The 115,343-nt window shown below is 44.0% G+C and carries 101 protein-coding genes, 7 tRNA genes, 1 pseudogene and 1 riboswitch (2 of these 110 only partly in view); of the genes and pseudogenes, 61 read left to right on the top strand and 48 right to left on the bottom strand.

Translation table 11 applies throughout. The features are described from left to right. Window positions 1–886 carry the 3' portion of an AMP-binding protein gene (locus FTU03_RS04975; protein WP_179992218.1) on the top strand. The gene continues 791 nt to the left of window position 1, outside the view, so 886 of the gene's 1,677 nt are visible here — the last part of the coding sequence; its start codon lies off the left edge, out of view; the stop codon is at window positions 884–886. A gap of 36 nt (window positions 887–922) precedes the next feature. Here FTU03_RS04975 and FTU03_RS04970 read toward each other — a convergent pair whose 3' ends face one another. Then, window positions 923–1,309, bottom strand: a complete 387-nt coding sequence (locus FTU03_RS04970; protein ID WP_034703874.1) for a hypothetical protein — start codon at window positions 1,307–1,309, stop codon at window positions 923–925. 100 nt (window positions 1,310–1,409) lie between these two features. On the opposite strand from FTU03_RS04970, the gene FTU03_RS04965 reads away from it, so the two are divergent. Together FTU03_RS04965 and ppa are read left to right on the top strand one after the other, a co-directional pair. Continuing rightward, window positions 1,410–1,808 (top strand): MAPEG family protein, encoded by a 399-nt coding sequence (locus FTU03_RS04965; RefSeq protein WP_166136510.1) that lies wholly within the window; start codon window positions 1,410–1,412, stop codon window positions 1,806–1,808. 120 nt (window positions 1,809–1,928) lie between these two features. Continuing rightward, the gene (gene ppa, locus FTU03_RS04960) at window positions 1,929–2,465 is read left to right on the top strand and encodes an inorganic diphosphatase (protein ID WP_034703878.1); all 537 of its coding nucleotides are present in this window, start codon (window positions 1,929–1,931) and stop codon (window positions 2,463–2,465) included. Between the two features lie 100 nt (window positions 2,466–2,565). Here the strand turns inward: ppa and FTU03_RS04955 are convergent, their stop codons facing one another. Further along, the gene (locus FTU03_RS04955) at window positions 2,566–3,915 is read right to left on the bottom strand and encodes an OprD family outer membrane porin (protein WP_179992217.1); all 1,350 of its coding nucleotides are present in this window, start codon (window positions 3,913–3,915) and stop codon (window positions 2,566–2,568) included. 870 nt (window positions 3,916–4,785) lie between these two features. On the opposite strand from FTU03_RS04955, the gene FTU03_RS04950 reads away from it, so the two are divergent. Beyond that, window positions 4,786–5,514, top strand: a complete 729-nt coding sequence (locus tag FTU03_RS04950) for a TorF family putative porin (protein WP_144723540.1) — start codon at window positions 4,786–4,788, stop codon at window positions 5,512–5,514. 47 nt (window positions 5,515–5,561) lie between these two features. Here the strand turns inward: FTU03_RS04950 and FTU03_RS04945 are convergent, their stop codons facing one another. Together FTU03_RS04945 and FTU03_RS04940 are read right to left on the bottom strand one after the other, a co-directional pair. After that, entirely contained in the window at window positions 5,562–7,052 is a 1,491-nt protein-coding gene (locus FTU03_RS04945; RefSeq protein WP_179992216.1) for a YifB family Mg chelatase-like AAA ATPase, read from the bottom strand. Window positions 7,053–7,117: 65 nt separating this feature from the next. After that, a complete protein-coding gene (locus tag FTU03_RS04940; RefSeq protein WP_166136498.1) occupies window positions 7,118–7,345 on the bottom strand; it encodes an accessory factor UbiK family protein in 228 nt (75 codons plus the stop codon). A gap of 278 nt (window positions 7,346–7,623) precedes the next feature. Here FTU03_RS04940 and glnK point away from each other — a divergent pair, with 278 nt between their 5' ends. The 7 genes from glnK (at window position 7,624) to FTU03_RS04905 (ending at window position 13,764) form a co-directional block, all read left to right on the top strand. Beyond that, the gene (gene glnK / locus FTU03_RS04935) at window positions 7,624–7,962 is read left to right on the top strand and encodes a P-II family nitrogen regulator (protein WP_004650081.1); all 339 of its coding nucleotides are present in this window, start codon (window positions 7,624–7,626) and stop codon (window positions 7,960–7,962) included. A gap of 61 nt (window positions 7,963–8,023) precedes the next feature. Then, window positions 8,024–9,439, top strand: coding sequence for an ammonium transporter (locus FTU03_RS04930; protein ID WP_159123952.1), 1,416 nt, complete (start codon window positions 8,024–8,026; stop codon window positions 9,437–9,439). 139 nt (window positions 9,440–9,578) lie between these two features. Beyond that, the gene (nrdR, locus tag FTU03_RS04925) at window positions 9,579–10,046 is read left to right on the top strand and encodes a transcriptional regulator NrdR (protein ID WP_004787309.1); all 468 of its coding nucleotides are present in this window, start codon (window positions 9,579–9,581) and stop codon (window positions 10,044–10,046) included. Window positions 10,047–10,048: 2 nt separating this feature from the next. Next, entirely contained in the window at window positions 10,049–11,137 is a 1,089-nt protein-coding gene (gene ribD, locus FTU03_RS04920; protein WP_179992215.1) for a bifunctional diaminohydroxyphosphoribosylaminopyrimidine deaminase/5-amino-6-(5-phosphoribosylamino)uracil reductase RibD, read from the top strand. Next, entirely contained in the window at window positions 11,134–12,426 is a 1,293-nt protein-coding gene (locus tag FTU03_RS04915; RefSeq protein ID WP_034703433.1) for a DNA adenine methylase, read from the top strand. The genes ribD and FTU03_RS04915 overlap by 4 nt, the downstream gene beginning before the upstream one ends. 23 nt (window positions 12,427–12,449) lie before the next feature. Continuing rightward, window positions 12,450–13,109: a riboflavin synthase gene (locus tag FTU03_RS04910; protein WP_179992214.1), complete on the top strand. Its 660-nt coding sequence runs from the start codon at window positions 12,450–12,452 to the stop codon at window positions 13,107–13,109. Window positions 13,110–13,218: 109 nt separating this feature from the next. Further along, window positions 13,219–13,764 (top strand): VTT domain-containing protein, encoded by a 546-nt coding sequence (locus FTU03_RS04905; RefSeq protein ID WP_005233462.1) that lies wholly within the window; start codon window positions 13,219–13,221, stop codon window positions 13,762–13,764. Window positions 13,765–13,866: 102 nt separating this feature from the next. On the opposite strand, the gene FTU03_RS04900 is transcribed toward FTU03_RS04905, so the two are convergent. Genes FTU03_RS04900 through FTU03_RS04890 form a run of 3 tightly spaced genes read right to left on the bottom strand, consistent with a single transcriptional unit; the run spans window position 13,867 to window position 16,356 of the window. After that, the gene (locus tag FTU03_RS04900; RefSeq protein ID WP_179992213.1) at window positions 13,867–14,481 is read right to left on the bottom strand and encodes a hypothetical protein; all 615 of its coding nucleotides are present in this window, start codon (window positions 14,479–14,481) and stop codon (window positions 13,867–13,869) included. A gap of 26 nt (window positions 14,482–14,507) precedes the next feature. Then, window positions 14,508–14,915: a DNA polymerase III subunit chi gene (locus FTU03_RS04895; protein ID WP_179992212.1), complete on the bottom strand. Its 408-nt coding sequence runs from the start codon at window positions 14,913–14,915 to the stop codon at window positions 14,508–14,510. Then, window positions 14,908–16,356, bottom strand: coding sequence for a leucyl aminopeptidase (locus tag FTU03_RS04890; RefSeq protein ID WP_179992211.1), 1,449 nt, complete (start codon window positions 16,354–16,356; stop codon window positions 14,908–14,910). Before FTU03_RS04890 ends, FTU03_RS04895 begins: the two co-directional genes overlap by 8 nt. Window positions 16,357–16,512: 156 nt before the next feature. On the opposite strand from FTU03_RS04890, the gene lptF reads away from it, so the two are divergent. The 4 genes from lptF to FTU03_RS04870 all read left to right on the top strand — a co-directional run bounded on the left by lptF (window position 16,513) and on the right by FTU03_RS04870 (window position 21,554). Next, window positions 16,513–17,613, top strand: coding sequence for an LPS export ABC transporter permease LptF (gene lptF, locus FTU03_RS04885; protein ID WP_034703425.1), 1,101 nt, complete (start codon window positions 16,513–16,515; stop codon window positions 17,611–17,613). A gap of 2 nt (window positions 17,614–17,615) precedes the next feature. Next, the gene (gene lptG, locus FTU03_RS04880; RefSeq protein ID WP_179992210.1) at window positions 17,616–18,686 is read left to right on the top strand and encodes an LPS export ABC transporter permease LptG; all 1,071 of its coding nucleotides are present in this window, start codon (window positions 17,616–17,618) and stop codon (window positions 18,684–18,686) included. A 124-nt stretch (window positions 18,687–18,810) separates the two neighbouring features. After that, window positions 18,811–20,358 carry a 2,3-bisphosphoglycerate-independent phosphoglycerate mutase gene (gpmI, locus tag FTU03_RS04875; protein WP_179992209.1) on the top strand — a complete coding sequence of 516 codons (1,548 nt, stop codon included), beginning with the start codon at window positions 18,811–18,813 and terminating at the stop codon, window positions 20,356–20,358. 23 nt (window positions 20,359–20,381) lie between these two features. Further along, a complete protein-coding gene (locus tag FTU03_RS04870) occupies window positions 20,382–21,554 on the top strand; it encodes a S41 family peptidase (RefSeq protein ID WP_179992208.1) in 1,173 nt (390 codons plus the stop codon). On the opposite strand, the gene FTU03_RS04865 is transcribed toward FTU03_RS04870, so the two are convergent. From FTU03_RS04865 to FTU03_RS04855, 3 genes are read right to left on the bottom strand one after another with little or no spacing between them, the layout of a single operon-like run. Then, window positions 21,555–22,976: a sigma-54 dependent transcriptional regulator gene (locus tag FTU03_RS04865; RefSeq protein WP_179992231.1), complete on the bottom strand. Its 1,422-nt coding sequence runs from the start codon at window positions 22,974–22,976 to the stop codon at window positions 21,555–21,557. A 17-nt stretch (window positions 22,977–22,993) separates the two neighbouring features. Beyond that, complete coding sequence (locus FTU03_RS04860) at window positions 22,994–24,559, bottom strand: PAS domain-containing sensor histidine kinase (RefSeq protein WP_179992207.1); 1,566 nt, start codon at window positions 24,557–24,559, stop codon at window positions 22,994–22,996. 27 nt (window positions 24,560–24,586) lie between these two features. Further along, window positions 24,587–25,222, bottom strand: a complete 636-nt coding sequence (locus FTU03_RS04855) for a response regulator (protein ID WP_005233474.1) — start codon at window positions 25,220–25,222, stop codon at window positions 24,587–24,589. Window positions 25,223–25,438: 216 nt separating this feature from the next. On the opposite strand from FTU03_RS04855, the gene FTU03_RS04850 reads away from it, so the two are divergent. Continuing rightward, a complete protein-coding gene (locus FTU03_RS04850; protein ID WP_034703413.1) occupies window positions 25,439–26,491 on the top strand; it encodes a serine hydrolase in 1,053 nt (350 codons plus the stop codon). A 59-nt stretch (window positions 26,492–26,550) separates the two neighbouring features. On the opposite strand, the gene thrC is transcribed toward FTU03_RS04850, so the two are convergent. The 4 genes from thrC to xerD form a co-directional block, all read right to left on the bottom strand. Next, window positions 26,551–27,690: a threonine synthase gene (gene thrC / locus FTU03_RS04845; protein WP_104426956.1), complete on the bottom strand. Its 1,140-nt coding sequence runs from the start codon at window positions 27,688–27,690 to the stop codon at window positions 26,551–26,553. A 57-nt stretch (window positions 27,691–27,747) separates the two neighbouring features. Next, window positions 27,748–29,052 (bottom strand): homoserine dehydrogenase, encoded by a 1,305-nt coding sequence (locus FTU03_RS04840; RefSeq protein WP_005233480.1) that lies wholly within the window; start codon window positions 29,050–29,052, stop codon window positions 27,748–27,750. Between the two features lie 127 nt (window positions 29,053–29,179). After that, on the bottom strand, window positions 29,180–29,992 hold the full coding sequence (locus tag FTU03_RS04835; protein WP_034703409.1) for a DsbC family protein: 813 nt from the start codon (window positions 29,990–29,992) through the stop codon (window positions 29,180–29,182). 100 nt (window positions 29,993–30,092) lie between these two features. Then, window positions 30,093–31,010, bottom strand: a complete 918-nt coding sequence (gene xerD, locus FTU03_RS04830) for a site-specific tyrosine recombinase XerD (RefSeq protein WP_159124366.1) — start codon at window positions 31,008–31,010, stop codon at window positions 30,093–30,095. Between the two features lie 175 nt (window positions 31,011–31,185). Here xerD and FTU03_RS04825 point away from each other — a divergent pair, with 175 nt between their 5' ends. The 5 genes from FTU03_RS04825 to ftsW all read left to right on the top strand — a co-directional run bounded on the left by FTU03_RS04825 (window position 31,186) and on the right by ftsW (window position 36,550). Continuing rightward, window positions 31,186–31,446: a FeoA family protein gene (locus tag FTU03_RS04825; protein WP_004787267.1), complete on the top strand. Its 261-nt coding sequence runs from the start codon at window positions 31,186–31,188 to the stop codon at window positions 31,444–31,446. After that, window positions 31,443–33,299 carry a ferrous iron transporter B gene (locus tag FTU03_RS04820; protein WP_179992206.1) on the top strand — a complete coding sequence of 619 codons (1,857 nt, stop codon included), beginning with the start codon at window positions 31,443–31,445 and terminating at the stop codon, window positions 33,297–33,299. Before FTU03_RS04825 ends, FTU03_RS04820 begins: the two co-directional genes overlap by 4 nt. Before the next feature lie 57 nt (window positions 33,300–33,356). Further along, entirely contained in the window at window positions 33,357–33,608 is a 252-nt protein-coding gene (locus tag FTU03_RS04815; RefSeq protein ID WP_175966305.1) for a DUF6587 family protein, read from the top strand. 378 nt (window positions 33,609–33,986) lie between these two features. After that, window positions 33,987–35,333, top strand: a complete 1,347-nt coding sequence (murD, locus tag FTU03_RS04810; protein ID WP_179992205.1) for a UDP-N-acetylmuramoyl-L-alanine--D-glutamate ligase — start codon at window positions 33,987–33,989, stop codon at window positions 35,331–35,333. A gap of 20 nt (window positions 35,334–35,353) precedes the next feature. After that, complete coding sequence (gene ftsW, locus FTU03_RS04805) at window positions 35,354–36,550, top strand: putative lipid II flippase FtsW (protein ID WP_004787257.1); 1,197 nt, start codon at window positions 35,354–35,356, stop codon at window positions 36,548–36,550. Here the strand turns inward: ftsW and FTU03_RS04800 are convergent. The 7 genes from FTU03_RS04800 to FTU03_RS04770 all read right to left on the bottom strand — a co-directional run bounded on the left by FTU03_RS04800 (window position 36,539) and on the right by FTU03_RS04770 (window position 43,288). After that, a complete protein-coding gene (locus tag FTU03_RS04800; protein WP_179992204.1) occupies window positions 36,539–36,799 on the bottom strand; it encodes a zinc ribbon domain-containing protein in 261 nt (86 codons plus the stop codon). The genes ftsW and FTU03_RS04800 overlap by 12 nt on opposite strands. Before the next feature lie 56 nt (window positions 36,800–36,855). Further along, window positions 36,856–37,776 carry a tRNA glutamyl-Q(34) synthetase GluQRS gene (gene gluQRS / locus FTU03_RS04795; RefSeq protein ID WP_179992203.1) on the bottom strand — a complete coding sequence of 307 codons (921 nt, stop codon included), beginning with the start codon at window positions 37,774–37,776 and terminating at the stop codon, window positions 36,856–36,858. A 2-nt stretch (window positions 37,777–37,778) separates the two neighbouring features. Next, the gene (dksA, locus tag FTU03_RS04790) at window positions 37,779–38,306 is read right to left on the bottom strand and encodes an RNA polymerase-binding protein DksA (protein WP_004787252.1); all 528 of its coding nucleotides are present in this window, start codon (window positions 38,304–38,306) and stop codon (window positions 37,779–37,781) included. Window positions 38,307–38,515: 209 nt separating this feature from the next. Then, window positions 38,516–39,328, bottom strand: coding sequence for a 3',5'-cyclic-AMP phosphodiesterase (gene cpdA, locus FTU03_RS04785; RefSeq protein WP_159124361.1), 813 nt, complete (start codon window positions 39,326–39,328; stop codon window positions 38,516–38,518). Then, window positions 39,325–39,960, bottom strand: a complete 636-nt coding sequence (locus FTU03_RS04780) for an NUDIX domain-containing protein (protein WP_179992202.1) — start codon at window positions 39,958–39,960, stop codon at window positions 39,325–39,327. Before FTU03_RS04780 ends, cpdA begins: the two co-directional genes overlap by 4 nt. 79 nt (window positions 39,961–40,039) lie before the next feature. Then, window positions 40,040–41,935 carry a phosphomethylpyrimidine synthase ThiC gene (gene thiC, locus FTU03_RS04775; protein ID WP_179992201.1) on the bottom strand — a complete coding sequence of 632 codons (1,896 nt, stop codon included), beginning with the start codon at window positions 41,933–41,935 and terminating at the stop codon, window positions 40,040–40,042. A gap of 90 nt (window positions 41,936–42,025) precedes the next feature. Then, window positions 42,026–42,154: riboswitch (TPP riboswitch) on the bottom strand. A gap of 96 nt (window positions 42,155–42,250) precedes the next feature. Beyond that, on the bottom strand, window positions 42,251–43,288 hold the full coding sequence (locus FTU03_RS04770; RefSeq protein WP_179992200.1) for a hypothetical protein: 1,038 nt from the start codon (window positions 43,286–43,288) through the stop codon (window positions 42,251–42,253). 281 nt (window positions 43,289–43,569) lie between these two features. Between FTU03_RS04770 and FTU03_RS04765 the strand changes: the two genes are divergently transcribed. From FTU03_RS04765 to FTU03_RS04750, 4 genes are all read left to right on the top strand, one after another. Beyond that, a complete protein-coding gene (locus tag FTU03_RS04765; RefSeq protein ID WP_034705354.1) occupies window positions 43,570–44,919 on the top strand; it encodes a TolC family outer membrane protein in 1,350 nt (449 codons plus the stop codon). 98 nt (window positions 44,920–45,017) lie between these two features. After that, entirely contained in the window at window positions 45,018–45,737 is a 720-nt protein-coding gene (gene phoU / locus FTU03_RS04760) for a phosphate signaling complex protein PhoU (protein WP_034705351.1), read from the top strand. A gap of 401 nt (window positions 45,738–46,138) precedes the next feature. Beyond that, complete coding sequence (locus FTU03_RS04755) at window positions 46,139–47,224, top strand: glycosyltransferase family 2 protein (protein ID WP_257225559.1); 1,086 nt, start codon at window positions 46,139–46,141, stop codon at window positions 47,222–47,224. After that, complete coding sequence (locus FTU03_RS04750; RefSeq protein WP_257225558.1) at window positions 47,173–47,418, top strand: hypothetical protein; 246 nt, start codon at window positions 47,173–47,175, stop codon at window positions 47,416–47,418. The genes FTU03_RS04755 and FTU03_RS04750 overlap by 52 nt, the downstream gene beginning before the upstream one ends. A 76-nt stretch (window positions 47,419–47,494) precedes the next feature. Here the strand turns inward: FTU03_RS04750 and FTU03_RS04745 are convergent, their stop codons facing one another. Continuing rightward, window positions 47,495–49,297: an ABC transporter ATP-binding protein gene (locus FTU03_RS04745; protein WP_179992199.1), complete on the bottom strand. Its 1,803-nt coding sequence runs from the start codon at window positions 49,295–49,297 to the stop codon at window positions 47,495–47,497. A 160-nt stretch (window positions 49,298–49,457) separates the two neighbouring features. On the opposite strand from FTU03_RS04745, the gene FTU03_RS04740 reads away from it, so the two are divergent. Then, window positions 49,458–50,078 (top strand): alpha-ketoglutarate-dependent dioxygenase AlkB, encoded by a 621-nt coding sequence (locus tag FTU03_RS04740; protein ID WP_179992198.1) that lies wholly within the window; start codon window positions 49,458–49,460, stop codon window positions 50,076–50,078. Window positions 50,079–50,317: 239 nt separating this feature from the next. Here the strand turns inward: FTU03_RS04740 and ruvX are convergent, their stop codons facing one another. The 3 genes from ruvX to recN form a co-directional block, all read right to left on the bottom strand. Beyond that, entirely contained in the window at window positions 50,318–50,761 is a 444-nt protein-coding gene (gene ruvX, locus FTU03_RS04735) for a Holliday junction resolvase RuvX (protein WP_179992197.1), read from the bottom strand. Beyond that, on the bottom strand, window positions 50,754–51,308 hold the full coding sequence (locus FTU03_RS04730; protein ID WP_004787233.1) for a YqgE/AlgH family protein: 555 nt from the start codon (window positions 51,306–51,308) through the stop codon (window positions 50,754–50,756). Before FTU03_RS04730 ends, ruvX begins: the two co-directional genes overlap by 8 nt. A 467-nt stretch (window positions 51,309–51,775) precedes the next feature. Beyond that, window positions 51,776–53,437, bottom strand: coding sequence for a DNA repair protein RecN (gene recN, locus FTU03_RS04725; RefSeq protein ID WP_179992196.1), 1,662 nt, complete (start codon window positions 53,435–53,437; stop codon window positions 51,776–51,778). A gap of 437 nt (window positions 53,438–53,874) precedes the next feature. Here recN and FTU03_RS04720 point away from each other — a divergent pair, with 437 nt between their 5' ends. The 3 genes from FTU03_RS04720 (at window position 53,875) to FTU03_RS04710 (ending at window position 56,051) form a co-directional block, all read left to right on the top strand. After that, the gene (locus FTU03_RS04720; protein WP_004787221.1) at window positions 53,875–54,198 is read left to right on the top strand and encodes a pyrimidine/purine nucleoside phosphorylase; all 324 of its coding nucleotides are present in this window, start codon (window positions 53,875–53,877) and stop codon (window positions 54,196–54,198) included. Between the two features lie 142 nt (window positions 54,199–54,340). Beyond that, window positions 54,341–55,090, top strand: a complete 750-nt coding sequence (gene rlmB / locus FTU03_RS04715; RefSeq protein WP_005233526.1) for a 23S rRNA (guanosine(2251)-2'-O)-methyltransferase RlmB — start codon at window positions 54,341–54,343, stop codon at window positions 55,088–55,090. A 43-nt stretch (window positions 55,091–55,133) separates the two neighbouring features. Beyond that, window positions 55,134–56,051 (top strand): DMT family transporter, encoded by a 918-nt coding sequence (locus tag FTU03_RS04710; protein WP_179992195.1) that lies wholly within the window; start codon window positions 55,134–55,136, stop codon window positions 56,049–56,051. Window positions 56,052–56,089: 38 nt separating this feature from the next. On the opposite strand, the gene coaE is transcribed toward FTU03_RS04710, so the two are convergent. The 4 genes from coaE to pilB are packed head-to-tail and all read right to left on the bottom strand — an operon-like array spanning window position 56,090 to window position 60,550. Next, window positions 56,090–56,695 (bottom strand): dephospho-CoA kinase, encoded by a 606-nt coding sequence (coaE, locus tag FTU03_RS04705; RefSeq protein ID WP_179992194.1) that lies wholly within the window; start codon window positions 56,693–56,695, stop codon window positions 56,090–56,092. A gap of 1 nt (window position 56,696) precedes the next feature. Next, a complete protein-coding gene (locus FTU03_RS04700) occupies window positions 56,697–57,560 on the bottom strand; it encodes an A24 family peptidase (protein ID WP_218946452.1) in 864 nt (287 codons plus the stop codon). Between the two features lie 17 nt (window positions 57,561–57,577). Then, window positions 57,578–58,810, bottom strand: coding sequence for a type II secretion system F family protein (locus FTU03_RS04695; RefSeq protein ID WP_179992193.1), 1,233 nt, complete (start codon window positions 58,808–58,810; stop codon window positions 57,578–57,580). A gap of 30 nt (window positions 58,811–58,840) precedes the next feature. Further along, window positions 58,841–60,550, bottom strand: coding sequence for a type IV-A pilus assembly ATPase PilB (pilB, locus tag FTU03_RS04690; RefSeq protein WP_159122714.1), 1,710 nt, complete (start codon window positions 60,548–60,550; stop codon window positions 58,841–58,843). 278 nt (window positions 60,551–60,828) lie between these two features. Between pilB and tpiA the strand changes: the two genes are divergently transcribed. The 11 genes from tpiA (at window position 60,829) to FTU03_RS04635 (ending at window position 68,098) form a co-directional block, all read left to right on the top strand. Next, window positions 60,829–61,620, top strand: coding sequence for a triose-phosphate isomerase (gene tpiA / locus FTU03_RS04685; protein WP_159122713.1), 792 nt, complete (start codon window positions 60,829–60,831; stop codon window positions 61,618–61,620). 13 nt (window positions 61,621–61,633) lie between these two features. After that, window positions 61,634–61,963: a preprotein translocase subunit SecG gene (gene secG, locus FTU03_RS04680; protein WP_159122712.1), complete on the top strand. Its 330-nt coding sequence runs from the start codon at window positions 61,634–61,636 to the stop codon at window positions 61,961–61,963. Window positions 61,964–62,016: 53 nt separating this feature from the next. After that, a tRNA-Leu gene (locus FTU03_RS04675) sits at window positions 62,017–62,101 on the top strand. Between the two features lie 54 nt (window positions 62,102–62,155). Continuing rightward, a tRNA-Met gene (locus FTU03_RS04670) sits at window positions 62,156–62,232 on the top strand. A gap of 81 nt (window positions 62,233–62,313) precedes the next feature. Then, window positions 62,314–62,390 (top strand) — tRNA-Met (locus FTU03_RS04665). Between the two features lie 71 nt (window positions 62,391–62,461). After that, window positions 62,462–62,538 (top strand) — tRNA-Met (locus FTU03_RS04660). Between the two features lie 88 nt (window positions 62,539–62,626). Next, window positions 62,627–62,703, top strand: a tRNA-Met gene (locus FTU03_RS04655). A gap of 224 nt (window positions 62,704–62,927) precedes the next feature. Beyond that, window positions 62,928–63,452 carry a ribosome maturation factor RimP gene (gene rimP, locus FTU03_RS04650; RefSeq protein ID WP_179992192.1) on the top strand — a complete coding sequence of 175 codons (525 nt, stop codon included), beginning with the start codon at window positions 62,928–62,930 and terminating at the stop codon, window positions 63,450–63,452. Between the two features lie 35 nt (window positions 63,453–63,487). Then, a complete protein-coding gene (gene nusA, locus FTU03_RS04645; protein ID WP_004787201.1) occupies window positions 63,488–64,972 on the top strand; it encodes a transcription termination factor NusA in 1,485 nt (494 codons plus the stop codon). Between the two features lie 10 nt (window positions 64,973–64,982). Continuing rightward, a complete protein-coding gene (infB, locus tag FTU03_RS04640; protein ID WP_159122710.1) occupies window positions 64,983–67,694 on the top strand; it encodes a translation initiation factor IF-2 in 2,712 nt (903 codons plus the stop codon). Continuing rightward, window positions 67,694–68,098 carry a ribosome-binding factor A gene (locus FTU03_RS04635; RefSeq protein ID WP_179992191.1) on the top strand — a complete coding sequence of 135 codons (405 nt, stop codon included), beginning with the start codon at window positions 67,694–67,696 and terminating at the stop codon, window positions 68,096–68,098. The genes infB and FTU03_RS04635 overlap by 1 nt, the downstream gene beginning before the upstream one ends. A 79-nt stretch (window positions 68,099–68,177) precedes the next feature. Here FTU03_RS04635 and FTU03_RS04630 read toward each other — a convergent pair whose 3' ends face one another. From FTU03_RS04630 to FTU03_RS04580, 11 genes are all read right to left on the bottom strand, one after another. Beyond that, window positions 68,178–68,576 (bottom strand): Na+/H+ antiporter subunit G, encoded by a 399-nt coding sequence (locus FTU03_RS04630; protein ID WP_005233541.1) that lies wholly within the window; start codon window positions 68,574–68,576, stop codon window positions 68,178–68,180. A 10-nt stretch (window positions 68,577–68,586) separates the two neighbouring features. Beyond that, window positions 68,587–68,862 (bottom strand): monovalent cation/H+ antiporter subunit F, encoded by a 276-nt coding sequence (locus FTU03_RS04625; RefSeq protein WP_004787192.1) that lies wholly within the window; start codon window positions 68,860–68,862, stop codon window positions 68,587–68,589. Then, on the bottom strand, window positions 68,859–69,377 hold the full coding sequence (locus FTU03_RS04620) for a Na+/H+ antiporter subunit E (protein WP_125278899.1): 519 nt from the start codon (window positions 69,375–69,377) through the stop codon (window positions 68,859–68,861). Before FTU03_RS04620 ends, FTU03_RS04625 begins: the two co-directional genes overlap by 4 nt. Continuing rightward, on the bottom strand, window positions 69,377–71,185 hold the full coding sequence (locus tag FTU03_RS04615; protein WP_179992190.1) for a monovalent cation/H+ antiporter subunit D: 1,809 nt from the start codon (window positions 71,183–71,185) through the stop codon (window positions 69,377–69,379). The genes FTU03_RS04620 and FTU03_RS04615 overlap by 1 nt, the downstream gene beginning before the upstream one ends. Then, window positions 71,185–71,550: a Na+/H+ antiporter subunit C gene (locus FTU03_RS04610; protein ID WP_004787185.1), complete on the bottom strand. Its 366-nt coding sequence runs from the start codon at window positions 71,548–71,550 to the stop codon at window positions 71,185–71,187. The genes FTU03_RS04615 and FTU03_RS04610 overlap by 1 nt, the downstream gene beginning before the upstream one ends. A 4-nt stretch (window positions 71,551–71,554) precedes the next feature. Then, entirely contained in the window at window positions 71,555–74,392 is a 2,838-nt protein-coding gene (locus tag FTU03_RS04605; protein ID WP_179992189.1) for a monovalent cation/H+ antiporter subunit A, read from the bottom strand. Between the two features lie 437 nt (window positions 74,393–74,829). Beyond that, a complete protein-coding gene (locus tag FTU03_RS04600) occupies window positions 74,830–76,224 on the bottom strand; it encodes an AAA family ATPase (RefSeq protein WP_179992188.1) in 1,395 nt (464 codons plus the stop codon). Window positions 76,225–76,263: 39 nt separating this feature from the next. Beyond that, window positions 76,264–77,766 carry an AAA family ATPase gene (locus FTU03_RS04595; protein WP_034590271.1) on the bottom strand — a complete coding sequence of 501 codons (1,503 nt, stop codon included), beginning with the start codon at window positions 77,764–77,766 and terminating at the stop codon, window positions 76,264–76,266. Window positions 77,767–77,785: 19 nt separating this feature from the next. Further along, the gene (hisIE, locus tag FTU03_RS04590; protein ID WP_159122705.1) at window positions 77,786–78,568 is read right to left on the bottom strand and encodes a bifunctional phosphoribosyl-AMP cyclohydrolase/phosphoribosyl-ATP diphosphatase HisIE; all 783 of its coding nucleotides are present in this window, start codon (window positions 78,566–78,568) and stop codon (window positions 77,786–77,788) included. Between the two features lie 215 nt (window positions 78,569–78,783). Further along, the gene (locus FTU03_RS04585) at window positions 78,784–79,671 is read right to left on the bottom strand and encodes an SDR family NAD(P)-dependent oxidoreductase (RefSeq protein WP_034169744.1); all 888 of its coding nucleotides are present in this window, start codon (window positions 79,669–79,671) and stop codon (window positions 78,784–78,786) included. A 296-nt stretch (window positions 79,672–79,967) separates the two neighbouring features. Further along, complete coding sequence (locus FTU03_RS04580; RefSeq protein WP_179992187.1) at window positions 79,968–81,245, bottom strand: bifunctional O-acetylhomoserine aminocarboxypropyltransferase/cysteine synthase; 1,278 nt, start codon at window positions 81,243–81,245, stop codon at window positions 79,968–79,970. Between the two features lie 319 nt (window positions 81,246–81,564). Between FTU03_RS04580 and ettA the strand changes: the two genes are divergently transcribed. Next, window positions 81,565–83,226 carry an energy-dependent translational throttle protein EttA gene (gene ettA, locus FTU03_RS04575; protein WP_005233568.1) on the top strand — a complete coding sequence of 554 codons (1,662 nt, stop codon included), beginning with the start codon at window positions 81,565–81,567 and terminating at the stop codon, window positions 83,224–83,226. Between the two features lie 43 nt (window positions 83,227–83,269). Here ettA and FTU03_RS04570 read toward each other — a convergent pair whose 3' ends face one another. The 7 genes from FTU03_RS04570 to tnpA all read right to left on the bottom strand — a co-directional run bounded on the left by FTU03_RS04570 (window position 83,270) and on the right by tnpA (window position 87,554). Beyond that, entirely contained in the window at window positions 83,270–83,680 is a 411-nt protein-coding gene (locus FTU03_RS04570) for an SEL1-like repeat protein (RefSeq protein WP_159122703.1), read from the bottom strand. A 318-nt stretch (window positions 83,681–83,998) separates the two neighbouring features. Beyond that, a complete protein-coding gene (locus FTU03_RS04565; RefSeq protein WP_004787163.1) occupies window positions 83,999–84,340 on the bottom strand; it encodes a hypothetical protein in 342 nt (113 codons plus the stop codon). A 143-nt stretch (window positions 84,341–84,483) separates the two neighbouring features. Beyond that, window positions 84,484–84,559: transfer RNA gene (locus FTU03_RS04560), tRNA-Glu, on the bottom strand. 36 nt (window positions 84,560–84,595) lie between these two features. Continuing rightward, window positions 84,596–84,671: transfer RNA gene (locus tag FTU03_RS04555), tRNA-Ala, on the bottom strand. Window positions 84,672–84,728: 57 nt separating this feature from the next. Then, window positions 84,729–86,237 (bottom strand): glutamate--tRNA ligase, encoded by a 1,509-nt coding sequence (gltX, locus tag FTU03_RS04550; RefSeq protein WP_159122702.1) that lies wholly within the window; start codon window positions 86,235–86,237, stop codon window positions 84,729–84,731. 139 nt (window positions 86,238–86,376) lie between these two features. Beyond that, window positions 86,377–86,682 (bottom strand): hypothetical protein, encoded by a 306-nt coding sequence (locus FTU03_RS04545; RefSeq protein WP_159122701.1) that lies wholly within the window; start codon window positions 86,680–86,682, stop codon window positions 86,377–86,379. 473 nt (window positions 86,683–87,155) lie between these two features. Then, entirely contained in the window at window positions 87,156–87,554 is a 399-nt protein-coding gene (gene tnpA / locus FTU03_RS04540; protein ID WP_004970281.1) for an IS200/IS605 family transposase, read from the bottom strand. Between the two features lie 59 nt (window positions 87,555–87,613). On the opposite strand from tnpA, the gene FTU03_RS04535 reads away from it, so the two are divergent. The 10 genes and pseudogenes from FTU03_RS04535 to FTU03_RS04490 all read left to right on the top strand — a co-directional run bounded on the left by FTU03_RS04535 (window position 87,614) and on the right by FTU03_RS04490 (window position 98,634). Next, the gene (locus FTU03_RS04535) at window positions 87,614–88,921 is read left to right on the top strand and encodes an RNA-guided endonuclease TnpB family protein (protein WP_131260640.1); all 1,308 of its coding nucleotides are present in this window, start codon (window positions 87,614–87,616) and stop codon (window positions 88,919–88,921) included. A 59-nt stretch (window positions 88,922–88,980) separates the two neighbouring features. Next, window positions 88,981–89,187: pseudogene (locus FTU03_RS04530) on the top strand (sulfate ABC transporter substrate-binding protein); the annotation flags it as partial. Window positions 89,188–89,429: 242 nt separating this feature from the next. Then, window positions 89,430–90,449, top strand: a complete 1,020-nt coding sequence (locus tag FTU03_RS04525; RefSeq protein WP_159122700.1) for a sulfate ABC transporter substrate-binding protein — start codon at window positions 89,430–89,432, stop codon at window positions 90,447–90,449. A 190-nt stretch (window positions 90,450–90,639) separates the two neighbouring features. Further along, a complete protein-coding gene (gene rsmH, locus FTU03_RS04520) occupies window positions 90,640–91,551 on the top strand; it encodes a 16S rRNA (cytosine(1402)-N(4))-methyltransferase RsmH (protein ID WP_034702209.1) in 912 nt (303 codons plus the stop codon). Window positions 91,552–91,561: 10 nt separating this feature from the next. Beyond that, window positions 91,562–91,894, top strand: coding sequence for a cell division protein FtsL (ftsL, locus tag FTU03_RS04515; RefSeq protein ID WP_004787146.1), 333 nt, complete (start codon window positions 91,562–91,564; stop codon window positions 91,892–91,894). Window positions 91,895–91,909: 15 nt separating this feature from the next. Then, a complete protein-coding gene (gene ftsI, locus FTU03_RS04510) occupies window positions 91,910–93,733 on the top strand; it encodes a penicillin-binding protein PBP3 (RefSeq protein WP_179992186.1) in 1,824 nt (607 codons plus the stop codon). Between the two features lie 11 nt (window positions 93,734–93,744). Next, window positions 93,745–95,241 (top strand): UDP-N-acetylmuramoyl-L-alanyl-D-glutamate--2,6-diaminopimelate ligase, encoded by a 1,497-nt coding sequence (locus tag FTU03_RS04505; protein WP_179992185.1) that lies wholly within the window; start codon window positions 93,745–93,747, stop codon window positions 95,239–95,241. Window positions 95,242–95,249: 8 nt separating this feature from the next. After that, the gene (gene murF, locus FTU03_RS04500; protein WP_179992184.1) at window positions 95,250–96,653 is read left to right on the top strand and encodes a UDP-N-acetylmuramoyl-tripeptide--D-alanyl-D-alanine ligase; all 1,404 of its coding nucleotides are present in this window, start codon (window positions 95,250–95,252) and stop codon (window positions 96,651–96,653) included. Then, window positions 96,654–97,772, top strand: coding sequence for a phospho-N-acetylmuramoyl-pentapeptide-transferase (gene mraY, locus FTU03_RS04495; protein WP_179992183.1), 1,119 nt, complete (start codon window positions 96,654–96,656; stop codon window positions 97,770–97,772). A 58-nt stretch (window positions 97,773–97,830) separates the two neighbouring features. Next, window positions 97,831–98,634 (top strand): putative RNA methyltransferase, encoded by an 804-nt coding sequence (locus FTU03_RS04490; RefSeq protein ID WP_179992182.1) that lies wholly within the window; start codon window positions 97,831–97,833, stop codon window positions 98,632–98,634. Window positions 98,635–98,692: 58 nt separating this feature from the next. On the opposite strand, the gene ponA is transcribed toward FTU03_RS04490, so the two are convergent. Continuing rightward, the gene (gene ponA, locus FTU03_RS04485) at window positions 98,693–101,221 is read right to left on the bottom strand and encodes a penicillin-binding protein PBP1a (RefSeq protein ID WP_179992181.1); all 2,529 of its coding nucleotides are present in this window, start codon (window positions 101,219–101,221) and stop codon (window positions 98,693–98,695) included. A gap of 166 nt (window positions 101,222–101,387) precedes the next feature. On the opposite strand from ponA, the gene FTU03_RS04480 reads away from it, so the two are divergent. The 10 genes from FTU03_RS04480 to FTU03_RS04435 form a co-directional block, all read left to right on the top strand. Then, on the top strand, window positions 101,388–102,446 hold the full coding sequence (locus FTU03_RS04480; protein WP_004787132.1) for a pilus assembly protein PilM: 1,059 nt from the start codon (window positions 101,388–101,390) through the stop codon (window positions 102,444–102,446). Continuing rightward, complete coding sequence (locus FTU03_RS04475) at window positions 102,446–103,084, top strand: PilN domain-containing protein (RefSeq protein ID WP_179992180.1); 639 nt, start codon at window positions 102,446–102,448, stop codon at window positions 103,082–103,084. The genes FTU03_RS04480 and FTU03_RS04475 overlap by 1 nt, the downstream gene beginning before the upstream one ends. Further along, on the top strand, window positions 103,081–103,830 hold the full coding sequence (locus FTU03_RS04470) for a type 4a pilus biogenesis protein PilO (protein ID WP_179992179.1): 750 nt from the start codon (window positions 103,081–103,083) through the stop codon (window positions 103,828–103,830). Before FTU03_RS04475 ends, FTU03_RS04470 begins: the two co-directional genes overlap by 4 nt. Then, on the top strand, window positions 103,827–104,354 hold the full coding sequence (locus FTU03_RS04465) for a pilus assembly protein PilP (protein WP_179992178.1): 528 nt from the start codon (window positions 103,827–103,829) through the stop codon (window positions 104,352–104,354). Before FTU03_RS04470 ends, FTU03_RS04465 begins: the two co-directional genes overlap by 4 nt. A 61-nt stretch (window positions 104,355–104,415) precedes the next feature. Further along, entirely contained in the window at window positions 104,416–106,548 is a 2,133-nt protein-coding gene (gene pilQ, locus FTU03_RS04460; protein ID WP_373684491.1) for a type IV pilus secretin PilQ, read from the top strand. Between the two features lie 36 nt (window positions 106,549–106,584). Further along, window positions 106,585–107,121, top strand: coding sequence for a shikimate kinase AroK (gene aroK, locus FTU03_RS04455; RefSeq protein ID WP_005233593.1), 537 nt, complete (start codon window positions 106,585–106,587; stop codon window positions 107,119–107,121). Between the two features lie 28 nt (window positions 107,122–107,149). Continuing rightward, window positions 107,150–108,229 (top strand): 3-dehydroquinate synthase, encoded by a 1,080-nt coding sequence (gene aroB, locus FTU03_RS04450; protein ID WP_179992176.1) that lies wholly within the window; start codon window positions 107,150–107,152, stop codon window positions 108,227–108,229. Window positions 108,230–108,241: 12 nt separating this feature from the next. Beyond that, on the top strand, window positions 108,242–109,093 hold the full coding sequence (locus FTU03_RS04445; protein ID WP_179992175.1) for a hypothetical protein: 852 nt from the start codon (window positions 108,242–108,244) through the stop codon (window positions 109,091–109,093). Window positions 109,094–109,543: 450 nt separating this feature from the next. Beyond that, on the top strand, window positions 109,544–114,019 hold the full coding sequence (gltB, locus tag FTU03_RS04440) for a glutamate synthase large subunit (RefSeq protein WP_179992229.1): 4,476 nt from the start codon (window positions 109,544–109,546) through the stop codon (window positions 114,017–114,019). Window positions 114,020–114,091: 72 nt separating this feature from the next. After that, window positions 114,092–115,343 carry the 5' portion of an FAD-dependent oxidoreductase gene (locus tag FTU03_RS04435; protein ID WP_179992174.1) on the top strand. 170 nt of this gene lie beyond the right edge of the window, so the window shows 1,252 of its 1,422 coding nt (coding positions 1–1,252); the start codon lies at window positions 114,092–114,094; its stop codon lies off the right edge, out of view.

Genomic DNA, 115,343 nt, shown 5'->3' with positions numbered 1-115,343 from the left:
TTATCACATCTTTGCTTTCATGGTCTGTGCACTTTACGGCATGTATAAAGGTCAGGCGAACGTTCTGATTCCTAACCCGCGTGACCTGCCTGCGGTGATGAAAGAATTACGTAAATACCAGCCAACATTCTTCCCTGCTGTGAACACGCTGTTTAATGCGCTTGTAAACAACGAAGAGTTCAAGCAACTGGATCATAGCCGTTTAAAAATGGCGATGGGCGGTGGTATGGCTGTTCTGCCTTCTACTGCAGAAGCCTGGAAGAAAATTACTGGCACTAACATCATTGAAGGTTATGGCCTGTCTGAAACTTCTCCAGTAGCAACTGCGAACCCACCGGCATCTGAAGCATTTAGCGGTACGATTGGTATTCCGTTACCTTTGACTGAAGTTGCAATTCTGGATGATGACGGTAATGAAGTTGCACTCGGTGAGCAGGGTGAAATCTCAATCCGTGGTCCACAGGTGATGAAAGGCTATTGGAACCGTCCGGATGAAACCGATAAAGTGATGGTAAATGGCTTCTTCCGTACCGGTGATATCGGTGTTATGGATTCACGTGGTTACATCAAAATCGTTGACCGTAAGAAAGACATGATTCTGGTCTCTGGCTTCAACGTTTATCCTTCTGAAATTGAAGAAGTCGTTGCAAAACATCCAAAAGTACTGGAAGTGGCTGCAATTGGTGTACCAGATGAAAAATCAGGTGAAGTGCCAAAACTGTTTGTGGTGAAGAAAGACCCTTCATTGACGACTGAAGAAGTTCTGGCATTTGCAAAAGAAAATCTGACCGGTTATAAACGCCCACGTTATGTTGAATTTATGGATGAATTACCAAAATCTAACGTAGGCAAAATCCTGCGTAAAGATCTACGTAAGACTGCATAAATCCTGCAATAAAAAAAGCGCCTGAGGGCGCTTTTTTTAATTCTCTTTTTTCATTAGCCAGCGGTCGAAGTAAGGACGTCCTACCCCGATCACACCCAAAAAAATAAACATGGTACCAAACTGGCGGTTAAATCCTCTCAAATTAAAACTGCCATAACTGAGAATATTATCTATCAGGCAATAAATGATGATTGCGACCACCCAGTGCCAGATCGGCATGCGTTTGATGCCCACGGCATAGAAGGCAATCCATAAGATGGCAAAGGTAAAGAGGGGAGACCAGATATTCATATTGGCACAAATGACCGCTATCAGAAATGCAACAATCGGCAATACGATTTTTAATACGCGATCCACTTGACGTTGATGCTGGCGCTGTTTCTCGAGGACATCGAACATTTCATTTTGATCAGGGCTGACCATAGTGAATCCTTAATCATTTATAAAAACACTCTATTTAACAAAATTTATTCACGAAACGCCATGCTATGATAGACATAAAAATTCTCAAGAGAAAAATCAGATGCATAGCATTAGTGGGGTTATCTATCTCATTTTGGCAGCTTGTCTTTTACCTTATGTTTTTACCTTGATTGCGAAAAAATCGGCAGGGTTTCGTGCAAAAGACAATCAGAATCCGCGGGCATTTTTAGAAAAGTCTACAGGCCTGGCCAGTCGCGCCAATGCCGCTCAGCAAAATAGCTTTGAAAGCTTACCGCTCTTTATCGCCTCGATTCTGATGGCAGAATATATGGTCGTGCCGCAAAGTCTGGTGATGACCTTTGGGATTGCCTATCTGGTTTTTCGGGTCATCTATGGGATCTGTTATCTGGCGAACTGGTCGACCTTACGTTCAATTGTCTGGCTGTTATCTTTATTATGTCCAATAACCTTACTGCTGTTAATTATCAAAATCTCTTAAGCTTAAAATAAAGCAGGTCGAGATATTTACAGTTCGATATTTTAAAATCAAAAAAAATCTGTAAAAACCGTTATAATTGTCGCGGTTTTTAAAAGATATAACTTGTTAAAGAGTGATGCTATGAGCTACAGCAATATCCCAGCGGGTAAAGATGCGCCAAACGACATCTATGTCATTATCGAAATTCCTGCAAATGCAGCACCAATCAAATATGAAATCGATAAAGATTCTGATGCATTATTTGTAGACCGTTTCATGGGTACAGCAATGTTCTACCCAGCAAACTATGGTTATGTACCAAATACACTTTCTCTAGATGGCGATCCTCTAGACGTATTGGTCGTAACTCCACATCCAGTAGAGCCAGGTTCAGTCATTCGTTGCCGTCCTGTAGGTAAACTGAACATGGAAGATGATGGTGGTGTTGATGCGAAACTGGTTGCAGTTCCACACGACAAACTGACTCCGATCTACAAAGATGTTCAAGAATATACTGATCTTCCTCCGTTGCTGATCAGCCAAATCGAACACTTCTTCCAGCACTACAAAGACTTGGAACCAGGTAAATGGGTTAAGTTAAGTGGTTGGGAAGGTGCTGATGTTGCTAAAAAGGAAGTACTCAGCTCAATTGCAGCTTATGCAGAAGCAAATAAATAATTCATTTGCTTTTCAGTTTAAGTCTTTAACTTTTTAAAACTTAAACAAAAAAACCTGCACAATGTGCAGGTTTTTTATTATGGCTTGAAATTCGGGTGAATTAGAATAATTTCACAGGAATATCTAACCAGATACGCCATTCGTTGGTGTCACCAATGTATCGATCAGCTTGATAATCATCGCTTGCACGGTAGTAAGAGTGACGTAAACGCAAGCTCGCATCTTTAGCAAAACCAGATTGAACAGTATATTTCACCTGGTTAAAGAATTCACGTTCTTGTGCATCGCTAGTTACTAACTGAGAATGATCTGGACTACCTGCTACATCAATATCCCAACCATATACAAATGCGGAAGTCCAAGATAGACCAGGAACATTTACAGCACCGAAGTCAAATGTGTATTGAAGTTGTGCTGATTTTTCATTATTGCCAATGAAGTCAGACAGGTATGAGTTTGGTAGATAAATCGTTTGATGACCATCACCTACACCGCGACCCAAACCATAGTCATAGCCTGTGTTACCAGTATTTTGTTGGTAAGCCACCATGATATTGTGCGGACCAGTATTGTAAGTGGTAGAAATAGCCCAAATATTGTTGCTTAAGTTACTTAAGTCATTTGTGGTATGAGAATAAGTATATGCACCACCGTCAGCTTTTTTATCCCACTCAGTATGATAGCCACTGAAATCGTGAGTTAAAGTGCCGCCATTGGCTACTGCATAGCTATAGTTCGCATTCACATAATGACGGTCTAAACGGTCTTTAATATCTGTACCGTAGTAAGAAGCGTTTAGAGCATCACTAAATTTATATTTCGCGCCCCAAACAACAGCACGATCAAGCTCGTTACCATCAGAGTCGATTTGGTCTGAATATTGGTTTTTAGTAAATTTACCAGCTGTTAATGACAGGTTATCAATTTCATTGCTAGTCACTAATACGCCTTCAAAGTATTCAGGAACGAGACGTGCAGTATTTGATGCCAATACAGGAAGATCTAAAACTTGGGTACCATATACAGCAGTGGTATTAGATACACGAGCTTTCACATAAGCGCCGCCACGAGCCCAATGATCATAAGTATCGCCAGCACCTTTAACGTACTCACCTTTAGCATTGAAACCGTTTTCACGAGGAATCATGCCATTACCGGCATTTTTGTTGTTTCCTAGTTTGAAAGAAGCATCACCGATGATCCCGGCACCAAAGCCGACTACACCTTGAGTAAAGCCAGAATCCAGTTTCACAATTGCAGTCTGTGCAGCTGAACTTGTATCTGCTACGCCATTTTTCTTATCACGAGATAAATAACCAGTACGGAAAAGTACAGATCCTTCTGCGTCTTCTACAAAACCTTTAGACTCACTCTGCTCGCTAGCAAAAGCGGTTGAGATCAATGCAGCCTGAATCAAAACTGCCAATGTTAATTTTTTTGTGTTTTGCATTGGGAGAGAGCCTTATACAAATTGATGGAAATTTTTAGGAATTGTATAAGATTCGCTGAATAAATGTCATTTTTATTTACGATATTCCACTAAAGTCGATGGATTTTTTTTAATCTAAAGTGAATAATGGTAAGAGATCTAACAGTCTAAATCCTGACCATATAGTAAAAAAACAAATAAAAACAAAGATATTTTTTAAATATAAATTCTCTGAAGGGTATGACTCATGAGTGCATCAATAATATTTAAAATTAAAATTCTTAGAATGAAAAAGTTGAGTGTTCAAAATCTTCATTTTCTGTATCAGACTCTTCATTAATAATTTCTTAAAAGTGAGAATTGATTATAAATTATTGAATTTTAATATATAAATATTTAATTTAAATATTTATAAATCCAAAAATGCGCATAGATTTCTGAATAATAAAAAGTCATTCCATGAGCATCACTTTTTCTTGCTTAGCACTATTTTGAACTTTTTAATCCAGAAATTTTCTGAGTTTGAGCAAGAATCGAAAACTCGAATAGAGCAATGTGTTTCTTTACTTTTTATTTCTGCACCTTTTTTTAGCACAAAATTTAATCAAAGCGAAAATAGACTCAAAATGGCGCAACTTGTAAATGATTATGTATAAGACCGAAAAAAGAAAATAAATCCTTGAAAAAGGACCAAGGTTAAAAAGAATCTATTAAAGTGCTTTTTTTAAAAATTTAAATATAATTTAAAAACAAACACCTAGTGCTTTATTTTATTTTTATTCATCAGATTTTAGTTGTTTTATTCCAGATTGGCATAGCTCTTGCAGTTTCGAGCTTGAGTTTAATCAATGACCATAAAAAACGTCTCAGACGATCTGGGGGAGTCACACAATGAAATCAACATTAAAAGTATTATCTCTTGCTTTATTGGGCGCTGCATCTTCTTTTACTTTTGCTGAGGAACCGGCTGCTGAACATACGGTATCTGGAAATATCAGCGTACTTTCAAGCTATAACCTGCGTGGTATTACCAATACGCCAGAAAATAAGGGCGCTACTTTACAGGGGGGGCTGGACTACAATCATGCTTCTGGTTTCTATGCAGGCTGGTGGGGTTCGACATTAGACTATGGTGATGATTTGCCCAATGCCTTTGAAAATGATTTTTATGCGGGCTATAACGGTTCAATCAATGAAGACTGGGGTTATACAGCGGGTTTAACTTATTATTACTATTATGATATTGGCAATACAGGCTCAAATGGTTTTGAAACCATGCTGGGTCTGACGTACAAAGATTTTGGTGTGACTGCTCAAACATTGCTTGAAGATCTTGATTGGGGTAATGCAGGGGATACCTATCTAAAAGGCACCTATAGCTATGCACTGCCAAAAGATTTTAGTCTGGATACTGCACTTGGCCTATATATTTATGCCAAAGATGGCGACATAAAAGGAACAGAAAACAGTTTCGGTTTCCGTCATTTCGATATCGGTCTAAGCAAGCCACTTGCTGATACAGGCATCACCGCCAGCATGAATTATATTTTTGGTGGTTATAACCGTTTTGAAGATAAACAGAAAAATAAAGTGGTATTAGGACTAGGCTACAGCTTCTAATCTTTGGGGTTTAAAAAAGGCGATCTCAGGTCGCCTTTTTTAATATTCTAAATCTGCTGCTGCCCGCGATAAGACAAGGCTTCCGATAAGTGCCCAGTCTGAATATCTGGACTTTGGTTAAGATCGGCAATGGTTCGGGCAACACGCAAAATCCGATGATAGCCTCGTGCTGACAAATTCAGTTTCTGCTGAGCCAGTTCAATCATTTTCTGAGCTGGTGGATCGAGAGGGGCGTATTGTTCTAGTTGCTTTGGACTAAGACTCATGTTCAAGGCATTTTGCCGTTCGATCTGAATATTATAGGCGGTGATCACGCGCTGTCTGACCGTTTCAGAGTTTTCGACAGGTTTATTGTCCTGTAATTCCTGTGCCTGTAAAGGTGGTACGTCAATATGCAGGTCAATCCGATCCAGTAATGGGCCAGAAATCCGGTTCTGATAACGCTTGATGCTTTCAGGTGAACATTGACAGCGGCTGTCCTGATTAAATGCATAACCGCATGGACAAGGATTCATGGCTGCCACCAGTTGAAAATTGGCTGGAAAAGTAATTTGCCGGGAAGCACGTGAGATTACAATTTCTTTGGACTCAAGCGGCTGACGTAATACTTCTAAAACCTTGCGGTCAAACTCAGGCAGTTCGTCTAGAAATAAAACGCCCAAATGTGCCAGTGTGATCTCTCCAGGTTTAGGATGTGAGCCACCGCCGACCAGTGCAATGGCAGACGCAGTATGATGCGGTGCCCGAAATGGCCGCTGGCCAAAGGGATGATTGGCATTGGCAATTGAATAGATACTAGCAACTTCCAGATTTTCCTGAGTATTTAAGGGAGGTAAAATACTGGCGAGGCGCGATGCTAATAAGGTTTTACCTGTACCAGGTGGGCCGCGGAACAGCAGGGAATGGCCACCTGCAGCTGCAATTTCCAAGGCACGTCGTGGTCGCAATTGTCCTTTCACATCCGCAAGATCAAATTTATAAAAAGAGTGCTGATCTAATGGACTGGTCTTAAACGGGGGCAAGGTTTCTGCTTGAGCCAGATGTGCACAGACTTCCTGTAAATGATTGGCAGCAAATACCTGAAAATCCGGAAGCTGAGAGGCTTCCTGAGCATTCGGACTAGGCAAGATCAGTTGATGCTGTGCATGCTGGCAGGCGATTGCAATACTCAGGATTCCTGTTACTGGCCGCAATTGACCATCTAGGGCCAGTTCACCAATAAATTCAAGGTCATCTGTGCAATTTTCTGGAAGCTGCCCTGAGGCCACTAAAATTCCTAGCGCAATCGGCAAGTCCAAACGTGAGCCATCTTTAGGTAGATCGGCAGGTGCCAGATTAATGGTCAGGCGTTTGGTCGGAAACTGAAAGCCGCTATTCAGAATAGCTGATCGAACCCGATCCTTACTTTCCCTGACTGCGGCTTCAGGAAGCCCCACAATGGTGAGGGAAGGCATGCCAGAACTGACATGAACTTCGACTTCAATTAAAGGTGCATGCAGGCCTAACAGGCCTCGCGTATAAATTTTGGCAAAAGACATATTGTTGTCCCAATATAGTGCATTATTTTTATTGTTCTCGTGTCTTTTGTGCACTGTAGTTGTGCTTATTTTTTAATCGAGACTTTTTCTTCTAGCTCTTCGACTTGTTTTAGTAACTCATTTAAACGCTGATTAGCATTATTTAGGGCAGTGCGTTGACGTTCGAGCTCTTCTTTAGACACTAAATCCATTTTACTGACGGCTTCATTGAGCAGGGCACGCAGATTGTGCTCCAGGTCCTTTTTAGGGTGTTCAACTTGCTGCAAAATTGCTTGTAACAGGGTTTCAATCATAATCTGATCCATCGCCATATAAATGCGCGGACAGTGTAGCATTGCTGCAAGAGTGACTTACAGTATTTCAGATAAAATATAGGCTGCTTCGATTAGTAATATTGTAAAAATCCACATAAAAAATATCCAATTTGTGCAGATTCCAATACGTTATAAGTATAAAATAAAAGAGCAAGAAACATCGTGCCGGGCTTTCTAATTTCCCCCGACCTTAGGAATCTTGGCATGAAATTTGAACATAAAACCTTACTGGTGAAATAAGCCGAAGGAAAACAAACATGAAGCTCGTAACTGCAATTGTAAAACCTTTCAAATTGGATGATGTGCGTGAAGCATTATCTGAAATTGGTGTTCAAGGCATCACTGTGACTGAAGTCAAAGGCTTTGGTCGTCAAAAAGGCCATACTGAACTTTATCGTGGTGCTGAATACGTTGTAGATTTCCTACCGAAAGTCAAAATTGAAATCGCAATCAGCGACGAAATGGTTGATTCGGTAATTGAATCAATTACTCGTGTTGCAAGCACTGGCAAAATCGGTGACGGAAAAATTTTCGTAACTAACTTAGAACAAGTCATCCGTATTCGTACCGGTGAAACAGGTGCAGACGCTGTTTAATTTGGCACGAAGTTTGCTGAGTACCTAATAACTCACAAAAAAACATGGTTGGGGGATACGAATGAAAAAAATGCTAATGGCGTTCGGCTTGTCCAGCGCTCTTTTAGGTGGTTCTGTTGCGTGGGCTGAAGAGGCCGTAACAGCACCAACACCTACTGAAGAAGTCGCACTCGTTGCAGAGACTGGCGATACTTCACTTACAACAACAGACACAACTACAGCAGAGATTGCTGAAGTGGCGCCAGCGGAACCAGCAGCGCCTGCAGAAGAAGAAGCTACTCTCGATACTGGCGATACAGCCTGGATTCTCACTTCAACAGCCCTTGTATTACTGATGACCATTCCAGGTTTAGCCCTGTTCTATGGCGGTATGGTCCGTAAGAAAAATGTGCTGGCAACAATGGCACACAGCTTTGTTGCTGCAGCCGTAGTCAGTATTGCCTGGGTCGTGATTGGCTATACATTGGCCTTTGGTGAAGGAAATGCCTTTATCGGCAGTCTGGACAAGCTCATGCTGGCTGGAATAACCACCGATGCGCTTTCAGGCACGATTCCTGAAATCCTGTTCGTGATCTTCCAAATGACGTTTGCCATCATTACGGTTGCCATCATCAGCGGTTCAATTGCGGAACGTATGAAGTTTGGTGCTTTTGTGGCATTCATTGCACTTTGGGTGATTCTGGTTTATGCGCCAATTACTCACTGGGTATGGGGTGGCGGCTGGTTAGGCAACGACGGCGCGCTTGACTTTGCTGGTGGTACAGTCGTTCACATCAACTCAGGTGTAGCGGGTCTGGTTGCAGCCTACATGCTTGGTAAACGTATGGGCCTTGGCCGTGAATCAATGGCGCCACATAACCTGACTTTAACTGTAGTCGGTGCAAGCTTACTTTGGGTAGGCTGGTTCGGCTTCAACGGTGGTTCAGCATTGGGTGCAAATGGTTCTGCAGGTTATGCGCTGATCGTAACTCAAGTTGCAGCAGCGGCAGCAGCGATCTCTTGGTTAATTACTGAAAAAGTAGTACGTGGTAAAGCCTCTGTATTAGGTGGGGCTTCTGGTGCGGTAGCAGGTCTGGTGGTAATTACTCCAGCAGCTGGTTTTGTCACTGTCGGTGGTGCCCTGGCAATGGGTCTGATCGGTGGTGTGGTATGTTTCTGGGGTATTACTGCTCTGAAACGTACACTGAAAGCTGATGATTCTCTGGATGCCTTTGGTTTGCACGGTGTGGGTGGTATCGTTGGTGCGATTCTGACAGCATTCTTCGCAAGCGAATTCATCATGGGTGATGCTGCTCCAGCAAATGTAATGAGCCAACTTTGGGTTCAAGTTGAAGGTGTACTTGCAACCATCGCTTACTCTGCAGTATTAACTTTCGTGATTCTTAAAGTGATTGATCTGATCATCGGTATCCGTGTTTCTTCTGATGATGAACGCATGGGTCTGGACTTAAGTCAACATGGCGAACGCGTAGAATAATCTGCTAAAACAATAATCAATATATTGTGTAAAACAGCTCATCTGGGCTGTTTTTTTTCTATATGTTGCGTAAAACTCTACAAAGTTTGGAATTTTTGCTACACTCGGAAATCATCAGGATTTGTTCAATTAAACCGCTATGCATTGCCCATTTTGCAATACACCAGACAGTAAAGTGATTGATTCACGCCTGGCCGCTGAAGGTTGCCAGATTCGCCGCCGTCGTGAATGCGTCAGTTGTAATGAACGTTTTACCACCTTCGAAAGTTATGAAGTAGTGATGCCGCGTGTCATCAAATCCGATGGCAAGAATGAACCCTTTGATGAAGCCAAATTACGCCGTTCCCTGATGCATGCCTTGCAGAAACGTCCTGTGACGCAAGAACAGATTGAAACGGTGCTCAGTGATATCCAGTTGCAGATTCGCCGTCTGGGTGAGCGTGATGTCAAATCACGTACCATTGGTGAAATTGTCATGCAATCTCTATTTGCACTTGATCATGTCGCTTATGTCCGTTTTGCTTCGGTCTATCAGGATTTCCAGGATGTCGAAGCCTTTCGTCGTCAGATTGAACAGATGCAGCAACGCGGTGAGTTTCAAGAATAAGCATGACTGAACTCACTCAAGATCAAATCTGGATGCGTCGTGCCATTGAGCTGGCACGTCAGGGACAGTACTCTACTAAACCCAACCCGAATGTCGGCTGTGTCATTGTCAAAGATGGCATAGTCGTGGGTGAAGGTTTTCATCCCAAAGCGGGTCAGCCTCATGCGGAAGTCTTTGCCATGCGTCAGGCCGGAGAGCAGGCACGTGGCGCAACAGCATATGTGACTTTGGAACCTTGTGCCCATTATGGCCGTACACCACCATGTGCTAAAGGATTGGTTGAAGCAGGCGTAGCTAAAGTGATTGTGGCTTGTCCTGATCCGAATCCACTGGTCGCTGGCAAAGGTGTGCAAATCCTGAAAGATGCCGGAATCGACGTTGAAGTCGGCATTTGTGAAGATGAAGCACATCCACTGAATGATGGCTTTCTAAAAGCGATGGCGACTGGGATGCCTTATGTCCGTTTGAAAATTGCATCGAGTCTGGATGGCCGTACGGCAATGGCATCGGGTGAATCGAAATGGATTACCGGGCCTGAAGCGCGTCAGGATGTACAGCATTGGCGTGCGATTTCTGGCGCGGTGATTACCGGGATTGAAACTGTATTGGCTGATGACTGTCAGCTCAATGTCCGTAGCCTGAAAGGTATGAATGACATCAGCACGGTAGTTCAGCCCAAACGGATTATTCTGGATCGCCAGGGGCGTTTACCCCTCACTACCAAGATTTTGGAGACTCCAGAAACGGTGATGGTGATGGGGCCTTATCGTCAGGAGCTGGCTGATCTGGGTGTGATCCAATTCGAAATTCAGCCTTTAAAAGAATTATTACAGCAACTGGTTCAGCAGCATCAGATATATGATGTGCTGGTTGAAGCAGGTGCGACTTTATCTACTGCATTTTTACAGGCAGGGCTGGTGGATGAACTCATCAGTTATGTTGCACCGACTTTATTGGGGCAAACTGCGCGTAGTATGTTCAATGCAGAATTCAGCCGAATGGCAGAACAACTTCGATTCAAGTTGCAGGACGTGACCCGTTTGGGTGATGACGTGCGCTTCAGGTTAATTCCCTCTCAAGAGACACTATGAATTCAGAGTCTACGGTTTACCACAAACGTCGCCATGCGGCACGTACCACAGATGAATATCTTTTCCATCAGTTGGTTCCTTATTTGGGGAACAAACGCCGTTTACTACACTTAATTCTGGAAGCACTTGAGAGCACGGGAACCTTAAAACGTGAAGATGGCCGTGCGCCGATTTTTGCCGATTTTTTTGCAGGTTCCGGGGTGGTTTCACGTCTGGCACGTCAAAATGGCTATCGGGTGATTGCCAATGACTGGGAACCCTATAGTCATGCACTCAATCATGCAGTTTTAGCTTGTACTGAAGCACCTGCCTTTAAAGAGCTCGGTGGTTATCAGAAAGCGATTGATTATCTGAACCGTTTGCCTGAAGTTAAAGGCTGGGTGACACATAACCTGTGTCCGCGTAATGATGAGATTTATGATCCGACCCGTGACCGTTTATTCTTCAAACGCCGTAACGGGATGCGTATCGATGCGATCCGTCAGCAGATTGCCACTTGGCAAGCGCAAGGTGCGATTGATGACGTGGAAATGAGTGCTTTGCTGGCACCATTACTTTATTCAGCCAGTTTTGTCAGCAATACCTCAGGCGTATTTAAAAGTTTCCACCATGGTTGGGGCGGTAAAACCCAGACTGCACTAGAACGTATTGAATCTTTACTTTGGTTAACGCCAAGCCGTTTCTGTGAAGATGCTAAGCATCAAGGGCCTGCCGCAGAAATGTGGTGTGTCGATGCCCAGCATCTGGCCAATCAGATGAGTGGTTTTGAAGTCGATGTAGCTTATCTGGACCCACCGTATAACCAGCATGCCTATAGCAGCAACTATCATGTGCTCAATGCTTTAACACTATGGGATCAGGTAGATCTACCGACACCAGATACTAAAGGCTTCAAGAGCGGGATTGACCGCGCTTGGCGTAAAGAACGTCCAAGTCAGTACAACTCATCCAAGCATGCCAAAGAGGCCTATGAAACTTTGTTGGCAACCATTAATGCGCGTTTTATCCTGACCAGTTATTCGACTGATGGTAATATCAGTGCCACAGATTTGCTGCAGGCTAACCTGAAACGTGGCCGTGTAACCTTGCTCACTCAGGATGTGCCACGTTATCGTGTCAGCAAACAGCGCCAGTCTGAACGTGCACGCGTACTGGAATTTATCGTGATTACCGACACGCATGCCAAGTCAGGACCGCCAATCCGTCAATTACTGAGCCAGTTGCATCATTATGCCGAGCTGGGCGGTGTGGATACGACCGGCGTGAGCACCCAGTTGGCCTTGTGGTAAGCGCAGAGAAAAAGGAAATAAAGATGTTTACAGGTATTATTGAAAGTCTGGGCAAGGTCGAGAGCCTGCAAAGCGTTGGCGGTGATGTGCGTTTACGCATCCAGACGGATCTGGATATGTCCGATGTACATCTGGGTGACTCGATTGCCACCAATGGCATCTGTCTGACCGTAATTGACTGGGGTGAGAACTGGTATGCTGCAGACGTATCACGTGAAAGCCTGGACCGGACTACACTGGCTAACTGGAAAGTCGGCCAACCTGTAAATGTCGAAAAGGCGATGCTACCAACTACACGCTTTGGTGGACATATTGTTTCTGGTCATGTCGATGCTGTAGGTGAAATTACGGTGGTACGTTCCGATGCCCGTTCCATTTATTTTGAAGTGACTGCACCAAAAGAAATTGCCAAATATCTGGCAGAAAAGGGCTCTATAACAGTAGATGGTATCAGCCTGACTATCAATCACTTACGTGGAAACATCCTTAGTTTGAATCTGATTCCACATACTGCGGAACGGACCAATATTGGAACCTGGAAAGTGGGCACTAAAGTCAATCTGGAAGTGGATGTACTGGCGCGTTATATCGAGCGTTTATTGCTTGGTGACAAGGCCGCAGAAACTACAGAACAGTCTAAAATCAGCATGGAATTCTTAGCCGAAAATGGCTTTTTGAAATAAATTAGCTGCACAATTACCAGACAATCTAATTGAAAAATTAGACTGTTTTTTTATGTTTCGGGATAATATGTGGCTCAACTCGCGATTTTAGCCCCAGTGGACAGGTCGAATGCTCGATTTTTTACTTCATCTTGAACAGTCTTTACCCTTATTACTGGAGCAGTATGGGGTATGGATCTATGCAATTTTGTTCCTGGTGATTTTTGCGGAAACAGGTTCGCCGTTTTTCTTCTTTTTGCCAGGTGACAGTTTGTTGATTGCTGTCGGTGCGTTGTGTTCCAGCTCTGACCTGATTACCTTGCACTCCATGGGTTTATTACTACTGATTGCTTCGATTCTAGGTTATACCGTGAATTATTATTCGGGTAGAGTACTCGGATTAAAGTATTTCAATGAGCATTCACGGTTTTTCAAACCCGAATATATGGTCAAAACCAATCATTATTTTATGAAACATGGTGGCAAGACGATCTTAATTGCGCGTTTTATTCCCTTTGTACGTTCCTTCGGTCCTTTTGCGGCAGGTTCTGGCCATATGAGCTTTGCGACTTTCAGTTTTTATAATGTAACTGGGGGAATTCTCTGGATCAGCACTTTGCTAGGGGTGGGCTATCTGCTTGGCAATACCGCATTTTTACTGGCTGACTTGTTTTAATTTTAAAGTAGATTTTAGCTAGATAGAATAAGTTTAAACAAGGCAAGCAAGGAGTTAAGGCTGAAAAATAAAAAGACTATTTCAGCCAAATGACTATCAAATTTACTCAGCCAGATCAGAATTTTTCAGAATATAGTCAATTTCTTCTTTGGCTGCAGCGCGTAATTTCTCACGCAGTGTATTGATGGTTTGTTCAATCACAGTTTCTGCTTCGAGTTCCAGACGTAACCGTAAGCTTTCCAGCTCAGATAAAATCTGGGTATCGTCGATATTTAGGCGACCTTTGGCAAAGTCGAGCACCTGATCCGGATTTTTCTGATAACGTGCGGCATAATCCTGAACCTCAGTATCTAGCATATGACGCATTTCAGCCAGCTTCCGGGTCTGCTCGGCAAATTTTCGCTCTTCATCACGGCGTAGCTGTTCGGCATAGGCTTGCTCTTCAGCACGTTTTTCGGCTAAGGCTTTTTCGAGTGCCCGTTGTCTGCGAATACGTGCTTCTTCAATCAGTTCGGCCTTGCGCTGTGCATACGCTGCTTCAATTTTACGCTCAGACTCTTTCTGTAACTGTTGGTCGCGAACGAGCCATTCTTCTACAGCGGTTTCAGGCTTAAGTACTTCACAGATGCGCGAGAGGTCATCGATAAAGGTCTGACGTACAGCCTCAGGCGTGTTTAACCAGCGCTGTTTAAAATCTGGACCTACATTTAATGCCACTTGCATCTCCTTGTTCACGTGATTACTTAGAGCTTAAAGGTATTTGGCTGAATGCCAAAGCGACGATATTGTTTATATTTTTCACGTCCCAGCTGTTTGGCTGGTTCATTGTTTTCAATAATCTCAATAATGTGACTAAATTTCGCATCAGGTTCAAGTGCTTCCGGATTAAAATTAAAAATAATCCAGCCAGGCTGCTCTGGTAATTGAGCCGATATACAAACGGTCGCATCTGGCTGATCGATTCCATGCGGAATAAAGCTGGCAGGATCAAAGTTCCATAGCTTTTCATCCAGTTCCTGCTGTAAGGCAGGATCGGCACACAGCAGCCAGATACGCTCTGGCTGACGCAAAATTTTACGGCATAAACGACAAGTGCTGTCCACTTGTCGTTCAGGGCTTTTTTCAAATAAATAAAAGCTGACCTTAGCCATGCTTTTGAACGCGATTAGCCAGGAATTGCATTAATAGAGGTACTGGACGGCCAGTTGCGCCTTTATTTGGACCTGAATTCCATGCAGTACCTGCAATATCCAAGTGAGCCCAGCGATATTCACGCGTAAAACGTTGCAGGAAGCATGCAGCTGTTACAGAACCGGCTTTAGGGCCACCAATATTGGCAATATCAGCAAATGGTGAATCCAGTTGTTCCTGATAGTCGTCCAGTACTGGCATGCGCCATACACGGTCAAATGCATTTTGGCCGGCGGTTTCAAGCTCTGCAGCCAGCTCATTGTCTGGCGTAAACATACCGGTCAAGACTGAACCTAAGGCCACTACACAAGCACCGGTTAGAGTTGCAATATCAATCACCAGGGCAGGGTTGAAGCGTTTCACATAAGTTAGCGCATCACAGAGTACCAGACGGCCTTCAGCATCAGTATTTAAAATTTCAACAGTTTGACCACTCATGGTGGTTACAATGTCACCTGGACGGGTGGCTTTGCCCGATGGCATATTTTCCGCTGCAGCAATCGCACCTACCACATGAATTGGTAAACGAGATTCGCATAGTGCACGAAGCGTGCCCAGAACTGAAGCTGCACCGCACATATCGTATTTCATTTCATCCATGCCAGCGCCTGGTTTTAATGAAATACCGCCGGTATCAAAAGTAATGCCTTTACCCAGTAATACAACTGGTGCTTCTTCACGATGAGCCAGATATTCAATTGTAATAATACGGCCTGGACGGTCTGAACCTTTGCTAACTGCAAGGAAGGCACCCATACCAAGGTCAGCCATTTGCTGTTCATTAAGTACAGTTACTTTAAGCAGGTCCGGATATTGAGCCGCCAGCGCTTGCGCCTGTTCTGCCAGATATTCTGGGAAACAAATATTGCCAGGACGATTACCCAGATCACGCGCCAGATTCTGACCAGTCTGAACGGCCTGAATCAATTGCAACTGTTCAGCTGTTAGCGGAGTTTCGGCAGCGATGAAATCAATCTGCTGCAGAATAAATTCGTTCTTTTTTGACTTGTATTCGTCATAGCCGTAGCTGGCTTGAGTTAAAGCCAATGCAAACAGATAGTGCAATTCTTGTGGAAGTTGTGTCAGATCAACAGAAATCTGTTTGAATTTTTTTTGAGAGCCTTTAATAATGGCTTGGGCAATTTTCGCCAGTTTTCCCGCTTGTAATTCGGCAGTCTTGCCGAGGCCGATCAGGGCCGCATGCTGAGACTGGCTGACCTGTCCAATCAGGCTTAAACTTTCTGCCAGACCAGCCTTGAATTGAGATGCTTTAATTAATGTATCTAGGCTGTTGATTTGGTATGTTGATGCAGCGCTCTGAATCTGTTCTGAGTCGACTAAAATCAACAAAGATTGACTTGATCCATTCTCTGGGAATGACGTATTAATTGTAAGGTTCATATCTTGTTTTCACGCCTGTTTAGATTTGCAAATCATTCAAGCATTGAAACATTTATCCGAATAGATTTTCAATGGGCAGAGCCACCTAGGTTTTATATTTTTGCTATTCGGGTAAACTAGCACTCGTTTTATGGAGCTCATTTTGGAAGAACTAATTTGATTATTCGGCGTTATCTGGTCAAGCAAGTGGTATCGACCTCCTTGGTGGTGATTGCCTTACTGACCCTTATCATGATGGGCGGTCGTTTGATCAAGTATTTTGGTGTGGCCGCACAGGGGCGTCTGGATGCTGGAATCCTGTTCAGCATCATTGGTTATCGTTTGCCTGAATTCCTGACCTTGATTCTTCCACTTGGGTTCTTTATTGGCTTAATGCTGGTCTTTGGTCGTCTCTATGTTGATCATGAGATGGCGGTCTTAAATGGTAGCGGAATTAGCCGGCATCAGCTGGCACGTCTTTTGATTCCGATGACTTTGGTCTATCTCCTTGCACAAGGCTTTCTCATGTTGTGGGCTTCACCGTGGGGGATTCGACAGTTCGAAGCCTTGACCAGTGAGCAGGCAGTACGAACCGGCTTTGATCTGGTTCGGCCCAAAGAATTTATCTCTTCCGGACCTTATACCATTTATGCCGGAGATCTATCCGAAGATCGCAAAAACCTGAAAGATATCTTCTTCTATCAGCGTGCGGAAAAAGAAGGCAAGCCAGATGTGATGATTCTGGCGCAGGAAGCGACCCGAATTGAAATGCCGAATGATGCGGCCAATGTGGTCGATCTCGTCAATGGCCGCCGCTATGAAATTTATCCAGGCACGCCGCAATATACCCAGGCTGAATTTGAAAGCTATCGTTTACGGATCGAAAGTGATAAAGAAGCAGAACTGGCCAGTGATGAAGTCGAGGCCTTGCCGACCGGACAGCTTTGGAAAAACCGTCAGGATCCGGTGGTAGCCAGTGAGCTTGGCTGGCGTGTCTTTGTACCATTTGCCATTGTAATTGCCCTGATTTTGTCTGTAGCCCTGTCTGAAGTGAGCCCACGTCAAGGTCGCTATCTCAAATTATTCCCGGCACTGATGATCTTTGCCAGCCTGATCGTCGCCCTGATGGCGATCAAAACCCGGGTCAGCAAGGCGGAAATGGGCATTTGGGCTTATCCATTGGTCCTGATCATATATGCCATAGCCGGTGCATTGTTCTCACGTAAACAGAATTTGGCGCCAAAAATTAAAAAACGGATTCAGCGAGTGAGGTCTTAACAATGTTAGCACGTCGTATAGTTGCCAAACATGTGACCGGAACCACCGCGCTGGCGATGCTTGGGGCAACCGCTGTTCTTTCAGGTCTGCAGGTCTTATTTACGTATTTAGGTGAATTGGGTTCCCTGAAAGAAGGCTATGGTGCCTGGGATGCCTTGAAATATGTACTCTGGGGGGCACCGAATTATCTTTATGAAATCCTGCCAATTTCGGCACTGATTGGCGCGGTACTCGGTTTAGGTACATTGGCTTCCAATAGTGAACTGATCATAATGCGTTCAGTCGGAGTCAGTCTGTGGCGGATTGTCGGCTGGGTGATCCGTTCAGCATTGCTATTGGTCGTATTATCGTTTGCCCTGAGTGAGTGGGTGATTCCATATACCAATGAACAGGCCAAAGCAGTCAAAAGCTATAACAAGCCGGTAAAAATTGGTGAAGTGAAAGGTTACTGGACGCGTGAGGGTAATCGCTTTATCTATATTGATTATGCCAACGCCAAAGGCCAGCTGAAAAATGTACAGATGCTGGACTTTGATGATAATTACCGTCTGCAGGGTACTCTGGATGGCAAACAGGGTGAGTTTGTCAAAGATGGGGCCTGGAAACTAGATAGCACAGAACAGTTTGATATTTTACAAAATGGCAATGCGACACTAGTACAGCATGATGAGCAACCACTGGCTTTGGCCTTGCAGCCGAAATATGTGCATATGGTGACGATTGATCCGGAAGATTTATCGCCAAGCCAGCTGGTGAGCTTTATGAGCTATATGCATGAATATAGTCAGGTACCTAAAACCTATCAGCTGGCTTTCTGGCAGAAAGTCGGTTCGCCATTTGCCCTGATTGCGCTGGTAGTGATTGCCTGTTCATTTATCTTTGGGCCATTGCGTCAGCAATCGATGGGCTTCCGTTTGGTGATTGCGTTATTCGCAGGGTTAGGCTTCTTCTATCTGCAGGATTTTCTCGGTTATGCCAGTCTGGTCTATGCGCCGTCACCGGCATGGTTTGTATTTATTCCTATTTTGCTGATGTTTGCTATTGGCGGCTACTTGCTCCATCGGGCCCGCTAAACTACAGGAAAATAGAAGAAATCAATCGCAACAAGAGGCTTAAACCATCGTCTGGTCATGGCCTCTTTTTGCAAAATTCGGTAAACTAGAGCGATTAATTCGTAGACGAAAAGAGTATTTCATTATGACGGATGCAACTGCTGGCAAAATCCCTCACGTTTTGGTGATTATGGATGGTGTGGGTCATCGCGAAGCGGTCGAAGACAATGCGTTTTTAGCGGCTAAACGACCAAATTTAACTGCTATACAGGAAAAGCATCCGCATGGTTTGATCTCAGGTTCAGGTGAAGATGTCGGCCTGCCTGATGGTCAGATGGGGAACTCTGAAGTCGGTCATATGAATCTTGGTGCTGGCCGTGTGCTGTATCAGGACTTTACCCGTATTACCAAAGATATCCGTACTGGGGCTTTCTTCGAACATGAAGTGCTGGTAGATGCGGTTGAGAAAGCCAAAGCAGCAAATGGCGCAGTCCACATTATGGGTCTGTTGTCTGAAGGCGGTGTGCACTCACACGAAGATCATATCGTGGCGATGGCTGAACTGGCTTTAAAACGCGGTGCTCAGGTTTATCTGCATGCGTTTCTCGATGGCCGTGATACACCACCAAAAAGTGCGCAACCCTCTTTAGAAAAACTGGATGCATTATTTGCTCAATATCCGGGCCAGGGTCGTATTGTCAGCATGATCGGTCGTTATTTTGCCATGGACCGTGACAACCGTTGGGATCGTGTAGAGCAAGCGTATCGTCTGCTGACTGAAGGTGAAGCAATGCGTACTGCAGCTACTGCAGTTGAAGGTCTGGAACAGGCTTATGCTGCAGAGGAATCAGATGAATTCGTAAAAGCGACTCGCATTGGCGACACTGTGAAGATTCAGGATGGCGACAGCGTCGTATTCATGAACTTCCGTGCTGACCGTGCCCGTGAATTGACTCGTGCCTTTGTTGAAAAAGATTTTGCCGGTTTTGAACGTAAGGTTGTACCGAATCTGGCGAAATTCGTAATGTTGACCCGTTATCAGGCGACCATTGATGCACCAGTAGCCTATATGCCAGAAGCGCTGGTAAATTCTTTAGGTGAGTATCTGTCGAACCTGGGTAAAACTCAGCTACGTATTGCAGAAACCGAGAAATATGCGCATGTAACGTTCTTCTTTAGCGGTGGCCGTGAAGATGAATATCCAGGTGAAAAACGTATCCTGATCCCATCTCCAAATGTTGCGACTTATGACCTGAAACCGGAAATGAGTGCCTATGAAGTAACAGATGAACTGGTGGCAGCGATCAATTCAGGCGAGTTTGACCTACTGGTTGTGAACTATGCCAATGGTGATATGGTCGGCCATACTGGTGTATTTGATGCAGCAGTGAAAGCCGTTGAAGCCGTGGATACTTGCTTAGGCCGAGTTTATGAAGCTGTGATGGCGAAAAAAGGTCATATGATTATTACTGCAGACCATGGTAATGTGGAGCAGATGCAGGATTATCAGAGCGGTCAGGTACATACTCAGCATACCACTGAACTGGTTCCATTTATCTATGTGGGTCCAAGCTCTGCAACAATCGCAGAAGGTGGCGTACTGGCTGATGTTGCACCAACCCTGCTGAACTTGATGCAAATTCCGGTACCAGCTGAAATGCAGGGTCGCAATCTTATTGAGCTGCATGCTTAATCTTTTATAAAACAGGTATAAGAATGATAAAAACACATGGCAAGTCTGTAGTCTTATCCTGCTTACTGATGTGTTTGAGTCATTCCGCATGGAGTGCTGTTTCGACCGAGATGGCACTCGATGAACTGGAAATGGATGAACAGGTCTATAATGAAATTCCTGTTACATCCATCCAGGAATTTGTTCAGATTTATGGCATCGTCAAAGATAATTATATTCAAGACAAAAATGACGATGTGCTTTTCCAGCAAGCCATTCAAGGTTTGGTGAGCGGCCTGGACCGCTATTCCCGCTATTTATCTCCTGAAGACTATAAACAGCTGCGTGAATATACTGAAGGTGATCTGGCCAGTATTGATTTTGATCTGCATTTTAATCCACAGCTAAAACAATGGATGGTACAAGGCTTAAGTCTGGATGCTGATTCTGCCAAACAAGGCCTTCGCAATGGTGTCACAGTTTACAAGATTGATGATCAGGTCTTGAGTGCGCTGAAACGTGAGCAAGTGCGAGATTTATTAACCGGTGCCATTGGCTCTACTTTAACGCTTCAGCTTTCTGCGCAAAGTGTACCGATTACACTGGTCCGCAATACCAAAGTGGATACCGAGATTAAATCGACCTTACACAGCAATCAGGTTCTAGTACTGCAAGTAAAAGTCTTCCAGCAGGATACTGCTAATGAAATCAAGCGAATTATTGAAAGTTATTCAACCAATCGCCTGAAAGCAGTGCTGTTTGACTTACGTAATAATCCGGGTGGTTTATTGTCTGCGGCTGTTGAATCAGCAGATTTGTTCCTGAATCAGGGCATTATTGTTTCGACCAAGAGCCGTTCTGAAGGTAATCAGCAATTTCAGGCACTTCCAGGAATTGAATTTCAAAATCTGAAAGTCGGGATTCTGATCAATAACCGTTCGGCTTCCGCTGCAGAAGTATTTACTGCTGCTCTGAAAGAACATAATCGTGCCTGGGTGGTAGGGGAAAAGAGCTATGGCAAAGGGGTGGTGCAGAAACTGTTTCCTTTGAGCAATGGCTCTGCTTTGCAGATGACTGTATCGCAATACTTTAGCCCGAGCGGCAATATGATTGAAGGACAGGGGATTCAGCCACATTTCACCTATCCTCTCGGTCAGGATGCGCGTGAGGAGAGCTATCTGGATCACGTCACAGACTTGCTGCTCCTGCAGAAATAATTATTCCTCTTCTTCGGTATCCAGTCCGAATTTTTTCAGACGATAACGTAAAGAGCGAAACGACATACCGAGTTTTTTGGCGGCCAATGTACGATTCCAATGCGTCAGATTCAAAGCATTCAGCAGAATTTCTTTTTCAATCTTTTCTAAATACAGTTCCAGACCTTCCTCGGGGAGTTTCTTGGGAATAATGATCTGATCCGTAGATGAGGTCGGCTCTGCCAGATTTGCCGTTTCTGATTGGACGGATACCGTATGACGCAGTGGAGCAGTTTGCAGATGCTGAAGATCAATCTTGTCTTCATCACTCAAAGTAATGGCACGTTCAATGATATTGCGCAGTTCACGCACATTGCCCGGATAATATTGCTCCAGTAAAAATTCTTTACTCCGTTCCGTTAGCTTTTTCGCAGGAATCTCCCATTCCTGACAGATCTTTTGAATAAAATGCTCAGCGAGGAGCAGAATATCCTGGCCGCGCTCACGTAGTGGTGGTAAGACCAGATCCATCACGTGAATACGGAAGAACAAATCCTGACGGAATTTGCCTTGTTGTACCAGCGCATCGAGATCCTGGTGGCTGGCACTAACGACACGGAAATCGACATCAATTTCAGTATCGGAACCGACGGGACGAATGCGTTTTTCCTGGACGGCACGTAACAGTTTAACCTGCATAGATAGCGGTAATTCGGCGATTTCATCTAAGAACAAACTACCTCCATGGGCAGACTGAATTAGTCCTTGTTTGTCCTGAGTCGCGCCAGTAAAGCTGCCTTTCTTGTGGCCAAACAGTTCACTTTCCATTAATTCAGTCGGGATTGCACCGCAGTTAATCGCGATAAAAGGTCCTTCATTGCGGTTACTAAGACGATGGACCAGATTGGCCACCACTTCTTTCCCGGTCCCTGATTCACCAGTAATAAATACCGGAGCTTGAGAACGGGCAATTTTTTTCAAGGTGACCCGCAATTGCTGAATAGGCAGAGATTGTCCAATCAGCAATTTATGTTCTAATGAATCATTGGAATTATTCTGATAATAGTCTACTGGTTTATTCAGTGCTTTTTGCAGCAGTTGTTCCAGATGCTTTTGATTGATCGGTTTGCTAACAAAGTCAAATGCACCTGCCTTGAGTGCAGCAATAGCAATATCCATATTGCCATAAGCCGTTAGAACAGCTACCGGAAGGTGAGGGGAATGCTGGTTAATCCAGTCCAGTAATTGCAGACCATTGCCATCAGGAAGATTTAGATCTGTCAGACAGGCATCATATTGATGATCCCTAAGACATTTTTTTGCATCTTCCAGACGATGGGCAATATGCGTACGGATTCCCATGCGCATCAATGACATTTGCATGAGGGTACATAGATCTTCCTCATCATCCACCAATAAAACCAGTGGTTGTTGTTCCACAATATTTCCCCTTATTCCTTTTATGCTGTCACACGTTGACAGCTAATCCGAAAGCATGCGCCCTGTTCTTGTGAAATGTAGTTGAGTTGTGCCTGATTGGCTTCACAAAAACTGTGTGATAAATATAGTCCGAGTCCCGTTCCATGGATAGACGTGCTGAAAAAAGGTTTAAATAATAATTCCTGATCATGGGTGGCAACACCAGAGCCAAAATCCCGGACATCTATCCATACCTTATGTTCATATGGGTGAATATTCAATTGAATATGGGACGAATCCGGTGAATTATGCCGGATGGCATTACGAATCAGGTTAATTAGAATCTGACGTAACTGGGCTTCATCGAACTGAATTGCCAGTGGTACATCAATATTAAATTGAATCTGGTCCGCCACATCTGCTAAATCCTCCTGAATAAACAGTAGGATAAATTCATTCAGCTGAATTACGACCGGATGGGTTTCCTTGTTTTTCACCATATTCAGGGTGTCCTGAATAATCCGATCAATACGGGTAGCCTGTCGGCTGATCATCTGATGCAGAACTTGTTGCTGTTCAGGTTCAGAATCGAGATAAAGATCATTGGCCTGTACAATGGCAGCCAGAGGATTGCGAATTTCATGGGCAATACTGGCGGAAAGCTGGCCTAGAGCAGCAAGCTTTAACTGTTGCACCTGCTGATTAAGTTTGCGGGCATCTTGCAGCACGAGGAGCGTCAGAGTCTGATGCGGTACAATCAGCTTTTGTACCTGCACGTGAATATTATAACGACTCTGCTGGGATTCAAATTGAAACCGCTCGCCATTTTCCAGATTCTCAAAACGGATCAGTTCAAACAGGTCATTTTGAGATTGGTATAACGAAAATCTTTCATGGGCATACATTGGCTCAATGCCGAGCAGATGACAGGCAGCCGGATTACTGAGCACCACATGGTAATTCTCATCTAAGACCAGATAGCCGGTTTCAATCTGTTCCAAAATATAGCGGTTAATATTTTGTAAGCGATATAGTTCCAGCGATTGAGAAAAATTCAGGTTTTCCAGAATCTGAAAGCGCCGTACCGCAATTTGTCCTGAGCCATAGACGACAAAAAACAAAAAGGCCAGCAGGGCACTATTCCCGATATTGGTAAGCGAGGAAAAGGCAAAAATACTGCCGATAAAATGCTGGTAGATGATACTAATCACCGCAATCAGGGTGATGATCAGGGCCTTCTTGGCATCGAGCAATAATGAGGCTGAAAAAATGGTAATAACAAAAATCAGTCCGAGATGCACGTTTGGACCCTGACTGGCCAAGGTCAATAAACTGAGAAAAAAGACATCGCTGGCAAAAATCAGAATGAACTGCGGCTGAATCAGGCGCTTTACCCATCTCAGCGTAAACAGCTGCACAGTATTGACGGCGACGCTAATCATTAAGGCATAGTGATAGAGTTTAGGATACTGATAATCTGTAGTCATATCAGGATAAGTCAGCAGAAAAATCAGCAACAGACCCGTGCTGATAATCAGGCGGTAGGCGCTATACCATAGGCCCAGATGATATTGATTCAGTTCAGAATAACTGGATGTTTGCGCCATAGGAACCGCATTAAGCAGAGGGTTAAATTAAGGTTTAATCAGGCCATAGCGCATTGCAAGATGGGTTAGTTTAACATCACTATCGATATTGAGTTTTTCGAAGATCCGGTAACGGTAAGTATTGACTGTTTTAACACTCACAAACAGCTTGTCGGCAATTTCCTGCGCACTGATACAGTTCACAACCATCATGGCTACCTGCATTTCACGTTCAGACAGTGCATCAAAAGGGGATTGCTGAGTATCAGACAGGTAGGAGCTGGCCAGCTGTTCAGCAATATCGGCACTGAAATATTTACCGCCTTGCATGACTTTATTGATGGCACGGACCATCTCTGATACAGGTGCACCTTTAGTGATATAACCTTTGGCACCTGCTTTCAATAATAGTGAAGGATAAGGTTCTTCAGCCAGGCCACTGACCGCAAGAACTTTGGTTTCAGGAGCAGTCTGTAGCAAACGGCGTGTGGTTTCTACACCACCGATACCTGGCATGTTGACATCTAACAGAACCACATTGGGATGATGCTGACGGACGAGGGTAATTGCTTCTTCACCAGATTCAGCCTGTCCAATCACCTGAACATCCGCATGGTCTTCCAGCATTCTGCAAATTCCAGTACGAACTAATTCATGGTCGTCGACAACTAAAACTGTGATCACCTAGACTCTCCCTCATTAAAAAATCATTTTTTTGTTACATAAAGCAAAATAAGCTTGCAATGAAACTACAAAATTAGCAATCCTATTCGCAGATTAAATCTGAAACTTATCACATAGTGTCAAGAACAAAAAATGTTCGGCATTGTGTTTAAATGTAAGGCATATTAGAGGTAATACGCAAATCAATCTTACCTCTGTTAGTTGAGTGAAGGAATAGTGAAGAAAATAAACAAGTCTTTAAGGCATCTACTCGGCCTGTCCGTGTTAATCAGCATGAGCACGACAAGTTTTGCTGAAATCATTATGAATTCTGGCACAACAGAGGGCGGATCCAGCATCAGCTGGTCTTCTGATGAAGTCAATCAGCTCATGAATGATAATTTGAGCGTATCTGCTGCAGAACCTTCACCACCAGGTTCAGCAACTGTTACGACGACGATTCGTCAGGGCGGCGCACCAGCACCAGTACCGACAAAACCTGTGCAGATTATTGATAATAGTCATTTTATTAATCAACCTGCTGTAAGTGCGCGTGCAGCTCTGGTGATGGATTCACAGACGGGTGAAGTGTTATTCAGTAAAAATACCAATAATGCTTACCCGATTGCGTCGATTACTAAATTGATGACTGCAGTAGTGATTTCAGATGCGCGTTTGAATATGTCTGAAAAAATTACCCTGCAACAGGCTGATTTTTCCTGTGCAGGCTGTAAGAGCTCAAGTTCTACCTTAAGAGCCGGGGACAGCATGAATCGTGCTGAAGCCTTATTATTTGCTTTGATGAAGTCTGAGAACCCGGCTGCAGCTGCATTGGCGCGTACTTATCCAGGCGGTCGTGCAGCCTTCATTGCGAAGATGAATGCCAAAGCTAAAGAGCTGGGCATGAATTCAACCCACTATATGGAATCTACTGGCCTGCATCCTGGCAATGTGTCTTCTGCACGTGATTTGGGGATTCTGGTCAATACCGCTTCACAGTATGGCCTGATCCGTCAATTCTCTACCACTGCCAGCTATGATTTCAACCTGGGTTACCGTGTATTGAAATCTAACAACACCAATTCACTGGTGCGTAATGGTGGCTGGAATATCAATCTGTCTAAAACCGGTTATATTAATGAAGCAGGACGTTGTGTCGTCATGCACACCACCTTGAATAACCGTCCTGTGGTGGTCGTGGTATTAGGTGCGGATTCAACTGCTGCACGTACCAATGATGCGACTCGTCTGATGACTTGGGTATCTAGCCTGCCTAAACAACGTGTTTAATCTTTTTTAAGCGCCTATAAAAAGCCCTGCAATTGCAGGGCCTTTTATTTCAATCTAAATTACATATTAGAAAGAATTGATTCACGAACCTGTTCTAAAGTTGCGTCAATTGAAAGCATTACGGCATCAGAACATTGTTTGATCGCAGTATCCGGATCTTTCAGACCGTTACCAGTTACAGTACACACGATCACAGAACCTTCAGCAATTTTACCTGCTTTAATGTCACGGATTGCGCCACCGATTGAAGCTGCAGATGCAGGTTCTACGAATACGCCTTCATACATAGAAAGAAGACGTTGCGCTTCCAGAATCTCGGCATCAGTCAGTTCATCGAACCAGCCTTTAGAATCACGAACAACCGCTTTCGCATGGTTCCAGCTTTGTGGATTACCGATACGGATTGCAGTTGCAACAGTCTCAGGATTTTCAACAGGTGCACCACGAAGGAAAGGTGCAGCACCAGAAGCCTGGTAACCTACCATTGTTGGCAGACCTTCAGGTTTAGGACCAGTGAAGGCATCAGTAGCAGCGTCGTAAACCACTTGCTCAAACTCGCCAGCAGGCTGATTTGCAACCGCTTCGGTATAACCCATCCAGTGCGCAGTAATGTTACCCGCATTACCTACAGGCAGGCAGTGGTAATCTGGTGCACGGCCCAATTCATCCACGATTTCGTAAGCAATGGTTTTTTGACCTTGCAGACGGTACGGGTTGATTGAGTTAACAATCGTCACAGGTGCTTTATCAGCGATTTCTTTTACCAGACGCATACCGTCATCGAAGTTACCGCGGATTTGCATGGTAATTGCACCATACATCATCGCTTGCGCCATTTTACCCATCGCAATTTTGCCTTCTGGGATTAAAACAAACGCTTTGATACCTGCACGCGCTGCATAAGCTGCAGCAGCAGCTGAAGTATTACCTGTAGAAGCACAGATAATCGCTTTAGAGCCTTCTTCAACCGCTTTTGTTACCGCCATGGTCATACCACGGTCTTTAAATGAACCAGTCGGGTTTAAGCCCTCGTACTTCACATAAATTTCAACATTTTTGCCAATAATGCGCGGAATATTCGCAAGCTTAATCAGTGGCGTGTTACCTTCACCCAGAGAAACGGCTTTAGTAGTTGCAGACACTGGTAAACGGTCGCGATAGCGGTCAACTAAACCAGTATAACGATTGGCATTCGACATGATGATGTTCCAATTGTGTGTAGAGCTTGGCAAGGGGAGAGTGTCCCCTCGACCCGATTAATTATCAAGCGATTCTAAACGAATTCGTACAATTTCGCCATGAATGACAGGAAGAGCTTGAATTTGTTTTAACGCTTCATCCATTTTCGCTTCCTTGACTGGATCAGTCAGGATCACGATAGGAATAAGATCTTTCAGACGTGACTGCTGCAGAATTGCATCAATACTGATGCCTTCGCGGCTTAGAATAGAGGTTACTTCAGCCAGTACTCCGGTTTGATCTTCAGCATTGATCCGGATGTAGTATCCAGTCGTCATTTCTTCACGTGGCAGGATTGGCAGGTCACTTAAGCTTTCAAAAGCCAGTTGTGGAATTGTACCAGCACCATCTTCAGTATAAGAAATATCACGTACGATATCCACGACATCTGCGACTACTGCAGAAGCTGTAGGACCAGCACCCGCACCTGCACCGTAATACAGTGTAGGACCAACCGCATTGGCTTGAACCAGAACTGCATTTTTTACACCATTCACATTAGCGATCAATTGCTCTTCAGGAATCAGGGTAGGGTGTACACGGAGTTCGATACCAGTTTCAGCACGACGGGCAATACCGAGGTGTTTGATACGGAAGCCCAAGTCTTCAGCATATTTCACGTCTTGTGCAGTAATTTTGCTAATGCCTTCAGTAAAGACTTTATCAAACTGTAATGGAATACCAAAAGCAATAGAGGCCAGTAATGTCAGTTTGTGTGCTGCATCGATGCCTTCTACGTCGAAGGTTGGATCTGCTTCTGCATAACCCAGCTCTTGTGCTTCTTTCAGTACATCAGCAAAGGCACGGCCTTTATCTCGCATTTCAGTCAGGATGAAGTTGCCTGTACCGTTGATGATGCCAGCCAGCCAGTCAATCTTGTTGGCTGCCAGACCTTCACGCATCACTTTAATAATTGGAATGCCGCCAGCCACCGCTGCCTCGTAAGCAATTTGCACAGCGTTGTCATCGGCAAGTTTGAACAGTTCATTTCCATGTTCAGCCAATAGGGCCTTGTTGGCAGTTACGACCTGTTTGCCATGCAAAATGGCTTCTTTAATCACTTCATAAGCAGGGTGAATACCGCCCATGACTTCAACCACCACATCTACATCAGGTTGACGTACGATGTCGAGCAGATCTGCACTTTGTTTAACTGATTCAGGTAGATCCAGATCAGGACGCGGACGACGCGTACCAACATGGGTAATTTGAATTTCACGACCGGTGCGACGTTTAATCTCAGCAGCATTTTCTTTTAATAGTTTAAGGGCACCACCACCCACAGTACCAAGACCGAGGATTGCCAGACGAACTGGTTTCACGTCACACTCCAAATATAAACAGTTTTTTACGAGAGCCTAGATCATAGCTAAAAAAGCGGCCTGACTCTAGGGTCATTTCAGAATATCTTCATCTATAAAATAAAGTTAAATAACTAATTAAAATGAGTTATTTAAGTCGATCCAATAATTCTGAGGTACTCATATAGCCACCGAGATAAAGTCCTTCAGAACTGTATACACCCGGGGTACCATTAACACCAATATTAAGACCCATTTGATATTGATCTTTCACAGGATTTTTACAAGTCGTTGGTGTGATAGATCCACCGGCAATGGCTTGATCGAAGGCTGCACGACGATCGGAATTACACCAGATGGCTTCCATGGCAGGCATATGCTGCTCGCCACGTGGCCAGGCAATATAGCGTACTTCGATGCCTTTGCTGTTCATTTCATCCATCTGTTCATGGAATTTGTGACAATACGGACAGCTGACATCGGTAAAGACATAGATCACATGCTTGGTTTTGCCTTTGGCTGGATAAATCAGCAGGTCTTCCGCTTTAAGGTTTGCAAAGATTTTCTTGTTGACGTCAGATTGCAAAGTTTCACTGACATTGTGCAGCTCTTTATCTCCAAGGCGAATGACATCGCCCTGAATCAGATATTTGCCATCATTTGTCACATAGACGGGTGCCATACCTTCCAGGCTGACCCATGACATGTTGGGTACTTCAGTGGTTTTAATACCCGTGATTTTTGCGTTAATTCCCGCTTTTTTGAAATGACCTTCGAGCGTTGAAATCAGGCGTTGCTGTGCATTACGTTCGCTAAGGTTAGAGGCTTCACCCGTCGCCGGTGCACTTGCTGTAAGCGTATCTTGCTTTTTATCTGAATTATTGGAATTGGAACATGCGCTCAGTCCCAGACCGGTAGCAAGCAGACAAGCGATAAAAATTTTGGTGCGGGCAAATGTCATAATAACCCTTTTTTTTCTTGGACTAAAAACAGAGCATTAGCATAGCAAAAAAAGATAGAGCTACGTCAAACTTCTCAGTTTATTCTATTCAAATCAGCTCTTAAGCCCGTGGATGATGGGTTGCATGCAGTTGCTGCATTCTAACTTGTGCCACATGGGTATAGATCTGTGTGGTGGATAAATCACTATGACCTAGCAACATTTGTACTACCCGTAAGTCAGCGCCATGATTAAGTAAATGCGTGGCGAAGGCATGACGCAAAGTATGTGGAGACAGTTCAGCCTGAATTCCGGCTTGTAGTGCATAGCGTTTAATGGCATACCAGAAATTCTGCCGGCTCATGATGCCGCCATGCTGGGTGAGGAACAGATAATCAGTCGCTGTCTTATACAATTGCGGGCGTGCTTCCTGCAGGTATTTTTCCACCCATTCACAGGCCATCTGTCCCATCGGCACCAGACGTTCTTTATTGCCTTTACCGACAATACGCAAATAGCCCTGTTTTAAATTAATCAGATCCAGACGCAGATTAATCAGTTCTGTCACCCGTAAACCGCACGCATAAAGCACTTCAAACATAGCACGATCACGTAAACCGAGGGCAGTATTAATATCGGGTGCATGAATCAGTGCTTCGACATCAGCTTCAGACAGGTCTTTGGGCAGGGCACGGCCCAGCTTCGGTGTTTTATGAGCAGCAACCGGATTGTCACTCCGCAGTTTTTGTTCCCGCAGGAATTTATAAAAAGAACGTAAGGCGGACAAACATCGTGCAATTGAACGTGGACTTTTTTGCTGTTTGGTCAGTTCAATCAGTACATCGGAAATATCGTCATGGTTCCATTCTGGTAAAGGTTTAACCAGACATTCGGCACACTGGATCAGATCAGACAAATAGGCATTTCGGGTATGAGGGCTCACTGTCTGGGCAATCAGATAATCGCGAAAACCCTGTAAGTAACTGAAAGCTTCAGGAATCTGAACTGGACTAGGAATGCGAGGTTTTTTATTCAGCATGATGTTTAATGAAGATAATTTTAAAAGCGAGAAGCCTGATTGCTCATCTCCACTCTAGTTTAATTTTACGAACATGTCGATGTGCTATACAGCTAAGAAGAAATGTAATTAATACTTATTTGTTAATTATTCTCATTTGTTTGTATACTGTACAAAAGTCTTAGGAATTTTCACGGTGCGTTTGTCTGATTTGAAAGCAAAACAAACTGCCATCATTCGAAAAGTTAATCGAACTACTGATGGTAAAGGCGCTTCCCACGATGTTGTGGCCAGTCGCTTGGAAACTTTAGGTTTTGTACCAGGGACTCAGGTACAAGTCATTACCAAAGGTATTTTTGGTGGGGATCCGATTCTTATTCAGGTGGGGTTTACGCGTTTTGCTTTACGAAAATCGGAAGCGGCCAAGATTGAAATTGAACAGGGAGCGGCGGCATGAGTGATACCTTACGTATTGCCCTTGTCGGTAACCCAAACTGCGGTAAAACTTCTTTATTCAACCATTTAACCGGATCTCGTCAAAAGGTCGGCAACTATGCCGGGGTTACGGTTGAACGTAAAGTCGGGAATTTTACACTTCCTTCAGGCAAACCGGTACGCGTACTGGATCTGCCAGGAACTTATAGTCTGGATGCGACCAGCCCGGACGAAGAAATTACCCGTAATGTGGTTCAGGGTAAAATTGCAGAAGAAGGCCAGCAGGATACTTTCCTGTGCGTTGTAGATGCAACCAACCTAAAACTGCATCTGGGACTGGTACTGGAAATGATTCAGCTAGGTCGTCCAATGCTGGTGGTGCTAAACATGATGGATGAAGCGCGCCGTCGCGGGATGCAGATTAATACCCAGAAACTGTCTGAACGTCTGGGTGTGCCAGTGGTTGAGACCGTTGCCGTGCGTACTTCAGGCATTGAAAACCTGAAAAATGCACTGGATAAAAACAAATTTTCTGCCCCGCAAACTGAACTCAGCGGTTTGAGTGGCGATCACCATCATCAGATTGCCAGCATTCTGAAAGATGTGGTGAATTATGCCGATCAGGAAGATAAACGTACTGATTTTCTGGACAAGATATTCCTGCATCCGGTATTGGGCCTGCTTAGCTTAGCCATTATGATGTTTGTGGTGTTTCAGGCGGTCTTTGCTTGGGCTGCGCCATTCATGGATGGGATTGAAACTTTCTTCGGCTGGTTGGGCGAGTACATGGGTGGACTGATCGCTCATCCTTTATTAAACAGCTTGGTGGTTGACGGGATTATTGCCGGCGCGGGTGGGGTAGTGGTCTTTCTGCCGCAGATTCTGATTCTGTTCTTCTTTATTCTGGTACTAGAAGAGTCCGGCTATTTACCACGTGCCGCCTTCCTGCTGGATAAATTGATGTTTAAGGCAGGTCTTTCGGGCCGAGCCTTTATTCCATTATTGTCCAGCTTTGCCTGTGCCGTACCGGGAATTATGGCTTCAAGAACGATTAGTGACCCACGTGACCGTCTGACCACGATTTTTGTGGCGCCACTGATGACCTGTTCGGCACGTCTGCCAGTATATGCTTTGCTGATTGCAGCCTTCATTCCTGAGCAAACCGTGTGGGGCTTCATGAATCTGCAAGGTTTGGTGTTATTTGGTCTGTATATGGCCGGTATTCTAAGTGCACTGATTGTTTCCTTTATCCTGAAATTTTTCCATAAGGACAAGTCACAGCATATGCTGTTGATGGAGCTGCCAAGTTACCGTTTCCCGGATGTGAAAAACGTCTGGATTGGTTTGCTTGATCGCGGCAAAATCTTCTTGAAGCGTGTCGGTGGCATCATCTTTGCGCTATCCATTCTGCTTTGGTTCCTGTGTACGTTCCCGCAACCACCAGAAGGTGCAACTTTACCGGATATCGATTATTCCTTTGCCGGGATGCTGGGCCATGTGATGCAACCTATTTTTGCACCATTAGGCTTTAACTGGCAGATCTGTATTGCACTGATTCCGGCGATGGCAGCGCGTGAAGTTGTCGTGGCAGCACTAGGTACGGTTTATGCCTTGTCTGCAGTCGATGAAGATGCCATGTCTGAGGGTCTGGCGGCACTGATTAGTGGCGGCGGTGATTTGGGCTGGTCGATCGCGACCGGCTTGTCTCTACTGGTATGGTTTATTTATGCACCACATTGTCTGGCGACCTTAGCCACTGTGAAGCGTGAAACCGGTTCATGGAAAACGGTCAGCTTTATGACCTTCTACCTGTTTGGTTTGGCATATTTCATGTCATTCCTGATTTATCAAATTGCATCACATTATTTGGGTTAAACTGGCTGAAGGGAAACCTTGGCTAGATCTGAATGATCATGTGAATGGGAGATTGAGATGATTGAAATTCTGATTGTAGCGGTACTGGTTGTCTGGAGTGCGCTCGTGGTATTTAAAAAGGTATTTCCGAATACTTCACGCTCAGTCTTCCAGAAGTTGTCTGATGCCTGTGCAGCCAAGGACTGGCATACGCTGGCGAAATGGTTAAAACCGGCTATGGCCAGTGGCTGTGGCGGTAACTGTGCCTGTCCGGCATCGGAGCAAAGCTCGGATGCTAAGCCTAAAGCTCAGGCAGTGAAATGGAAGTAAACTTTCATTCTGTTTAAGAATAAAAACTGAGCATGCAAATGAGTAGGGAGCTTAGAAATAAGCTCCCTAATTTTTTATTTTTTAAAAACTTATTAATTTATCTAGGTGAAAAGAATCCACTATTTTTCTATATTATGAATGGAAGCGTTATCTGATTTTCCTTTCAAGTTATGGATAGCATAGTCTTAACTTTTATTCCCATGATGGCTCCAATAAAAATTTATTAATTATTAAACCGATTAAAGATGAAGATTTAACGATATTTTTTTACGCCCTGACACAAAAAATGCCAGAGAAAGTCAAAACAGAAAAAGCATTCAAAACAGCAAAGTGCTACCATTTCGTCAGTTTTAAAATAGACCAGAAAATGGGGCGAAAATGTTAATACAACGTGGTGGATTAAAAGTCGTTGCAGGACTCGGGATTTCAGGTGTTGCAGCGGTCAACTTCTTACATGACCAGGGCTACCGCGTTGCAGTAACGGACTCAAGAGCTACCCCACCAGGACATGACCAGATTCCTGCGGAAGTACAGACTAGTTTTGGCAAGTTTGACCAGAATCTGTTGCTCTCTGCCGAAGAAATTATCATCAGCCCGGGACTCGATCCAAAACTGCCTGAAATCCAGGCAGCACTGGCTCAAGGTATTCCTGTGGTAAGTGAAATCCAGATTTTACGTCGTGCGACTGATAAGCCGATTGTGGCGATTACCGGTTCCAATGCCAAAAGTACCGTAACTACTTTAATCGGTCTGATGGCAGCGAATGCGGGTAAAAAAGTGGCGGTTGGGGGGAATCTTGGTCGTCCAGCACTGGATCTGACCAAAGATGATCCTGAACTGTATATTTTGGAGTTGTCGAGCTTCCAGTTAGAAACCACATCAAACTTGCAGGCTGAAGTGGCTGTTGTTCTGAATATGAGTGAAGACCATCTGGATCGTCATGGCGACATGATGGGTTATCACACCGCCAAACACCGTATTTTCCAAGGCGTGAAAAAAGTGGTGTTTAACCGTGATGATTCACTGACCCGTCCACTGGTTCCAGATGCAACACCGATGCAGAGCTTTGGTTTGAATGCACCGGACATCAACCAGTACGGTATTCTCAAAGATAAGGATGGCACGATCTGGCTGGCACGTGGTCGTGAACGTCTGCTCAAAAGTTCTGACATGTACATTCAAGGTACCCATAATGTGGCGAATGCCTTGGCTTGTCTGGCTCTAGGTGAAGCAATTGGCCTGCCAATGGACGTTATGCTGGATACGTTAAAAACCTTCAAAGGTTTGGAACATCGCTGCGAATTTGTTAAAGAAGTCAATGGGGTACGTTATTATAATGACTCCAAAGGAACCAATATTGGTGCAACACTGGCAGCACTTGATGGCTTGGGCATGGCAATCGAAGCTCAAGGTGGTAAAGTTGCCATTATTCTTGGCGGTCAGGGTAAAGGTCAGGACTTTACTGCTTTACGTGACTCATTATCTAAGTATGCAAAAATAGCTGTATTAATTGGTGTGGACCGTCCAATTATTGAAAAAGCCATTGCGGGTACAACTGAGCTGGTGCATGCGGAAAGCCTGCAGGAAGCAGTAGAAATTTGTCAGAAGCGCACTCAGGCACATGATGTCGTGTTATTGTCTCCTGCATGTGCAAGTTTTGACATGTTCTCCGGTTATCCGGAACGTGGTCGCAAGTTTGTGGCCTATGTGAATGAACTCAATTAAGAATAACAAGGATTCGTGATATGGCTGAGTTTGCTCAGACTGCGATCAATAAAATTAATCAATTTTATCAGCAGTGGGTACCTAAGTTACCCGCTGAAGTTAATCCGCGTAATGTGCTGATTTTTTGTGTGCTGGCTTTGCTGTGCATCGGTTCGATCATGGTGGCATCGGCTTCGATGCCTTATGCGGAACGGATGCATGAGAATGCTTTCCATTATGTGACCCGACATGCGATCTCGATTCTGGTTGCGGCGGGTGCAGCCTTTTTAGCCTATAAAGTTCCATTAAAAGTCTGGTTCAATAACACTTTCTTTTTATGGATTATTACCATTGTTTTGCTGGTCGCCGTACTCTTTGTCGGGACTGAAGTAAACGGCTCCAAGCGCTGGATTCGGGTAGCCGGTTTTACCTTGCAGGCTTCCGAAGTCGCTAAGGTCATGATGGCGATTTTTACCGCTGACTATGTAGTCCGTCGTGCTGAAGAGGTTCGTAATAATATCAAAGGCTTGGTACGATTAAGTGCCATCATGGGTGCAACCGTTGGCCTGATTATTCTTGAGCCTGACTTAGGGGCAACAGTGGTAATCACCCTGACCATGCTCGGTGTATTCTTCCTGGCTGGTGCACCCTGGATTCAGTTCGGTGTCGCTTTTATTACTTTATTGGGTGCATTTGCTGCTGCGATTGCTCTGGAACCTTATCGTTTACAACGTTTATTGTCTTTCTCGAATCCTTGGGAAGATCCGCTCGGTACCGGTTATCAGCTTTCTAATGCCTTGATGGCGTTTGGTCGTGGTGAATGGACCGGAGTAGGGCTAGGCCATAGTATCCAGAAAATGTCATATCTGCCGGAAGCGCATACTGACTTTATGTTGGCGATCTTAGGGGAAGAATTTGGTTTCTTGGGTATTTCTACCATTCTGATTCTGTCCTTTACCGTGATGGTCTGCTGTATCCGGATTGGACATCGTGCCTTGCAGCATCAATACTTGCGCGCAGGTTATCTGGCTTATGGGATCAGTATCATTTTCCTGTTACAGATTCTGGTAAACGCCGGGATGAATATGGGTCTATTGCCAACCAAAGGTTTGACCCTGCCATTTATTAGTTATGGTGGTTCATCACTCATTGTCTGTGCAGTGATGATCAGTTTGATTCTGAAAATTGACTCAACGACTCAACAAGTTAATCCAAGTCGGGAAGAATCAAGCTTCTAGATTAGACGGACGCTGTGGATCAGGCTGAGCATGGTTAAGCACTGTGCTCGGCATGACAGTTCCACAGTTCAGGCAACGCACAAAAGTACTTTTCGCCTTGGAAAGTGGAATCAGCGGAATAAAAAATAAAGAAAAATAATTACGCTGCTGTTTGAGTTCATACCCAGAACGGGTTCGGCAGACTGGACAAAGAAACTGACTTTTCTCAATGACTTTGGTTTTCGGTCCTACACCAAAAATAAAAAACATTTTTATGACCCTCACTCGCCTGTGTTATTGCTTTTAGCTTAAGTGAAAACCTGTTTTTATAAATAGTGACCTTGTAGCTCAGTTGTATGCGGGATTCGGGAGATATCCCATTGTGCGACGGCTTGTTCGAGCATACGAGCAGGGCGATCCAGTTCTACGGGCGCCTGACAGAGGGCTTGAAGTGCTTTTTGCAAGAGCAGGGGAGCTTGATCAAGATCCAGTGCTTGCGCCAGATTTTGCTTGGACAGTTTTTGGCCCTGATCATTCATTGCCAGTGGTAAATGCATATAGCTTAAACGCGGATAACCTAGTAATTGACCTAGGTAAATCTGACGTTCAGTGTTGTCCAAAAGGTCTGCACCACGGACTACATGGGTCATGCCTTGCAGATAGTCATCGACCACAACTGCCAACTGATAATTGATGATGCCATCACGGCGTTTTAAGACAAAATCGCCCAAGTCCTTTTTCAGTTGTGAGCAGTGTCGGCCTTGCAGACGGTCTTCAAAACAGATTTCAACATCTTCAACCTTGACCCGAATTGCCTGATGTTCAAAAGACAAACCTAAGTCACGACAGGTGTCCTGATAAATATGATTAGAACCCAGCATTTTGCGGGTACATTGGCAGGCATAGACCAGACCCTGCTGACGCAGTTGTTGGATCACATTTTCGTAAATATCCAGACGGTCTTTCTGGTAAATGATTTCTCCATCTGGCTCGAATTCAAAAGCATCCAAGGCACGCAAAATATGTTCTTCGCTGCCGGGATAAATTCGCGGGATGTCGGTATCTTCAATGCGGACTAGCCAGCGCCCCTGATGGGCTTTGGCATCACAGTAGCTAGCGACTGCGGTAATGAGTGAACCAAAATGCAAAGGGCCGGTTGGCGATGGCGCGAACCGGCCCACGTAATTCTCTTCAGCTTTCCCTTCCTTTGATAAAGGGAGGGTCAGGGAGGGATTACTTAAAGACATGCTTAACCGTTATTTTGCTTCTCTTTGATCTCTGCCAAAGTTTTGCAGTCGATACATAACGTTGCAGTTGGACGTGCTTCTAGACGGCGCAGACCAATTTCGATACCACAAGTTTCACAGAAACCGTAGTCATCGTTTTTAATCGCTTCGATAGATTGCTCGATTTTGCGGATCAATTTACGTTCACGGTCACGAGTACGAAGTTCGATGGCAAATTCTTCTTCCTGAGTCGCACGGTCGTTTACATCAGGGAGTGCAGTGTTTTCGTCTTGCATCGTATTTAAAGTACGATCAACTTCTGACATCAGTTCAGCTTTCCATGCCATCAAGATTTGGCGGAAGTGTTCAAGCTGCCCTTCAGACATGTATTCTTCATTTTTTTTAGGTTGATAAGGTTCAATACCAAATAAGCTAGCAGTAGAACCACCCTCAGTCGTTTTCGGCTTAGATTTGCGCACACGTTTTGTAGGTTTTTCCTCTACAACATCAGTTTGTTCGTCTAAGACTTGATTTTGGTTGTCATTCGCCATTTAGGGCATTCCTCATCATATGCGTATGTTAATACGCAAAAAATATGGTGATATGCAATTTTTATCCACCCTGTAGAAAGATTATCCTCCTACGGGGGTCGTCATCATATAGACTTTTTATGCTTTTTGATAGTCTTTGATGTCTGGATTATAGATATCACATTTCCTTTGGTTGCAATAAAGTAATTCAAAAAAAATAAAATGCAAAGTTAATAACCTGAAATTTCGGTATTAATATTTTGCTGGCTTAAGGTCACACGTTCGATATGTGTATCGAACTCCCCATTTTGTTTCAAATGTAATACACGATAGCCAGGTGCTGCCTGGTCTAGCGCGAATTCATCACTCTTGGGTTTGAACTGTACGCTGGTCGATGGCGTCGATAAAAACTGGATACCGTGCCATTCATTGCAGGAATCCTGATGCACATGACCAAACAGAACCAGCTTCACATTCTGGTGCCGGGCCAGTACATCTTTCAGATCTTCGGCATTCTTTAGCCGGTGCTGGTCAATCCAGTGCGACTTCATCGCAAAAGGATGATGATGGCAAGCCACAACCACATGCTGATTACGATATTCAAGCAATAATTGGTCTAGCTGTTCCAGTTGAGCCTGCTCTACCCAACCATCTATCCGATCCTGGACTGCACTATTTAGTAAAATCAGGGTCCAGTTGCCAAAATGAATCGCATGAGCCTGATCTCGATCCTGATAAAAAGGAAAGACCTTGATGTCATCATGATTGCCCGGAATCTGGTAATAGGGCACCTGGCAAGACTGGATATATTTTAAATAACGTGTATAGGTTTCTGCGATCGGCACCTGTGCCAGATCACCGGTATGTACGAGTGCATCCATTTCTGGAAAATTGTGCTGAATATGCTGCATGACTTCATGGAAGCTCTGCTCGGGATTCATATTCGCGAATTCCAGATTGGGCTGATCCATCAAATGGGTGTCAGAAATCTGGATAATGGTCCATTCTTGTGTCGATGCAGGATTGAATTTTTCCGATGTCATGTCTGCCCCCTTAAACCTGACGGGACAGCCTGTTGATGCTGTTGTAGCCATTGTAAGGCCATAATCACAGGTGCATTTCTAAGGCGACCATTACTCAGCAAGGTCGGAATATCGGCATAATCCAGAATGTGCAGCTGGATATTTTCCCCTTCATCCGGCATACCAAAAATACCGCCTTTTTCAGGCAGTTCAGTCTGGGCGACATAAAGATGAAACAGTTCCGAGCAGGCACCGGCAGAAGGGTAGAAACTGAAAAGATGCTGTAAGGAATCAACAGTGCAGCCTGACTCTTCGAAAGCTTCGCGGCGAATACATGTCTCAGGCGTTTCATCGCCATCCAGTACACCGGCAATGACTTCTAGTTGCCATGGCGTATCCTGATCATCCAGTCCGCCAATACGGAACTGTTCAATCAAGCCGAATTTTTGCTGTTGATCGTTATACAGCAGTACCCCAGCGGCTTCAGGACGATGGATGAGCTCACGCTGCAATGCAGGTGTATAAGATTCCTGATGGAAGACACGATGACTTAACGTGACTTTTTCCACCTGAATAAATCCCCGATATAAAAACTCACGGGCCTCTATCCTAAAATCTTTTTTATTATAAGAGGCTTGTTTAATAATATTCATAACTCAGAAAAGGATGAAATAACTTATTTTTTTCATCCTATCTGAGATTTTTATGAAAACAACTGTTTTTTTTACGGTTTTACACCTTGTGGTACAATTTTTGACCAGAGCTGTGGAAATCGTTTTTCATCTGGTTGAGGCCGGCTTCAATCTCTGCCTGCGTTACAGCCGGGGTTTCATCAGCAGATAACTGGCTGGCATAATCCCGCACATTCTGGGTGATTTTCATTGAACAGAACTTTGGTCCGCACATTGAGCAGAAGTGAGCCGATTTATGTGCCGCTTTGGGCATGGTTTCATCATGCATGCTGCGTGCTGTGTCCGGATCTAGACTCAAGTTAAACTGATCTTCCCAACGGAATTCAAAGCGGGCTTTGGACAGGGCATTGTCACGCGCTTGTGCTCCCGGATGACCTTTGGCCAAGTCGGCAGCATGTGCGGCAATCTTGTAGGTAATGATGCCGTCTTTCACATCTTTCTTGTTCGGCAAGCCTAAATGTTCTTTCGGTGTCACATAGCAAAGCATTGCCGTACCGTACCAGCCAATCATCGCGGCACCTATCGCCGAAGTAATGTGGTCATAACCCGGTGCGATATCTGTGGTTAACGGCCCAAGAGTATAAAAAGGCGCTTCCTTACAGACTTCCAGCTGTAGATCCATATTTTCCTTAATCATATGCATCGGTACATGGCCAGGACCTTCGATCATCACCTGTACATCATGTTCCCAGGCACGATGCGTTAGTTCACCCAAAGTCCGTAGCTCGGCAAATTGCGCTTCGTCATTGGCATCCTGAATACAGCCCGGACGTAAGCCATCCCCAAGGCTGAAAGACACATCATAGGCTTTCATGATTTCACAAATTTCATCGAAATGAGTATAGAGGAAGTTTTCCTGATGATGTGCCAGACACCACTGTGCCATGATCGAACCACCACGCGATACGATGCCAGTCAAACGATTCGCGGTCAGTGGTACATAACGAAGTAACACACCGGCATGAATCGTGAAGTAATCCACGCCCTGTTCAGCCTGTTCAATCAAGGTATCTTTAAAGATTTCCCAGGTCAGGTCTTCAGCTACACCGTTGACTTTTTCTAGTGCCTGATAAATTGGTACGGTACCGATTGGCACTGGAGAGTTACGGATAATCCATTCACGGGTTTCATGAATATTCTGACCAGTCGACAGATCCATAATGGTGTCGGCACCCCAGCGGGTTGCCCAGGTCATTTTTGAAACTTCTTCTTCAATGGATGAACCCAGTGCCGAGTTACCGATGTTGGCATTAATCTTGACCAGGAAATTGCGACCAATAATCATTGGTTCCAGTTCAGGGTGATTGATATTGGCAGGAATAATGGCACGGCCTGCAGCGACTTCCTGACGGACAAATTCAGGGGTGATTTCCTGTAAATTTTTGGCACCAAAATTCTGTCCCGGATGCTGACGCATATCGGTCCCTTCCAGCTGACGCAAGTTTTCCCGAATCGCGATATATTCCATTTCCGGCGTAATAATGCCCTGTTTGGCATAGTGCATCTGGGTCACATTCTGGCCAAGTTTAGCCCGGCGTGGTTTCTGAATATGGGCAAAGCGGATATTGGCAGTACGGATATCACGCAGACGTTGGCGACCAAACTCAGAACTTAAATCATCCAGCATTTCTGTGTCATTACGCTGTTCAATCCAGCCTTCACGCAGATTTGGTAGGCCTTTATTCAGATCAATTTCAACATTTGGATCGGTATAAACCCCTGAAGTGTCATAGACCATCAACGGTGCATTATATTCACCGCCCAGACCAGTCGGAGTTTCGCTGAGAGAAATTTCTCGCATGGGCACCTGAATATCAGGACGCGAGCCTTGCAGATAAACTTTACGGGAAGCCGGCAGAATGCGGGTCAGATCGCGCGCTTCCTGCTCGTGTGGAGTAAGGGGAGTTTCAGAAGAAAGATTCGTTAACTGGCTCATTGCAATGATCCTTATGAATGACATCAACGAATCAAGCACGACCAAAAACGTGGACAGAATTATCTGGGAGTAGATAAAACAAGGGTAGTCGTTTTTAGATGGCTTGATTCCTACGCAGGTATTAACCTGATCAGGTTCAACGGTACTCACTATCAAATGGCCGAAAAGGCTGATTTAAGTGATCTCAGCGAGTTATTACTCGCGCTCCGTCAAGCGAGGCTAAATCTTAGCTTAGTTGGTATTTAAAAAGTAGCTTTAAATTGGGAGGAGTTGCTGATTTTCGGCTATCTCATCGATTTTTAAGAAAAGATTGTTTTAAAGACAGATCGCATCCTTAAAGCAGTCTTTACCATAGTTCTGCGAGGGTGGGGTGACTTGAGCATAATATAAAATCTGTTCAGTGCTGGAACGGTCACGATATTCCGCAGCTAAGGCACGCTGACGCTGTTCAGGATTCATGTCCAGAAACTCTAAAAATAATTGCGCCTGTGTCGATAACTTGGATTTCTGACCACGCGCTAGACCAATAATAGTTTCCAGATGGCTGGTTTCTACTGAATAACGGTCACGATAATCCTCAGAGATTGGCGATTGTTCGCTGCCTCTGAACAGGAAATAAGTATATTGTTTCAGCAGATATTCGGCATCGCGCTGATAGCTACTTTTCGGATAAGTTTGCAGATAATCTTCCCAGAATAAAGCGCGAGCGGCAATATTGGCAGCTTCAAGCTGTAAGCGTTTTTCGACCAAGACCGGTTCCATATTCTGCTCAGCCAGATTTTCAATAAATACTTTTTCGGCAGCTGGTAAATACGGCGCAAAGATACGTACCAGATATTCCGGGCTACGACGATATTGCAACGTGCCATTGCCCTGATCTAAGAGTTCTACATAGGCCTGACCTTTATGCTTCAATAAATACTGGTCGCGTGTGGTCAACTGTTCAAAGTGGCTTTGCTGAATAGTAGGATGCTGAGCCATATCTAAGGCATATTGCTCGAAAGCACGCTGCTGAAATTCGGTACGTTCCACATGCAGGAAGCGTTGATACATTTCTGTGGAACGCTGCATCAGGTGTTTCTGCTCGGCCAGTTCCATGAGCGGCAGACACACTTTAAGGTCCTGATTAATCTGTTCCAGTGCAAAAGTGGTGCGCTGTTCATTAATCTGGGACATGTTTTTTTCAATATTTTCACACATGAGGGTGAAATCGTTCGCGGGAGATTGAACGGTTTTAACCTCGGCCTGTTCCATTTCAACTTGCGGTTCTGAGGATTGCTGGCATCCGCCTACGAACAGCAAGCTACTGAAAACAAAACAAACTTTGAATATCGAATGAATTCGCGTTAACACTATGCTTCAGGACTCTATATAGATGAAATCAGAAATAACTGCCTTACTGGGAGCTATATTGTATAGATCTAATTCAAGTTCTATGTGTAGTATTGTGAATGGCTTTGTTAAGCTAGGATGCAGGAAGGGGAAAATAGGAGGAATATTGAATAAAATCGTGGATCTATAAGAGAAAATTAATAAAAGTCATACGTAAAAAATCAAAAGAAATCTTTAGTATTGCTGGGTTTAAAGCGCCTTAATCTGATGATTGAAATGGCTGTAGGGGTGAAAACTATAAAATGAAATTAAAACTCATCGTCAGTGCCTGTTTATTGGGTGTCAGTCCGACACTGTTTGCGCTGGATCTGCTTGAAGCTTATCAGCGTGCCCAGCAGAATGATCCGAACTGGCAGGCGAATCTGTTGCAATACCAGTCGGACCAGCTCAATCTGGGCATTGCCAGCGGAAATTTATTGCCGACTGTGACTTTATCTGGAAATGTAACCCGTAAAAACCAGTCTGCTGATAATTCATCGATAGAAGGTTTGCCTGCCGAATTTGGGGAACTACAAGGTTCGAGTACGACCACGCGTCAGATTGCAGTCACTGCACGTCAGCCTTTATTCCGCTGGGATGCCTGGCAGGGTTATAAGCAGGTCAAAACCTCGGTAGAACTCAGTGAAGTTAATTTACGTCTGCAAAAGCAGCAGCATATTTTGCAGGTGGCAGAAGCCTATTTTAATGTTTTACGTCAGCAGTCTTTAACCACAGCTTATTTACAGGAAGAGCAGGCTTTATCAGAACAGTTAAGGATGATGAATGCCAAACTTCGAGAAGGGCTCGTAGCGAGAAGTGATGTCAGTGAAGCCAATGCCCAATATCAGAGTGCTCAGGCCAACCGAATTTCTACACAGGTGCAGTTGGTTCTAGCTCAGGAACAGTTGGCACAGCTGATTGGACCTTATCAGGAAAATCTGGCGGTTCTGCGTGAGGATTTCCAGTTCCAGAAACCTGTTCCGAGTAATATCGGTTCCTGGACCGAACTGGCACAAAACCAGAATCTGGAAATTCTACAGGCCCGTTTGCAGAAACGCTATTCGGAAGATGCCAAGCGGGTAGAGCAGGCGGCTCTCTATCCTCAGGTTGAAGCCGTCGGAACCTATGGCTATTTAAAGCAGACTCCTGAAACAGTGTTATCAACCAATGGTGATTTTGACCAGATTGGCGTCGAGGTCAACTGGAACCTGTTTACCGGGGGCCGAACCCAAAAAAGTATTCGTCAGGCCGGCGTAAATGTGCAGCGAAGTGAAGCCCAACTGGATGCTGCCATTCGCAAAGCCAACACCGATGTCAAACAGTCTTATCTGCAGGTAGAAACGGATGAGGCCAAGCTGAATGCACGTAAAGCAGCGATGCAGTCTTCAGATATCGTTTCTCAAGCTTCCAGAGCTCAATATCAGGAAGGTTTAAAAACCATGGTGGATGTATTGCTGGCGCAGCGTAATGCCTTCTCTGCTAAGACTGACTATCTGAATGCCAAATATGATTATTTGCTGCATGTACTGCAATTACAGGCTTCAGTAGGACAATTGACAGAAAAGGAACTGGCAGAGATGAATGCCTGGCTCATTGAATATGACCGTTCTTAAAGACGACTAATGAGTTGTCATCAAACTTTCATGATGGTCATGCTTTAATGACATTTCATGATGTGTTCTTGCCTTTTCCTGTTCTGGAGTAGATTTCCTTGAGTCCCAATAATCCTGTGCTCAGTCATCATATTTCTTCGCAATTCAATGAAGAATTGCAGGATGTAAATACCAAGTTCATGACCATGGGTGGCATGGTAGAACAGCAGGTAGCCAATGCCATTCATGCGCTGCTGGATACAGATGCTGCCATGGCGGTCGATGTGCAGTTTCAGGACAATATTGTGAACCGCCTGGAAGGTGAAATTGATGAGGCACTCACCCTGATTTTGGCTCGCCGTCATCCTGCTGCTATTGATCTGCGCATGGTGCTTGCCATGTCCAAGGCCAATACCGATCTGGAACGGATTGGAGATGAAGCATCGAAAATTGCCCGTATTGCCCAGACTTTGTGTGAAGAGGGTGGTTCACCACGCGGTTATATGGAAACCCGACATATTGGTAACCAAGTTCGAGTGATGATTCATGATGCATTGGATGCCTTTGCTCGTCTGGATGTAGACCAAGCGCTGCGCGTGATGCAGGCCGATGCCGACATTGACCGGGAATATCAGTCCGCTACCCGTACTTTAATGACCTATATGATTGAAGATCCACGGCATATTAGTCGGGTGATTAATGTACTTTGGGTACTACGTTCGCTGGAACGCATTGGAGATCATGCACGTAATATTTCGGAACAGGTCATTTATATGGTCAAGGGCCTGGATGTACGGCATAGCAGTGTCGAAGAAATTGAGCAAAAATTTCAACGTTAATTAAAACTAAATAATAGTAAAAAGCCTGCATTATGTAGGTTTTTTTATTTCAAAAATATGTTCTTGATATTGTGAAAGCTAGATAGGATAGGTGTTCCCTAATATTGCTATGAGAAAAATCACATAAATAACAATTACTAATAAGCTTTATAAATTTAATTAAAAGAAATGTGAACTATTTATCAAAAAACATACAAAAGTTGTATATAACTTAGCAAAATGCGGGTTGATTTATGAAAATGGAATCATTTTCAGAAAGTGAAAAGATTTTTTCATGTGCTCATCAAACCTATAGATAAGAAAGAAAAACGAAGCTCTTTTGTTATCAGTCACATACTTCTGGTCTAAACCTAACCCTGCATTAATTTACTCAGTGAAATTATATATTTAAGAGAAAATTCATGATCATTGATGAAAGTCAAAGAGAAGCTTCCCGAATTTATTTTTCTGTGCAGTTAAAGTTTGTGATCGCGTTAATGGGTGCGTGTTTTTGGACCGTATTTTCCATCTGGATTGCTCAGGACTGGTTGCATGATTTGAGCACTTATGTTGGTTACTTTTGGGCTATTTTTCTGATTTATGGTATTGCCATTATTCCAGGATTTATGAACTCATTTGCGGCATTAAGCCTGATGATGGACAGACGCCCTAAACGCCAGCCATTAGCAGTTTATCCAGGGATTACCATGTTGGTGGCTGCTTACAATGAAGCCGCGTCAATTGAAGACACTTTGGTCAGTATTAACCAGCAAAAATATCCGGGAAAATTACAGGTTATTGTGATTAATGATGGTTCTCAGGATGAAACCGCAGAGATTGTCCGCAAAGCAGAATCAAGATTTCCCTGGCTGACTTTACTAGATTTAAAGCAAAATGCAGGGAAGGCGCATGCCTTAAATGAAGGCCTGAAACTTGCCGAACATGATCTGGTGATTACCATCGATGCGGATTCTTATCTCCATCGTATTGCTCTGATTAATATTGTTGAGCGCTATGTGGCAGATCCTCCAAATACACGTGCGGTTGCAGGTAAAATTCTGGTACGTAATTCGCGTACCAATCTGCTGACCAAAACTCAGGAATGGGATTATTTTCTGGGTATCTCGGCAACCAAACGCCTGCAATCTCTTTATCAGGGAACTCTGGTAGCGCAAGGTGCTTTCTCTATTTATGACCGTAATGCCCTGATTGAAGTCGGCGGCTGGCCTGAATGTGTAGGTGAAGATATTGTACTGACCTGGGCCTTGTTAAATGCAGGTTATCGGATTGGCCATTGTGAGGATGCCTGCCTGTTTACCAATGCACCGACGACGCTTAAAGTGTTTGTTAAACAGCGTCAGCGTTGGGCTCGTGGCATGATTGAGGCATTCATTAAACATCCTAGTATTTTAATGTGGGTAGAGAGTACTTCAACCCAGAAGATTATCAAGAATCGATGCTCGCTCTTGGTTGGCGTCAGCGCTTCGCTGGCTGGTCTGCAGGCTTAACTGCAGGCTTTGGTCGAGAAAAAATTAATCAGGATCCGAGCCAGTCTACCCGGCTATTCGAACTTAACCTACAAAGTCCTGTTCGTGGCTCGCAATTTCTGCGGATGAATGCTGGCTATAACCGCAGTGCTTCGTTCTATGGTCCGAATTACGATTATCGTTATATCAGGGGTGAATGGATTGTGCATTTTTAAATCTGGATCATGATATTTTGATTTTAAGCGGTCTTTAAAGACCGCTTTTCTTTTTTAGGGATAGTCTAATGAAGAGCTAACTATGCGTTTCTTCCTCTGCATCATCTTCAAAAGTCTTGGCAATTTTTTCAATATTCAGGCTCTTGGCCATCGCATCGAAAATTTCCTTATATACGCCGTCCTGATGATAAAGCGCGTCATGTTCACCGTGTTCGGCAATACAACCTTCTTTCATCACATAGGTATAGTCTGCATCAATAATTTGAGACAGGCTATGCGAAATAATAATCACGGTACGGCCTTGCTTGATCTGATCCAGACTTTGTTTGATCTGTTCTGTCGCAATGGCATCCAGACTCGCCGTCGGCTCGTCCAGAAAAATAATCGGCGGGTTTTTCAGGAACATCCGTGCGATGGCAATCCGCTGTTGCTGACCGCCGGACAGTTGCAGGGCATCGGAATCATAGCTATCCGGTAGCTGTAAAATCTGTTCATGAATCGAGGCTTTTTGAGCAGCTGCAATCACCTCCTCCATACTGGCATTGGTTTTGCCATAACGGATATTGTCAAAAATTGTGCCCTGGAAAATATGGTTTTTCTGTAGTACCAATCCGATATGATCACGTAAATATTGAGTGTCATAATCTTTTAAATCAATCCCATCCAGCTTGATCTGGCCTTCCTGTGGTTCATAAAATTTATCTAGCAGACTGATCAAGGTTGATTTTCCGGCTCCCGATAATCCTACCAGTGCGGTAATGGTATTGGGGCGGATTTCCATATTGATATCTTTTAAAGCATGATGCCCATTCGGATAATAAAAATTCACGCCACTTAGCTCAAATCGGCCTTGGACAGGTGGTTTTTGCTGGCCACTCTGTTCAATTTCAGCATCCGCTTCCAGAATATTAAAGAAGCTTTCTGAATAGATCATGGCATCATTCACTTCATCATAAATCCGGTGCAGCGAGCGAATCGGGGCAGAGACGTTATTAAAGAGCAGCACATGGTACATGATCATGCCGATACTCATCTGGCCATCGAGTACAAAATAGGAGGTCAGAATAATAATCAGCACTATGCCGATCTGTTCAATAAAGGTTTTTAGGCCATCAAACAGGAAGCTGGTCTGCCGGGTTTTCATCTGGTTATCGGTCAGCTCACGCTGTAAGCTCAGCTGCTTGTCTGATTCAATTGATTCTCGGTTAAAGGATTTGATGACCGTAATTGAATTGATGATGCTGAGAATGCCTTGACTCTTTTTTTCCCGGCCATCTCTCAGACTACGGCGCCATCCTCCGAGTTTTTGTGCCTGTTTATAGGTGAGCCAGAAGTAGATCGGCACAATCGCTGTGGCAACCAGTCCGACATAAAAATTGGCATAGTACATCAGTCCTAGCGCGACAATTGCACTGGTGAATAGAGGAAAAATATCAATGAAAAAGATCTGGACCAATCGGGTGAGGGAGCCAATTCCGCGGTCAATCCGGGTCTGTAATTTTCCAGCCTGATTATTATCCTGATTAAAAAATGCCAGCCGGTATTTTAAAAACTTTTCAATAATGCCTTGAGCCAGATCTTGGGAAATAAAAATCCGCAGCTTTTCTCCATAAAACTTCTGCCCAAACTGGACCAGCGCATTCACCACTTCTTTACCGAGTAAAATGGCAGAGATAGTGACCAGAATATGCCAGCCTTCATCCAGTCCCTGTCCTTGTTCCAGCAGTGCATTGATGCTGTCGACTGCATATTGCAGAGTCAGTGCATTGACCTGAGCAGTAAAGGAACCGATCAGGGTCAGAATGAGGGTCGCAATCACCAGGAGCCGATAAGGGCTGACAAAGGGACGAAGTTTTAAAAACAGCTGCCATAAATTCATAAGCAATTATTTTTATTGTCAAAGTTGAATTTAGTCTAGGCAGGAATAAAGGTACTCACAAGAGTAAATGTTGTATTTATTTGTGAAATTAGATTGTAATTTCTCTGGATAAGTCTCAATCTTTTCAGCAAGATACTGAAATTTTTAGACTGATTTTAAAATGACTTTGGACCTGTTTGCGCCAGAACCTCAAGCTAATCTATTACCCTTTGATGGGGTGGTAGAGGATTATGGCCAGATTTTAAATGAGCAGCAGAGCCAGCAATATTTACAGCATTTTCTAGCTCATCTGGCCTGGCAAGCGGATGAAGTCACTTTATTTGGTAAGCATTATATTACTGGGCGAAAAGTCGTCTGGTATGGTGATGAACACTATCAATATCATTATTCCGGAAGTTTCAAACAAGCTCATATCTGGACACCGGGGCTATTTCGGTTAAAGCAGCATATTGAAAAATTGGTGGGCCATTCCTTTAATTCCTGCCTGGCCAATTTATATGAAGATGGTTCGCAAGGTCTGGGCTGGCATAGTGATGATGAAGCTGCTCTATATCAAGGAACATCTCAAGAAAATGTGATTGCATCCCTCAGTCTGGGTGCAACCCGCAAGATGAGTTTTAAACATAAAACGGAAAATAAAACATTAGATCTGCTTTTACAAAGTGGACAGTTGATTGTGATGCGTGGACAGACTCAACACTACTGGAAACATTGTATTCGGAAAACGACTCGGGTTCTGGAGCCTAGAATTAACCTGACTTTTCGTTATTTTTTTCCTTAGTTAAATCTCTTTTGTAAAACAAAAAATGTTATTTCATTAGTATTTAAAATTTCTTCTCCCTCAGGGAGAAAGTGAGAATGAGGGAGTTTCTTTGCTCATTGTTGAATAATTAAAAAATGATTGATGAAGGCACTCTATTGTTTTTAGATTAAAAGTACCCCAATGAACTAAAAAAGAGATTCTTCAATTCAAAAAAAATAGCATCTCGAAAGATGCTATTGCTTATATTTAAAAGAAATTTAGGGTTGCAGTCCAGCCGGATGCCTATACCAGCTTTCAATCAAGAGGGCAGCAGCAATACTGTCCGCAGACAATTTTTTGCCGCGACCTTGTGCCTGATAATGATCCAGTTCATCCCGTGCTTCACGAGTGGTCAGGCGTTCATCCACCATCAAGGTTTCAATATTGGTCTGATGACGTAAACGGCGGGCAAATTTACGTGCCCGTATCGACAGTTCAGATTCACTATCATCCATATTCAGTGGCAGACCAACTAAAAATAAGCCTGGCTGATAAATTTTTACGATTTTCAGTAACTCATCCCAGTTCGGGATCCCATCTTTCATGGGAAATAAAGGGAGGGGATTGGCACTTTCAATCAGGGATTGGCCGACTGCCATTCCCATTTTCTGTGTACCAAAATCAAACGCCATAATGGTGTTTGGCGCGTTTACATCAGGCATGTCCAATCTCGGAAGATAACCAGGTTCGGTCTACGCCCATTTTTTTATAGGCAGCATCCCAGCGGTCGTTATAAGGTAAGTTAAAAATCAGGTCCATATCGGATTCACAGATCAGCCAGTCACCCCGGGCAATCTCTTCTTCAAGCTGATGTTTGCCCCAGCTCGCATAACCCAAGGCGATCTGATAGCGGCCTACACCTTCATTATGCGCAATCGCATCCAGAATATCTTTAGATGTGGTAATACAAACATTTTCACCCACAGCAATAGAAGAATGCCAGGTCGGCTGACCGGTATGCAGGACAAAACCGGCCTCTGGTCGCAAAGGTCCACCTTGCAACACTTCATGGGGATTGACATTATCCGCCTCAATGTCCAGATCATTCAGCAATTCTTTAATTTGAATGCCAGCAGGGCGGTTAATAATAATCCCTTGAGCACCATCTTCATCATGACGAGCCAGATAAATGACCGTATGGGCAAAAAAATCGTCACTTGCATGGGGTGGCGCAATCAGACAACGATGAGTCAGATATTGTTTAGTCACCTGAGCGGCTCTCCAAAAGTCTATATCGTTTGTGATCGTGGTAGATGATTTATCAGGGCAAAAGACTGGATTTTCAATTTGCAAATTGTCTATTCCTTTATTTACTTATCCCACAAAAATGTATCACTGACAACTTAGCTTTGTAGATACTGGGTATAAAAAAACTACAAATAGGTATTTTTTTTATTTTTTCAATAAATCAATAAAATTAGTTTTATTTTATTGAATGGTAAATTCTCGGGCTTATTTATTATCGACTAAGAATATAAAATAAATTTAAGAAGGAATAAGTTTATATATTTTTAATTGTTTAATAATCAAACTAAATAATTAAATAGAAGAAAATATTAAATTTTATATTTAAAGCGGAGTGCTTTATTTTTTATTAATTTTTTATAAGTTGTTTTAAACTAAAAGCTGTTAATAAAAAATCCCTGCACTAGTCAGGGATTTTTATTAAGCATGATTTATGCTTGCTGAAACTTTAACTGTCTTAACTGACGTGCATGCTGCAAGGTGGTTTCATTAATTTCCACGCCACCCGTCATACGTGCAAGTTCCTGTACAATTTCAATTTCTTCCAAATTAATAATGGTACTGCTGGCCGGATCAGTCTGGCGTTTTTTCACTAATAAATGCTGGTCGGACTGTGCAGCCACCTGCGCCTGATGGGTAATACAAAGAATTTGTACATGCTGTGCCAGATCAGCCAATAAGCGACCCACGATTTCCGCAGTTCCGCCACTGATCCCGACGTCGATTTCATCAAAGACCAATACTTCAGCTTCGGTTTTTTCTGCATTCATCACCTGCATCACCAAGGCGATACGGGATAATTCACCGCCTGAAGCCACGCGTGCCAGAGGTTGTGCTGGTATGCCCTTGTTGGCAGTAAACAGAAGCTGAATAAAACTCAAACCTTCACTTGATGGATGTTCCAAAGGCTCAAATTTAAATTCAAAATGCGCTTCAGGTAGGGCAAGCTGTTTCACCTGTTCGGTCAGTTTTTTCGCCAGCGGTTCGGCTGCATCACGGCGAATCTGGTCCAGATGTTGAGCTTTGCTTAGAAACTCCTGATAAGAGACCTCGACCTGTTCAGCCAGAGTTTCCGGGTCTTCTAGCTGATGCAATTGTTCAAGTTCAGTCTGCCAGGCCTCATATTCTTCTTTCAGCAATTCTGGCTGGGTGCGGTATTTGCGTGCTAAACGGTGAAACACTTCCAGTTTGGAATTCAGTTCTTCCATACGCTCTGGATCAAAGCTTTGCCGATCCATAAACTGACGTAAGGTTGCCGTTGCATCTTCGAGTTCGCTTTGGGCATTCAGTAAAGAGGTATAAATCTGGGAAAGCTGTTCGCTACGACCGGCATGCGATTCCATGCGGCGCAAGATTGAAGCCAGTTCCTGCGAAATATTCTGTTCACCTTCATCCAGGCCATTCAGGCTATAGACACAATCCTGCATGATGGCTTCATGATGTGAAAGGCGGTCAAATTCCTGCTCAATTTCCTGATAATCCGTCTGGACGACTTCTTCCAGTTCTTCAAGTTGCAGCTCCAGAGTTTCCATACGTTGCTTACGGGTTGCTTGTGCATCCAGCGCGGCCTGATGCTGGCGAATATTTTTATGCCAGGTGCTATAAGCGTCACGTACTTCCTGAGCTGGTGCATAAAAATTGCTATAGCGATCCAGCCAGTGTTTGGGATAAGGTGGTTCTAGAAGTTGCTGCTGACTATGCTGGCTATAAAGCTGAACCAGTAGTCGGCCAATTTCTTTCAGTTCAGACAGACTACTGGGACGACCATTGATCCAGGCCTTACTGCGGCCAGTGGCAAAGATCACCCGGCGTAAATGAATCTCCCCCGACTCATCATCCAGTTCATGCTCTTTTAACCAGCTCGCTTCAGGGCTGTCTTCCTGATAACTAAAGGTTGCTGTTACATCCGCTTTTTCGGTGCCATAACGCACATAATTGGTATCGGTTCGCTCCCCCAGACAGGCAGACAGAGCATCCAGTAACAGGGATTTACCTGCACCGGTTTCACCAGTAAGAACGTTAAAACCTTTATCAATATCAATAGCAAGATGCTCGGCCAAAGCAAAATTGATCAGAGTTAAATGTGTCAGCATAAACGCATCCGGGCTGCGAAAAGTTTGAATGAAATAGCATGTCAGTTGCTTCAGTCTAGCAACGCGGCTGTTATTATAAATCAGGATAAATCGATTTCATTCTATCTTAAATTTCAGGGATTAATACACGCTTATTTGAATGTTGTGTCACAAGAACCAAGATTAGGCCACTGAAGTTACAAAAGATATTTTCATTTTTCTGACATGCTTGAAATTTAAATTAAATCAGGTCGGAATATATTTTGCTTATAAATGGCGAGAAAAATCACGGCATTTTCCAGGATCTGCCGAAATCACTCAAACAGGCTGGAATCAAGGCAAGCAGGGGCACCCAATAAATTCATTCAAGTCCGATAAACTTCGATTGATTAGTTGCGGGTGCACATTTAAACTACAGCAATCAAAATATTACAAAATGCTTTATCTGGAGAAATGGCATGTCAGCTCAGTTTGATCATGTATCAGTACTTAAAAAATCGAATGTGTATTTTGGCGGGTTATGCATCAGCCATGTGGTGCAATTTGAAGATGGCACTAAAAAAACCTTAGGGGTAATTTTACCTTCAGAAAATGCATTAACTTTTGAAACACATGTGCCTGAGCGTATGGAAATCATCTCAGGTGAATGCCGTGTGCAAATCGCTGACAGCGAAGAAAAAGAACTGTTCCGTGCTGGTCAGTCTTTCTATGTGCCAGGCAATAGCCGTTTCAAAATTGAAACTGATGACGTGCTGGACTATGTTTGCCATTTTGAAGGCTAAACAGACCTACAGATGAGCTGTAGCCGATCAAGAAATTTTTTTCTGAATCGGTTAAACTAAGCTTGATACGGAATCCTGTGAAGTTGGCTTTGCAGGATTTTTCTTTTGCTGCCTATTTCCCAATTTATTTTCGAGGTCGTTCATGGCTAAACCTGAGTATTATTATGGCGTCCATTCAGTAGAATCACTGCTGGAGCTTGAGCCTGAACGTGTCTTGACTCTTTTTACCCTGAAAGGCCGTGATGATCAGCGCCTGAAACGTGTGCTGGAATTGGCTGAGCCTTTTGGCATTAGTGTCCAGCAGGCTAGTCGTGACAAGCTGGAAAAACTGGCTGGTTTGCCTTTTCACCAAGGCGTTGTAGCGGCAGTTCGCCCGCATCCAACCTTAAATGAAAAGGATCTGGAAGATCTATTGAAACAAGATTCTCAAGTACTTCTATTAGCACTCGATCAGGTAACTGATCCACATAACCTGGGTGCTTGTATTCGTACTGCCGCAGCGATGGGTGTAGCGGCTGTGATTGTACCGCGTGACCGTTCAGCAAGCCTGACGCCGACTGCACGTAAAGTGGCAGCAGGTGGTGCAGAAAAAGTGAAGTTTATTCAGGTGACCAATCTGGCGCGTACTTTGGGTCAAATCAAAGATGAATTTAATGTACGTGTGGTTGGTACGATGCTGGATGAAAAAGCTTTACCTATCCAGAAATTTGATTTTACTGGTACAGGTGTATGCGTGGTGATGGGTGCGGAAGATACCGGTTTGCGTCCAATTACCCAAAGCCAATGTGATCAGACGGTTTATATTCCGATGGCAGGAAATCTGCAAAGTCTGAATGTGAGCGTGGCAACAGGGATGGCTCTTTATGAAGCCTGTCGTCAGCGTCAAGCTTAAGTCCTTTTTATTATTTACCTAAATACTGTTAAAGAAGAAGTCTATGTCTCCCCGAACGCAAGGTTATGCCTTTGTCTTAATTACCATGTGTATTTGGGGAGGTTTTACCTTAAGCACGCGCTTAAGTGCCCAGTGGGGGATTAGTGCCTGGGATCTGGTGGGATTACGTTTTCTATTGGCTTTTCTGATTCTGATGCCAGTCCTGATTTATAAAAAGGACACAGCCTTTTTGTGGAGTAAGGAATCCTTTCTCTTAGCCATGATTGGCGGGGTAGGGTATTGCCTGACTGCTTATACTGCTTTCCATTATGCACCTGCAGCTCATGCTGCCGTATTTCTAAATGGCTGTATTCCACTTTGTACCGCAGTGGCTGCTTTTGTGTTATTTAAACAGAGATTTGACCGACATACCTGGATCAGTATGGCGATTATGCTGCTTGCGATTGGCAGTATGAGTTGGCTGATGTTCCGGGAGTCCGGTGTGGCCTTGGGATTAGGCGATCTGCTATTTTTCATCAGTGCAATGTGGTGGGGTGTATTCACTGTACTGCTACGTCAATGGAAGCTATCTGCCTGGCATTCTATGGCCAGTGTAGCGATCTGGTCAGCCATCGTTTATGTGCCAATTTATCTGCTATTCTTCCCCAAACATCTGGATGCTGCTGAACCTTGGCAAATGGCTTCCCAGGTACTCTTTCACGGTGTTTTTGTGGTGATTGTAGCGACACTAACTTATGTGGAAGCGATTAAGCGTTTAGGTGCATTTAAAGCGGGCAGTATCGTGACTCTCGCACCATTTATTGCTGCCATACTGGCTGTGCCGCTTCTAGATGAACCTTTAAGTCTCGCGATTGTTTCTGGTTTGGTAGGTATGGCAATTGGTGCCATACAGCCTTGGCGCTGGCTGATGCATCAAGATAGCTTGAGTCAAAAACTGGAACAACAAAAAAAGCAGTCCTAACAAGGCTGCTTTTTATTTTAGTTTTAAATAGGTTTGGATTAATTATTTTGAGCAGCCATCTGAAGATACTTTTCATGTAATGGTGTGAGATGAGCATAGAGATGTTCTAGCTCACCATCATTCAGTACAATATCATCAGCCATGGCACACTTTTGTTCACGCGGCATTTGTGCGGCAATGATCTTCTGAATTTGCTCTACATTTTGTCCATCGCGCTGTGAAGCCCGTTGAATTTGCAGTTCAATAGCAGCATCAATTAATAACGTATGTTGTGTTAGTTCATGCTGATTTGTTTCAAACAATAAAGGAGAAACTAAAATCGCATAAGGACTTTGTGCTGCATGTAACTGTTGAATAATTGAATTGCGAATAGCAGGGTGGGTGATATTTTCCAGCATTTTTCGTGCTTCTGGAGACTGGAAAATATGTTCGCGCAAAACACGGCGATTCAATGAACCATCCTTGAGTAAAACCCAATCGCCGAAAGCTTCCCGAATTTGCTGTAGGGCTGGTTGACCGATATCAACGACTTCACGGGCGACAATATCTGCATCTACGACAGCAATCCCTTGAGCTTCAAACCATTGGCTGGCAGCAGACTTGCCACTACCAATTCCACCAGTTAAACCGAGTACAAATTTCACTTTACTGACCTAAATAGATTTTCATGATCTGCTCACCCCATAAAAAGGCAATCCAGCCGGCAATGGCAATATAAGGGCCAAAGGCAAAGGGCTGATTTTCTTTACGGACTTTAAGCAGGATAATCCCAATAATCGCGCCCACCAATGATGACAATAATACAATGAGTGGTAGGAGCATAGGCCCCATCCAGGCACCTAAGGCAGCTAGTAATTTGAAATCTCCATAGCCCATACCTTCCTTGCCGGTCACCAGCTTAAACAGATAGTACACCACCCACAAGCATAAGAAGCCAATGATATAGCCCCAGATGGCAGAATCAGGGGTAGTATAAATCGCATAACTATTAATGCCCAGGCCGAGTGCAGCCAGCGGCAAGGTATAGCGATCGGGTAATAACTGGGTATCGAAATCAATAAAGGTGAGGGCAATCAGGACATAGGTAAAAACCAGACCAAACAGCATCTGTATGGTAGGCCCAAATACTGCCACCACTATCAGCGCACAAGCAGCTGTGAGAAGTTCAATAAATGGATAGCGGATACTGATTGGATTCTGACAGTTACCACATTTACCACGTAATAAGATCCAGCTAATCACCGGAATGTTCTGATACCAGCGAATAGGAGTCTGACATTTCGGGCAGGTGGAAACTGGTTTGCTTAAAGTAATTTTGTTCTCATCAATGATGGGCTGGTCTGGATGCAAAAACAGCTGGCAATCTGTACGCCATTCCTGTTCCATCATTTTAGGGGTACGGTAAATGACAACGTTTAAAAAGCTACCAATACAAAGACTAAAAAGCCCAACTGCGAGATAAAGCGCAGTTGGGTTTGAAATAAAATAAGAAATAACATTAATAAACAAAATATTTAACCTGTAAATTAGCCAACCACGGAACCCATTTGGAAAATTGGAAGGTACATTGCGATAACAAGGCCACCAACAAGGACACCAAGAATTGCCATAATCAAGGGTTCCATCATGGAAGTTAAACCGTCGACCGCATTGTCGACTTCGTTTTCATAATGCGTCGCAACTTTATCCAGCATAGCATCCAATGCACCTGATTCTTCACCAATCGCAACCATCTGTACAGCCATAGAAGGAAATTTATCCGTGACACGCATGGCAAATTGAAGCTGTTGACCGGTTGCAACATCTTCCTTGATTTTCAATACGGCCTCTTCATAAACCACATTATTGGTCGCACCAGCTGTAGATTCAAGGGCATCAATTAATGGTACACCGGCAGCAAAAGTCGTCGCTAGGGTACGGCTATAGCGGGCAATAATTGCTTTATAGACCAGATCACCAAAAATGGGAGCTTTAAGTGCAGCTCTATCAAGCAAGTCTCGAAATTTTTTACTACGTTTTTTACTTTCAAGAAATATAGTAATAATAATTCCAATGCCAAGAATAAATAAGAACCAGTATTGCTGGAACCAATTTGACAAGTTAACAACAAACTGCGTAAAGGCTGGTAGGTCTGCACCAAATCCTTGAAAAAGTTCTTGAAATACGGGTACCACTTTCACCATCAAAATAATCGTCACAATAATTGCAACCACAATTACTGATATAGGATATTTCATGGCTTTTTTAATTTTTTGCTTTAACAACTCACTTTTTTCTTTGTAAATCGCGACACGATCCAGCATGGTTTCCAGAGCACCAGATTGCTCGCCAGATTCGACCAAAGAACAGAATAGGTTGTCAAAATATTGTGGGTATTTTCGTAATGCTCCGGCAAAAGTATTCCCCCCTTCAACTTCGCCTTTAATTCCAAGCACAACCTCGCGCATAGATGGATTTTCCAAACCTTCTGCGACAATTTCAAAGCCTTGTACTAAAGGTACCCCGGCTTTCATCATGGTCGCTAACTGACGGGTGAAGATGGTGATATCCAGCGTGGAAACTTTTTTCTTCATCAAACCTTCGAGAATATTTTTTTTCTTTTCTCGAATGGTTTTGATCGTAATGCCTTGTTTGCGCAAGTTCACTTTTGCCAAGGCCATATTTCGTGCCGGCAATTCCCCCTTGATCTTGGCGCCTTTGCGGTCAACCCCTTCATAACTGAAGATCGGTGTCATCTGGCCTTTTTTTACTGCTGCCATAGCTTTATCCTTATTTTATATTCAGCACGATCATTCGCTGGTTACACGATTGACTTCCTGTAAAGAAGTCACCCCCTGCATAACCTTCACTAACCCTGATCGGCGTAAATTGTTAAATCCTGCACGCGCGGAAGCTTCAGCAATTTCAATGGCATTGCCATCTTCCATAATAATTCTTGAAATTTCAGGTGTGACTTTCATGACTTCGTAAATACCGACCCGGCCCTTATACCCTTCACGGCATTCATTACAGCCGACTGGCTCATAAATCTGAAATTCAGGGCTTTGTAAATCTGCTTCGGTAAAGCCCATCTCCAGTAAGCTTTGCTTTGGAATGTCAGCCGGTTTTTTACATTGTGAACACAAGCGACGGGCCAGACGCTGCGCAATCACCAGATTGACTGAAGTCGCGATATTGAAAGAAGGTACGCCCATATTACGTAAACGGGTCAAAGTTTCCGGAGCACTGTTGGTGTGCAGAGTTGACATCACCATATGACCTGTTTGCGCTGCTTTGATTGCAATTTCAGCTGTTTCCAGATCACGGATCTCACCGACCATGACAATATCAGGATCCTGACGCAGAAAGGATTTTAAAGCAGCTGCAAACGTCAGGCCAACTTTATTATTGACGTTCACCTGATTAATCCCTTGCAGGTTAATCTCGACTGGGTCTTCCGCAGTAGAAATATTGGTATCTTCACGATTTAAGATGTTTAAGCCCGTATAAAGGGATACTGTTTTACCGGAACCAGTAGGACCGGTAATCAGTAACATCCCTTGCGGTTTATCTAAGGCTTCCATAAATAATTCTTTCTGCTCAGGTTCATAACCTAAAGCATCAATTCCCAGCATGGCACTAGACGGATCTAAAATACGTAGAACCAGTTTTTCGCCAAACAGGGTAGGGAGCGAGTTAACACGGAAGTCGATGGCTTTGTTTTTTGAGAGCTTTAATTTAATACGGCCGTCTTGAGGCACGCGTTTCTCAGAAATGTCCATCTGCGACATGACTTTCAAACGCGACGCCAAACGGTTTGCCAGTTGTAGGGGCGGGGTTGCAATCTGACGTAAAACCCCATCGACACGATAGCGCACCCGATACATTTTTTCATAAGGTTCAAAATGGAGATCCGAAGCGCCCATACGAATAGCATCAATCAGTAACTTATTAATATATTTAACAATAGGGGCTTCTTCACCCTTGTCTTTTTCGTCTTCTTCTTGAGTCGGATCGGCTGTATCGACATTTACATCCAGATCGAAATCATCATCAAAATCAAAAGTACTTTCTTCAGTAAAGTTTTGCTCAATCAGTTTTTCGAGTTTATTGTGTTCAACAATAACAGTTTCAATATTCAGTTTGGTTGCAAAGCGGATGGCATCCGTTGCTTCGATATTGGTCGGATTGCTCGTGGCGACATAAAGAATATTGGCGTTTTTATAAATTGGCAGAATTCGATGCTTGGTGATCAGCTTTTCATCAATATCTTCACGCAGGATTTGTCCCGGATCATAAGCACCAATATCAAATAGAGGCTCACCAAATTCTACTGAGATCGTTTCAGCAATGGTAGTAGGGGAAAGATTATGATGACTGACCAAATAGGCCACGATATCTGTTTTTTCCTGTTTGGCATTGGCTAAAGCAGTCCGCATATCTTCAGCTGATAATACCCCTTCATCGACCAGGCGACGAATAAACCCCGTAAATCTTGGTGACCCCTGCAATGCTGTCATGCTTCAAATGCCTATCAATTCAATTTTTTTAATTTGCTATTCTAAAATTATACGTTTGTTATACAAAAATACCATAGCTGAGAATGCTGCAATCTTCCTGATATTCAGTAAAAGCTTGAACTGGTCGGAAGAACCGGGCATTTTTTTCAGTGATAACAAAAAATAACCATTTTGAATAGTCTAAACTGAGAAATAGGATGAATAAAACTATTCTTTAAATTTTACAATTCCGTGTAGAATGTGCCCAATTCAAGATATGTCAGTGAAATAGGTTATTTATGTCGGTTTCGACGATTACCCCTTGGGTGGTGGGCAACTGGAAAATGAATCCAATGCAGGCAGATGCCCAAGCTTTGGTTCAGAATTTAAAAGACTTGCTTGAGTCTGCACCAGTTTCAACAGAGAAATGTCATTTGGGTGTGGCGCCGACAACCCTTGCCTTAACTCAAATTCAAACTGCATTTGCTTCTGCTAATCGCCCTGTATATACCGTAGCACAAGATGTATCACGTATTGCAGGGACAGGCGCTTATACTGGGGAAGTGAGTGCTGAATTATTGGCTGATAGCCAGATTCACTATGTATTGATTGGGCACTCTGAACGTCGTGAAATTTTTGCTGAAAGTTCACAGATTTTAAATACTAAAATCAAGAATGCCTTAAATGCCGGTTTAACCGTAATTTACTGTGTGGGCGAAAGTCTGGAACAGCGTGAAGCAGGGCAGGCAGAAGCGGTGGTTCTCCAACAGATTTGCGATATCGCGACTGTGGTAGAAGATGAACAGTGGAAAAATATTGTGATAGCCTATGAGCCAATCTGGGCCATTGGTACCGGTAAAACAGCTTCTCCAGAAGATGCGCAGGCCATGCATGCCCAGATCCGTCAGGGTTTGAGCCAGATTACAGGTTATGCTGCGACTATGGCAATCTTATATGGTGGTAGTGTAAAACCGGAAAATGCAGTAGAGTTAGCAGCCTGCCCTGACATTAACGGGGCATTGGTGGGTGGTGCATCACTCAATGCTGAGTCGTTCCATCAAATTGCTCAAGCATTTGCAAATACACAATAATTAGGAGTTCAGCATGCAAACTTTTGTGCTGGTAGTGCATATTATCTTAGCGATTTTGATGATTGTCTTGATTTTGGTTCAGCATGGTAAAGGTGCGGATGCAGGTGCATCATTTGGCGGCGGCGGTGCGGCAACGATCTTTGGTGCCTCAGGTTCGGGTAATTTCATGACCCGTTTGACGGCAGTTTTTACCGCATTGTTCTTTGTGACCAGTATTACTTTGGCGATTCTTGCCAAGAAACAAACCACGAATGCGTACAGTTTATCGTCAATTCAATCAGCACCAACTGCGCCTGCGCAACCGGTTGAAACTTCACCAACTGCACCACAAACGACCGAATAATTTTAATTAAACCTTTCTTTTTTTCAGTGATGCGACTAGAATGCGTCACAGCTGCGGTGGTGGTGGAATTGGTAGACACGCTACCTTGAGGTGGTAGTGCTTTCGGGCGTGGGGGTTCAAGTCCCCCCTTCCGCACCAACTTATAATCCAGAATATAAGTTGGTGTATGCAGCTAAAAAAAACTTCTGTTGATGCGGGATGGAGCAGTCTGGTAGCTCGTCGGGCTCATAACCCGAAGGTCGTTGGTTCAAATCCAGCTCCCGCTACCAATCAATCCTTTTTTAAAGACGCAAACTTTTAAAAGGCAGCTTAAATCTGATTTAAGTTGAGAAGAATTATTTGCATGTTGTTGCGGGGTGGAGCAGTCTGGTAGCTCGTCGGGCTCATAACCCGAAGGTCGTTGGTTCAAATCCAGCCCCCGCTACCAATCCTTTAAAGCTGCAAACTTTAAAGGCAGTTTAGTGTAAAATATTAAGCTGAATGTTATTTGTATGCTGATGCGGGATGGAGCAGTCTGGTAGCTCGTCGGGCTCATAACCCGAAGGTCGTTGGTTCAAATCCAGCTCCCGCTACCAATTTTTCAGTAACAGATAACAAATATGCAGAATGATGTGGTTGTGATTGAAAAGTTCGCATCTTTTGTATATAATTTTTGCACGTTGATGCGGGATGGAGCAGTCTGGTAGCTCGTCGGGCTCATAACCCGAAGGTCGTTGGTTCAAATCCAGCTCCCGCTACCAAGTTTCTTAAAAGAGGCTCACAACTATGGTGGGCCTTTTTGCACAGTGGGATTTGAAAAAAGTTCAAATTGTGCATTAATTGGGGCGATTTACGCCCTTTTTTATTGGCTATCGTGTAGTGTCGACAATATTTGGTCAAATCTCCATGTTTCACTACTACTATAGTTTGTATTGGTTTGTAGTGGTCAAATAGATCATAAAATCGCACCAGATGACGAGAGTAAATGAAGCTATCAAATAAAACTCAAGCACTTCAGGACTTGATTGCACCAGCAGTTGAAGCCTGTGATGTAAATCTGTGGGGGATTGAATTCCTGCCACAAGGCAAACGTTCATTATTACGGATCTATATCGACAAACCGGTCGATGAAAATGCAGCACCTGTTGTCAATGAAGATGGCGAAGAAGAGCAGGGTCGTGGTATTGGGGTTCAGGACTGTGTACGTGTCACACAGCAAGTCGGCGCGATCCTGGATGTACATGATCCAATCTCAGGTGAATATTCGCTTGAAGTGTCTTCACCAGGTTGGGATCGTCCATTCTTCCAGCTGGAGCAGATGGCTCATTATATCGGACAAACGGTTGCGCTGCGTTTGATCAGTGCCGTCGATAACCGTCGTAAATTCCAGGCAAAACTGGTTGCAGTCGACCTTGAAAATGAAATGATTCAGGTTGAAGTAGAAAAGCAACAGATTTTGGATATCGACAGTCACAATATCGATAAAGCAAACTTGGTCTATCAAGATTAATTCAATTAATAAGAATCTGAACGAATAGGTGACTTATGGCACGTGAAATTCTTACCGTCGTTGAAACGGTTAGTAACGAAAAAGGTGTAAGTCGTGAAGCAATTTTTGAAGCGCTAGAACAAGCTTTGGTTGCAGCGACTAAGAAGAAATTCTACGAGGGGACTCACTCGGAAGAAGCTCGTCTTCGTGTAGAAATTGACCGTAAAACTGGTGATTATCGTACTTTCCGTCAATGGGAAGTAGTGGCTGATGAAGATCATGAAATGCCTGCTTGTCAGGATGCGATCTCTGATGTGGATCCGGCACAATGGTCGATTGGCGATATCCGTGAACTGGAAGTAGAATCAATCGATTTCGGTCGTATTGCTGCCCAGATCGCGAAACAGGTAATTGTACAGAAGATCCGTGAAGCAGAACGTGCACTGGTTGCCGATGCTTATGAATCTAAAGTCGGTGAGCTGATCTACGGTGAAGTGAAAAAACAAACCAAAGATGGTTTTATCATTGACTTGGGTGACAACGCAGAAGCGTATCTGGCACGCGAAGAGATGATTCCGAAGGAAATCCTTCGTCCGAAACAACGCGTAAATGCGATTCTATATAGCGTTAACCGTGAAGGCCGTGGTGCACAATTATTGTTGTCACGTGCTAAACCGGAAATGCTGATCGCATTGATGAAAAAAGAAATTCCTGAAATTTCTGAAGAAATCATTGAAATTAAGGCCGCAGCTCGTCAACCGGGTGTTCGTGCTAAAATTGCAGTGAAAACCAACGACCACCGTATTGACCCGGTGGGTGCTTGTATTGGTATGCGTGGTACACGTATCCAGGCTGTACAGCAAGAGCTCAATGGCGAGCGTATTGATGTGGTGGTTTGGTCGGATGATCCTGCGCAATATATCGCAAGTGCATTAGAACCAGCAGATGTATCTAGTATTGTCATCGATGAAGATGCACGTACTGCAGACATCATTTTCGCGACTAGTGATCAGCTAGCTCGCGCAATTGGTTCACAAGGTCAAAACGTTCGTCTGGCATCTGAACTGACTGGCTATAAGCTGGACATGATGCTGGAAGAAGAGTACTACGCACGTCAGCAAAGCGAAGCACAAAAATATCTGGACATGTTTGTTACACGTCTGGATATTGCTGAAGATTTGGCGATGGCGTTGGTAGAAATGGGCTTCACCTCGCTTGAAGAAATTGCTTACGTACCGCCAGAAACGTTTGATGAAATCGAACTGGATGCGGAACTGGTTGAACTACTGCAAAGCCGTGCGAAAGAAATTGCACTTGCTGATGCATTACAACAGCAAGAAAACGTACAAGCGCCAAGTGAAGAACTTGTTGCAATGGAAGGCATGACAGCAGAGATCGCGCAAGCTCTCGCAGCTCGTGGTGTGGTAACCGTAGATGACTTAGCTGACCAAGCGACTGATGATATCGAAGATATCGAAGGTCTCGGTGCTGAGAAGGCCGGTCAACTTATTATGAAAGCGCGCGAATCATGGTTTAACTAGGAGGTAGTATATGACGGACAAGTCGATTAAAGAGTTAGCACTCAGCGTGGGTCGCCATGTTGATAAGCTCCTAGAGCAGGTTCGTGAGGCAGGTTTACCACAGCGTAAAGCTGACGATATTATTACCACCGAACAACAAGATCGCTTAATGAATCATGTGAAAAAGACACAAGGTTCAGATGGCCATGCAGGACAAATCACGTTGAAACGTAAAACGACCAGTACTGCTAAAGTGGCAAGTACTTCAGGTAAGGCGAAAACGATTAATGTAGAAGTTCGCAAGAAACATACATTCGTTAAGCCAGACCCGGAACAAATTAAAGCAGAAGCTTTAGCGAAGGCTCAAGCTGAACAGCAAGCGAAAGCAGAAGCTGAACAGAAGCCAGCACCAGCTAAAAAACCTGCTGATGCACCTAAATCAGGTACAAACAATGCAAGCAAAGCACTAGAAGCAATGCGTGCAGCTCAGAAACAAGAAACTGAGAAACAGGAAACACCTAAAGCCGCTGTTGTGGTAAAACGCAAATCAACTAACAAGCCGATTGTGAAAGCAGCGGTTAAACAAGTTGAAACAGCAGAACAGAAAAAAGCGCGTGAAGCTCAAGCCGCTCAATTAAAAGCAGCTGAAGAAGCAGCACGTCGCAAGGCAGCTGAAGAAGCACAACAACGTACCCTTGAGCAAATGCGCAAGATGGCATCGAAGTATTCTTCTGAAGATACCACTGCAACCATTCGTGTGATTGATGATTCTCCACTTGCTGCTGGTCTGGTTGGCCAGGCATATGAAGACTCATTTGCGAAAGAAGACCGCGAAATTAAACGTGGTACTAACACTTCAAATACACGTTCACCGAAAAAAGGTGGTCGTCGTGGTGAAGAGCAGTCTTTCCGTGATAACTCACACAAACGTGGTTTGAAATCTAGCCAAGCGAACAAGCATGGTTTTGAAAAACCAGTGAAAAAACAGGTTTATGACGTTGAAATCGGTGAAACGATTGTCGTTGCTGACCTGGCTGCGAAAATGGCGGTTAAGGTTCGTGAAGTCATCAAGTCACTGATGAAAATGGGTGAACTGGTTACTCAAAACCAGGCAATCGATCAGGAAATCGCGGCACTTGTGGTTGAAGAAATGGGTCATAACCCAGTACTGGTTTCTGAAACTGCAGTCGAAGATAACCTGCTTGAACAGGCTGAAGAAGCACGTGGTGCGCAAACTACTCGTGCGCCAGTTGTTACGATCATGGGTCACGTTGACCATGGTAAAACATCGCTTCTAGACCGTATCCGTCGTGCCAAAGTGGCGCAAGGCGAAGCAGGTGGTATTACCCAGCATATCGGTGCTTACCATGTAACGACTGATAAAGGTATTATCACATTCCTTGATACTCCGGGACACGCAGCGTTTACTGCAATGCGTTCACGTGGTGCCAAAGCGACTGATATCGTAGTTCTGGTTGTTGCAGCAGATGATGGCGTGATGCCACAAACTGCAGAAGCAATCGATCACGCACGTGCAGCGGGTACACCGATCATTGTTGCAATCAACAAGATGGATAAAGACTCAGCTGATCCAGATCGTGTACTGAACGAATTGACCACCAAAGAAATCGTACCTGAAGAATGGGGCGGTGACGTTCCTGTAGCGAAAGTATCTGCACATACTGGTGCCGGTATTGATGAACTTCTTGACCTGATTTTAATTCAGTCTGAATTGCTTGAATTGAAGGCGTCTGAAGAAGGTGCGGCACAAGGTGTTGTGATTGAAGCGCGTGTTGATAAAGGCCGCGGTGCAGTGACTTCTATTCTGGTTCAAAACGGTACGCTGAAAGTGGGTGACCTGGTACTTGCTGGTTCATCTTATGGCCGCGTTCGTGCCATGACCGATGAAAACGGTAAACGTATCAAGTCTGCAGGTCCTTCGATTCCAGTTGAAATTCTGGGTCTTCCAGAAGCGCCGATGGCAGGTGACGAAGTTCTTGTTGTGAATGACGAGAAGAAAGCACGTGAAGTTGCCGATGCGCGTATGGATCGTGAACGTCAAAAACGTCTTGAACGTCAATCTGCAATGCGTCTTGAAAACATCATGGCGTCTATGGGCAAAAAAGATGTGCCGATCGTCAATGTGGTATTAAAAACTGATGTACGCGGTACATTGGAAGCGCTGCATGTTGCATTGGCTGAGCTTTCAACGGATGAAGTAAAAGTACGTATCATCGGTTCTGGTGTTGGTGCGATTACTGAATCTGACGTCACACTTGCTGAATCTTCAGAAGCGGTTCTTCTTGGCTTTAACGTACGTGCCGACAATACTGCACGTCAAAAAGCAGATGCAGACAGTATCGACATTCGTTACTACTCAGTGATCTATCAATTGATTGATGACGTGAAAGCAGCGATGAGCGGTAAACTTGCTCCTGAACACCGTGAAACGATCTTGGGTGTTGCTCAAGTGCGTGAAGTGTTCCACTCAAGCAAATTCGGTGCTGCAGCAGGCTGTATGGTGCTTGAAGGTGTATTACACCGTAATAAACCGATTCGCGTATTACGTGATGACGTGGTGATCTTCCAAGGCGAGCTAGAATCTCTTCGTCGCTACAAAGAAGTGGTGGAAGAAGTTCGTGCCGGTATGGAATGTGGTCTTGCGGTGAAAGGCTATAAAGACATCAAACCTCTCGATAAGATCGAAGTGTATGATGTGCAATTGATTAAACGGAGTCTTTAATGGCGGGTAGTCAACGTCTGAAGCGTATGGCGGATACGGTACAACGTGAGTTGTCTGAACTGATCCGTCAAGAGCTGAAAGATCCACGTCTGGGTGGTCTGGTGACCATCTCAGCCGTGAAGGTGAGCCCAGACTTAGGATATGCAGAAGTTTATGTCACAGTAATGGGTCGTGAACTTGGTGATGAGCAAAGTGAAGCGGCAAATAAAGAAACACTCGATGTCCTGAATAAGGCATCCGGGTTCCTGCGCCATGAACTGAGCCGTCGGATCAAGACACGTATTACACCTCGTCTACGTTTCCATTACGACAAAACCAATGCATATGGTAACTATATGTTTGGTCTGATTGCTGAAGCAGTGAAGGATTTACCTCCTGCTGACGACAAGAAAGATGAAGAATAAGCTTTTATAAAGCGCAATAAAAAAGCCACCTTAGGGTGGCTTTTTTATTGCTGAACTTTTAAGTAGAACTGGCTAACTATTACTTTGAATCCTGGTCATTCATTTTCTTTTCATAAAATGCACGACGGCGGGTTTTCTGCCAAGGCAATGGACGTTCTAGTGTTTCTGGCACTTCACCACTCATCGAGCGCAAACGTAAATGCAAGGCCGCTTGCGCCATCAGGTTGGCAGATACCGGTGCAGTAATGAAGGCAAACAGGGTAATCAGTACTTCAGCAAAACCTAAACGACCATAGATAGCCGAAAAAATAATAGAAGCGATCAGAAAGCTTCCTAGACCTAAGGTACTGGATTTGGTCGGTGCATGCAGACGCATAAACAGGTCAGGTAGACGTATCATCCCAATGCCGCCCACCAGCATAAAGAAAGCGCCAATCAATAAAAAAATCGAAACTAGTATTTCTAAAATCAGAGGCATTTAAAAACTCCTAGTCGATGACATGGCCAGTGGTGAAATAGCGGGCAAGGGCAGCGGTAGAAACAAAGCCCAGCATGGCCACCAGTAGGGCACCTTCAAACATGAAAGTGCTGCTCCAGTAGATTCCCAGAATCACCACCAGACAGGTTGCATTTAAAAATAGGGTATCCAGTGCCAGCAGACGGTCAACGATTGATGGGCCCATAACCAGCCGGATCAGACACAGTAACATGGAGATCGTGACAGCACCCAGACAAATCAGCAATGCATATGGCAGAATGGTCATGCTTCAGCTCCTGATTGTGCGCTAAAAATTTTAATCAATGGTTGTTCATAGCGCTGTTTAATAGTTTCAATTTCGGCCTCTTCATCATCCGTACTTAAAGCATGCACAAGAATATCGCCCCGGTCCTGATCAATCCCCGCAGAGACTGTACCTGGTGTTGTGGTAATAATCATTGCCAGCAACGTATTTACTTCTTCATGCTCGGTATCTAGAGGAACACGAAACCATTTTGGATGCAGATTTTTAGTTGGCCCTAGCACCAGAATCGCGACTTTAATATTGGCGACAATGATGTCCCAAACAACGACCCAGAATAAGCGCATCGCTGGGATCCATCGGATATTCGGTGTGTAATCAATAAAAGGAGCGACCATTCGCGGAATCAAGATGGCCAGAAATATTGCCATAAGGAGTGTGCCGGCTTCCATATTATGGGCCAGCATGACCCAGCTCATCGCCACAATTACTGACACGAAAGGATGAGGGAACCAGCGTTGAAGTAATGATTCAGCCATTAAAGTCCCTCCGCCGGTTTAAGTTGATTGTCGTCGTATTTGTTCTGTTCAATATACTGTTTATCAATCTGACGCTGTTTAAATTCAGAAATATGATCGCCATTTAAGGTATTTTCTGAAATGACATAAGGAATCAGATGTGCATTTGGATCAGGCGTTTCACCACCGTATTTAGTTTCTGGTAAATAACCCGGATCAAATGGCTGTACACTGATGAACTTACCTTCAGCATCACGTTTTAATAATGCTGCTTCATAAATCGGATTGGTCTTAATCTGTGCTGCGGTCTGATAATTATATTGATAAATCGGTGCAGCAAAAACAACATAGGCTGTCAGACTGAGCAATAACAGATAAATGACCCGGTCATTTCGTGCCGGTGCCTTGCTGGGTAAGGCTTCATATTTGCTGAATTCTTCAGAATTTTCATCCTGTTCCGGTCGGCTTGAACGCCAGAACAGAATAAAACCGACCCGGGTAAAAGCTAGAATACTCAGTAAGCTGACCAGTAGAACCGTAAAGATAATCAGCATTTGATGCTCAGACTGTCCTGAAGCTTGCAGGATAAACACTTTACCGAAGAAGCCACTGAAAGGTGGCAAGCCGGCCATCATCAAGGCAATGATGAAATACACAATAGAAACCAAAGTATTCTGTTTCATCTGTGGTGCAATTTTAAAGTGATCTTTAAATTCACCGCGTTGTGAAGTAATCCAGCCACACAGGATATAAAAGGCTGCGCCAATCAGGGTACTGTGCACCATATAGTACAAGGCACCTGCCCAAGCCTGGGTACTGTTCATGGCAATCGCAATCAGAATGGTGCCGACTGAAGACAGGATCATAAAGCCGACAAAACGGCGTAGACGTTCAGTCCCAATGGCACCGAATGCACCATAGAGTGATGTAATCACACCAATGGCCAGCAGACAGTTCATCAGGATCTGATGGCTGTATTCATCATCAAATACGGTGCCATTGACCCGGATAATTGCGTAGATCCCGACTTTGGTCATGATGGTAAACAGGGCAGCCACCGGAGTAGTTGCAACAGCATACGTTTTAGGAAGCCACAGGCCTACCGGTAACATGGCAGCCTTGATCCCGAACACCACAAATAGCATCAGTCCGCCTGCAACGGCAAGCTTATGTTCGTCACCTGCCAGAGTTGGCATCAGACGAGCAACATCAGCCATATTCAGGCTGCCGACACTGCCATAAATCATGCCGAGCCCGATCAGGAACATGGCAGAAGCGAGCAGGTTAATAGCCACATAATGTACACCGAGCTGGAAGCGTGCCTTGCCTTGCCCATGCAAAAGTAGAACATAGGATGCCATTAACAGGATCTCGAAGAACACGAACAGGTTAAACAAGTCACCGGTCAGGAAGGCACCACTAAGCCCCATTAACAGAAAATGGACCATGGCGTGGAAATAGCGCCCGCGAATATCCCATTCTTTGCTGGCATACCAAACGATTGGCAAAGCGAGTGTATAGGTCAGTACCAGCATCAAGGCAGAGAGCTGGTCCAGGACCAGCACAATACCAAAAGGGGCGGCCCATTCACTTAAAGTGTAGACACTAATTTGCCCTTGGCTGCTATTGATCAGATAGCCAATCGCCATAATCAAACCCAATAGGGTCGAAATATGACTCACGCCACGACGCCAAGGCTGACGCCAGTCGGTAATCAGAGAACCGGAACCTGGGTTACCTAACAGTACTAAAATAAAGGCAGTAAACGCCGGTAAAAGAATACTGAAAATAGGGGTGTGTTGATTCAAGAAGTTGAGAAGATCAGTCATTACGGCTCATCCTCACGTGGGTCATGTTGCGGTATCTCTTCTTTGGAATCAACGTGGTCTGTTCCTGATTCATAACGGCTACGTAAGGCCAGCTGTACAATAAAGGCGGTGGTAGCAAAACCGATTACAATGGCGGTCAGCACTAGCGCCTGAGGTAAAGGATCGGTGACCTGCGTGGCTTCGGTAAGCACTGCAGGCGAATTCATCTGAATACGGCCCATGGCAAATAAAAACAGGTTCACTGCATAACCAATCATGGCCAGTCCAAGGACGACCGGAAAGGTACGTGCCCGCAGAATCAGATAGATCCCGGTGGCAGTGAGTAGGCCAATTGCTGAGGCTAATAAAAGTTCTAAACTAATCATTCTATTATCCTCTTGGTACTGGGCCAGTCATACTTGAGTGACGGGAGTCACCCAGAACGGAAATCATCAGCATGGTCGCCCCGACTACGGTGACATAGACACCGACATCAAATAGCGCGGCAGAAGCCAGATGCATATCGCCAAGTAATGGTGGATGAACATGAATATGGGCACTGGTCAGGAAAGGACGTGACCAGAACCAGGCTGCGATGCCAGTCAGGCCAGCAATAGTCAGGCCGACGCCAATCCAGATTTCATAGAGACGTCCAGATTTAGCTCCCAGCATTTTTTCTGCATGATCCTGACCAATGGCAACGTATTGAATGATCAAAGCCAATGAGGTGACCAGACCGGCAATAAAACCGCCACCCGGAAGATTATGGCCGCGCATAAAGATATATAGGCTAACCACCAAGGCTACCGGTAAAATCCACGATGCGGTAATACGTAGCATCAAAGGGGAGGGGTTAAAACGGTAAGTCAGGCCTTGGGTAATGGTGGTGCCATGGGCACGCATACCGTCCATCAGACTCAGTACCCCAATGGCAGCAATCCCGAGTACGGTAATCTCGCCGAAGGTATCGAAACCACGGAAATCGACCAGAATTACGTTGACGACATTTGTGCCGCCACCAAGCGGAATCGATTGTTGGATGAAGAACCAGGAAATTGAATTATGGTCACGCGTCATAACTAGCCAGGCAACTGTTGCAATTCCTAGACCCCCGCAGACCGCAATCACTGCATCTCGCCAGCGTCGGGTCGGGCTGGATTCATAAGGTGTGAGTTGTGGCAGGAGTGACAGGCTCATCAGTAACAGAACAGTTGTTACTACATCGACTGTAATCTGGGTCAAAGCCAGATCGGGTGCTGAAAAACCAATGAAAACCATGGTGACGACCAGACCGACCGCACCGCTGATCAGGATGGCTTTAATCCGTTCATGATGGAACCACAGCATCATCCAGCAGGCTGAGAACAGCAGTAACCATAGAACGATGGCAAGCACTGGAGCATGGGTCAGTTCGCGGCTACCGGTGTCGATCCCATTGACGACGAGTGGATAGCCCACCAGACCAATGGTAAACAGCACCGTCCACAAAATATAACTTTGCAGTTTGCCATTTTCAGTCGCACGGCGGAAACGTCTTGAATTCAGTAATAGATTTTTCAGGAACAGATCAAACAGTACACGACCCTGCAGTTTGCCGAGTTTTGGATCCAGATCAATTTCCCGAATTGCACCGCCTTTGGCCAGTGCAAAATAGAAAATTGCACCGCCGAATATCGCAATAATACTCATCACCAAAGGCAGATTAATACCGTGCCAAAGGGCGAGGTGAGTACCTTCAAAGGCGAAATTCTGGGTTGACGCTTGTGTAGTGCTATTTACAATCTTTTCGACCAGTAATCCTGGTAACAAACCAACTGCAATACACAGGAAAGCTAATAAAATAGCTGGTGCACGCATACCGAATGGCGGCTCATGCGCATCTTTATTTGGGACTTGCTGACCTAAGGGGCCATCAAAAAATACGCCATGTACCAGACGAATCGAATAGGCGACAGCGAAAATCCCGGCCAATGTTCCTGCAATGGCTGCACCCACCATGACTGGGCCACTTAAGTTTGCGACCAGTTCGGTAAAGAACATTTCCTTGGACAAGAAACCATTGGTGAATGGAATACCTGCCATGGAGGCAGCGGTGATCATGGTCAGTGTTGCGGTGAAAGGCAGCATTTGCCAAAGACCAGACAATTTTCGCAGATCCCGGGTACCGGATTCATGATCAATGATCCCGGCAATCATGAACAGGGCAGCTTTAAAGGTTGCATGGTTAATGATATGGAAAATTGCTGCTGCGACGGCTAGTGGTGAGCCAATACCCAGCAGACACATGATTAGGCCCAAGTGGCTAATAGTTGAATAGGCCAACAGACCTTTCAGATCTTCTTTAAAGATGGCAAAGAACGCTGCCACACACAGGGTAAATAACCCGATAAAAGTAACAATATTATGGAACAGTGCCGCGCCTGCAAAAATCGGCAATAAACGTGCGACTAAAAACAGGCCCGCTTTGACCATGGTGGCAGAGTGCAGATAGGCAGACACCGGCGTCGGTGCTGCCATGGCATTTGGTAACCAGAAGTGAAACGGGAACTGCGCACTTTTGGTAAAAGCACCGAGTAAAATTAATAATAATGTCGGTACAAATAGGGCATGTGCCTGAATCTGTTCGCCCATCATCAGGATCTGGTCAATCTGATAGGTACCCGTCATCTGTCCGAGCAGAATAAAACCACCCAGCATAGATAAGCCGCCCATGCCGGTAATGGTTAGAGCCATGCGTGAGCCGCGTTGGGCCGCTTCGTAATTGCTCCAGTAACCAACCAGCAGGAAGGAAGAAATACTGGTGAGTTCCCAGAAAATCAGGAGAATCAGAAGATTATTAGACAAGGAAATGCCGAGCATCGCTGCCATAAACAGCATCAGCAGGAAATAGAGTTTACTCAGGGAGTTTTTAGGACTGAGATAGTAATAGGCATAGATATAAATCAGGGTACCAATTCCACTAATCAGCAGAGCAAACAGCATGCCCAAAGCATCCAGCCGGAAACTGAAGTCGATTCCAAGCTGGGGTAGCCAGGACCAGGTCTGGGTAATTACCGTTCCATTAAATACAGCAGGCGCCTGACTCAACAGTAATAAGAAACTGCTGAGGCTGACGGCAATTGCTCCTAAAGCCGTTACCCCGCGTGAAAATTGCTTCAGCCACGAGACAAGGGTTGTGCCTAATACTAACGGTAACAATATAATAATTGGCAGCACACTCGTATCCATTGTCGTGATATAGGTTAAGGTCAACCTAGGGTGAATCTTTATCTTTCAAGGATTACAGGACCGCAAAGAGCGACCCAAAACTTCTCGATCTTGAAAGCCAGAATGATATTCAAACAGAATAAAACAGTTGTATTGCGCAACTTATAAACGATAGCAAATTCCGATTTTACAACGAAAATTGCAAGTAAAACCGATCATATTACAGGATAACCACAACATCAATGTTTTTATGTAGAACTTGTAGATTATACGTAAGCTTGGTTTTGATATGGGGTGCATGGTTGAACATCTCGTACAAATTTGACCGAAAATAAAGATCAAACTCCCTGCATTTATTGATAAAAATTTATAACTTCTTGATCAGAAATGCAGAAAATCAAAACCTATTCTTGCATCCTGATTTTAATTTTTAAATTGCATTATCGTTTCAGCACTAGTTAAGAAGATTGAGGCAGGCTTTGTGAATTATCCTGACTCAACAGTTGTAAAAGTTCTTGCTGCTGTTCTGTGCTTAGCTGTTCCTGAATCAGTTGCAAAACAGACTGAGCCGTCAAGTTGACTATTTCTGGTTCCTGAAGTGCATCTTCAACTTTTTCTATATCTGAATGATTTTGCCTCATCTCAAGCGGCAACTCTGCATAAAAATGATCATACTGAACCTGCATTGGATTTAGATGGATAGGATGCAGCTGTTTATTTTCCAGTTTTAAACACTGAAAATCCTGAGCCTGTTCCAGCAATTCCGGCCGGTTTCCAGTCACAATAATCTGCAAGTTAGGAAATGCCTGATGCAGACGCGGTAAAATGACGGCGGCCATGTCCTGATCCAGTTGATGATCAATTTCATCAATCAGTAAAATGCCAGTACCTTCCTGACAGGGAAATAAGCTGTGCGGATTAAGCAGACAAAGGCGCCGTACAACATCTCCCACCAGTGCAATCCAGTTCCGGATACTGCTCGACAACTGCTGAAAGCTAAAGGTGTGATCCTGATAACGCACCATCAATTGCAGCTTGGGCTGGTAGTCCAGATAAATCTGGCTAAGTTCTGGTAGTACAATGGATAAAGCTTCACGCAAGGCAGTCAGGCTCGGTGTATGCATATGTGCTTTAGCTTTTTCAATTTGTTGGACCAGCTGATCTGCCTGTATATCATCCGATTGCTGTAGCGCCTGATCTAGAATCTGGTCAATGATCTTGGCACTTTGTGCATTTTCGATATCACTGATTTCACGAAACCATTCAAAGAAACGTGCAAAAGTCGTAAAAGGGATAGCAGTAATTTCATAGGCATGCGCAGTCTGAAAAATGGCCTGATTATTTTTGCTGAGTAAATTGATTTCATTGACGAAGCGTTCAGCCGGATAATAGGCGACCATAGGCAGACCGAGCAAAGGGTCATGTTGTCTTGCCTTTTGATAGAGATTCACCATGGCATCGAGTTGCTGGGTTTCCGCTTTGGCAAAGCCAATGCCCTGACTATTTAAGGTTTTATATAACTGCCAGGAACAGGATTGGGCAGGGGCTGCTTCTCCCTGTGCTGATTCAGGTAATGGTCCCAAATCATCAGGAAAACGCACCTGGATATCAATTTTGGATTGCAGACGATTTTGCAGGATATCCTGATCCAGCATACTTAAACCTGCGGTACGCAAGTCGCGAAAACGTGCAGAAAACCAGGTCAAAGCCTGATAACTCAAGCGCAGCAAGGTGGTTTTACCGGAACCCTGATCACCCAGAATTAAAGTCACAGGTGTTTTTTGCAGATCAAAATCGAGCTGAATATTAGAAAAGTGCAGAGCATGTTTGAGTTGTATTTTTTCGATGTGCATGGATCACCTGTGCCGTGATTTTTACATCTATGTTTTACCTTAGCCAACGGCTTGGCGCAGTGACTGTGGCATCCTGATTTTCAGTTGTTGAATGAGGTCATAAATGTGATGAATATTTAAGCTTACTTTAGCACGAGTACAGGCCACGTAAAGCAGACGTAACTCTTCGTCACTAATTTTATGGTCTTTCTCATTCAGCTTGAACTGGTAGTCATCTTCAATATGCACACGATCCCATTCCAGACCTTTGGCCTTATGCGCGGTAGAGATGATGTAGTCCGCTTGTCCGATTGGGGTGATTTTGGCGAGGGCAGTTTTCAGGGGATCAGTGCCATGTTCATCGACCAGTTTGACTAAAGGCTTGATATCACTGCCTTCATTGGTCTCACAGTATTCGTGTACATCATGCCAGGAATTAAACCAGGCCAGTTCAGGTACATCAACCACACGTTTGCCCTGTTTCAGCATCGCAGCGGCATCAACAAAACGGTTTAATTTGACATGATCGGCTTGCAGGCTGACTTTATCGCCACGTACTAAACCGGCAAGTAATAGTTCCATAGCACGCGCATTGGTCCGGCATAGAATCGCATCGCGTAATTTAGTGTGCGGTTTATTGACGACTTTGGAGTTTAAGTGCGGATTACCGAGTAGGGGCACGGTTTCATTCAATGCTCCCAAAATCGCATTGGCATTTAACGCAATTTCAGGCCCGAAACGGAATGAAGTGGTCAGACGAGATTCGGGTAGCGGCAGCTGCTGCATGGCATTCACTGCGCCACGCCAGGCATAAATCTGCTGATGCGCATCGCCGACATAGATGACCTGAGTGCTACGCTGTTTCAGCAAAATTCCTAGCATCAGTGGGTCGGCATCCTGTGCTTCATCAAACAGCACATAGTCGGCAGGAATATTGGGCTCAGACAATGCCCAAAGTTTCAGGTAAATATCATGCCCAATCCCGGCCTGATGATTGGGATCAATTGACTCTAACCAACGCCGTTCAACTGCTGGATAAAGTTTCTTTTGCAATGCTTCAATATCATCTGGGTGTAGCCAGCTCGGTGCCTGAATATGTCGCGGGGCGGGATATTGCGAACTGGTTGAGCAGAAATAGCCAACTGCATTCGCGACCAGACTGGCCAGACGCGAAGGCATCAGTACATATTTTTCATAACGTCCGCCCATCATCCGGCGCAAGGTCATCGGTTCAAGGCGATATTCTTTGGCAATAAAGCTTGGACTTAAACGCGGTAGGCGTAGTTTATCCGTGACTCCACGTGGAACACTGCGAAAAGCCAGGGAGTGGAAAGTACGGCAGTCCACACCCCGATGAAACTTGTTTTGTGCTTCTGAGGCAATGGATTTATTAAACGCCAGATACATGCCGCGCCGTTCCGGCATGGCATCACTGATCATTTGCAGGGTCGTAGTTTTACCTGTGCCCGCATAGGCAATGACTTTAAAAGATTTTCCCAGACGTGCGTTATCAATGGCAGTGGCCTGCTCATAGGTCGCTTTGGGTTTTTGCAGATCAGACACAGGTAGATTCATTCACGACTTAATGTTGACGATTGGCTTTTTCAACCAGACCGGATAGACCCTGACGGCGTGCCAGTTCATTCAGGACCAGTTGTGGATCAAGGTCAAAATAACCAAGCATGACAATGGTATGGAACCACAGATCAGCTACTTCATAGATCAGGTCATTCTTGTTGTCTTCAGAGGCTTCAGTTTTGAAATCTTTAGCCGCGATCACGGTTTCAAAGCTTTCTTCACCGACTTTTTCCAGAATCTTGTTTAAACCTTTATGGTACAGCTTGGCCACATAAGAGGATTCCGGATCAGCTTTCTTACGCTCTGCCATCATCTCGCCCAAGTATGATAATACTTCAACCTGTTCAGACTGAGCAGTTGAGGCATTCATAGCAAGGGTATGTGGATTTGTTGATTTTTCACCATAGATTGCTGCTGGATCTTTAATTTGTGCATCCACAATTTCCCAGCCATTCGGTGTCAGTTTACGATAGAAACATGATTCACGGCCGGTATGGCAGGCAATACCACCATGCTGTTCAATCTGTAAAATAATCACGTCCGCATCACAGTCCAGACGGATTTCATGCACAGTCTGGAAATGACCAGATTCTTCACCCTTATGCCATAACTTGTTACGTGAACGGGAGAAATATACCGCCTGATTTTTTTCAGCAGTTAAAGCCAGCGCTTCACGATTCATCCAGGCGACCATCAATACACGACCAGTTTGATGGTGCTGGGCAATGGCAGGGATCAGACCTTGTTCGTTAAATTTTACTTCATCGAGCCATTGCACGTTGTTCATAAGGGTTTCCATTAATTGAATCAGAATATAAAAAGATGGATAGGAAATATCCGTCCATAGTGTACGTGATCTCGTCGCATTTGCGGCAAAAATCTGTACCTGAAAAGACAGGATGTGTCGTTAGGCACATTCAGATTATAAACCTGAGCGGTTGAATCTCTAAAGTGCAGAAATAAAATAGCCGCCCTTAGGCGGCCGAAATATTCTTGAAGAAATTACCAATGCTCGCCCGGGAAGATCCGCGCATAGGCCTTTTGCACCCAGTTCAGTTTTTGCGGCTGACCCACTGATGCTGAAGAGCTTGGGAACAGGTTATAACCGATCGACATCAGGACATTGTTGATGTCTGGTGCAATCGCATAGGTAATCGAAGCCAGACGTCCCAAATTGGTTGCGACTTTCTTCGGACGTTTCACAATCGCATAAGCAACCAGTTCAGCTGCCTGTTCCGGAGACAGGGTAGGCACATATTTATAGATCTTGGTCGGTGCGATCATTGGTGTACGAACCAAAGGCATATAAATTGAAGTGATTGCAACTTTATGTGAATGGACTTCTGCAGACAGACAGCGGCTGAAAGCATCCAGTGCCGCTTTAGATGCGACATAAGCCGAGAAGCGGGTGGCGTTCGCCAATACACCAATCGAGCTGATATTAATGATATGACCTGCACGGCGAATCATCATTTGCGGCAGGATATTCATCACCAGGCGCACTGCACCAAAATAATTTAGCTGCATGGTACGTTCAAAATCATGAAAACGATCCACTGATTCATGCACTGCACGGCGAATCGAGCGGCCCGCATTGTTAATCAGGATATCGATATGGTCGACTGAAGCAATAATCTGTTTGGACACTTCATCAATGGATTCCATATTGTTGAGATCACATGGAAATACCGAAGCTTTACCGCCTTTGGATTCAATTTCTTTTTTTACTTGTTCTAGGGTGTCTTTGGTACGCGCGACCAGTAAAACATGTGCGCCAGCATCTGCCAGCTGATGTGCCGTCGTTAAACCTATACCACTGGATGCGCCTGTAATAAGGACAGTTTTACCTGCAATACGTTTTTCCAATTGTTTCTGTAGTCTAGTTTTCACGTTTGTTATCCCTAATTTGAAGACTGCGTTCAAATTATTTTTATTAAAAAATCAAAGATGGCTCTAACAGAGATAAGAGCGAAGATGAGTACTAATATGATAACTAATTATTTAAGAAAATCTATACATTAAATTATTGAAAATAAAATAAAAATTAGAGTAATTGCTCTATTTGTGTTCGCCGTTTCAATTGATTTTTATCATGAAAATAAATCACAAAGCAAGTGATTGTATTCAAAAAAATAAATAAAAAAACTCCAGCATTTTTGCTGGAGTTTTCTGCTTTAAAATGGCGCTTAAACTGCTGCGAGAGACTGTTCCAGATCCGCAATCAGGTCATCAATATGTTCAATCCCGATCGATAAACGAACCATATCTTCACTCACACCTGCTGATTTAAGCTCTTCAGGATTGAGCTGGCGGTGGGTGGTCGTTGCCGGGTGGCAGGCCAGACTCTTCGCATCCCCAATATTTACCAGACGGGTGAACAGTTGCAGGGCATCAATAAAACGGGCACCGCCTTCACGGCCACCTTCTACACCAAAAGTCAGAATGGCAGACGGTTTACCTTTCACATATTTTTGTGCCAAAGCATGCTGCGGATGATCTTTCAGCCCGGCATAATTGACCCATTTTACTTTCGGATGCTGCTGCAAATATTCTGCAACCTTCAGCGCATTTTCGGTATGACGTTCCATACGCAGGCTCAAAGTTTCCAAGCCTTGCAGAATTAAAAATACATTTTGCGGGCTGATCGCTGCCCCGGTATTACGCAGAGGTACGACACGAGCACGCGCGATATACGCCGCTTCACCTAAAGCTTCAATATAATTCACACCATGATAACTCGGATCAGGTGTATTCAGAGCAGGGAAACGCTCGGCATGTTGACCCCATGGGAACTTGCCACTATCCACGATAATGCCGCCAATCGAATTACCATGACCGCCAATGTATTTGGTGAGTGAATGCACCACGATGTCGGCACCGAAATCAAAAGATTTCTGTAGGACTGGTGTCGCTACAGTATTGTCGACGATGACTGGTACGCCATATTCATGCGCAATCTTGGAAATCGCTTCGAGGTCAATAATATTGCCCAGTGGGTTTCCAATTGATTCCACAAAAACCAGTTTGGTTTTGTCATCAATCAGATTACGTAGAGCTTCCGGATCTTGATAATCAAAGAAGCGAACTTCGATCCCTTGTTTAGGCAGCGTATGCGCAAACAGGTTATAAGTGCCACCATATAAAGTGGACACCGAAGCAATATTGTCACCCGCTTCAGCAATGGTCTGAATCGCATAGGTAATCGCAGCCATACCCGAAGCCAATGCCAGCGCACCAATCCCGCCTTCCAGAGCTGCAATACGTTGTTCTAGCACCGCTGTGGTAGGGTTCATAATGCGGGTATAAATATTGCCCTGAACTTTCAGGTCAAACAGATCGGCACCGTGCTGAGTATTGTCAAAGGCATATGAGGTGGTTTGATAAATTGGCACTGCCACAGCTTTAGTAGTAGGTTCCGGGCTATAGCCTGCGTGAATCGCTAAAGTTTCTGCTTTATGAGTCATGATCGTTGGTCTTCTTGTGTTTTTAGCTGTAATGAAACTGCTCAAATATTAGCACTTGAAATATGAAGAAAAGTGCATATTTATTCAAATGAATATCTTAATTAACGATATAGCATCAATAAAATAATGCAAGTTTAGGTGTTAGAAATGCTGTTTGAAAAATAAACAGGATTAAACTTGTAACAAGGCATTAACTTCACGTGAATGGCTTATGTTTTGAAGACTTTCTGCGTATAATAGCCGATTATTTTTTCGCTCATGATTGAGCAGGGGGAGTTTGTTTCTTCCCCCATTTGGTTTTTCAATTGAGGAGTCCTACGTGGCCCAATATATTTATACGATGAACCGAGTGTCCAAGATGGTTCCGCCAAAGCGCGAAATCCTCAAGGATATCTCCTTATCATTTTTCCCAGGCGCAAAAATTGGTGTGCTTGGTCTGAACGGTGCAGGTAAATCTACTTTGCTTCGTATTATGGCGGGCGTAGATAAAGATTTCTCTGGTGAAGCACGTGCGCAACCGGGTATCAAAATTGGTTACCTCGAGCAAGAACCACCACTTGATCCAACCAAAGACGTTCGTGGCAACGTTGAAGACGGCGTACGTGAAGCACTTGATGCATTAGAGCGCCTTGATCAGGTATTTGCAGACTATGCAGATCCAGATGCAGACTTCGATGCACTAGCAAAAGAGCAGGAAAAACTGGAAGCAATTATCCAGACTTGGGATGCGCATAACCTGAATAACCAGCTGGAACAGGCTGCAGCAGCATTAAATCTGCCTGCATGGGATGCAGATGTAACCATGCTTTCAGGTGGTGAACGCCGTCGTGTTGCATTGTGCCGTTTACTGCTGTCTAAACCAGACATGCTGCTTCTCGACGAACCAACTAACCACTTGGATGCAGAGTCTGTATCTTGGCTGGAACGCTTCCTGAAAGACTTCCCGGGCACCATCGTAGCGATTACGCACGACCGTTACTTCCTTGATAACGTGGCCGAGTGGATTCTGGAGCTTGACCGTGGACATGGTATTCCTTACCAAGGTAACTATTCTTCTTGGCTGGAACAGAAAAATGCGCGTTTAGAACAAGAGAACAAGCAGGAAGAATCGTTTGCTAAAGCATTGAAAAAAGAACTTGAATGGGTTCGTTCAAATGCGAAAGGCCAGCAGAAGAAAAACAAAGCACGTATGGAGCGTTTCGAAGAGCTTAACTCTCGTGAATTCCAGCAACGTAACGAAACATCTGAAATCTATATTCCACCTGGTCCGCGTCTGGGCAACAAGGTGGTTGAAGTTGAAGGGATTAGCAAATCGTTTGGTGACAAACTGCTGTATAAAGACTTGTCTTTCACAGTACCACCAACAGCGATTGTCGGTATCGTAGGTCCAAACGGTGCAGGTAAAACTACATTGTTCCGTATGATGACGGGCGAACAGCAACCCGATACTGGTACAGTGACTTTGGGTGATTCTGTAAAAGTTGCTTATGTGGGTCAGATTCGTGACACCCTGGATGACAATAAAACCGTTTGGGAAGAAGTGTCTGGCGGTCTGGATATCCTGAAAGTGGGTGATTACGAAATTGCATCTCGTGCTTATATTGGGCGCTTTAACTTTAAAGGCCAAGATCAGCAAAAACGTGTAGGTGAATTGTCAGGTGGTGAGCGTAACCGTTTACAACTTGCGAAAATCCTGCAACAAGGTGCGAACGTAATCCTGCTCGATGAACCATCAAACGACTTGGACGTAGAAACTTTACGTGCGTTAGAAGATGCGATTTTGGTCTTCCCGGGCTGTGTGATGGTGGTATCGCATGACCGTTGGTTCCTGGACCGTATTGCGACTCACATCTTGTCATTTGAAGATGAGACTCCAGAATTCTTCACCGGTAACTATACCGAGTTTGAAGAGTATCGCCGTAAGAAATATGGCGATGATCTGGCAGCGAAGCGTCAGAAATATCGCAAAATTGGTGCTTAATCAAAGCGCATAAAAAAACCAGCTTTCGGGCTGGTTTTTTTCTTTAATATTGGACACTCATTTGGCTATAAGTATTTGATAACAGTTGTGCAGCTTTTAAATGACCTTGCTGTTTAGCCTTATTCAGCCATTCCTCAGCATGAAAATAATTCTGATCTAAACCTAGACTACCTTTAAGAAAGTGTTTACCCAGTCTATATTGCGCTTCGGCGTGACCACGTGTTGCTGCACTTAAGTAGTTCCAGAAAGCATTGCGTTGATAATTTTCTTGCTGCTCTAGCTGCGTAATTTGAAATTGTTCAGCTTGGCGTTGCTTTAAAATATGGCAAAGCTTTTCAAACTGTACAGCTTCCAGATAATAGGTGTCTGCTTCAGAAATATAATTTTCCATTTCTGAACCTGTTGGCTCATCATGAGAAAACAGAAAATGTATGACTTTTTTAAGTTTAAGCATTTTTATTCCTCACCTTTGCCATTATTAACAATTAATTAAACTATCCACTAAAGACTACAATATAAAGCGGTTTTATTTCGGTAATGAATTACATGCTTTTAGTCTCATGTTGATATTTTTGTGTATTTAATGAGCAAAAACAAGCAGTAGAAATAAAAAAACTTCATTTTAAAAGTGAAGCAAATTGGAAGAAATATAAATTTGTTGTTCTAGTCGACATTTTGATATTAGGGGTTAGAAGATTTAGTTTTACTAATAAAAAAATCTTGCATAAACATGCAAGATTTTTCGGCTTTGAAAATGAGTGAACTCTAGAAATCAGATTTCCCACTCATGATTGCATTCACGGCATTTCCATTTCTTTTGGCTTTGCATGAAAGCCTGCATGGAAATTTTAAAATCAGGCAAATCTTTATAGAACATGAAGCCTGCGATCAGACAGATAATAAACACGATCACAGTAGCGGTCTGTAAAGTCGTACCTGCACCATCTCCAAAAATCCACATCGCGATGCTAATGATGACCAGCAGCAATAATACAAACAGGGCAGGCACCAGCATGATCAGGCTTTTAGGCACGACTGGGCGCGCCGCCGGTTGACCTGGCTGAGCAACGGGCATGATTTTTGGGCTTTGACATTTAGGGCAACGATATTGCATTACTACTCCAAAATTCTAAATTACTGATTATTTTATCGGAAGATACGCAAAAACCGAAATACCGCCAATATAAAACAGACAGACAATAAAAAACCCAAGTCACAATGCTTGGGTTTTTTATTAAGATGTTGCCATCTTGAATATGGCGTCCCTACGGGGATTCGAACCCCGGTTACCGCCGTGAAAGGGCGATGTCCTAGGCCTCTAGACGATAGGGACAAATGAGGCAAATACACAGGTAAAGCAAGACTTATTTGGTGGAGTCAAGGAGGATCGAACTCCTGACCTCTACAATGCCATTGTAGCGCTCTACCAACTGAGCTATGACCCCAGTCTGTGTGAGCGCTATATTATGGATATAACGCTTAGACGTCAACTAAAAAATAAATTAAGCTTGATCAACTGCTTCATTTTTCGGCAGTTTCAGACTCTCATTCAGTTTTTCCCAAGCTTTTACTTCTTTCTTGCTAGGAGCACCGACCACTTCCAGCGCGTGGCGCAGACGGGCAAAAGTTAGATCCGGACCAATAGTGACCATGGTCTGCATGACTGGGGTAGAAGCGGTTGAACCGGCAATCGCAATAAAGAACGCTGGCATAAAGTCACGTAATTTAATGCTCATCTGATTCGCCAGATCCATCAACGTTTGGCTAACAGTGTCATTGTTCCAGGTGAACAGGCTTTCTAGACGCCAGATCGCAAATTGCAGGCTTTGACGCACTTGTTCTTCAGAAAGTTTTTTGCTTTCGAACTGTTCTTTAGTCAAAGTCGGGAAATGGTTGAAATAGTGCGCTGACCAGTTCACTGCTTCAGACAGCAGATTGATCCGTGGTTGAATTGCAGCAGCGATTTCTTCCAGTTTGGCACGGTCTGCTTTCCAAGCCAGTAAGGTATCTAACAGTTCAGCAGGAGAGAGAGCTTTAATCCATTGGCCATTTAACCAGTTGAGTTTCTCAATATCGAAGATAGGACCACCCAGAGAGACACGGTTAATGTCAAAGTGTTCAATCATTTCAGCCAAAGTGAATTTTTCACGCTCATCTGGCATTGACCAGCCCATACGGCCTAGATAGTTCAGCAATGCTTCTGGCAATACGCCGATATCTTTGTAGTAGTTAATTGAGGTCGGGTTCTTACGTTTAGACAGTTTTGATTTGTCTGGGTTACGCAGTAGAGGCATGTGGCACAGGACTGGCATGTCCCAACCAAAGTATTTGTACAGCAACTGATGTTTCGGTGCAGATGGAATCCATTCTTCACCACGAATCACATGCGTAATTTGCATCAGGTGATCATCAACCACGTTTGCCAAATGGTAAGTTGGCAGACCATCCGTTTTTAGCAGAATTTGCATGTCGACTTGCGCCCATGGAATTTCTACTTCACCACGGAGCATGTCATTAAAGGTACATACCCCTTCAGTCGGCACTTTCATACGGATCACGTGCGGTTCACCAGCTGCCAGACGACGTGCCACTTCTTCTTTAGACAGTTTTAGACCGCGGCCATCATAGCGTGGAGTTTCGCCACGAGCCTGCTGTTCAGCACGCATTTCATCCAGTTCTTGCGCTGTTGCGAAGCAGTAGAAGGCATGACCTTTATCTACCAGTTCTTCTGCGTATTTTTTATAGATGCTCATGCGTTCTGACTGACGGTACGGTGCATGTGGACCACTGACATCTGGACCTTCTGACCAGTTCAGGCCTAACCAGCGTAGGGAGTCCAGAATCATTTTTTCAGATTCAGGAGTAGAACGCAGCTGATCCGTATCTTCAATACGAAGAATGAATTCGCCACCGTGCTGTTTGGCAAAACACAGGTTGAACAGGGCAATATAGGCAGTTCCCACATGCGGGAAACCGGTAGGAGAAGGTGCAATACGAGTACGAACAGTCATAACCGGATCTAATCTTAAATATAAAATTGCAGCTATTATAACGAAAAAGCCACATCACTTAATGCTTTATTCAACATTGAATGATGCGGCTTTTCAGGATGAGCAAAATATAACGAATGTGGAGAACTAAAACTAAGTCTTATGAATTGCTCGGAGAAAAGATACTTTGCACAAAGCGGGTAAAGCGCAAGTTTTGAGCTGCAAAAAAGCTTTGAGTCGGATTTGATTTGAACGCAGTCAGCGCTTTAAGTTCATCCTCAGTATGAAAAGCATTTTTATCAGCTTTATGTTGCTGAATTGCTTTTTCAATTGGTGAGGTTTTCACTTCAATTGCACTTACAGAGGCTTTAGGTAGCTCTGTTTTCACAACTACGGCATGGCCAAGTTGAATCGAGAACAGCGTGATAAGACTTAGGATGCTGGCTGTAAATATTTTAAATTTCATATCCAAACTTCCTCCTTGGCTTTGGTTAATCTTGTTTTGTTAAAAATGTTGTTATAATACTGGCTACAATCTAATCACATTCAGATATGAAAAAGTAGAACCAAGTCACATTTTTTACAAAAAACTAATATTTCTCTGTGGAAAATTACTAAATCTCAGGATTTCCACATTTAAGTTGCCTATTTGTAACAGATAACTGTGTAGAGATCGTGAAGAACTGTTTTATATTGTAGCAGGATATTAAATTTTTAGGGGAAAATGTATCCGAAATGAATTGTGAGCATATATATCAAAAATAGAATATGATTGGATAAAATATTATAAACACATGATTGTTAAGTAATTTTTTTGTTTATATAGTGCTGAGTAAATTAGCAATGAGTGCCCATCATGAAAAAGATAATAACTTCTACTATCTCCAAGTGAAAGAGGACTCCACCCGTCAGTCAGGGTGGAGGTGAATTTCACAAATTTCAACCTTGTTGATTCTGAATATATTGTTTGATTATTTCCAAAGGCGCACCACCACAAGACCCTGCAAAATATGATCTTGACCATAAAACAGGTTTTGTATAATTCCCTCTCAAGTCTAAAAACTCATTTCGCATTCTTCTACTTGTTACAGACTTTAAATTATTAACCAATTTGCTTAACTGTACCGTTGGTGGATACTGAATAAGCATGTGAACATGGTCGGATTCACCATTACATTCCTTTAATTCAGCATCAAAATCTTTACATATTTCAGTTGCACACTCATTGAAATATTTATGATGCAACTCACCTAGTATTTTTTTTCGATATTTCGTTATAAAAACTAAATGAACATGAAGATTAAAGGCTGAATGTCGGTTTTTATATATCTCACTCATTGAAAAAATATACCTAAAATGTTAGAATCAGCACCATATTACCAGATACACACTCATTAATGAAAATCAATAAAGCGTATAAATTTAGGCTTGAGCCTAATGTCGAGCAAGAGGTTATTTTAAATAATCTCGTTGGCTCTGCACGCTTTGTTTGGAATCAAATATTAGCAATTTCATTTGAAATGTTTGCTCAAAATAAACACATTAATGCGGTGAATCTAGTAAAAAAGATAACAGCACTGAAAAAGAATCCTCAGTTTAGCTTTTTAGATGGAAATTCAAATGCTGTGTCACTTCAACAAAAAGTTCGTGATCTTGCATCAGCATGGGGGAAGTTTTTCAACCCTAAAGAACATGCTCGACTAAAAGAAAAAAAGCGCAAACCTAAGAAACCTAAATTTTTTAAATTGGCTGATGGTACTGAGGTTCAGTTGCGCCCACTTATGCCTAGATTTAAGAAAAAATCAGACGGTTATGATTCCATTCGCCTTGTACAATTCGATAAATACTGTTGGGTTAAAGGAAATAAACTCAAACTCCCTAATGGCGTAGGTGTTATTAAATTCAGGAAGTCGCAAGAGATTCTAGGCACAATAAAAAATGTGACGATCAGTAAGGTGTCAGGACGTTGGTACGTTTCATTCTGTACTGAAACAGAACTTACTGAAATGCCGATCCACCCATCAAAATCAGCGATTGGTGTTGATCTTGGTGTTAAGAAATTAATCACTACCTCAAATGGTCAGGTCTTTGACCCGATCAATAGCTTTAAAACCAATCAGATTAAATTAGCTAGACTTCAACGGAAGCAGAGAAAGAAAGTTAAATTTAGTCAAAATTGGAAAAAACTGAATTTTAAAATCAATAAACTACATCATCACATTGCCAATATTCGTCATGACTACTTGCAAAAAATCACTACAACGCTCAGCAAAAACCACGCAATGATTGCTGTTGAGGATTTAAAAGTAGCAAATATGTCGAAGTCAGCAAGTGGCACAATCGAAAATCAAGGAAAGAATGTAAAAGCTAAGTCAGGCTTAAACAAATCAATCCTAGATCAAGGTTGGGGCATGCTCGTTAGTATGTTGGAATATAAGCAACAATGGCGAGGTGGATTACTTGTAAAAGTTGATCCGAAGTACACAAGTCAAACCTGCTGTGAATGTGGTCATGTAGCAAAAGAAAACCGACAAACTCAAGCTAAATTTGAGTGTGTCGGATGCGGTTATGTTGCGAATGCGGATTTAAACGCATCTCGTAATATATTGTCGGCAGGACATGCCGTTTTGTCTGTGGAGGGTGGATGCGGTAAAGGTCGCCCTAAGAAGCAGAAAGCAAGCGAAATCCGTGAGGAAGTCGCCTAAGAGCTTTGCTTTTAGAATCCCCCACTTGAGTGAAAACGAAAGTGGTGGGAGTATGTCAATTATATTCACCAAAAGGGCAGGAGCTGGCAGCGAAATATTACTTCCGTCCACGTGATGCTAAAGCAGCAGCAAAATATGCGGCGCAATTCCCAAAAATCCAGACTTTTACCATTGATAAAGTCTTTGGCGGCTGGGCAAAAGCGCAGAAAACCCATTTTGTGAATGGAGCCATCTACGATCAAATCTCTGCGGAAAACCGTAAATAATTCTAATTACTGAACCATAAGTAGAAAGCGGATAATTTATTATCCGTTTTTTTTATATCTAAAGCATAAAATGCTATAAAAATAGAATAAGCCTTTAATTTAGATATTTTTATTATATAAAACATGAAATTAAAACAAAAAATAACTAAATATTACCCTGTATGCACTTTGTTTGCTCAATTGCGAAAAATAATTTTATTTCATATAGTTATATCTAATGAAGATAATCTCCCGATGCTCTTATGAAAACTCAATTAAAATCACTGGTTAGTGCTGCCTTATTGGCAACAGGTCTGACATTTACTGCAACTGCGAGCCAAGCCGCGGATCGTGAATTCCTGAACGTTTCTTATGATGCGACCCGTGAATTCTATGACGAATTCAACAAATCTTTTGGTGCCTACTGGAAAAAACGAACCGGTATTGATGTGAACTTTAAACAGTCTCACGGCGGTTCAGGTAAACAGGCCCGTTCTGTGGTTGACGGTTTAAAAGGTGATGTGGTGACCTTGGCATTGGCAAACGATATTGAAGAGATCGTAAGATCTGGTCAGATCCAGCCAGGCTGGCAAAAAGAGTTCCCGCACAATTCTGCACCTTATACTTCAACGATTGTCTTCATGGTACGTAAGGATAACCCCAAAGGAATTAAAGACTGGAAAGATCTGACTAAACCGGGTGTAGAAATTATTACACCAAATCCGAAAACTGGTGGCTTGCCACGTTGGGTTTATCTGTCAGCTTGGGGTTATGCAGAGAAACAGCCGGGTGGTAGCAAAGCCAAAGCCCAAGAATTTGTCGGCAAGCTTTATAAAAACGTCAAAGTGATGGACTCTGCTGCACGTGCATCGATGACCACATTTGCTGAACGTAATATTGGTGATGTGTTGTTAACTTGGGAAAATGAAGCCCTAGTAACACAAAAAACTCTCGGTAAAAATAAGTTTGATATCGTTTATCCATCTTTGACCATTCTGACTGAACCCTCTGTAGCCATCGTAGATCGTACCGTAGATAAAAATGGCAATAAATGGTTAGCTAAAGGTTATATCAACTATCTTTACTCTCCACTTGGTCAGGACATGGCAGCACGACATTTCTACCGTCCACGTAATGAGAAAGTATTAGCCAAATATTCATCACAGTTCCCAAAAATTAAAACCTTTACCATTGATGAAGTATTCGGTGGCTGGGCCAATGCACAGAAAACTCACTTTGTGAATGGCGCAATCTTCGACCAGATCTATAACTCGAAGCGTTAATCTGTTGATTAGAAAATAAATTTAAAATATAAAAAAGCTTCCTCGATGGAGGCTTTTTTATCGGCTGTCGAAAAATAAAAACGGTTTTCTCTATAGAAATTAATATTTATCTACAAAAAGTCGTTTGGAGCTTTAGCTAAACAGAGTGATAATGTGCAGTTAAATTTTTCGCCCTATTGATTGAGTTTTTATGTCACATATTTCTGTATTACTTCACGAAACGATTGATGCCTTACTGGCTGGTCGCAATACGGGAATTTATGTGGATGGAACCTTTGGTCGCGGTGGGCATACACGTTTATTACTTTCCAAATTAGATGAAAATGCACGCGTCTATGCTTTCGATAAAGACCCGCAAGCATTGGCTGTTGCCGCAGAACTGGAACAGGGAGATTCACGTTTTAAAATTATCCATGCCAGCTTCGCTGATTTAAAACAGGCATTAGCTGAGCAGGGTATTGAAAGTGTAGATGGTGTGATGGCTGACTTAGGGGTGTCTTCACCGCAGCTGGATCAGGCAGAACGCGGTTTCAGCTTTATGAAAGATGGCCCGCTGGATATGCGTATGGACAACTCGCAAGGTCCGACTGCAGCAGAATGGCTGGTGGATATTGAAGAAGAAGCACTGGCCAATGTGATTTTTCAGTATGGTGAAGAGCGTTATAGTCGTCGTATAGCCAAAGCGATCAAGGCTGCCGGATATATTGATACCACAGCCAAACTGGCGGAAATTGTGAAAGTTGCCCATCCAAAATGGGAAAAAAATAAACATGCTGCCACCCGAACTTTCCAGGCAATTCGTATTGCTATTAATAAAGAATTAGAAGATATTGAAACTTTCCTCCCTCAAGCGGTTGAGATTTTAAAACCAGAGGGACGTTTGGCTGTGATCAGCTTCCATTCACTGGAAGATCGGTTGATTAAGCAGTTTATTCAAAAAGAATCAACGCTTGAAGAAGATTCAGGCTGGGGAATGCCGCAACAACAAAAGGATACGCGACGTTTAAAGAAAATCGCCCGGGTCAAGGCAAGTGATGAGGAAGTTAAAGCCAATCCTCGTTCACGTAGCGCATGGCTGCGCGTGGCAGAACGTTTAGCTTAATAGGCACATCATGAAAACTGAAGTGGTTGATAAAAAAACAGAAAAGTTATGGCTGAAAAAAGTCATTGTTTACCTCATATTAATGTTGATGGTCTTCATCAGTGCGGTATTTGTCGTCTTCCAAGTCTTTGAATACCGTCAGGATAACCGCAAACTGAGCACCTATCTGCGTGAACGGGATGATTTGAATGCAGAGTGGGGACGTTTGCTGATTGAACAGCAGACCTTTGGTGCGACCGCGCAGATTGGTACCCGTGCAGTGACTCAGTTAAGGATGTATTCACCCCCGATTTCACAGAGTGTCGTGATTTCCTTACCACAACCTTCAGATGAGAAAAAATAAGGCTAGCGCTCGAACATGGTAGACAAGAGAAAGAAGCAACCGGTACGTAAAAAGCAGTCCGTCACCGAGAAAAATGCCTTAAATGTTTATATCAACCGTTTTTACATCATGTGGGCCGTGGTGCTGCTGTGTTTTGTGACACTGATCGGCCGAGCTTTCTATGTGCAGATTATCAATAAAGACTTTCTGCAAAATAAAGCCAATGCCAATATTCTGCGAACCAATACCATCAAGGCCATGCGTGGCGTAATTTATGATCGTAATGGTATTCCGCTGGCGATCAGTACGCCGATTATGAAAATCGTGATTGACCCACGTGACTATTTTGATAATAAAAAACTCTATGATGAAACCATGCTGGCACTACAGAAAGAGCCGAATAGCCGTAAACTAAAACGCCAGCTCCCAGATAAAAACCTGAATCTGGATGAGCTGGCTGATGCAGTGGGTATGGATCGTGCTGAATTGCGCAAAAAGATGGAAGAGCGTCCACGTTCACGTTATCTGATCCTGAAAAAAGAAGTGCCGCCACAACAGGCGGAACTGATCATGAAGCGTAATTTCCAAGGTGTGTATACCGAGAAAAACTATAAGCGCTATTATCCTCAGCCCCAGCCAAACTCCCAGATTATTGGTCTGACCAATAGTGAGGGAATTGGGATCGAAGGTCTGGAGATGCAGCTGAATACCCGTCTTGCCGGTCAGGATGGTGAACAGCAGATTATCCGTGACAAAAAAGGCAACCGCGTTAAAGAACCGGAAGTGATTAAAGAAGTTGAGCCAGGTGAAAACATTACCCTGAGTATCGACTCACGTTTACAGTACATTATGTATCGTGAACTCACTGCAGCAGGCGTCGCCAATAATGCCCGCTCCGCAACAGCGATTGCAGTTGATGTCAAAACCGGTGAAATTCTGGCAATGTCTTCTTGGCCATCTTATAACCCGAATGACAAGAATGGCTTATTAAATAAAGACGCAATGCGTAACCGTGGCGCTGTCGATTCCTTCGAGCCGGGTTCAACCATGAAGCCGCTAACTGTGGCGATGGCTCTAGAGAGCGGGAAATATACGGCCAATTCGGTCATCAATACGAGTCCAGGTAGTATGCGGGTCGGAAACCACACTATTCGTGATACGCATAACTATGGTCAGTTGACATTGGGTGGGATTATCCAGAAATCATCAAACGTCGGTGTAGCTAAATTAGCTTTGTCACTGCCGTATGAAACTTTACCGACTTTCTATAAACGTCTTGGTTTTGGTCAGCGTTCCGCAGTGAAATTTCCGGGTGAAAGTTCTGGTCTGATTCTGCCGCCAAGTAAATGGAATGTGTCTGAAGTAGCAACCATGGCTTATGGTTATGGTCTGAATGCGACTGTGCTGCAACTGGCTGATGCCTATGCCATGCTGGCGAACAAAGGTGTGAAATTGCCTTTAAGCCTGTATAAATTAGAAGAACAGCCACAAGGCGAGCAGATGATTGATCCACAAATCGCAGAACAGGTTCTGCTGATGATGGAAACTGCGACGCTGCCTGGTGGTACAGCAACCCGTGCAACCGTACCTGGTTATCGTGTTGCAGGTAAAACGGGTACTGCGCATAAATTGCGTGCCGACCGTAAAGGCTATTCAACCAGTGAATACCGTGCTTTATTTGCTGGTGTAGCACCCGTGAGTGATCCGCGTATTGCTATGGTGGTGGTCGTGGAAAATCCGCAAGGGTCTTATTATGGTGGTACGGTATCTGCACCTGTCTTTGCCCGTGTGATGCAGGAATCTTTACGCCTGCTAAATGTCCCGTTGGACAAACCTTTAGAATCTCCCAAAGTCCAGTAAATAGGTGATCAATGTCCATTACATTTCAAGATCTCTACGCCGTTCAAGAACCTGCTGAATGGATGCGACAATCCTTTCAGGGTTTCGAACTGGACAGCCGCAAAGTTAAACTGGGGCAAATTTTTATTGCCCTGACCAGCTTGTCTCAACCTGAAAAAACCGCAGAATATGCCAAAAAAGCCCTGTCATTGGGTGCACTGGCCGTAATTTCAGAACAAGAGCTAGGTGTTACTCCAGCTTTGGTAGTACCCAATGTCCGTCACTTGATGGGCGAGTGGCAAAAGCGCTATCTGCAAGCGACTCAGCCAGTCAAGGCTGCCCGTATTCTGGCCGTAACTGGTACCAATGGTAAAACCACAATTTCCCGTCTGGTTGCTGAGTTGCTGATGCTGCAAGGCAAAGCTTGTGCAGTTATGGGGACTACAGGGAATGGTGTCTTGCCGAATCTGGAAGCCTCTTCTCATACCACACTGGATGCCCTGCAATTGCAAAATGCCTTGCATGCCTATGCACAGGCAGGCGCGGAATTTGCTTCAATTGAAGCGAGTTCGCATGGTCTGGAGCAGGGCCGTCTGAATGGTTGTGCGATTGAAATTGCGGCTTATAGTAATTTAAGTCGTGACCATCTCGACTATCACGGTACGCTGGAAGCTTATGCAGAAGCAAAATCGCGTTTATTCAGCTTTGAATCTCTGAAAGTTGCAGTCATCAATATTGATGACGCACATGCAGAGGTGATGCTGAATACTGCAAAAGCCAATCCGAATCAGCCGAAAATTCTGACTTATTCTTTGTCGCAAGCAGCTGATTATCAGGTTCAGGATATCCAGTACAGTATTTCCGGTGCTGAATTCAAACTGATCACTGCACAAGATATATTTACTGTGCATAGTCCTTTGCTGGGTCATTTTAATATCGAAAATCTGGTTGCCAGCCTGGTTGTGGCAGAGCAAGCCGGTTTTGCATTAGCCGATTTAATTGCAACTGTGCCCGAGCTGAAAGGTGCCCCAGGCCGTATGCAGGTCATTCGTGATGATGAGCGTCTGTTTGTCGTGGATTATGCGCATACTCCGGATGCCCTGACTCAGGTCTTGCTTACGCTGAAGCGCCATGTCAGCCAAAAACTCTGGGTTGCTTTTGGCTGTGGTGGTGACCGTGATCGTGGCAAACGCCCGTTGATGACTCAAGCGGCCCTCGAAGGTGCTGATATTGCAGTGCTGACTTCGGACAATCCACGTACTGAAGATCCAAACCAGATTTTCGCTGACATGAAGCAGGGTATCGATTTTTCAGGCAAAACCTATCATGAAACTCATGACCGTCGTGAAGCAATCCGCTTTGTAGTCGACCAGGCACAGCCAGGTGACATTGTGGTGATTGCCGGTAAGGGACACGAAAATTATCAGGAGATTGATGGGGTGCGACATTGGTTTGATGATGTGGTCGAGGTACAGGCCGCGATTGATGCCCAGCATCACAACCGTGATTTAGCATTTCCAGCGCATTAGGATTTTACATGCATACTTCAACAACAAGTACCGTGCCTCTAGAGCCATGGACAATTGAACAGTTACAGCAAGCCACTCAGGGTTATTGGCTGAATGATAAAAAACCTGAAGGCCAGATTAAGCGGATTTTAACTGATTCCCGTCATGCCGAAGCAGGTGATGCTTTTCTGGCATTGAAAGGTGAGCGTTTTGATGCGCATGACTTTATCGCACAAGTGGCTGAGAAGGGCTGTGGAATCGCGATTGTCAGCCAACCTGTTGACGCAGATATTTGTCAGCTAGTAGTTGAAGATACTCGCCTGGCGCTGGGTCATCTTGGCGCATATCGTCGTCAGCAAAATCCACAGCTCAAAGTCATTGCTTTGACTGGCAGTAGCGGTAAAACCACGACCAAGGAAATGCTGGGCAGTATCCTGTCACGTCTGGCACCGACTTTAGTCACTCGCGGTAACCTGAATAATGATTTGGGTGTCCCAATGATGTTGCTGGAACTGCGTGCTGAACATCAGTATGCGGTGATGGAGCTGGGTGCGAGCCATCAGGGTGAAATTGATTACACTTCCAATCTGGTACAGCCGCATGTGGCCGGTATCATTAATATCGGTACTGCACACTTAGGTGAGTTTGGTGGCCGTGATGGGATTTGTCGCGCTAAATCTGAAATCTATTCACATATTTCTGAAACTTCGATTGTGCCTGCAGCGGATGATTATGCCGAGCAGATTCGTGCAGCCGTCAAAACCGAGAAGACTCTAAGTTTTGGTCAGGGCGGTGATGTCTATGCAACTGACGTAGAACTACATCCGCAATCTGCGACTTTCACGTTAAATACACCACAAGGCACTATAACTGTAAATCTGCCATTTGCTGGTGAACACAATGTGCAGAACGCAACTGCAGCAGTGGCTTTCTCTTTGGCGATTGGTATTAGTCTGGATGATATCGTGGCTGGCCTTGAACAGGCTGTTGGTGCCAAAGGTCGTTTGAACTTTATTCCGCACAAAGATTTTTTATTTATTGATGATACCTACAATGCCAATCCAAGCTCGATGCGTGCAGCGGCTGAAGTTTTAGCGCAGCAGCAGGGTATTCGAGTGATGGTGACCGGTGATATCGGTGAACTGGGTTCATCTGCCGCGATCGAGCATTATAAACTTGGTCGGGATCTGGTATCGGTCAAAGGCATTAATTTTGTGGTGGCTGTGGGTGAATTTGCTCCAGCTGCACAAGAAGGTGCACGTGGTACGCAATATGGTAAGAAGATGCAGGCTTTCCTCAATCAGGAGCAGGCTTTACCATTTTTAATTGATTTGATTGAAACACATCATCCCCAGCCAATGTCTTTTCTATTTAAAGGGTCGCGTTTTACCCATATGGAAACATTAATGGCTGCATTGATGGAGAAACTCTAAATGCTGTTATGGCTATTTGACCAGCTGGCGGGCTTTGATAGCACGTTTCAAGTGGTTCGTTATCTAACTTTACGTGCTTTGCTCAGCGTCTTGACCGCTATGACTATCGGTTTGGTCTTGGGTCCGATCATGATCCGCAAATTGCAGGCACTAAAATATGGTCAGGCAGTAAGTTCGTTTGCTCCTGAGAATCATGCCAAGAAAATGGGTACACCGACCATGGGTGGGGTACTAATCCTGCTCTCAATCGGGATCTCCACCTTACTGTGGGCGGACCTGACGAACCCTTATGTCTGGATCGTGCTCTCGGTGATGGTGATTTTTGGTGCCGTTGGTTGGGCGGATGACTGGATTAAAATCCGTTATAAGGACAATGCCGGTCTACCTGCACGCAAGAAATTCTTCTGGACATCAGTGGGTTCTTTGGGTGCTGGTATTGCACTGTATGTGATCGCACAGCAGCAATCGAATCCGGTTGTGACTGCCAATATGCTGGATGTGCTGATTCCATTCTTTAAGGATCACACCATTCCATTGTCCGTGATTCCGTTGGGAATTGGCTTCATTATTTTCACTTACTTCGTGATTAATGGTGCATCCAATGCCGTAAACCTGACCGATGGTCTGGATGGTCTGGCAATTATGCCAATTGTCCTGGTTGCGGCAGGTTTAGGGGTATTTGCTTATCTGGCAGGCGATGTACGTTTCGCTAACTACTTACATATTCCTTATGTGAAATATTCTTCTGAACTGGTGGTCATCTGTGCTGCGATGATTGGTGCCGGTCTGGCATTCCTCTGGTATAACGCTCATCCAGCCCAAGTGTTTATGGGTGATGTGGGTGCATTATCTTTAGGTGCAATGCTGGGTACAATTGCCGTGATGGTACGTCAGGAAATCGTGTTTGCGATTATGGCAGGTGTATTCCTGGTGGAAGCAATTTCAGTCTTCCTGCAAATCGGTTCATTAAGAATGCGTAATAAACGGGTATTCCTGATGGCGCCGCTGCACCACCATTATGAAAAGAAAGGCTGGCGTGAAACTCAAGTCGTCATCCGTTTCTGGATTATTACGATTATGCTAGTAGTTTTGGGTCTAATGACCTTAAAATTACGCTAAGAAATGCATTTGAAAAAGTCGGCGCATGCCGGCTTTTTTGTTTTGGAGAAATTAAAAAATGAACCTACTGATGTGTCCTGTTTGTCGTGAGCAGTTACGCTTAAATGAACGTACATGGCGCTGTGACAATCAGCATAGCTATGATATAGCCAAGCAGGGTTATGTGAATTTGCATGTGGTGCAGCATAAACATAGTAAAAATCCAGGTGATACGCCTGAATCTGTGCAGGCACGCCGTGCATTTCTGAGTGCAGGCCATTATGCGCCTTTGCAACAGGCTGTGGTCAAGAAAATCCGTGAGCTGCGGATTGAAAATCTGCTCGATATTGGTTGTGGCGAAGGCTATTACACCAATGCCATGCAGGCTGAAGTCATGCAATGTGTCGGCGTAGATATTGCCAAAAATGCAGTTCAGGTTGCAGCTAAACTGAATAAAGAAATTACCTGGGTGGTAGGGACAGGGGCAACCTTGCCGGTATTGGATCAATTCATTGATCTCTGTACCAGCTTATTTAGCCCGATTCCGAAACAGGAAATCTTGCGGGTATTAAAGCCAAAATCTTATTTGATGGTAGTGACGCCTGCACCACAACATTTGTACGCGATGCGTGAAGCCTTATTTGAGGAAGTGAAAGTACACGAGCCACAGAAATTTGTTGAGCAGTTGCAGGATGTATTTAATCTGGTAAGTGAACAGGTGATTGATGCGCCAATGACTTTGCCTCAAGCGGATTTAAAAAACCTGATTGCTATGACTCCCTATGCTTATAAAGCCAAACCTGAACGCCGTTTGGCACTTGAGCAGCAGGATCAATTCGATTTAATGGCCCAATTCCAGATTTATGTATTTCAGAAGAAGTAAATCGGTTATTTAGAAATAAAAAATCCCTCATTATTGAGGGATTTTTTATTGGTTCAGATTATTCAAGTTCTTCAATCAAGTTTTCCAAAGGATCCACCACCCGATTTGGTTGTAGTGGCTGGTCTCTTGGCGCCACTCTTTCATCATCCGGTATGCGGATTTCCTGATCAGGCAAATCTTCAAAATCATTGCTTTGTCGTTTAGGTGCTACAACCGGGGCAGGGCGATATAGAGGCGTCGCTAAAGGTGGAGAAGACGGATCATGCTGTTCCTGCTCACCTTGCACTACTTTATTACGGTTAATAGGTGCTTTAGCATTACGATCCAGGCGAACCCAAGCTTCTGGTGTACCTTTTAAGGCATTACCCATAAAGTCGGTCCAGATTGGTAAGGCTGCCACGCCACCGTATTCACGGCGACCTAAAGTTTTTGGCTGGTCGAAACCGACCCAGGCAACGGTGACCAGCTTGCCATTAAAACCTGCAAACCAGGCATCTTTGGCATCATTGGTGGTACCGGTTTTACCCCCAATATCGCTACGACCAATTCTTAAAGCAGCACGTCCCGTACCATGCTGAATCACATCACGCAGGATATTGGCCATATCATAAGCAGAACTAGATTTTAAAATACGTTCTGCCTGACGGTAATTACTGTCTTCAGCCGAGATTTTTGGTGTCTCTGGTTTTTGCGCTAGGGTCTTGTTATTGATTTCAATTGCTTCATCATCAGGAGTGAGTGCGCCTGTTGGTTGAGGACTTTCTTCCTGAGCATTAATACACGAGATGCAGGCATATTCAGGCTTAGCCTCAAAAATAGTCTTGCCATAGGCATCTTCGATACGCGTAATAAAATGTGGCTGAATCCGATAACCGCCATTGGCGAACGTAGCATAACCAGTGGCCATCTGGATTGGTAAAACCTGAGGCGTGCCTAGAGCAATGGTGTAGTTACGTGGAATCTGGTTATCCTGCAAGCCAAAATCCATAAATAACTGACGGGTACGTTCAATACCGACGGTTTGTAATAGACGAACTGAAACCGTGTTACGTGACAGATATAAAGCACGACGTAAAGGAATCATCCCTAAATAACGGCCATCCGAATTACGCGGACTCCATTTACCAATAGTAATCGGTGCATCATTGACCATGGTGTGTGGAGTCATACCACGTTCTAAAGCCAGAGCGTAAACGAAGGGTTTAATAGTTGAACCCGGCTGACGCCAGCCTTGAGTCGCACGGTTAAATTTGGATTGATAAAAATTATAACCACCGACAATGGCTTCAATCGCACCATTATTCGGGTTCAATGCAATTAATTGGCCCTGTACCTGAGGCGTTTGTACCAGTGCCCAGGAACTTTTATTCTCGTTAGGTCTTAAACGAACAATATCTTTAACTTTGACAATCTGTGATGCTCTGCTTGGTGCAGCACCTACACTATCTGCACTACGATAAGGACGGGCCCAGGACATGCCTGACCAAGGCACAGTTACGGTTGTACCATCCTGCATCAACGCTTCAAAGCTATTATTATTGACCTTGGTCACTTCAGCAGGATAAGTATTGGCATAGACACGGAAATTTTGCAGGGGCTGATCATGAGCTTCGGCACCTCGCCAGCCATGACGACGATCATAAGCTTCTAAACCGTCCTGTACCGCCTGTTCAGCATAAGCCTGACGTTCACTATGGATCGTCGTGTAGACTTTATAACCTGAATCTATGGCCTGTTCACCAAAATTTTCTACCAGTTCGGAGCGAACCATTTCACCGACGTAGGGAAATTTGTTACGCGTACTGCGGTCAGGCATATCCAGGTTAATCGGTTCAGCAATGGCTTCCTGATATTGGCTTTGATTCAGATACCCCAATTGCAGCATGCGACCTAAAATCCAGTTACGGCGTTCTAATGCACGTTTAGGGTTGGCCACCGGATTATAACGAGAAGGTGCTTTAGGTAGGCCAGCAATCATTGCCATTTGCGCAATCGAAAGCTCATCTAAACTTTTGTTGTAATAGATTTTCGCTGCTGCCGCAATGCCGTAAGCATTTTTTCCCAAGAAAATTTTATTGACATATAAAGTCAGAATTTCTTCTTTACTTAAATTCTGTTCTATTTTACGTGCCAGGAAAATTTCAGTCAGCTTACGCTTTAAAGTACGTTCGGGACTTAAATAGTAGTTTTTAGCGACCTGCATGGTAATGGTCGAACCACCAGTCTGTACATCAGAGCCGGTAATGGTTTCACTGACTGCACGTCCTAAGCCTTTAAAGCTGATCCCGCTGTGTTCGAAGAAACTAGAATCTTCTGCAGCGAGGAAGGCGTGAATAAATTCTTTCGGAATCTGTTCATAATTCACAGGAACAGAAAGCTTGCCACCATACTCTGCAATGAGCTCATTATCTGAGCTAAAAACTTGTAAAGGCTTTAATAAAGGTGCCTTTTTAAGCGTAGACATTTCAGGCAAAGATGGGGCAATATAGAGATACATGCCATAGAAACCCATCGGAATTGAGATCAAAATAATGATAATGATCAAAAAAAATGGATGAACAAGGCCTGAACAAGATAGCTTTTTCATAACAAGTAAGTTTTAATAAGAGCTAATGGCAAACTAATTACCGGTCAGTATATCCTTTAGATATACATATTGTTAGATGAGTTATTGTATCTTTATAAAATTATAGGCCGGCACAGATTGGTGAGTTTGTTTTTATTGGGGATAAAAAAATAATAGGAATTGTATTGTGCGCAGGTTATATCGTAAGCCAAATAAGGGGTTAATAGGAGTCGATATTAGTTCGACTTCTGTTAAAGTTTTAGAGCTCTCTGTAAAGAACGGTCGGTACTGGGTAGAAAGTTATGCTTTAGTCCCATTACCAGAAAGTAGTGTCGTTGAAAAAAATATTTTAAATCCAGAAGCGGTGGGTGATGCGTTGGGGCGTGCGATTAATTTGGCCAATACCCAGTCCAGTCAGTCAGCCTTTGCGATTCCAACTTCTATGGTCATCACCAAGATCATCGAAATGGATGCCGATATGTCGGATGATGAACGTGAAGTTCAGATTCGTGAAGATGCCGAACAATATATTCCTTTCCCACTTGATGAAGCCAGTCTGGACTTTGAAGTTCTGCCAGACCGTTTAACCAATCCGAACCGGGTTAATGTCCTGTTGGTAGCGACCCGAATCGAAAATGTTGAAGCGCGTTCTGAAGTACTGCAAATTGCCAATCTCAATCCAAAAATTGCAGATGTCGAAAGTTTTGCATTAGAAAATGCATTCAAGGTGTTTTCGGATACCTTACCGATGGGGGTAAATACTGTCGGGATCCTGGATATTGGTCATAGTATGACGACCTTATCCGTCATGCAAAATAACAAGATCATTTATACCCGTGAGCAGGTTTTTGGTGGCAAACAGCTGACTCAGGAAATCCAGAACCGTTATGGATTGTCTTTTGAGGAAGCAGGGCGTGCTAAAAAAACCCGTGCCTTACCGGATGATTATGACATCGAAGTGCTGGAACCTTTCCTGGATGCAGTCGTGCAGCAGGCAGCGCGTTCATTACAGTTCTTCTTCTCTTCATCTCAGTTTAACGAGATTGACCATATTTTATTGGCAGGGGGGAATGCCAATATTCCAGGTCTGGCAAAACTATTACAGCAAAAACTCGGCTACCGGGTCACGATTGCCAATCCATTCCTGCAAATGGGCTTTTCTCCTCAAATTGATATTAAAAAAATTGAAAATGACGCGTCCTCACTCATGGTTGCATGTGGTTTGGCATTGAGGAGTTTTGATTAATGGCAAAGATTAACTTACTCCCTTGGCGCGATGAGCTAAGAATTAAAAGAAATAATGAATTTGTAGCGATTTGCGCAGGGGCACTTTTTCTAGGATTGGCAGCAGCAGGTTCAACCTGGTTCTATTACGATCAAAAACTTCAGGATCAGGAACAGGCCAACCAGCTGGTGGTCAGTACTAACCAGAATCTGGATGTACAGCTGAAAGCATTGGATGGTTTACAAGACCAGCGTAATGCAATTGTTGAACGTATGAAGCTGATTCAGGGTTTACAGACTCAACGGCCGATCGCAGTTCACCTGATTGATGAAATTGTACGGGTCACACCAGGCAATATGTACATTACAAAATTTCAGCGTACCGGCGATAAATTCACCATTGAAGGTAAGGCAGAAAGTCCGAATACAGTGGCTGAATTGCTACGTAATCTGGAAGCTTCCACCTGGTATCGTAATGCATTTATGAATGCTTTCCTGGTTGCTGAAGAGCCAAAAGATAAAGCGCCATCCTCAGTGATTCCTCGAGTAGAAGAATCTTATGGCAGCTTTACGGTCACGGTTGATCTGGATCAAATCGCTGAGCCAACACTTAAAGAAGGACAAACACCAGCCACAACTACAGCGGAGGCATCATCATGAGTAATGACGGATTCGATGAATTAAGCCAAGACGTAGTGGCTGTTCCTAGAAAAAAAATGACAGTTGAGAAATTCTTTCAACAATTCAATACACTAGATCCAAATAATTATGGTAGCTGGCCATTATCAGTCAAAATTACCTGCTGGATCTTTATTGTTATTCTGGTTTTTATGCTGGGGTATTTCGGGTTTATTCGCGGCAAGATAGAAGCAATTTCACAAGCCAGTGCTCAAGAACAAAACCTGTTAAATGAATTCCGGGAAAAGGAATCCAAGCTGCGTAATTTACAGCAGTACCAGATTCAGTTGCAGGAGATGGAAGCACGTTTTAATCAGCAATTGGAACAATTGCCGAAAGAAACTGAAATTCCAGGTCTGGTGGAAGATATTAACCTGAGTGGAGTGAACTCTGGACTGAAATTTAAGAATATTCGTCTGGAACCTGAAATCAAGCAGGAATTCTTTATTGAGCAGCCGATCGCGATTGAAGCCACTGGGGATTATCATGCCTTTGGTTCTTTTGTGAGCAGTATCGCGGGGCTTTCGCGCATCGTTACACTGCATGACTTCACGATTACGGGAACTGAAAATAAAGAAAAGAAATCTGAAATTCCTGTCATTGATTATGTGGTAAAAGCAAAAACCTATCGGTATGTAGGCAATGCAGATAATCTGACAAATGATAATGGTTCAACTAAAGGATCTAATAAAAAAAATAAAGCAAATAAAAAGGGAGCTAAAAAATGAAGATAGTTAGAATCGCTTCAGTCCTATTAGTTGGCTTTATTTTAGAAGGCTGCGAATCAAGAATTGATGCAGTTAATCAGGAAATGGCAAATATCCGTAATCAACCACCATTACCAATTGAGCCGGCACCAGATTTTATTCCGACAGAAATGTTTAGTTATGCAGCACATCAACTGAAAAGTCCTTTCCTGCCAAGTTCTCTGGCAGCTGAACTGAAAATTATGGCAGGTAAGCGGGTCTATCCAAACTTGTCACGTCAATTACAGCCTTTAGAGAGTTATCCACTAGAGACCTTAAGCATGAAAGGCAGTATGCGGAATCAGGCGGGGCAGATTCTGGCTCTAATTCAAACGCCTGATGGGGAAATTGAACGGATACAACGTGGCAGCTATATGGGACTTAATCATGGTCGTGTAACGAGAATTACGCCGACACAGATTGACTTGATTGAGATTATTCCAGATGGCCGTGAGGGATATGTGGAACGACCACGAAGTCTGGTTTTGATTGGGCCAGCGCCATAAGTTTTAAGGAATAAAAATGAATAAGAGTATTAAAGAATTTATTTTTGGGGATGCTAATACAATGAATCATGTGTTTCGTCAGTTTTCTATGGGGGCTGTCGCGATTGCTGTGATGCAAGCAGCGAGTGCGCAGGTTTCAATGACCAATGTAGTGCCAATGCAAATTCCTGGACAGGGAACTGAAATCCGGGTGATGTTTAATGGCTTGCCACCTCAGCCTCAAGCTTATCAGCTTGAATCTCCATCACGCCTGATTCTGGATTTTAATGAGGCCCAACAAAATCTAAAACAGTCTAGTATTCCAGTCGCAACTGCTGAAGCCAGTTCAGTGGATGTTAGCTCAGATGCACAGCGTTCTCGACTGACGGTGAATCTCGCTAATGCAGGTGCATTTACGACGCGTGTGGAAGGCAATACCTTTATTTTAAAAATTAATTCTGCTACTCCAGTCGCTATTGCTCAGCCTGTACAACAACAGGTCGCTCAGGGGATTACCAATATTGGTTTCCAGCGGGGTGCACAAGGTGAAGGACTGGTGGTAATTGATCTGGCAGGTCAGAACACACCAGTCGATGTACAGCAGCAGGGAACCAAAGTGATTGTGCGGACTCTGGGCTCCAAGATTCCGGCACATTTGACCCGACGTTTGAATGTGAATGATTTTGCCACGCCTGTTTCAACCGTAGATGCAGTCAATCAAAATGGTTCAGGTGTAATTACTATTCAGTCTGCAGAAAGTTATGAATATATGGCTTTCCAGACGGATAATAAGCTGACGATTAGTTTGAAGCGTCCAGAAGTTAAAGGGCCCTTACGTCCTAAATCAGTCGCTTATACAGGTAAAAAGATTTCTCTAGATTTTCAGGATATTGAAGTCCGTCGAGTTCTACAGTTATTAGCCGATTTTACCGATATCAATATGGTTGCTGCAGATAGCGTACAGGGTAATATTACCTTACGCCTTAAGGAAGTGCCTTGGGATCAGGCTTTAGATATTGTATTAAAAACCAAAAATCTAGATAAGCGTCGTAATGGTAATGTCATCTGGATTGCGCCAGTTACAGAGCTGATTAAGGCTGAAGAAGAGGAAGCTAAGGCTTTAAAGCAAAGTACTAAACTAGCTCCAATCCAAACAGAATATATGCAACTTAGTTATGCGAAGGCGGCAGATATTGAAAAACTGATTACACAAAATAAATCAGCCCAGAACTCTTCTAACTCCTCGAATAACTCTTCCAATAATTCTAATGATGAAGATAAAGAAAGTTTATTAAGTTCACGTGGTTCTGTATCTATTGATGCTCGTACTAATACATTAATCGTGAATGATACTCAACCGTTTATTGATAAAATTCGTAATATGGTTGATTTACTTGATGTCCAAGTCAAACAAGTGATGGTCGAAGCTCGTGTTGTTCGTGCATCTACTGAATTTGCCAAAGAAATGGGTGTGAAATGGGGGATTTTATCTCAAGGTATTACTAATAACGATCATCTACTTGTAGGAGGTAGTGATACGACTCTTTGGGATTTAAGAACACCTGAAATTGATAGCGCGACGGGTATTCCAACTTATGAAATTCAACGCCCTAGTAACTTGAATGTTGATTTAGGTGTCGAGAATGCCGCTGGGCGTATTGCCTTTGGTTTAATTAGCCTTTCAGATTTTATGCTGGATCTTGAATTATCAGCACTCCAGGCAGATGGCTATGGTGAAGTGATTTCTACACCAAAAGTCTTGACAGCTGATAAACAAAAAGCAACAGTAGAGTCCGGTTTGGAAGTCCCATACCAGTCGACTGAAGGATCTGGGGCGAATGCAACAGCAACAACTGAATTTAAAGATGTGGTATTGAAGCTTGATGTTACCCCTAGCATTACACCTGATGGTAAAGTTCAAATGGCTTTAGATATCTCCAGTGACAGTATTGCTGGGATAACGCCAATGGGTGAGTATTATCTAAATAAAAACCGTTTAAACACCAATGTACTGGTTGATAATGGCGAAACAGTGGTCTTAGGTGGTATTTTTGAGCAAGAAACCCGAAATGCACAAACTAAGGTGCCTTTCCTGGGTGATCTGCCCTATTTAGGCCGTTTGTTCCGTAAAGATGTAAAAGCGGACAACAAACGTGAGTTACTGATTTTTGTTACACCTCGAATTGTTAATGACAGTGTTTCAAGAAATCATTAATATATTTTGAATTTAACAAAATGAATAGGTGACTCCTTGCCAAGCAAAGAGTTTGAAACCCTGCCAAATATCTATTTGGTAGGGCCGATGGGGGCCGGTAAAACAACAGTAGGACGACATTTAGCAGAACTGTTAGGACGAGAATTTCTGGACAGCGATCATGAAATTGAGCGGAAAACAGGAGCTACAATTCCCTGGATCTTCGAAAAAGAAGGTGAAAAGGGTTTTCGTCATCGTGAAACTGTTGTAATTGATGAGTTAACCTCACGTCCACAGCTGGTGCTTGCGACTGGTGGTGGTGCAATTACTCAGGCTCCTAATCGGGATTATTTAAAGCAGCGAGGCATCGTTGTTTATCTTTACACTCCAGTTGAAATTCAGCTTCAGCGAACCTATCGCGACAAAAACCGTCCCTTGTTACAAGTTGAAAATCCTGAACAGAAACTTAGAGATCTGCTTGCAGTGCGGGATCCGTTGTACCGGGAAGTCGCACATTACATTATTGAGACCAATCAGGGAGCTGCACGAGATCTGGCGCAGCGTATTCTGAATCTCATCCTTCCGAAAAAATAAGTTCAGTTGAAAAAGTGGTCATTCCTTCATGAAAACCTTATATGTCGAACTCGGTGAACGTCGTTACCCTATTTTTATTGGCAGTAACTTGAATCCTCAGGAATTGCTTGAGCCCTATATTCATGGCAAGCAGGTGATGATTGTCAGTAATGATACGGTGGCACCACTCTATCTGGATCGCTATAAGGCTGCATTGGAAAATCTGGGTAAAACTGTGGCGACCTGTATTTTACCGGATGGCGAGAAATACAAAAATATTGAGCATCTAAACCTGATTTTTGATGCATTGCTTGAGGCGGGTTTTAACCGCGATTGTACAGTTCTGGCACTCGGTGGTGGTGTTATTGGAGATATGGCCGGCTTTGCTTCTGCCTGTTTCCAGCGTGGAGTATATTTTATTCAGGTGCCAACGACGTTACTCTCTCAAGTGGATTCCAGTGTGGGGGGTAAAACCGGCATTAATCATCCACTGGGTAAAAACATGATTGGTGCTTTCCAGCAGCCACAAGTGGTGCTGGCAGATATGTCACAGCTGTCAACTTTACCAGATCGTGAACTTTCTGCAGGCTTGGCTGAAGTGATTAAATATGCTTTGCTCGGAGATGAAGAGTTTCTGGTCTGGCTAGAAGCCAATATGGTAGGTCTTATTGCCCGTGATGAGCAATTGCTGGCCGAAGCGGTTTATCGTTCTTGTGCGCATAAAGCCCGTATTGTAGCGAATGATGAAAAAGAGCAGGGTGAGCGTGCTTTACTTAATCTCGGTCATACATTTGGTCATGCGATCGAGTCTTATCTGGGCTACGGTGAATGGCTGCATGGAGAAGCGGTAGCAACCGGTATGGTGATGGCAGCAGATTTATCCCATCGCATGGGTTGGATTTCATTAGAAGACCTTGAGCGTACAAAAAAAATCATTTCTCGTGCGCAATTACCTATTGTTTGTCCTAAAATCCCACTTGACGATTTCCTGGCTTACATGGCTCACGACAAGAAAGTTTTAAATGGGCAGCTTCGTCTTGTATTATTGCAGCAACTTGGAAAAGCGGTCATTACTCGAGACTTTGATGTCGAGTTGATGCAACAGGCGATTTTAGCTCATCAGGCATAGGTTTAAATTTTTATGACAGCATTACGTACCCCTTGGCAAAAGATTCAGCATTATTTCTGGCTGGTCTGTGGCGTATGCTGTCTATTTGCTGCCTTGGTTTTTTGGGCTATTACCGATACAGATGAAGTGGTAGAAGTAGAGAAGAAGCCGGAAACCGAAGTTGAATTACAGATTCAACCAGAAAAAGTGGCCTCGATGACCCATCTTGGTGCACTTTCTGATGAGGTTAAGCCTCTTGCTCTCAATACTCGGATTGTTGTCAATGTTAGTCATGAGCCTGAATTCCGCGGAACCAAATATATTGGTGAAGTAAAGAAACAGCATGCGATTGAGCTATTTCGTGTAGGTAATGAAGCCATTCTAAAAACCTTCCTGAAAAAGCAGCAGGATCGTAAGCCTTTTGTTTATTTAAGGCTTTCGGGTGAGAACCAGCCTGAACAATATGTATTGTTATATGGTCTGTATAAAACCGCAGCAGAAGCTCAACAGGCTTTATCAGTGCTCAATCTGAATCTGCCTAAATCCGTCCAGCCTAAAGTTGTGGCCATGCAACAATATGCCAGTCTAGTCAACAGTATGGGTTCGGAAGAACTGGCAAGTAATCAAAAACTTTATGAAATTCAGTTGAAAAATGTACCTTTACCGAAAGTCGATGAATCCGTACAGATAAGACCGAAAGCTCAACCTTCAGCACCTGTGGTCACCCCTAAAGAAAGCACCACGAGTACCACGATTGTTCGACGTGATCAGGAAGGTAATGTAGTAGATGTACAGAAATCTCAAAGTCATGTCGAAGGAAGTCCGCGCTCATCAAATGGCAATTCTCGACCTCAAGAAAACGAGATTAGTGATCCATTTAACTAGGCCGGTCTAAAATAGCGCACGGACACTTTATCTTTATTATAAATGTGCGCTTTTGGTGCAAAAAATACGCACCATAAATAATCATAATTTTCCTTTTGTAGGCTAAATCTTTGTCATTTGTGTTGTTTTGATTTTTGCTCCTTAAGTTGGCATGAAATTTGCTTTATTGGTGCATGAATTGAATTAATCTCCCTGTTTTGGCGCGAAAATGATTCGATGAATAGGCGTAATTGTCATCTTTGTTGCTTATTTTTATCTTATCCATCAGCAAAATGAATGTTATTTTTCATGCATTCCGTCTGAAAAAGGATTATGTTGAAAAGATACTCAATGATATTTTGCTCTATAAAGCTGCTTAGCTTGCCGAGTAAATCAGACAGTCACGCACAGCAGAATTTAGATTGTTTAATAGCCTATCGGGCTTAGTGAAAAGAAGGGTACGCTATGCACATGCCATCGCCTAATAATGTAGCTCCCGCTCAAGGTTTATACCAACCGGATGAGTTTAAAGATAACTGTGGTTTCGGTTTGATCGCCCATATGCAGGGTGATGCCAGTCATGATCTGGTCAAGACCGCAATTCATAGTCTAAGTTGTATGACCCACCGTGGCGGTATTGCTGCTGATGGCAAGACCGGTGATGGTTGTGGTCTATTGCTGGCAATGCCTAAAGAATTCTTCCGTGAAGAGGCCAAACGCTTAAGTGACATTACCTTAAGTGAGATTTTTGCTGTGGGTACAGTATTCCTGAATCTGGATCCAGCATTAGCCGCACATGCAAAACAAGTCCTGACGAAAGAAATTGAAGAAGAAGGCTGTCGCGTTATCGCATGGCGTGTTGTACCGACGAATAATGATGCGCTCGGTGAGATTGCAATGCAGTCTCTGCCGGCTTTTGAGCAGGTCATCGTGAACTGCCCAATCGGTGTGACTGAAGTTGAATTCAACCGTAAATTGTTCCTTGCGCGTCGTCGTGCTGAACAGCAGTTAACCAGTGATCCATACTTCTATGTGACGACCCTATGCTCAACTGTAATCAGCTATAAAGGTCTGATGATGCCAGCAGCGATTGCTGACTTCTATACTGACCTGGCTGATGAGCGTCTGGCATCACATATCGTGGTCTTCCACCAACGTTTCTCTACCAATACATTGCCACGCTGGCCATTGGCTCAGCCATTCCGTTACCTGGCACACAATGGTGAGATCAATACCATTACGGCTAACCGTAACTGGGCAATGGCGCGTACGCCTAAATTTGAAAACCCGTTACTGCCAGGTCTGACTGAGCTGAGTCCAATCGTAAACCGTACTGGTTCAGATTCATCTAGTCTGGATAATATGCTGGAAATCCTCGTGGGTGGTGGTATGGATCTGTTCCGTGCGCTACGTATGCTGGTTCCACCTGCTTGGCAGAACGTTGAAACGCTTGATGCTGATTTACGTGCATTCTATGAGTTCAACTCTAAACATATGGAAGCATGGGATGGCCCTGCTGGTTTAGTTATCCAAGACGGTCGTCATGCGATCTGTATGCTGGATCGTAACGGCTTGCGTCCGGCACGTTGGGTCATCACTAAAAATGGCTACATCACACTGGCGTCAGAAATCGGTGTATGGGGTTATGAACCTGAAGATGTCATTTCTAAAGGACGTGTGGGTCCTGGCCAAATGCTGGTGATCGATACTTATACCGGTAAAGTATTAGATACTCAGGATGTGAATAATCACCTGAAACGTATGCGTCCGTACCGTGAATGGTTACGTGAAAATGCTGTACGTCTACAAGGTAGCCCTGAGCTGGAAGAATATCTATGTGAGCGAGGCTTGAAAGGTGACAACCTGAAAGCGGCACAGAAAATGTTCATGGTGACTTTCGAGGAACGTGACCAGTTACTGCGTCCAATCGCTGAAAGCGGTCAGGAAGCTGTGGGTTCTATGGGTGATGATACCCCGATGGCGGTTCTGTCACGTCAGGTACGTCATGTATCAGACTATTTCCGTCAGCAGTTCGCTCAGGTAACGAATCCGCCAATCGATCCATTACGTGAATCGATTGTAATGTCACTAGAAACCTGTTTAGGTCGTGAACAAAACGTTTTCGAACAGGGTCCAGAACATGCAGACCGTCTGATTATTTCAAGTCCGGTTCTGTCTAATTCAAAAATGCATCAGATCCGTACGCTAGGTCGTACAGGTTATGAGATTGCGGATATTGATCTGAACTATGCTGAAACTGAAGGTCTGGAAGCTGCGATTGCTCGTATTTGCGAAGAATCAGCGCAAGCGATTCGTGACGGCAAAACTTTATTGGTACTTTCAGACAAGAAAATCCGTGAAGGTTTCTTGCCAGCCAATGCTGTGATGGTCACTGGTGCAGTACATCATCATCTGATCAATACTGGTCTGCGTACTGATGCGAATTTGATTGTTGAAACCGGTTTCGCCCGTGATCCACATCAATTTGCCGTTCTGCTTGGCTTTGGCGCGACAGCAATTTATCCATACCTAGCATATGACGTGATCAATGATCTGGTGGCTAAAGGTGAATTGCTGGGCGATCCAGTATATGCACAAAACAATTTCCGTAAGGGTATTGAAAAAGGCCTGCTGAAAGTCCTGTCTAAGATGGGTATTTCAACCGTGGCTTCTTACCGTGGCGGTCAGCTGTTTGAAGCAGTCGGTTTATCCAATGAAGTTGTGAATAAATGCTTCGTAGGTGTTCCGAGCCGTATCCAGGGTGCAACTTTTGCTGACCTTGAAAATGACCAGAAACAACTGGCAGATTTGGCATGGAAAAACCGTAAGCCAATCGATCAGGGCGGTGTGCTGAAATTTGTATTCGGCAAGGAATACCATGCATTTAACCCGGACGTAATTAATTCACTGCATAAAGCAGTACGTTCTGGTAATTATGCAGATTTTAAAGAATATGCAGAGCTGGTAAACAATCGTCCAATTGCAACCATCCGTGACCTATTCAAACTGAAAACAGACAATTCGATTGCACTGGATCAAGTGGAATCTGTAGAAGAGATTCTGCCTCGCTTTGACTCTGCGGGTATGTCTTTGGGTGCCTTATCTCCTGAAGCACATGAGGCGATTGCGATTGCCATGAACACCATCGGTGGTCGTTCAAACTCGGGTGAGGGCGGTGAGGATCCAGCGCGTTATGGCACCATCCGTAACTCGAAAATTAAACAGATTGCATCCGGTCGTTTTGGGGTAACCCCAGCGTACTTAACTTCAGCAGAAGTGTTGCAGATTAAAGTGGCTCAAGGTGCAAAACCAGGTGAAGGCGGTCAGTTACCAGGTGGTAAAGTGAATGGCTTGATTGCCCGTTTACGTTATTCAGTTCCGGGTGTGACCCTGATTTCACCACCACCACACCATGATATCTATTCAATCGAAGATTTATCTCAGTTGATCTTTGACTTGAAACAGGTCAATCCCCAAGCAATGGTATCGGTGAAACTGGTATCTGAACCGGGTGTAGGTACGATTGCAGCAGGTGTTGCGAAAGCTTATGCCGATTTCATTACCATTTCTGGTTATGATGGTGGTACAGCAGCATCTCCATTGTCTTCGATTCACCATGCGGGTTCTCCATGGGAATTAGGTTTAAGTGAAGCGCATCAAGCACTTCGTGTAAACGACCTGCGTGGCAAAGTCCGTGTACAAGCCGATGGTGGTTTAAAAACCGGTCTGGACGTTGTGAAAGCAGCAATTCTGGGTGCGGAAAGCTTTGGTTTTGGTTCAACGCCAATGATCGCATTGGGCTGTAAATACCTGCGTATCTGTCACTTGAATAACTGTGCGACCGGTGTTGCAACTCAGCAGGATCATCTGCGCCAAGAGCACTACATCGGCGAACCTCAAATGCTGATCAACTTCTTCACTTTCATTGCTGAAGAAACTCGCGAATGGTTGGCGGCACTTGGCGTATCTAGCCTGAAAGACCTGATTGGTCGTACCGACTTGCTGGAAATCCTGCCAGGTGAAACTGACAAACATGCTCACCTTGACCTGAGCAAACTGCTAGAGTCACATCCAGCAGCAGAAGGCAAAGCACAGTACTGTGAAGTACAGGGTAATGAACCATTTGATAAAGGTATTTTGGCTGAGAAAATGGTAGAAGAAATTCTGCCAGCGATCGAAGCAGGTACAGGTGGTGAATACAGCTTTACCGTAGGTAACTGTGACCGTTCGATTGGTGCACGTCTGTCAGGTGAAATTGCCAAACGTTATGGCAACCTGAGTATGGAAGCACATCCGGTTAAAGTAAATCTGACTGGTACAGCGGGTCAGTCACTCGGTGTCTGGAATGCGGGTGGTCTGCATCTGAAACTGGAAGGTGATGCGAACGACTACGTGGGTAAAGGTATGGCAGGTGGCCGTATCTCGATCTTCCCGCCAAAAGGTTCGCCATTCCAGACTCAAAATACTGCAATCATTGGTAATACCTGTCTGTATGGTGCGACTGGTGGTAAATTGTTTGCTGCAGGTACTGCAGGTGAGCGTTTTGCAGTTCGTAACTCCGGTGCCTTCGCCGTGATTGAGGGTGCAGGCGATCACTGCTGTGAATATATGACTGGCGGTATCGTGACCGTCCTAGGTAAAGTAGGCCATAACTTCGGTGCAGGTATGACCGGCGGTTTCGCTTATGTATTGGACCTGGACAATGATTTTGTAGATCATTACAACCATGAGTTGATTGAACTGAACCGTATCTCAACTGAAGCGATGGAAGAACATCAGACCTTCTTGCTTCGCATTTTAGATGAACATATTGCAGAAACAGGTAGTGCTTGGGCGTACAAGATCCGCCATGAGTTTGATTTCTATAGTCGTAAGTTCTGGCTGGTAAAACCAAAAGCAGCTAACTTATTGACCTTGTTGAAAACAACTCAAGCTGATCCACAATAATTCCACTACTGCAGATATAGGCAGACCTAAGGTAATGCGAATAAAGCCTTGGATCTACCCACGGAGAGAGAGATGGCAGAACGCCTAAATAATGACTTTCAATTCCTGGATGTCGCACGCCAAGATCCAGAGAAAAAAGAGATTGACGTCCGCAAAGCAGAATTTGTGGAAATTTATAAACCTTTCACAACAGAAGTGGCTGCAAATCAGTCACATCGTTGTCTAGGTTGTGGTAACCCGTACTGTGAATGGAAATGTCCGGTTCATAACTACATTCCAAACTGGTTGAAGTTACTGGCAGAAGGCCGTATTTTCCAGGCAGCAGAACTGTGTCACCAAACCAATACTTTGCCAGAAGTCTGTGGTCGTGTTTGTCCCCAAGACCGTCTGTGTGAAGGTGCTTGTACCTTAAATGATGGTTTTGGTGCAGTCACCATTGGTAATGCTGAAAAATATATCAATGACACCGCTTTCGCTTTAGGCTGGCGTCCAGACATGTCTCATGTGAAATGGACTGACAAGAAAGTTGCTATCATTGGGGCAGGTCCTGCCGGTCTAGGCTGTGCTGATATTCTGGTACGTAATGGTGTTAAGCCAGTTGTATTTGATAAACGTCCTGAAATTGGTGGTCTGCTGACTTTCGGTATCCCAGAATTCAAGATGGAAAAAGACGTGATGAAACGCCGTCGTGAAATTTTTACCGGCATGGGTGTTGAATTCCGTCTGAATACTGAAATTGGTACCGATGTCACCATCGACCAGTTACTTGCTGACTATGACGCTGTCTTTATGGGTATGGGAACATATACTTATATGAAAGGTGGCTTCGCTGGTGAAGATCTGGATGGCGTATATGATGCACTGGATTTCCTGATTGCTAACGTGAACCGTTGTCAAGGTTGGGAAAAAGACCCATCCGAATACATCAGCGTTGAAGGCAAAAAAGTGATTGTCTTGGGTGGTGGTGATACTGCGATGGACTGTAACCGTACTTCAATCCGTCAAGGTGCTGAGTCAGTGGTTTGTGCTTATCGTCGTGATGAAGCGAACATGCCAGGTTCACGTCGTGAAGTAAAAAATGCGCGTGAAGAAGGTGTGGAATTCCAGTTCAACCGTCAACCTATCGAAATCATGGGTGAAAATGGCAAAGTGACTGGCGTAAAAGTGGTAACGACTCAACTGGGTCAACCAGACAGCCGTGGCCGCCGTAGTCCGGAACCAATTCCAGGTTCAGAAGAAATTCTGCCTGCAGATGCGGTATTGTTGGCATTTGGTTTCCGTACCAGCCCAGCAGACTGGTTCACTGATGTAGAAATCAATCTGG

The organism is Acinetobacter sp. YH12046 (genome assembly GCF_013419905.1).
Lineage (GTDB): Bacteria > Pseudomonadota > Gammaproteobacteria > Pseudomonadales > Moraxellaceae > Acinetobacter.
This window is presented reverse-complemented; position numbering and strand designations above follow the sequence as displayed.

Excerpts from the sequence above, each read along its gene's own strand:
- FTU03_RS04970 (WP_034703874.1), bottom strand. The coding sequence starts at position 1,309 with ATGGTCAGCCCTGATCAAAATGAAATGTTCGATGTCCTCGAGAAACAG.
- FTU03_RS04965 (WP_166136510.1), top strand. The coding sequence starts at position 1,410 with ATGCATAGCATTAGTGGGGTTATCTATCTCATTTTGGCAGCTTGTCTT.
- ppa (WP_034703878.1), top strand. The coding sequence starts at position 1,929 with ATGAGCTACAGCAATATCCCAGCGGGTAAAGATGCGCCAAACGACATC.
- FTU03_RS04955 (WP_179992217.1), bottom strand. The coding sequence starts at position 3,915 with ATGCAAAACACAAAAAAATTAACATTGGCAGTTTTGATTCAGGCTGCA.
- FTU03_RS04950 (WP_144723540.1), top strand. The coding sequence starts at position 4,786 with ATGAAATCAACATTAAAAGTATTATCTCTTGCTTTATTGGGCGCTGCA.
- FTU03_RS04945 (WP_179992216.1), bottom strand. The coding sequence starts at position 7,052 with ATGTCTTTTGCCAAAATTTATACGCGAGGCCTGTTAGGCCTGCATGCA.
- FTU03_RS04940 (WP_166136498.1), bottom strand. The coding sequence starts at position 7,345 with ATGATTGAAACCCTGTTACAAGCAATTTTGCAGCAAGTTGAACACCCT.
- glnK (WP_004650081.1), top strand. The coding sequence starts at position 7,624 with ATGAAGCTCGTAACTGCAATTGTAAAACCTTTCAAATTGGATGATGTG.
- FTU03_RS04930 (WP_159123952.1), top strand. The coding sequence starts at position 8,024 with ATGAAAAAAATGCTAATGGCGTTCGGCTTGTCCAGCGCTCTTTTAGGT.
- nrdR (WP_004787309.1), top strand. The coding sequence starts at position 9,579 with ATGCATTGCCCATTTTGCAATACACCAGACAGTAAAGTGATTGATTCA.
- ribD (WP_179992215.1), top strand. The coding sequence starts at position 10,049 with ATGACTGAACTCACTCAAGATCAAATCTGGATGCGTCGTGCCATTGAG.
- FTU03_RS04915 (WP_034703433.1), top strand. The coding sequence starts at position 11,134 with ATGAATTCAGAGTCTACGGTTTACCACAAACGTCGCCATGCGGCACGT.
- FTU03_RS04910 (WP_179992214.1), top strand. The coding sequence starts at position 12,450 with ATGTTTACAGGTATTATTGAAAGTCTGGGCAAGGTCGAGAGCCTGCAA.
- FTU03_RS04905 (WP_005233462.1), top strand. The coding sequence starts at position 13,219 with ATGCTCGATTTTTTACTTCATCTTGAACAGTCTTTACCCTTATTACTG.
- FTU03_RS04895 (WP_179992212.1), bottom strand. The coding sequence starts at position 14,915 with ATGGCTAAGGTCAGCTTTTATTTATTTGAAAAAAGCCCTGAACGACAA.
- FTU03_RS04890 (WP_179992211.1), bottom strand. The coding sequence starts at position 16,356 with ATGAACCTTACAATTAATACGTCATTCCCAGAGAATGGATCAAGTCAA.
- lptG (WP_179992210.1), top strand. The coding sequence starts at position 17,616 with ATGTTAGCACGTCGTATAGTTGCCAAACATGTGACCGGAACCACCGCG.
- gpmI (WP_179992209.1), top strand. The coding sequence starts at position 18,811 with ATGACGGATGCAACTGCTGGCAAAATCCCTCACGTTTTGGTGATTATG.
- FTU03_RS04870 (WP_179992208.1), top strand. The coding sequence starts at position 20,382 with ATGATAAAAACACATGGCAAGTCTGTAGTCTTATCCTGCTTACTGATG.
- FTU03_RS04860 (WP_179992207.1), bottom strand. The coding sequence starts at position 24,559 with ATGGCGCAAACATCCAGTTATTCTGAACTGAATCAATATCATCTGGGC.
- thrC (WP_104426956.1), bottom strand. The coding sequence starts at position 27,690 with ATGTCGAATGCCAATCGTTATACTGGTTTAGTTGACCGCTATCGCGAC.
- FTU03_RS04835 (WP_034703409.1), bottom strand. The coding sequence starts at position 29,992 with ATGACATTTGCCCGCACCAAAATTTTTATCGCTTGTCTGCTTGCTACC.
- xerD (WP_159124366.1), bottom strand. The coding sequence starts at position 31,010 with ATGCTGAATAAAAAACCTCGCATTCCTAGTCCAGTTCAGATTCCTGAA.
- FTU03_RS04820 (WP_179992206.1), top strand. The coding sequence starts at position 31,443 with ATGAGTGATACCTTACGTATTGCCCTTGTCGGTAACCCAAACTGCGGT.
- FTU03_RS04815 (WP_175966305.1), top strand. The coding sequence starts at position 33,357 with ATGATTGAAATTCTGATTGTAGCGGTACTGGTTGTCTGGAGTGCGCTC.
- murD (WP_179992205.1), top strand. The coding sequence starts at position 33,987 with ATGTTAATACAACGTGGTGGATTAAAAGTCGTTGCAGGACTCGGGATT.
- ftsW (WP_004787257.1), top strand. The coding sequence starts at position 35,354 with ATGGCTGAGTTTGCTCAGACTGCGATCAATAAAATTAATCAATTTTAT.
- FTU03_RS04800 (WP_179992204.1), bottom strand. The coding sequence starts at position 36,799 with ATGTTTTTTATTTTTGGTGTAGGACCGAAAACCAAAGTCATTGAGAAA.
- gluQRS (WP_179992203.1), bottom strand. The coding sequence starts at position 37,776 with ATGTCTTTAAGTAATCCCTCCCTGACCCTCCCTTTATCAAAGGAAGGG.
- dksA (WP_004787252.1), bottom strand. The coding sequence starts at position 38,306 with ATGGCGAATGACAACCAAAATCAAGTCTTAGACGAACAAACTGATGTT.
- cpdA (WP_159124361.1), bottom strand. The coding sequence starts at position 39,328 with ATGACATCGGAAAAATTCAATCCTGCATCGACACAAGAATGGACCATT.
- FTU03_RS04780 (WP_179992202.1), bottom strand. The coding sequence starts at position 39,960 with ATGAATATTATTAAACAAGCCTCTTATAATAAAAAAGATTTTAGGATA.
- thiC (WP_179992201.1), bottom strand. The coding sequence starts at position 41,935 with ATGAGCCAGTTAACGAATCTTTCTTCTGAAACTCCCCTTACTCCACAC.
- FTU03_RS04765 (WP_034705354.1), top strand. The coding sequence starts at position 43,570 with ATGAAATTAAAACTCATCGTCAGTGCCTGTTTATTGGGTGTCAGTCCG.
- FTU03_RS04755 (WP_257225559.1), top strand. The coding sequence starts at position 46,139 with ATGATCATTGATGAAAGTCAAAGAGAAGCTTCCCGAATTTATTTTTCT.
- FTU03_RS04750 (WP_257225558.1), top strand. The coding sequence starts at position 47,173 with ATGCTCGCTCTTGGTTGGCGTCAGCGCTTCGCTGGCTGGTCTGCAGGC.
- FTU03_RS04745 (WP_179992199.1), bottom strand. The coding sequence starts at position 49,297 with ATGAATTTATGGCAGCTGTTTTTAAAACTTCGTCCCTTTGTCAGCCCT.
- FTU03_RS04740 (WP_179992198.1), top strand. The coding sequence starts at position 49,458 with ATGACTTTGGACCTGTTTGCGCCAGAACCTCAAGCTAATCTATTACCC.
- ruvX (WP_179992197.1), bottom strand. The coding sequence starts at position 50,761 with ATGCCTGATGTAAACGCGCCAAACACCATTATGGCGTTTGATTTTGGT.
- recN (WP_179992196.1), bottom strand. The coding sequence starts at position 53,437 with ATGCTGACACATTTAACTCTGATCAATTTTGCTTTGGCCGAGCATCTT.
- FTU03_RS04720 (WP_004787221.1), top strand. The coding sequence starts at position 53,875 with ATGTCAGCTCAGTTTGATCATGTATCAGTACTTAAAAAATCGAATGTG.
- rlmB (WP_005233526.1), top strand. The coding sequence starts at position 54,341 with ATGGCTAAACCTGAGTATTATTATGGCGTCCATTCAGTAGAATCACTG.
- FTU03_RS04710 (WP_179992195.1), top strand. The coding sequence starts at position 55,134 with ATGTCTCCCCGAACGCAAGGTTATGCCTTTGTCTTAATTACCATGTGT.
- FTU03_RS04695 (WP_179992193.1), bottom strand. The coding sequence starts at position 58,810 with ATGGCAGCAGTAAAAAAAGGCCAGATGACACCGATCTTCAGTTATGAA.
- pilB (WP_159122714.1), bottom strand. The coding sequence starts at position 60,550 with ATGACAGCATTGCAGGGGTCACCAAGATTTACGGGGTTTATTCGTCGC.
- tpiA (WP_159122713.1), top strand. The coding sequence starts at position 60,829 with ATGTCGGTTTCGACGATTACCCCTTGGGTGGTGGGCAACTGGAAAATG.
- secG (WP_159122712.1), top strand. The coding sequence starts at position 61,634 with ATGCAAACTTTTGTGCTGGTAGTGCATATTATCTTAGCGATTTTGATG.
- rimP (WP_179992192.1), top strand. The coding sequence starts at position 62,928 with ATGAAGCTATCAAATAAAACTCAAGCACTTCAGGACTTGATTGCACCA.
- nusA (WP_004787201.1), top strand. The coding sequence starts at position 63,488 with ATGGCACGTGAAATTCTTACCGTCGTTGAAACGGTTAGTAACGAAAAA.
- infB (WP_159122710.1), top strand. The coding sequence starts at position 64,983 with ATGACGGACAAGTCGATTAAAGAGTTAGCACTCAGCGTGGGTCGCCAT.
- FTU03_RS04635 (WP_179992191.1), top strand. The coding sequence starts at position 67,694 with ATGGCGGGTAGTCAACGTCTGAAGCGTATGGCGGATACGGTACAACGT.
- FTU03_RS04630 (WP_005233541.1), bottom strand. The coding sequence starts at position 68,576 with ATGCCTCTGATTTTAGAAATACTAGTTTCGATTTTTTTATTGATTGGC.
- FTU03_RS04625 (WP_004787192.1), bottom strand. The coding sequence starts at position 68,862 with ATGACCATTCTGCCATATGCATTGCTGATTTGTCTGGGTGCTGTCACG.
- FTU03_RS04620 (WP_125278899.1), bottom strand. The coding sequence starts at position 69,377 with ATGGCTGAATCATTACTTCAACGCTGGTTCCCTCATCCTTTCGTGTCA.
- FTU03_RS04615 (WP_179992190.1), bottom strand. The coding sequence starts at position 71,185 with ATGACTGATCTTCTCAACTTCTTGAATCAACACACCCCTATTTTCAGT.
- FTU03_RS04610 (WP_004787185.1), bottom strand. The coding sequence starts at position 71,550 with ATGATTAGTTTAGAACTTTTATTAGCCTCAGCAATTGGCCTACTCACT.
- FTU03_RS04605 (WP_179992189.1), bottom strand. The coding sequence starts at position 74,392 with ATGGATACGAGTGTGCTGCCAATTATTATATTGTTACCGTTAGTATTA.
- FTU03_RS04600 (WP_179992188.1), bottom strand. The coding sequence starts at position 76,224 with ATGCACATCGAAAAAATACAACTCAAACATGCTCTGCACTTTTCTAAT.
- hisIE (WP_159122705.1), bottom strand. The coding sequence starts at position 78,568 with ATGAACAACGTGCAATGGCTCGATGAAGTAAAATTTAACGAACAAGGT.
- FTU03_RS04580 (WP_179992187.1), bottom strand. The coding sequence starts at position 81,245 with ATGACTCATAAAGCAGAAACTTTAGCGATTCACGCAGGCTATAGCCCG.
- FTU03_RS04570 (WP_159122703.1), bottom strand. The coding sequence starts at position 83,680 with ATGCTTAAACTTAAAAAAGTCATACATTTTCTGTTTTCTCATGATGAG.
- FTU03_RS04565 (WP_004787163.1), bottom strand. The coding sequence starts at position 84,340 with ATGCAATATCGTTGCCCTAAATGTCAAAGCCCAAAAATCATGCCCGTT.
- gltX (WP_159122702.1), bottom strand. The coding sequence starts at position 86,237 with ATGACTGTTCGTACTCGTATTGCACCTTCTCCTACCGGTTTCCCGCAT.
- FTU03_RS04545 (WP_159122701.1), bottom strand. The coding sequence starts at position 86,682 with ATGAAATTTAAAATATTTACAGCCAGCATCCTAAGTCTTATCACGCTG.
- tnpA (WP_004970281.1), bottom strand. The coding sequence starts at position 87,554 with ATGAGTGAGATATATAAAAACCGACATTCAGCCTTTAATCTTCATGTT.
- FTU03_RS04535 (WP_131260640.1), top strand. The coding sequence starts at position 87,614 with ATGAAAATCAATAAAGCGTATAAATTTAGGCTTGAGCCTAATGTCGAG.
- FTU03_RS04525 (WP_159122700.1), top strand. The coding sequence starts at position 89,430 with ATGAAAACTCAATTAAAATCACTGGTTAGTGCTGCCTTATTGGCAACA.
- rsmH (WP_034702209.1), top strand. The coding sequence starts at position 90,640 with ATGTCACATATTTCTGTATTACTTCACGAAACGATTGATGCCTTACTG.
- ftsL (WP_004787146.1), top strand. The coding sequence starts at position 91,562 with ATGAAAACTGAAGTGGTTGATAAAAAAACAGAAAAGTTATGGCTGAAA.
- ftsI (WP_179992186.1), top strand. The coding sequence starts at position 91,910 with ATGGTAGACAAGAGAAAGAAGCAACCGGTACGTAAAAAGCAGTCCGTC.
- FTU03_RS04505 (WP_179992185.1), top strand. The coding sequence starts at position 93,745 with ATGTCCATTACATTTCAAGATCTCTACGCCGTTCAAGAACCTGCTGAA.
- murF (WP_179992184.1), top strand. The coding sequence starts at position 95,250 with ATGCATACTTCAACAACAAGTACCGTGCCTCTAGAGCCATGGACAATT.
- mraY (WP_179992183.1), top strand. The coding sequence starts at position 96,654 with ATGCTGTTATGGCTATTTGACCAGCTGGCGGGCTTTGATAGCACGTTT.
- FTU03_RS04490 (WP_179992182.1), top strand. The coding sequence starts at position 97,831 with ATGAACCTACTGATGTGTCCTGTTTGTCGTGAGCAGTTACGCTTAAAT.
- ponA (WP_179992181.1), bottom strand. The coding sequence starts at position 101,221 with ATGAAAAAGCTATCTTGTTCAGGCCTTGTTCATCCATTTTTTTTGATC.
- FTU03_RS04475 (WP_179992180.1), top strand. The coding sequence starts at position 102,446 with ATGGCAAAGATTAACTTACTCCCTTGGCGCGATGAGCTAAGAATTAAA.
- FTU03_RS04470 (WP_179992179.1), top strand. The coding sequence starts at position 103,081 with ATGAGTAATGACGGATTCGATGAATTAAGCCAAGACGTAGTGGCTGTT.
- FTU03_RS04465 (WP_179992178.1), top strand. The coding sequence starts at position 103,827 with ATGAAGATAGTTAGAATCGCTTCAGTCCTATTAGTTGGCTTTATTTTA.
- pilQ (WP_373684491.1), top strand. The coding sequence starts at position 104,416 with ATGAATCATGTGTTTCGTCAGTTTTCTATGGGGGCTGTCGCGATTGCT.
- aroB (WP_179992176.1), top strand. The coding sequence starts at position 107,150 with ATGAAAACCTTATATGTCGAACTCGGTGAACGTCGTTACCCTATTTTT.
- FTU03_RS04445 (WP_179992175.1), top strand. The coding sequence starts at position 108,242 with ATGACAGCATTACGTACCCCTTGGCAAAAGATTCAGCATTATTTCTGG.
- gltB (WP_179992229.1), top strand. The coding sequence starts at position 109,544 with ATGCCATCGCCTAATAATGTAGCTCCCGCTCAAGGTTTATACCAACCG.